The sequence below is a fragment of the [Clostridium] celerecrescens 18A genome, assembly GCF_002797975.1.
Taxonomy (GTDB): Bacteria; Bacillota; Clostridia; order Lachnospirales; family Lachnospiraceae; genus Lacrimispora; species Lacrimispora celerecrescens.
Genome location: NZ_PGET01000001.1, coordinates 2,998,918 through 3,114,260 on the forward strand (window position 1 = coordinate 2,998,918; position 115,343 = coordinate 3,114,260).

101 protein-coding genes, 1 pseudogene and 1 riboswitch (2 of these 103 only partly in view) are annotated in these 115,343 nt (G+C 45.0%); of the genes and pseudogenes, 29 read left to right on the forward strand and 73 right to left on the reverse strand.

Features of this window, described 5'->3' with window-relative positions:
• Both H171_RS13790 and H171_RS13795 read right to left on the reverse strand, forming a co-directional pair.
• A protein-coding gene (locus tag H171_RS13790; protein ID WP_100305665.1) for a DMT family transporter crosses the window boundary here: on the reverse strand, positions 1-691 show its 5' portion. Its footprint begins 224 nt before the window's first position; the window shows 691 of its 915 coding nt (coding positions 1-691); the start codon lies at positions 689-691; its stop codon lies off the left edge, out of view.
• Positions 681-1,349, reverse strand: coding sequence for a hypothetical protein (locus H171_RS13795; protein ID WP_100305666.1), 669 nt, complete (start codon positions 1,347-1,349; stop codon positions 681-683). The genes H171_RS13790 and H171_RS13795 overlap by 11 nt, the downstream gene beginning before the upstream one ends.
• Before the next feature lie 122 nt (positions 1,350-1,471).
• Here H171_RS13795 and pdxR (H171_RS13800) point away from each other — a divergent pair, with 122 nt between their 5' ends.
• The gene (pdxR, locus tag H171_RS13800; RefSeq protein WP_100305667.1) at positions 1,472-2,869 is read left to right on the forward strand and encodes a MocR-like pyridoxine biosynthesis transcription factor PdxR; all 1,398 of its coding nucleotides are present in this window, start codon (positions 1,472-1,474) and stop codon (positions 2,867-2,869) included.
• A gap of 77 nt (positions 2,870-2,946) precedes the next feature.
• Here the strand turns inward: pdxR (H171_RS13800) and H171_RS13805 are convergent, their stop codons facing one another.
• The 3 genes from H171_RS13805 to H171_RS13815 all read right to left on the reverse strand — a co-directional run bounded on the left by H171_RS13805 (position 2,947) and on the right by H171_RS13815 (position 6,021).
• Complete coding sequence (locus H171_RS13805) at positions 2,947-4,341, reverse strand: L-cystine transporter (RefSeq protein WP_100305668.1); 1,395 nt, start codon at positions 4,339-4,341, stop codon at positions 2,947-2,949.
• 631 nt (positions 4,342-4,972) lie between these two features.
• Positions 4,973-5,533: a nitroreductase gene (locus H171_RS13810; RefSeq protein WP_100305669.1), complete on the reverse strand. Its 561-nt coding sequence runs from the start codon at positions 5,531-5,533 to the stop codon at positions 4,973-4,975.
• Positions 5,534-5,775: 242 nt separating this feature from the next.
• Positions 5,776-6,021: a polymer-forming cytoskeletal protein gene (locus H171_RS13815; RefSeq protein WP_100305670.1), complete on the reverse strand. Its 246-nt coding sequence runs from the start codon at positions 6,019-6,021 to the stop codon at positions 5,776-5,778.
• Positions 6,022-6,434: 413 nt separating this feature from the next.
• Here H171_RS13815 and H171_RS13820 point away from each other — a divergent pair, with 413 nt between their 5' ends.
• Genes H171_RS13820 through H171_RS13830 form a run of 3 tightly spaced genes read left to right on the forward strand, consistent with a single transcriptional unit; the run spans position 6,435 to position 8,701 of the window.
• Positions 6,435-7,619 carry a DUF3440 domain-containing protein gene (locus H171_RS13820; RefSeq protein WP_242976964.1) on the forward strand — a complete coding sequence of 395 codons (1,185 nt, stop codon included), beginning with the start codon at positions 6,435-6,437 and terminating at the stop codon, positions 7,617-7,619.
• Positions 7,612-8,079: a GNAT family N-acetyltransferase gene (locus H171_RS13825; RefSeq protein WP_100305672.1), complete on the forward strand. Its 468-nt coding sequence runs from the start codon at positions 7,612-7,614 to the stop codon at positions 8,077-8,079. The genes H171_RS13820 and H171_RS13825 overlap by 8 nt, the downstream gene beginning before the upstream one ends.
• Positions 8,030-8,701: an IbrB-like domain-containing protein gene (locus H171_RS13830; RefSeq protein ID WP_100305673.1), complete on the forward strand. Its 672-nt coding sequence runs from the start codon at positions 8,030-8,032 to the stop codon at positions 8,699-8,701. The genes H171_RS13825 and H171_RS13830 overlap by 50 nt, the downstream gene beginning before the upstream one ends.
• 458 nt (positions 8,702-9,159) lie before the next feature.
• On the opposite strand, the gene H171_RS13835 is transcribed toward H171_RS13830, so the two are convergent.
• The 4 genes and pseudogenes from H171_RS13835 to H171_RS13850 all read right to left on the reverse strand — a co-directional run bounded on the left by H171_RS13835 (position 9,160) and on the right by H171_RS13850 (position 12,552).
• Entirely contained in the window at positions 9,160-9,636 is a 477-nt protein-coding gene (locus H171_RS13835; RefSeq protein ID WP_100305674.1) for an LURP-one-related/scramblase family protein, read from the reverse strand.
• Positions 9,633-10,289 (reverse strand): endonuclease III, encoded by a 657-nt coding sequence (gene nth / locus H171_RS13840; protein ID WP_100305675.1) that lies wholly within the window; start codon positions 10,287-10,289, stop codon positions 9,633-9,635. Before nth ends, H171_RS13835 begins: the two co-directional genes overlap by 4 nt.
• Before the next feature lie 41 nt (positions 10,290-10,330).
• Positions 10,331-11,566: pseudogene (locus H171_RS13845) on the reverse strand (endonuclease Q family protein); the annotation flags it as partial.
• Between the two features lie 23 nt (positions 11,567-11,589).
• Complete coding sequence (locus H171_RS13850) at positions 11,590-12,552, reverse strand: helix-turn-helix transcriptional regulator (protein ID WP_100307529.1); 963 nt, start codon at positions 12,550-12,552, stop codon at positions 11,590-11,592.
• Between the two features lie 141 nt (positions 12,553-12,693).
• Between H171_RS13850 and H171_RS13855 the strand changes: the two genes are divergently transcribed.
• Complete coding sequence (locus H171_RS13855; protein WP_100305677.1) at positions 12,694-12,921, forward strand: hypothetical protein; 228 nt, start codon at positions 12,694-12,696, stop codon at positions 12,919-12,921.
• Positions 12,922-13,069: 148 nt separating this feature from the next.
• Here H171_RS13855 and H171_RS13860 read toward each other — a convergent pair whose 3' ends face one another.
• Complete coding sequence (locus tag H171_RS13860) at positions 13,070-13,804, reverse strand: DUF1266 domain-containing protein (RefSeq protein ID WP_100305678.1); 735 nt, start codon at positions 13,802-13,804, stop codon at positions 13,070-13,072.
• Positions 13,805-13,830: 26 nt separating this feature from the next.
• Positions 13,831-14,259 (reverse strand): DUF5684 domain-containing protein, encoded by a 429-nt coding sequence (locus H171_RS13865; RefSeq protein ID WP_100305679.1) that lies wholly within the window; start codon positions 14,257-14,259, stop codon positions 13,831-13,833.
• 349 nt (positions 14,260-14,608) lie between these two features.
• On the opposite strand from H171_RS13865, the gene H171_RS13870 reads away from it, so the two are divergent.
• The gene (locus tag H171_RS13870) at positions 14,609-15,619 is read left to right on the forward strand and encodes a hypothetical protein (RefSeq protein ID WP_100305680.1); all 1,011 of its coding nucleotides are present in this window, start codon (positions 14,609-14,611) and stop codon (positions 15,617-15,619) included.
• A gap of 49 nt (positions 15,620-15,668) precedes the next feature.
• Here H171_RS13870 and H171_RS13875 read toward each other — a convergent pair whose 3' ends face one another.
• Entirely contained in the window at positions 15,669-16,127 is a 459-nt protein-coding gene (locus tag H171_RS13875) for a GyrI-like domain-containing protein (protein ID WP_100307530.1), read from the reverse strand.
• A gap of 106 nt (positions 16,128-16,233) precedes the next feature.
• A complete protein-coding gene (locus tag H171_RS13880) occupies positions 16,234-17,460 on the reverse strand; it encodes an MFS transporter (RefSeq protein ID WP_100305681.1) in 1,227 nt (408 codons plus the stop codon).
• 123 nt (positions 17,461-17,583) lie between these two features.
• On the opposite strand from H171_RS13880, the gene H171_RS13885 reads away from it, so the two are divergent.
• Entirely contained in the window at positions 17,584-18,492 is a 909-nt protein-coding gene (locus tag H171_RS13885) for an AraC family transcriptional regulator (protein ID WP_100305682.1), read from the forward strand.
• Between the two features lie 35 nt (positions 18,493-18,527).
• Here the strand turns inward: H171_RS13885 and H171_RS13890 are convergent, their stop codons facing one another.
• The 4 genes from H171_RS13890 to H171_RS13905 all read right to left on the reverse strand — a co-directional run bounded on the left by H171_RS13890 (position 18,528) and on the right by H171_RS13905 (position 23,433).
• Entirely contained in the window at positions 18,528-19,385 is an 858-nt protein-coding gene (locus H171_RS13890; protein ID WP_100305683.1) for a PfkB family carbohydrate kinase, read from the reverse strand.
• 27 nt (positions 19,386-19,412) lie between these two features.
• Entirely contained in the window at positions 19,413-20,381 is a 969-nt protein-coding gene (locus H171_RS13895; RefSeq protein ID WP_186802483.1) for an SIS domain-containing protein, read from the reverse strand.
• Between the two features lie 69 nt (positions 20,382-20,450).
• Positions 20,451-21,866, reverse strand: coding sequence for a YfcC family protein (locus tag H171_RS13900; RefSeq protein WP_100305684.1), 1,416 nt, complete (start codon positions 21,864-21,866; stop codon positions 20,451-20,453).
• Entirely contained in the window at positions 21,844-23,433 is a 1,590-nt protein-coding gene (locus H171_RS13905) for an amidohydrolase (protein ID WP_100305685.1), read from the reverse strand. The genes H171_RS13900 and H171_RS13905 overlap by 23 nt, the downstream gene beginning before the upstream one ends.
• Positions 23,434-23,703: 270 nt before the next feature.
• Between H171_RS13905 and H171_RS13910 the strand changes: the two genes are divergently transcribed.
• Entirely contained in the window at positions 23,704-24,438 is a 735-nt protein-coding gene (locus tag H171_RS13910; RefSeq protein ID WP_100305686.1) for a GntR family transcriptional regulator, read from the forward strand.
• Positions 24,439-24,458: 20 nt separating this feature from the next.
• Here the strand turns inward: H171_RS13910 and H171_RS13915 are convergent, their stop codons facing one another.
• From H171_RS13915 to ssnA, 19 genes are all read right to left on the reverse strand, one after another.
• Entirely contained in the window at positions 24,459-24,671 is a 213-nt protein-coding gene (locus H171_RS13915; protein WP_100305687.1) for a hypothetical protein, read from the reverse strand.
• A gap of 397 nt (positions 24,672-25,068) precedes the next feature.
• A complete protein-coding gene (locus H171_RS13920; RefSeq protein ID WP_100305688.1) occupies positions 25,069-26,523 on the reverse strand; it encodes an NADP-dependent glyceraldehyde-3-phosphate dehydrogenase in 1,455 nt (484 codons plus the stop codon).
• Between the two features lie 89 nt (positions 26,524-26,612).
• Positions 26,613-27,518: a TDT family transporter gene (locus tag H171_RS13925; RefSeq protein WP_100305689.1), complete on the reverse strand. Its 906-nt coding sequence runs from the start codon at positions 27,516-27,518 to the stop codon at positions 26,613-26,615.
• A complete protein-coding gene (locus H171_RS13930; RefSeq protein WP_092240094.1) occupies positions 27,511-28,011 on the reverse strand; it encodes a C-GCAxxG-C-C family protein in 501 nt (166 codons plus the stop codon). Before H171_RS13930 ends, H171_RS13925 begins: the two co-directional genes overlap by 8 nt.
• A gap of 101 nt (positions 28,012-28,112) precedes the next feature.
• Positions 28,113-29,087: a tocopherol cyclase family protein gene (locus H171_RS13935; protein WP_100305690.1), complete on the reverse strand. Its 975-nt coding sequence runs from the start codon at positions 29,085-29,087 to the stop codon at positions 28,113-28,115.
• Between the two features lie 114 nt (positions 29,088-29,201).
• A complete protein-coding gene (locus tag H171_RS13940; RefSeq protein ID WP_100305691.1) occupies positions 29,202-30,881 on the reverse strand; it encodes an HD domain-containing phosphohydrolase in 1,680 nt (559 codons plus the stop codon).
• Between the two features lie 160 nt (positions 30,882-31,041).
• Entirely contained in the window at positions 31,042-31,548 is a 507-nt protein-coding gene (locus H171_RS13945; protein WP_100305692.1) for a flavin reductase family protein, read from the reverse strand.
• Positions 31,549-31,618: 70 nt separating this feature from the next.
• On the reverse strand, positions 31,619-32,194 hold the full coding sequence (locus H171_RS13950; RefSeq protein ID WP_100305693.1) for a nucleotidyltransferase family protein: 576 nt from the start codon (positions 32,192-32,194) through the stop codon (positions 31,619-31,621).
• A 22-nt stretch (positions 32,195-32,216) separates the two neighbouring features.
• Positions 32,217-33,029, reverse strand: coding sequence for a selenium-dependent molybdenum cofactor biosynthesis protein YqeB (gene yqeB, locus H171_RS13955; RefSeq protein ID WP_100305694.1), 813 nt, complete (start codon positions 33,027-33,029; stop codon positions 32,217-32,219).
• Between the two features lie 22 nt (positions 33,030-33,051).
• Entirely contained in the window at positions 33,052-33,543 is a 492-nt protein-coding gene (locus H171_RS13960; protein WP_100305695.1) for a MogA/MoaB family molybdenum cofactor biosynthesis protein, read from the reverse strand.
• Positions 33,522-33,965 carry an MOSC domain-containing protein gene (locus H171_RS13965; protein ID WP_100305696.1) on the reverse strand — a complete coding sequence of 148 codons (444 nt, stop codon included), beginning with the start codon at positions 33,963-33,965 and terminating at the stop codon, positions 33,522-33,524. Before H171_RS13965 ends, H171_RS13960 begins: the two co-directional genes overlap by 22 nt.
• Positions 33,966-33,969: 4 nt before the next feature.
• Positions 33,970-34,938: a GTP 3',8-cyclase MoaA gene (gene moaA, locus H171_RS13970; RefSeq protein ID WP_100305697.1), complete on the reverse strand. Its 969-nt coding sequence runs from the start codon at positions 34,936-34,938 to the stop codon at positions 33,970-33,972.
• A complete protein-coding gene (gene moaC / locus H171_RS13975; protein WP_100307532.1) occupies positions 34,935-35,435 on the reverse strand; it encodes a cyclic pyranopterin monophosphate synthase MoaC in 501 nt (166 codons plus the stop codon). Before moaC ends, moaA begins: the two co-directional genes overlap by 4 nt.
• 31 nt (positions 35,436-35,466) lie before the next feature.
• Positions 35,467-36,501, reverse strand: a complete 1,035-nt coding sequence (locus H171_RS13980; RefSeq protein ID WP_100305698.1) for a molybdopterin-binding protein — start codon at positions 36,499-36,501, stop codon at positions 35,467-35,469.
• Positions 36,502-36,635: 134 nt separating this feature from the next.
• Positions 36,636-36,995 (reverse strand): winged helix-turn-helix domain-containing protein, encoded by a 360-nt coding sequence (locus tag H171_RS13985; protein WP_100305699.1) that lies wholly within the window; start codon positions 36,993-36,995, stop codon positions 36,636-36,638.
• 12 nt (positions 36,996-37,007) lie between these two features.
• Positions 37,008-37,805, reverse strand: a complete 798-nt coding sequence (gene yqeC / locus H171_RS13990) for a selenium cofactor biosynthesis protein YqeC (protein ID WP_100305700.1) — start codon at positions 37,803-37,805, stop codon at positions 37,008-37,010.
• Positions 37,805-39,181 carry a dihydropyrimidinase gene (gene hydA, locus H171_RS13995; protein ID WP_100305701.1) on the reverse strand — a complete coding sequence of 459 codons (1,377 nt, stop codon included), beginning with the start codon at positions 39,179-39,181 and terminating at the stop codon, positions 37,805-37,807. Before hydA ends, yqeC begins: the two co-directional genes overlap by 1 nt.
• A 179-nt stretch (positions 39,182-39,360) precedes the next feature.
• Positions 39,361-42,351: a putative selenate reductase subunit YgfK gene (ygfK, locus tag H171_RS14000; protein WP_100305702.1), complete on the reverse strand. Its 2,991-nt coding sequence runs from the start codon at positions 42,349-42,351 to the stop codon at positions 39,361-39,363.
• 108 nt (positions 42,352-42,459) lie between these two features.
• On the reverse strand, positions 42,460-43,794 hold the full coding sequence (gene ssnA, locus H171_RS14005) for a putative aminohydrolase SsnA (protein ID WP_100305703.1): 1,335 nt from the start codon (positions 43,792-43,794) through the stop codon (positions 42,460-42,462).
• A 330-nt stretch (positions 43,795-44,124) separates the two neighbouring features.
• Between ssnA and H171_RS14010 the strand changes: the two genes are divergently transcribed.
• From H171_RS14010 to H171_RS14035, 6 genes are all read left to right on the forward strand, one after another.
• On the forward strand, positions 44,125-44,769 hold the full coding sequence (locus H171_RS14010) for a helix-turn-helix transcriptional regulator (protein WP_100305704.1): 645 nt from the start codon (positions 44,125-44,127) through the stop codon (positions 44,767-44,769).
• A gap of 33 nt (positions 44,770-44,802) precedes the next feature.
• A complete protein-coding gene (gene dpaL / locus H171_RS14015) occupies positions 44,803-46,008 on the forward strand; it encodes a diaminopropionate ammonia-lyase (RefSeq protein ID WP_100305705.1) in 1,206 nt (401 codons plus the stop codon).
• A 32-nt stretch (positions 46,009-46,040) separates the two neighbouring features.
• Entirely contained in the window at positions 46,041-47,351 is a 1,311-nt protein-coding gene (locus H171_RS14020) for a YgeY family selenium metabolism-linked hydrolase (protein WP_038283611.1), read from the forward strand.
• Between the two features lie 186 nt (positions 47,352-47,537).
• Positions 47,538-48,731 (forward strand): knotted carbamoyltransferase YgeW, encoded by a 1,194-nt coding sequence (ygeW, locus tag H171_RS14025; RefSeq protein ID WP_038283613.1) that lies wholly within the window; start codon positions 47,538-47,540, stop codon positions 48,729-48,731.
• Positions 48,732-48,843: 112 nt separating this feature from the next.
• Positions 48,844-49,788 carry a carbamate kinase gene (gene arcC / locus H171_RS14030; protein WP_038283614.1) on the forward strand — a complete coding sequence of 315 codons (945 nt, stop codon included), beginning with the start codon at positions 48,844-48,846 and terminating at the stop codon, positions 49,786-49,788.
• Between the two features lie 218 nt (positions 49,789-50,006).
• Positions 50,007-51,467 carry a uracil-xanthine permease family protein gene (locus H171_RS14035; RefSeq protein ID WP_100305706.1) on the forward strand — a complete coding sequence of 487 codons (1,461 nt, stop codon included), beginning with the start codon at positions 50,007-50,009 and terminating at the stop codon, positions 51,465-51,467.
• Positions 51,468-51,587: 120 nt separating this feature from the next.
• On the opposite strand, the gene H171_RS14040 is transcribed toward H171_RS14035, so the two are convergent.
• On the reverse strand, positions 51,588-53,837 hold the full coding sequence (locus H171_RS14040) for a glycogen/starch/alpha-glucan phosphorylase (protein WP_100305707.1): 2,250 nt from the start codon (positions 53,835-53,837) through the stop codon (positions 51,588-51,590).
• 140 nt (positions 53,838-53,977) lie between these two features.
• On the opposite strand from H171_RS14040, the gene H171_RS14045 reads away from it, so the two are divergent.
• Entirely contained in the window at positions 53,978-54,874 is an 897-nt protein-coding gene (locus H171_RS14045) for an AraC family transcriptional regulator (RefSeq protein ID WP_100305708.1), read from the forward strand.
• 36 nt (positions 54,875-54,910) lie between these two features.
• The gene (locus tag H171_RS14050) at positions 54,911-55,375 is read left to right on the forward strand and encodes a TspO/MBR family protein (RefSeq protein WP_100305709.1); all 465 of its coding nucleotides are present in this window, start codon (positions 54,911-54,913) and stop codon (positions 55,373-55,375) included.
• 80 nt (positions 55,376-55,455) lie between these two features.
• On the opposite strand, the gene xdhC is transcribed toward H171_RS14050, so the two are convergent.
• The 11 genes from xdhC to addB form a co-directional block, all read right to left on the reverse strand.
• The gene (gene xdhC / locus H171_RS14055) at positions 55,456-55,950 is read right to left on the reverse strand and encodes a xanthine dehydrogenase subunit XdhC (RefSeq protein WP_100305710.1); all 495 of its coding nucleotides are present in this window, start codon (positions 55,948-55,950) and stop codon (positions 55,456-55,458) included.
• Positions 55,950-56,831, reverse strand: coding sequence for a xanthine dehydrogenase subunit XdhB (gene xdhB / locus H171_RS14060; RefSeq protein WP_100305711.1), 882 nt, complete (start codon positions 56,829-56,831; stop codon positions 55,950-55,952). The genes xdhC and xdhB overlap by 1 nt, the downstream gene beginning before the upstream one ends.
• Before the next feature lie 34 nt (positions 56,832-56,865).
• Complete coding sequence (xdhA, locus tag H171_RS14065; protein ID WP_100305712.1) at positions 56,866-59,148, reverse strand: xanthine dehydrogenase subunit XdhA; 2,283 nt, start codon at positions 59,146-59,148, stop codon at positions 56,866-56,868.
• Positions 59,149-59,336: 188 nt separating this feature from the next.
• Entirely contained in the window at positions 59,337-60,731 is a 1,395-nt protein-coding gene (locus H171_RS14070) for an NCS2 family permease (protein WP_100305713.1), read from the reverse strand.
• 80 nt (positions 60,732-60,811) lie between these two features.
• Positions 60,812-62,092, reverse strand: coding sequence for an amidohydrolase family protein (locus tag H171_RS14075; protein ID WP_100305714.1), 1,281 nt, complete (start codon positions 62,090-62,092; stop codon positions 60,812-60,814).
• A gap of 150 nt (positions 62,093-62,242) precedes the next feature.
• Positions 62,243-62,338, reverse strand: a riboswitch (purine riboswitch).
• Between the two features lie 267 nt (positions 62,339-62,605).
• Positions 62,606-62,842 (reverse strand): DUF3343 domain-containing protein, encoded by a 237-nt coding sequence (locus H171_RS14080; protein ID WP_100305715.1) that lies wholly within the window; start codon positions 62,840-62,842, stop codon positions 62,606-62,608.
• Between the two features lie 64 nt (positions 62,843-62,906).
• On the reverse strand, positions 62,907-63,812 hold the full coding sequence (locus tag H171_RS14085; protein ID WP_100305716.1) for a selenium metabolism-associated LysR family transcriptional regulator: 906 nt from the start codon (positions 63,810-63,812) through the stop codon (positions 62,907-62,909).
• Entirely contained in the window at positions 63,809-64,951 is a 1,143-nt protein-coding gene (locus H171_RS14090; RefSeq protein ID WP_100305717.1) for an aminotransferase class V-fold PLP-dependent enzyme, read from the reverse strand. Before H171_RS14090 ends, H171_RS14085 begins: the two co-directional genes overlap by 4 nt.
• Positions 64,952-64,955: 4 nt before the next feature.
• On the reverse strand, positions 64,956-66,002 hold the full coding sequence (selD, locus tag H171_RS14095) for a selenide, water dikinase SelD (RefSeq protein ID WP_100305718.1): 1,047 nt from the start codon (positions 66,000-66,002) through the stop codon (positions 64,956-64,958).
• Between the two features lie 82 nt (positions 66,003-66,084).
• A complete protein-coding gene (addA, locus tag H171_RS14100) occupies positions 66,085-69,774 on the reverse strand; it encodes a helicase-exonuclease AddAB subunit AddA (protein WP_100305719.1) in 3,690 nt (1,229 codons plus the stop codon).
• The gene (addB, locus tag H171_RS14105) at positions 69,764-73,225 is read right to left on the reverse strand and encodes a helicase-exonuclease AddAB subunit AddB (RefSeq protein WP_100307533.1); all 3,462 of its coding nucleotides are present in this window, start codon (positions 73,223-73,225) and stop codon (positions 69,764-69,766) included. The genes addA and addB overlap by 11 nt, the downstream gene beginning before the upstream one ends.
• A 238-nt stretch (positions 73,226-73,463) precedes the next feature.
• On the opposite strand from addB, the gene H171_RS14110 reads away from it, so the two are divergent.
• Together H171_RS14110 and H171_RS14115 are read left to right on the forward strand one after the other, a co-directional pair.
• Positions 73,464-73,904 carry an FMN-binding protein gene (locus tag H171_RS14110; RefSeq protein WP_025231729.1) on the forward strand — a complete coding sequence of 147 codons (441 nt, stop codon included), beginning with the start codon at positions 73,464-73,466 and terminating at the stop codon, positions 73,902-73,904.
• Between the two features lie 78 nt (positions 73,905-73,982).
• Positions 73,983-75,371, forward strand: coding sequence for an MATE family efflux transporter (locus H171_RS14115; RefSeq protein WP_100305720.1), 1,389 nt, complete (start codon positions 73,983-73,985; stop codon positions 75,369-75,371).
• A gap of 85 nt (positions 75,372-75,456) precedes the next feature.
• On the opposite strand, the gene H171_RS14120 is transcribed toward H171_RS14115, so the two are convergent.
• Positions 75,457-76,329, reverse strand: coding sequence for a YitT family protein (locus tag H171_RS14120; RefSeq protein ID WP_100305721.1), 873 nt, complete (start codon positions 76,327-76,329; stop codon positions 75,457-75,459).
• A gap of 427 nt (positions 76,330-76,756) precedes the next feature.
• On the opposite strand from H171_RS14120, the gene H171_RS14125 reads away from it, so the two are divergent.
• Positions 76,757-78,166, forward strand: a complete 1,410-nt coding sequence (locus tag H171_RS14125) for a spore germination protein (protein WP_100305722.1) — start codon at positions 76,757-76,759, stop codon at positions 78,164-78,166.
• A gap of 919 nt (positions 78,167-79,085) precedes the next feature.
• Here the strand turns inward: H171_RS14125 and H171_RS14130 are convergent.
• A complete protein-coding gene (locus tag H171_RS14130) occupies positions 79,086-79,958 on the reverse strand; it encodes a PHP domain-containing protein (RefSeq protein ID WP_157803164.1) in 873 nt (290 codons plus the stop codon).
• A 209-nt stretch (positions 79,959-80,167) separates the two neighbouring features.
• Here H171_RS14130 and H171_RS14135 point away from each other — a divergent pair, with 209 nt between their 5' ends.
• The 4 genes from H171_RS14135 (at position 80,168) to H171_RS14150 (ending at position 83,948) form a co-directional block, all read left to right on the forward strand.
• Entirely contained in the window at positions 80,168-81,103 is a 936-nt protein-coding gene (locus H171_RS14135; RefSeq protein ID WP_100305724.1) for a MurR/RpiR family transcriptional regulator, read from the forward strand.
• A complete protein-coding gene (gene murQ / locus H171_RS14140) occupies positions 81,060-81,965 on the forward strand; it encodes an N-acetylmuramic acid 6-phosphate etherase (protein ID WP_100305725.1) in 906 nt (301 codons plus the stop codon). The genes H171_RS14135 and murQ overlap by 44 nt, the downstream gene beginning before the upstream one ends.
• A gap of 38 nt (positions 81,966-82,003) precedes the next feature.
• Positions 82,004-83,440, forward strand: a complete 1,437-nt coding sequence (locus H171_RS14145) for a PTS transporter subunit EIIC (protein WP_100305726.1) — start codon at positions 82,004-82,006, stop codon at positions 83,438-83,440.
• 103 nt (positions 83,441-83,543) lie between these two features.
• The gene (locus H171_RS14150) at positions 83,544-83,948 is read left to right on the forward strand and encodes a DUF3842 family protein (protein ID WP_100305727.1); all 405 of its coding nucleotides are present in this window, start codon (positions 83,544-83,546) and stop codon (positions 83,946-83,948) included.
• Positions 83,949-84,006: 58 nt separating this feature from the next.
• On the opposite strand, the gene guaB is transcribed toward H171_RS14150, so the two are convergent.
• The 4 genes from guaB to H171_RS14170 form a co-directional block, all read right to left on the reverse strand.
• Positions 84,007-85,461, reverse strand: coding sequence for an IMP dehydrogenase (gene guaB, locus H171_RS14155; protein ID WP_100305728.1), 1,455 nt, complete (start codon positions 85,459-85,461; stop codon positions 84,007-84,009).
• Between the two features lie 206 nt (positions 85,462-85,667).
• Positions 85,668-86,177, reverse strand: coding sequence for a DUF6106 family protein (locus H171_RS14160; RefSeq protein ID WP_100305729.1), 510 nt, complete (start codon positions 86,175-86,177; stop codon positions 85,668-85,670).
• A gap of 239 nt (positions 86,178-86,416) precedes the next feature.
• Entirely contained in the window at positions 86,417-88,036 is a 1,620-nt protein-coding gene (gene groL / locus H171_RS14165) for a chaperonin GroEL (protein ID WP_100305730.1), read from the reverse strand.
• An 81-nt stretch (positions 88,037-88,117) separates the two neighbouring features.
• Positions 88,118-88,408 carry a co-chaperone GroES gene (locus H171_RS14170; protein ID WP_100305731.1) on the reverse strand — a complete coding sequence of 97 codons (291 nt, stop codon included), beginning with the start codon at positions 88,406-88,408 and terminating at the stop codon, positions 88,118-88,120.
• 371 nt (positions 88,409-88,779) lie between these two features.
• On the opposite strand from H171_RS14170, the gene H171_RS14175 reads away from it, so the two are divergent.
• Positions 88,780-89,424, forward strand: a complete 645-nt coding sequence (locus tag H171_RS14175) for a hypothetical protein (protein WP_100305732.1) — start codon at positions 88,780-88,782, stop codon at positions 89,422-89,424.
• Between the two features lie 71 nt (positions 89,425-89,495).
• Here the strand turns inward: H171_RS14175 and rhaD are convergent, their stop codons facing one another.
• The 9 genes from rhaD to H171_RS14220 form a co-directional block, all read right to left on the reverse strand.
• Positions 89,496-90,323 (reverse strand): rhamnulose-1-phosphate aldolase, encoded by an 828-nt coding sequence (gene rhaD, locus H171_RS14180; protein WP_100307534.1) that lies wholly within the window; start codon positions 90,321-90,323, stop codon positions 89,496-89,498.
• A 13-nt stretch (positions 90,324-90,336) separates the two neighbouring features.
• Complete coding sequence (locus tag H171_RS14185) at positions 90,337-91,587, reverse strand: L-rhamnose isomerase (protein WP_100305733.1); 1,251 nt, start codon at positions 91,585-91,587, stop codon at positions 90,337-90,339.
• A gap of 65 nt (positions 91,588-91,652) precedes the next feature.
• Entirely contained in the window at positions 91,653-91,967 is a 315-nt protein-coding gene (gene rhaM, locus H171_RS14190) for an L-rhamnose mutarotase (protein ID WP_100307535.1), read from the reverse strand.
• A gap of 30 nt (positions 91,968-91,997) precedes the next feature.
• Positions 91,998-93,431, reverse strand: coding sequence for a rhamnulokinase (gene rhaB / locus H171_RS14195; RefSeq protein ID WP_100305734.1), 1,434 nt, complete (start codon positions 93,429-93,431; stop codon positions 91,998-92,000).
• Positions 93,432-93,603: 172 nt separating this feature from the next.
• Positions 93,604-93,837, reverse strand: a complete 234-nt coding sequence (locus tag H171_RS14200; RefSeq protein WP_025231702.1) for a hypothetical protein — start codon at positions 93,835-93,837, stop codon at positions 93,604-93,606.
• 252 nt (positions 93,838-94,089) lie between these two features.
• Complete coding sequence (locus H171_RS14205; protein WP_100305735.1) at positions 94,090-94,917, reverse strand: carbohydrate ABC transporter permease; 828 nt, start codon at positions 94,915-94,917, stop codon at positions 94,090-94,092.
• A 14-nt stretch (positions 94,918-94,931) separates the two neighbouring features.
• Positions 94,932-95,840, reverse strand: a complete 909-nt coding sequence (locus H171_RS14210) for a carbohydrate ABC transporter permease (RefSeq protein WP_100305736.1) — start codon at positions 95,838-95,840, stop codon at positions 94,932-94,934.
• Between the two features lie 8 nt (positions 95,841-95,848).
• A complete protein-coding gene (locus H171_RS14215) occupies positions 95,849-97,144 on the reverse strand; it encodes an ABC transporter substrate-binding protein (RefSeq protein WP_100305737.1) in 1,296 nt (431 codons plus the stop codon).
• 66 nt (positions 97,145-97,210) lie between these two features.
• Positions 97,211-98,491 carry a Gfo/Idh/MocA family protein gene (locus H171_RS14220; protein WP_100305738.1) on the reverse strand — a complete coding sequence of 427 codons (1,281 nt, stop codon included), beginning with the start codon at positions 98,489-98,491 and terminating at the stop codon, positions 97,211-97,213.
• A 367-nt stretch (positions 98,492-98,858) separates the two neighbouring features.
• On the opposite strand from H171_RS14220, the gene H171_RS14225 reads away from it, so the two are divergent.
• Positions 98,859-99,803 carry an AraC family transcriptional regulator gene (locus H171_RS14225; RefSeq protein ID WP_100305739.1) on the forward strand — a complete coding sequence of 315 codons (945 nt, stop codon included), beginning with the start codon at positions 98,859-98,861 and terminating at the stop codon, positions 99,801-99,803.
• An 80-nt stretch (positions 99,804-99,883) separates the two neighbouring features.
• Positions 99,884-101,785, forward strand: coding sequence for a DUF5696 domain-containing protein (locus H171_RS14230; RefSeq protein WP_100305740.1), 1,902 nt, complete (start codon positions 99,884-99,886; stop codon positions 101,783-101,785).
• Here the strand turns inward: H171_RS14230 and H171_RS14235 are convergent.
• The 6 genes from H171_RS14235 to H171_RS14260 all read right to left on the reverse strand — a co-directional run bounded on the left by H171_RS14235 (position 101,782) and on the right by H171_RS14260 (position 109,156).
• Positions 101,782-102,744: an AraC family transcriptional regulator gene (locus tag H171_RS14235; protein ID WP_100305741.1), complete on the reverse strand. Its 963-nt coding sequence runs from the start codon at positions 102,742-102,744 to the stop codon at positions 101,782-101,784. The two genes, H171_RS14230 and H171_RS14235, sit on opposite strands and share 4 nt — an antisense overlap.
• Before the next feature lie 15 nt (positions 102,745-102,759).
• Positions 102,760-103,629, reverse strand: coding sequence for an MORN repeat-containing protein (locus tag H171_RS14240; RefSeq protein ID WP_100305742.1), 870 nt, complete (start codon positions 103,627-103,629; stop codon positions 102,760-102,762).
• Complete coding sequence (pdxR, locus tag H171_RS14245; protein WP_100305743.1) at positions 103,622-105,070, reverse strand: MocR-like pyridoxine biosynthesis transcription factor PdxR; 1,449 nt, start codon at positions 105,068-105,070, stop codon at positions 103,622-103,624. The genes H171_RS14240 and pdxR (H171_RS14245) overlap by 8 nt, the downstream gene beginning before the upstream one ends.
• Positions 105,071-105,223: 153 nt before the next feature.
• Entirely contained in the window at positions 105,224-106,897 is a 1,674-nt protein-coding gene (locus tag H171_RS14250) for a glutamine--tRNA ligase/YqeY domain fusion protein (protein WP_100305744.1), read from the reverse strand.
• A 111-nt stretch (positions 106,898-107,008) separates the two neighbouring features.
• Positions 107,009-107,284: a GNAT family acetyltransferase gene (locus H171_RS14255; RefSeq protein WP_100305745.1), complete on the reverse strand. Its 276-nt coding sequence runs from the start codon at positions 107,282-107,284 to the stop codon at positions 107,009-107,011.
• A gap of 174 nt (positions 107,285-107,458) precedes the next feature.
• Entirely contained in the window at positions 107,459-109,156 is a 1,698-nt protein-coding gene (locus H171_RS14260; protein ID WP_100305746.1) for a L,D-transpeptidase family protein, read from the reverse strand.
• A 200-nt stretch (positions 109,157-109,356) separates the two neighbouring features.
• Here H171_RS14260 and H171_RS14265 point away from each other — a divergent pair, with 200 nt between their 5' ends.
• Complete coding sequence (locus tag H171_RS14265; protein WP_100305747.1) at positions 109,357-109,866, forward strand: hypothetical protein; 510 nt, start codon at positions 109,357-109,359, stop codon at positions 109,864-109,866.
• Between the two features lie 85 nt (positions 109,867-109,951).
• Here the strand turns inward: H171_RS14265 and H171_RS14270 are convergent, their stop codons facing one another.
• Genes H171_RS14270 through H171_RS14285 form a run of 4 tightly spaced genes read right to left on the reverse strand, consistent with a single transcriptional unit; the run spans position 109,952 to position 113,783 of the window.
• On the reverse strand, positions 109,952-111,634 hold the full coding sequence (locus tag H171_RS14270) for an ABC transporter ATP-binding protein (RefSeq protein ID WP_100305748.1): 1,683 nt from the start codon (positions 111,632-111,634) through the stop codon (positions 109,952-109,954).
• The gene (locus tag H171_RS14275) at positions 111,625-112,398 is read right to left on the reverse strand and encodes an energy-coupling factor transporter transmembrane component T family protein (RefSeq protein ID WP_100305749.1); all 774 of its coding nucleotides are present in this window, start codon (positions 112,396-112,398) and stop codon (positions 111,625-111,627) included. The genes H171_RS14270 and H171_RS14275 overlap by 10 nt, the downstream gene beginning before the upstream one ends.
• Positions 112,399-112,418: 20 nt before the next feature.
• Complete coding sequence (locus H171_RS14280; protein ID WP_100307536.1) at positions 112,419-113,021, reverse strand: ECF transporter S component; 603 nt, start codon at positions 113,019-113,021, stop codon at positions 112,419-112,421.
• 21 nt (positions 113,022-113,042) lie between these two features.
• Positions 113,043-113,783 carry a nucleoside phosphorylase gene (locus H171_RS14285; RefSeq protein ID WP_100305750.1) on the reverse strand — a complete coding sequence of 247 codons (741 nt, stop codon included), beginning with the start codon at positions 113,781-113,783 and terminating at the stop codon, positions 113,043-113,045.
• Between the two features lie 193 nt (positions 113,784-113,976).
• On the opposite strand from H171_RS14285, the gene H171_RS14290 reads away from it, so the two are divergent.
• Positions 113,977-114,801, forward strand: coding sequence for a MurR/RpiR family transcriptional regulator (locus H171_RS14290; RefSeq protein WP_100305751.1), 825 nt, complete (start codon positions 113,977-113,979; stop codon positions 114,799-114,801).
• Positions 114,785-115,343, forward strand: the 5' portion of a protein-coding gene (locus H171_RS14295; protein ID WP_166433622.1) for a MurR/RpiR family transcriptional regulator. 227 nt of this gene lie beyond the right edge of the window; 559 of the gene's 786 nt are visible here — the first part of the coding sequence; the start codon lies at positions 114,785-114,787; its stop codon lies off the right edge, out of view. Before H171_RS14290 ends, H171_RS14295 begins: the two co-directional genes overlap by 17 nt.

Consider the following 115,343-nt stretch of genomic DNA (forward strand, 5'->3'; position numbering starts at 1 on the left):
ATAAGAAGGCAATCCAGCCGCTGATCGGCAGAGCTGCGATTGCTGCCCAAGGCTGTTCCAGCAAGGCGGGTATAAGGCACAGTACCATAGCACAAATACTTACAAATCCAGCGTGAACCAATGGGGGCAGTGTTTCATCACTTTTTGCTCCTACATGGATTTTCCGTGAAAACGTTGTAAATAGTGATTCACAAGCTGCCGCACATAATACATAGATTACTCCGATTGGCTGAAAGTTTTCAAGCGTTGTCTCAAATGGAAAACCTTGTACCAACAGTACACCGACAAACGTTATAAGAATACCTATTACCGTGCGTAAGCTTAAATACTCGTGCAGCATCAACCAGGTGAGCAATGCGGTGATTGCCGGCGTGGCCCCTGTAATAATCCCTGCTTCTGCAGCCCCGATATATTGCAATCCGGTTGTCAAAAACACCCGGAAAAGGAAACTGCCAAACATCGCCTGCAACAAAATGACCGTCCAGATTTTTCTTGACAGGTACTTTGCTGTATCATACATGTTCTTACCGCTAAACAGTACCGCAGTTAAGGATGCGAATACCAGGCTTAAAAACGTGGTGGTAAAAGCCGGAAGATATGCGGATATAAAGCTGGCGGCAATCACCGAAGAACCAGCCAAAATAAATGCTATCGTTAAATACAATCTCCCCATGCCGGCCTCAATAAACATTTATGGATTGTACTTCCACACCTGGAATCGCTTGTGACAGATAAGAAGATATTGTCTTTAAGTGCGCATGGATTAACGATTCGGTTACACCTTCAACTCCGTATACAAAATAGAGCGCGTTTTGAGTAGCTTCTGTTATTCTTGTCCGGTAATCAGGTCCATTCATTATGCTTGAGAGTATCCCTTTTACATCAGATAAATACAGATCGTTTTTTATAAGCTGCTGCTCTTTCCCGGATATGCCTTTATAATTCAATAGTTCTGAGGCGACATTAACTGTCAGATCACCTTCAATCAAATCTAAATCGTGTCCGGCTGTAAGCAGTAAATTTTTCACCTCGGCTAAAAACATGGCTTCTACGGGTATGCCGACAGGCGGGATACGTTTACCCTTTAGCAAAACCGACTCTAACTGGCTCAATACATGGTAGGTTTTATTATACCGCTTGTAGTAGGCCGCGTAATGACAAAGCGGTTCTTTTGTCAAGGCGGGTTTGCGCACGTAATTGGAGTTATTTAACTTCATATGCTCTATTTCTGTTGCTATTATGTTATCCATAACAGCACGTTCTATCGGTGAACATAAACCCTTAACAATCATCATGCCAAATTTCGTTTCTGGAAAAGTGTTTTTCACAGAGGGTGATATTTTTATCATTTTCTTTCCGTCCTTTCCTTTTTGCAGTGGTATGTGCTATAATTCTACCATCTGTAAAGTGGTCTTAAAAGTTCCACTTTTCGATTGATTTTATAGAACCACTTTTGAAAGGAATGATAGAAATGTGGATTACAATTGACCGCCAAAGCCAGCTTACACTTGCACGCCAAATTTATAAACAAATCTGTCAAATGATTTTAAACGGAACACTGGAATCCGGGCACCGGCTTCCTTCTACAAGAAAATTATCTTCTGATTTATCTGTCTCCAGAAATACTGTAATTGAAGCTTATAGCCAGCTTATTGCAGAGGGGTACTTAAATACTTATAAAGGTTCAGGTACAGTTGTTGCAGAAGGATTGCACGCTTTAGATTCTGGGGTATCTTTCAATCAAAATCCTGCACCTAAGCAGGATAAAATACAGCTTCCAAAGGAAATGATTGACTTCCGAACGGGAATACCGGCGCTCGAATACTTCCCACGCAAGGAATGGGGCAATCTTTATCGGGATATTTGCAACCAGATCCCTGCCTGTGCTTTCGGCTATTGCAGTACATCCGGAGTATGGGAGTTAAGGGTAACAATCGCCCAATACTTATATCGGACAAGGGGCCTGACATGCGACCCTGCCCAAGTCGTGATTACCTCCGGTTCAACACAAGGCTTATCGCTTATTTCCCATGTACTGCAGGACAAGCAAAAAGTGGTCTTAACAGAAGATCCTTCCCATGCAGGGCTGCGGAAGGTAATTACAACGGCAGGATGCTTTATCGAAGGCATTTCCGTAGATGATAAGGGTCTGCGCACAGAATTGCTGGATATCCCAAGGCAGGTCTCATTTATTTATACCACGCCATCACACCAGTACCCCATGGGAAGTATTCTGCCTATAAAAAGGCGGCTGGACTTAGTCCGGTATGCCGAACAAAATAACTGCTATATTGTAGAAGATGATTATGACAGTGAATTCCGATACGAAGGACCGCCTGTAAGCTCTCTTTACGAATTAAATCCAAAGCGGGTGATTTATCTCGGCTCGTTCAGCAAAATACTGGCCCCCGCATTCCGGTTAGGATTTATGATTTTGCCTAAAGAGCTGGTCTCTCCTTGTAAAAAGCTGAAAATGTATTTTGATGTCCATACGGATGCATTGGGGCAATACACATTGGCAAAATTTATACAGAACGGCGAGTTTGAAAAGCACATATGGAAAATGAAAAAGCATTATGCCAGAAACCGCAGTTTGCTCCTTGCTGAACTATCAAAACATTTCCCAGACCAGTTTGAAGTCTTAGGACACGCTACGGGCTTACACCTTGTTGTACAATTCCATAACAAAATGTTTACTGATAAAATGATTCATGCAATAGCCGATAATGGCGTACGTATCTACCGAGCAGGGAGTTTTTATCAGAAAGAAAATCAAGAGCGCAACAATGAAATCATTTTGGGTTATTCCCATTTGTCCTCTGAAAAGATCGCAGAGGGGGTTAAAATTATCAGTGACATAATTTCATAGACGGCAAAGAATAAAAAGAGGACGGACCGAAAAGCAGCCCTTTTATCTTCACGCGTTTCAGGTTCAGATCACCCATATTATAATGACATTGCCGAATACTCATCTACTGGTGTATTATACAAATTCACATCAAGCTCTGAAGTCAGCCTTGCTGTTACGAGGCCGGCCAGCATAGCATCATTCACATTCAAAGCGGTCCGTCCCATGTCAATTAAAGGTTCCACTGATATTAACAGTCCAGCCAGACCAACAGGCAGATTCATGGCGGATAAAACCATCAACGCGGCAAATGTCGCACCTCCGCCAACCCCGGCAATGCCAAAGGAGCTGATTGCAACGATAATAGACAGTTTTGCAATGAAACCAATGCTCATAGGATTAAAACCAACCGCAGGGGCGATCATGACAGCAAGCATAGCGGGATAAACGCCTGCGCAGCCATTCTGGCCAATTGTTGTTCCGAAAGATGCGGCAAAGTTGGCAATACTATCAGGAATGCCAAGTTTCTTAGTCTGTGTCTCAATCGTTAAAGGCAGTGTACCCGCACTGGATCTTGATGTAAATGCAATGGTAAGCGTTGGGAAGACTTTCTTGATGTATGTTGCTGGATTCAATTTCATCAACAGGATAATTAAAAAATGTATGGCAAACATGACAATCAATGCGACATAGTTTGCAATAACAAACTTAGACAGGGCAATAATGCCTGCTATGTTTGTTGTCGCAATTGTCTTTGTCATAAGCCCCAGAATGCCATACGGCGTTAATCTTAGTATAAAAGTTACCATCCGCATAACTACTGCATAGAGGGAATTAATGATTTTCTGGAAAGTTTCAGCTTCTTCCGGTTTTTTCTTTTGTATTCCCAATGCGGATATGCCAAGGAATGCGGAAAAGATAACCACTGCAATGGTAGAGGTAGCCCTGTCTCCGGTCATATCCTGGAAAGGATTTTGGGGGATAAAGCTCAAAATCTGCTGTGGTATCGTCTGATCCTGGACGGTTGAAACTTTTCCTTCAAGATACTCGGCCCGGTCAGTCTCCGCCTGGCCCACGGTTATTTCTTCCGCTGTCAGATGAAAGGTATTTGCCGTTGCAATACCCACCAAAGCGGAAATGAACACAGTCAGCAGTAAGGTTGCCAGCACATATGTACTGATTTTCCCCAGGCTTGTATGGGACTTCAGATTAACAATGGCCGATATAATGGAGACCATAATGAGGGGAATAACAATCATTTTCAAAAGATTCACATAACCAGTACCGATAATGGATATCCAATCCAACGAAGTTTTAAGTACCGGACTGTCAGATGCAAAAGCAAGCTGCATGATACTGCCTATAACAATTCCCATAAGCAGAGCAGAGAATACTCTCTTTGCAAACGATATATGCTTCTTCTGCATATAGTAAAGAATTCCGACAAGTACAAGAATCACGGCGATTATAACCAAAGTCCATAACAAATCCATACATTTTCCTCCTTAAAAACCACACATATTGAACACTGCAGTATCAGACATTTGTTTGCATAGTGACGGGGAGTGATTGTGAAGCTACTGAAATATTTCATGGTACGATGATTCTGCGGCGGCTTTGGAACTGTTACGGCCTTAAATATTCCTGATCCAAACGCCCCCGGATTGATAAAGTATATTCACAAGGAACAACCTTAATGATACGGTTTATTGATGATATCAACCGGCTCTATCCTATATAACATATATGTTTAGTATGTTAACATTATGTGGAAAATTTGTCAATTTCACTCTTCCCTGTATTTTAATCTGTCCTTAACCTGCCTTTTTTTGTTCCTAATTTTATTAACATCTGTATCAGCGGACATGATAAAAACCGCAGCTTAGGACTGCGGCCTTTCCTTCGATGCTTTATTCCATAATCACAAATCGGGTAACTCTAAAAATTCATCTGTCTTTATAACATGTGCAAAAAGATCATCCAATGAGGCCATAAAAACATTATGAACAGTTTCAGCAGGAATCGTGTGCCGATTGTATATCAGGTCTTTCGTAGCACATGCATCTTTACTAATATTATTTTAGTTTTCCATGTTATATCTGGATTATTTAGATACCTGCCATCTTACTTCCAAAACAAAATTGAGGGGTCATCCTTTTGCACATAGCCGCTTTTCTCGGCGGGATAGCCAAAAATTATCGGTGCTATGATTGTATAGTTCTGTGGTACTCCTAGACGTTCTTTTATTATTGGCACATTAAGAAACATTTGGGCGAATCCGATCCAGCATGTTCCTAACCCCATGGAATGCGCCATCAGCATTACATTTTGTGCAACAAGGGTACAATCTCCTGCAGGGTTTGGGCCCTCCGGTTTTGCGTAAATGGTCAGCAAGGCAGGCGCATTATAAAAAATATTAAACTCAGGATCATGAAACGTGGCTCGATAGCTTTCCAAATAAGGCCGTGATTCCAATGTATCCAGCAAATACTCCTTTGCCTCATCGGATAACTGCTGCAGCAAAATCCTATCCTGAATAACGGAAAATGCCCAAGGCTGTGTATTCATGGCACTTGGTGCGTTTGTACCGGCGTAAATTAATTCGTTAATGATCTCATCACTAACGAATTCAGATTTATAATTACGGGTAGAGCGACGTGTATAGATTGCTTCTTTTAATTCCATTGGTATACTCCTCTCTTTTATGGTATCAATATATATATTACCGTATCCAGCGATAATCAGTCTTTTATTGTAACGAATAGATTGTTCCTTGTATCTAATTTACAACCGGAAGATGAGGAATATTATATCGCTGTTATTCATTTACCAATTGATGATTTGGCTTGCAGTTAATTATTAAGTTTTGGAGACAAATGTATCCTTTTGGTTTCCAGTGATCGTTACTTCTCCGCTCACATGGCAGCTTACCAAACCATACCGGCAATAATAAATCCCTTCACATCGCTCTCGCCGTCTGTTACAATTCCTCTGCATGTTATGTCTCCAGTGACACGGGAGCAAAATAGCTGCACCTGATTGGCCCGGATATTACCAGTAACGTTACCATTACAGTAAACTGCCCCTCTGCAAAAAACATCACCGTTTAAATCACCTCGAATAAGCAGATCATCACTGCTTTCAAGATATCCCCATATTTCATTATTTTGCATCCGATTAAATTTTTCTCTAAAATTAAAGAACTAGTGTAATTTATTTCAAATTATATAGTTTTATATTTTAACAAAGCAAATATTGTTCCCAACGGGCCTTATGTCGTATCAAATGATGACTGGTCCAGTAACTCCAATATCTGGATAATTCAGTACATAATTCTGGCAATTTGGAACAAACAGGCTTGTTAGCCTTTTTAAAAAGTATTATATTTAGAACATATTAATATTCAACTATCAAGCGGCGTTCCCGCCCTTTCCCCTACCCCGCTTACAAAATGGAGGTGTTCTTTATTCCCAAGATCTATACATCAGAAGACGTTTTAACTGCAGCAATAGAACGAATTAACATTGCATTTTCACATTTCTCCCATCTATATCTCTGCGTATCCGGCGGAAAGGATTCCTCCGTTATGCTTCAACTCTGCGCGAATATTGCCCGGCAGCGAGGCAGGAAATTCAGCGTCCAATACATTGACCTGGAAGCACAATATCAGGCTACGATTCAGCATATTGAAGAACTGCGCCGGATGACGGCAGATGTGGTAGACAGGTTTTACTGGTGCTGCCTGCCTTTGTCACTTCGTAATGCAGTATCCGTGATCCAGCCTAAATGGATTTGCTGGGACCGTAATGACCGGAATAAATGGGTACGTGATATGCCCGATTACGGTTGCGTTATAAACATGAACAACCTGCCGAAGGATTGGACATGGTTTTACAAGGGCATGGAGTTTGAAGAATTTACATATCAGTTCAGTCAATGGTTCCAAAAAATCCACGGTGATTCTGTGGGTGTAGGCATTGCCATCCGGAGCAATGAGAGTCTTAACCGTTTTAATACCATTATCAGTAAAAGGAAGGAAATGTTTAAGGACTATGGCTGGACTACAAAGCTTCGTGTTCCTGAACCCGATTGCGAGATCTATCACTTCTATCCGCTATACGATTGGCGAACAGAAGATATCTGGGGCGCCGTAAGCAAGCTGGACCTTGCCTTTAATGAAATTTATGAGCTGATGTACAAGAACGGGCTGAGCATCCATCAGCAGCGGCTCTGCCAGCCTTATGGAGATGACCAGCGCAACGGACTGAACCAGTTCCGCGCACTGGAACCAGAGACCTGGGAGCGGGTGGTCAATCGAGTACATGGCGTAAATTTTGGAAATATATATGCCAGATCGTCACTGTTAGGAAACATAAAATCCGAAAAGCCCTCAGAAATGACCTGGCAGCAATATACCGTATTATTGCTTGAAAGCCTCGGACTATATTCGCCTGAGCTGCGGGATCACTACTATCGTAAAATCAATATTTATTTGCAGTGGTGGGCCTCTCACGGATTCCAGTTAGAAAAAATTCCAGACGAAGCAGACCGGAAACTGGAGACCCAAAAAAAGGTACCGTCCTGGCGGCGGATCGCCAGAGCGATTGAAAAAAATGATTTCTGGCTGCGCCGGCTCAGCTTTGCGCCATCTAAGTCAGACGTAAAACTTTTGATGCAGCTTAGAGAAAAATATCAGAATTTTATACATTTGGAGGATGCCCCGGACAAGCAGATGCGTAAGATCATCATGGAGGAGGAAGGCAGTGGATAAGATACAATGCTTCGAAGGGAAGTATGATAAAGCCCTTTTTTATTCAAAGATGGGGCTATTTTTCGCAGAGGAGCGATACATCCGTCAAATGCCCTACCTGCGCAACGAGCCTGACCGGATCTGGTTCCTGATTGAAAAAGAAGGGCAGGTCGCCGCTTTTTCGTCTCTGATGATTAAGAATGAATACATTTTATTTTCTACGGAATATGTGGAGATCAGATACCGCAGACAAGGCCTGTTTAAAGCCTTAACAGATGCCCGGTTCCTATATTGTCACGAAATGAAAATGCCTGTGCACACCTCGACCAATATCGAATTTATCAAGGATTACTATATGCGGCAAGGCTTTGTAATATATAGAAAAACAAAAAATTATTGGTTTTTATCCGGAAAGATTCAGGAGGTAGCTTATGGAATCCACAAAAGAGAAAAAAGCAGAAACCTGCTATTCGGAGCTTAATGCTTGTATTGAAAAAATCATTCGGCTCCTTAAAACAATGAAATTGCTTGAAAAGGTACAGGCACTGAACAAAATTCGCCGGGCGTTAAGCGAATGTTCTCCGTTTCACGATCCCGTAGATCTTGTGGAATGGATTCCCGCCCAAAAAGTGAAGGCAAATGATTATAATCCAAATAAGGTTGCACCAGATGAAATGGAACTGCTTTACACATCAATCCGTTTGGATGATTTTACTCAGCCAATCGTATCCTATTGTATCGACAAAGATCATTATGAGATTACTGACGGGTTTCACCGTAACAAAATTGGCAGATATCCCGAAATTGCGAGAAAACGTCACGGCTACTTGCCCTTAACCATTATAGATAAACCTTTGGACGAACGTATCGGTTCTACGATCCGCCACAACAGGGCAAGAGGAACCCATCAGATCCGTTCGATGAGTGAGATTGTGGCTAATTTGGCAACAATGGGATGGTCAGATGATAAAATAGGAAAAAATCTGGGCATGGAATTAGATGAAATCATTCGGCTGAAGCAAGTCAGCGGATTGAAAGGAGCCTTCCAAAACCATGAATTTTCTAAATCGTGGAAAGAGTTTGAGTATAATTATTATAAATAATAAGAAAAGGCAGCCTCTACTTCAGTGGAACCGCTGCCTCTCTATACGGTTTCGGCTGCCCTAAAACGGGGATTTTTAGGTATGCAGACCTTTATTTTAAATATCCTCTTTTCAGTGTCTGGTTCCATGAACCCGCTTCCTCTAATCTTGGTGATATGAACCTCTTTTCCCCAACGGCATTGAGACAATCGGACCGGCTGTCTTCAAATGGAAATTATACTTTTCCACTTTATATTAATATTATATTTTCTCAAATAGGCATGTTAAAATGTTCCGAAACACATTTAAAAGTTCCAAAACAAACGTTATTCTCCTGAAAGTTGAATGAAAAACGAAAGCCAAAATTATATTCCGTTGAATGAAAAGTACCGAACTGGATTATGTATAAACATAAAACAGCCTCCCTGCCGGTTTCCAGGAATCCGGCAGGGAGGCTGTTTTATTTTATTATTTTATGCTCAGCCTTTGTTTTGGCTGCATTTGACCGCATCAATGGCAAGGACAACCATAAGTGCTAAAAGACTGTCCTGTCCATCGGTCACATCGATCAAGTAAGTATCTGTAAAATGAAAAAGCTGCTTTTCAATCCGGGCCACAACGCTGCCGGTCTGGGAAAGAATGCTGTAATCCCATTCCATAAAGCTGCCTTCCACATGCCAGCCATTGCAGTCAACGGAAAAAGAGGGTTTAAAAAATGTAAACTCCTTGGTGATGGTTCCCACCGTTTGTCCGCCGATCTGTATGGCAAACCGGGGCAGGAAGGTCAGCACCTGCTCCCTTAAGGTGGCCAGATGATTGCCGTTGTTGTCATAGATTTCCAGTTTGTGTCCCCAGGCGGGCCTGCCGCAGACTGTATATACGGCAGTTCCATTTTCATCATAAATGTCGTAACTGTCAAACCAGGAAAAAAAACGCTGTTTAAACATTAGCTTCATGATATCTTTCTATCTCCTTTTTCGTCTTTATCCATTATCTGCCCGCACCATTCCTTTAGCATGCATTCCCCGCACTTTGCCTTTCTTGCTGTGCAGATTGCCCTGCCATGATAAATCAGTTGAAAATTGATCCGGTTCCAGTGATCCTTTGGGAGTACTCTTTGCAGCTCCACTTCCACCTCTGCCGGGTTTTTCCCGAATGCCCAACCCAGCCGCCTGGCGATGCGGAACACGTGGGTATCCACCGTGACCCCTGGTATGCCATAAGCATCTGCCAGAAACAAGGTGGCGGTCTTTCTGCCAACTCCGGCCAACGTCAGGACCCCGTCCATATCCTTTGGCACCTCGCCTCCATATTTCTCTGCGATCTGACTGCAGCACTTTTTCAAATTCTTTGCCTTATTCTTATAAAGTCCGATGGAGCGTATGGAATCCTCGATTTCCTCCAATGGGGCTTCTGCCATCTGCTCTGCGGTCTGAAAACGCTGAAACAGCTGGGGAAGCACTTCTTCTACCTGTTTATCCGTGCTTTGGGCGCTGAGCATAATTGCCGCCAGAAGCTGCCAGGGCTGATGATGATAAAACCCTTCTTTTGTCACACCGTAAACCTGGTCCAATTTATCAAGGATATTACTTACATTTATCTTTCTCATTCGTTATTTCCCAACCTTCCGCCGCTATATTAATTCGCTGTCAATTCCTCCGGCTCAAACAGCCTTATAGTACCGTATTCCCCGTCATATCCGGGAGTGCAATGAACCTTTCCCTCTCTTAACCGCCTGATCCCCTCTGAAATCATATGGCAGGAAGCATGCCTGATATCCTCCAAAGGCAGCTCCCGAAGGATATGGAATTCAGGTCCTAAATCCCTTAACATGGATTCATACTGGTTCTGGACCTTCTTGCTTGCGATAGTATATCCAATAGAAGCCGCGATTACTTCAATAAGGGGAACCAGATTCTCAAATGGCTTTCCTCCGGGAAGAACATAGCCCTGGCTGCGGTCAGCCAGCTGTTCGATCCGGTGGGACACGCCTGTGGTCAGCTTTCGGCCGCATACCGGGCACTTGCCGGAATACAGCTTCGCTTCTGTCGGAGAGAGGCAGAGATTGCATTTCCGGTGGCCATCATAGTGATATTTTCCCTCTTCCGGAAAAAACTCTACGGTCCCCTCTAACCCCTCTCCCTTTTGTATGGCATTCCAAAGCCCGGGATAGGACAAGTCAATCTTCAGAAGATTGGCTTCCCTGCCAAGCTTTGAGGGGGAATGGGCATCAGAATTGGAAATAAGCTGAAAACGGTCAAGAGCCGACAAACGCCATATCATAGGAGGATCAGAAGAAAGCCCTGTCTCCAACGCATGCACATGGGGAGTTAAATCCTCAAAGCATTCCTCAATCGTATCAAAACCGGAAAATGCCCCAAACAACGAAAAATGCGGCGTCCAGATATGTGCCGGAATATAGATGGCCCTGGGGCATAATTCCAGCGTGATTTCTAGAAGGTCATGACAATCCAGTCCCAATATGGGCCTGCCGTCTGAATGAAGGTTTCCAATGGTCTCCAGTTTCTTAGACAGCAGCTCTGCCTCCTCAATGCCCGGAAGCAGAATGACGCTGTGAACCTTTCTCACTTTCCCATTTTTCTTATAGATGGAGCTGATCTCTCCGGAGATTACAAACCGGGGAATACTGGTTTCCGGCCCGGCTCCCTTGTCCATACGGTATTCTTCTTTTAATATGTAAAGCCCTTCCTCTGAGGGAATCAGCTTTTCCTTTAATTCCTCTCGCCATGCCGGGTGGGTAAAATCACCTGTCCCCAGGATGCCGATCCCTTTGCGCCTCGCCCATAAGTCCAAATATTCCAGCGAACAATCCTTACTGGTCGCTCTGGAATAATGGGAGTGGATGTGTAAATCTGCTATATACATAAATTTCACCTGCTTTTGTCAATTTATGCTTTATTATAGCTTTGTTTTCTATGGGTTGCAAGAAGAGGGTCCTTCCTTTTACCGGTATATTTTTCATAAATTCCCATGGCAAGCTCTGCCATATCCCTTCTGAATTCCGCCGGTTCCGTCAATTCAATCTGATCTCCCATGCTCAACAACCAGCCAAACAGATTCTCCTTGCTGGAAAAATCAAACTCAAACAATAGCTTTCCATCCTCCCGTTCCTTAAAACTGTTCATTCCATATTCCTCGATCAGATGCCATTTTATCTCCGGCTCACAAACGGCAGTGATATGAAATTGATTGGGATACGGATTTTCCGGAAAGTACTCAATGGGAGGTAAGGGAAGCTTTTCATAATGGTCCCCTGTGTCTGAAAGCTCCTGGATCCGGTTTAGCTTGAACATGCGGAAATCTTTCCTGTCCCTGCAGTATCCCCACACATACCAGGAGGACCACTGGAATACCAAAAGATAAGGGTCAATGGTTCTCACTGTTTCGCCACTTGGAGCATAATAGCAGAATGTTACCGAATGGCCTGCTTCAATGGTTTTCTGGATCAGATCGATCTTGGGTGACAGGGAGGATTTATACCAGGAGGAAAGGTTGATCATAATGTGGCTTTCCGGAGCCTTCACCGATGCCTGGTCTGATGACAGCTTTTTCATGAGCTGCTGGTACCGGTTCGTACCTGCTACGCTGTCTAAGCTTCTAAGCCCGGTCAGTATGGACTGCATTTCAAAGGAGGTCAGCACGGTCCGGTCGATCCGGTAGGCCGGCATGATCGATATTCCCCCGTTCTGTCCCTGTGAAGTGGTAAGGGGAATCCCTGCCCTTAACAGGGCCTCCACATCCCTGTTTATAGTCCGTCTTGAAACCTCAAAGATTTCTGCAAGATAAGAGGCCGTTACCTTTTCCTCTTGAAGCAGGATGGATAAAATCCCAATAAGTCTGTCAATCTTCATAGGCGTTCCTTTCTTTGTTGTCCTTATTATATCACGGCAAAAGGTCTCAGAAAAGGCCGTTCTTTCCATTGTCACTCATTGACTCCCTTTTCCATTTATGCTAGGATATGCCTAATAACCAAGATAGAAAGGACCTGTTAAATGAACTTAATGAACCTGATGCAGTTAAAGGAATCCTGGGCTGTTTTTAAAAATAACCACCCAAAATTTCCCCTGTTTCTGAAAGCAGCCTTAAACAGCTCTCTGAAAGAAGGAAGCGTGGTGGAAATCCATATTACGCCGCCGGAAGGAAAAACCCTTACTACTAATTTAAAGCTCAAGGCTTCTGATCTGGAGCTGTTTGAACAATGGAAAGACTCCTTAAAATAAATTGGTACTTTTACCGGACATGCTGAGGACAGTACCTTGATGGCCTATGTGGTTCAAGGGCATATAATAAAGGAATTAGCTTATGCTAATTCCTTTATTAATTATTCTTAAGCTAACTATTTTTGCATTGCACAGATCTGGGTTTTACTTAAGTCAGCGGCAGGTACCAATCCAGCAAATAGGGATTGTTATCCCTTGTTTTAATATCTTCATAGATTTCCCGCCGGGCATCTCCGCTTTCATAAGACCAATATTCATACCCTCTTAAGTAACTGTCCATCATTTCATCCCATGATGAAAACCTTTTTTGAATCGTCTGCGCTATTTCCAGTGACTTATCCAATGCTTCCTGTTCCGTATAATATCCGGCAATATAATACCAGCCGCACAAGGATACTGCACGACAGTAATCCCAGCCGTCAATGGCCCCTGCTCCGTAATTTAAGTAGTTGTCATACGCGTTTATGAGATAATAAGCTTCCTCTTCGTCACCCGCAATTTCACTAAGATATTTAGCCAGTTCCTCCCGTTCAAGTCCCGAAGCATCGTCCTCTTCCATCACCTGCATCAGCGAAGCATAGTCGCTCCGGTGCCCTGTGTCAAGCAGCCAGTTTAAGGTTTCGTCCGCGCTGGCTCTGTCCGTCACATCCCACCATTCCTCCAATGACGCAAGCTCAAGCTGTTTATTGAATTCATTCGCTTTCATACCTCCCAGGAGCGTATAATCTCCACCGTTAAGCTCTGTTAAAACAGCATAAGTACCATTCACCCAAAGAATTTCCGGTTGTACTTTTTTCTGCCGCACACAGCCGGCACTTCCACATAAGATAAGCCCTATGATGCAAAGAAGAATCATATATTTAATAGATTTTTGTTTATTCATATTTTGTTTTGTCTCGAACTTTCCTTCTATTGAGGTCCTACGTACTCAGCACTGCCAAGTCCCAGTATTGGGAAAAATATCAATGGCATCAGCACTAAGCCAACTGCAAAACCGCCGCTTCTTCCAAATGCTTTAGAAAGCTTAACGCAATAAATGATATATATAACAAATGAAGCCAATCCTGCAAGGCTGCTTAAAATGCTGATATCTAAGAATCCCCCAAGAAAAGAAACTACCCATGCTAACAGAACCGCAATAAAATAGTTTATATTTCCAAATGCGATATCAGACATTATATAAATATTATAAAATGGTATCAATGACGCCCAGCCCGGCTTACCGGCTTTCGAAAAAATCTTCCAATTAGAAACTATAAGTAAAATACAAACAACTAAAAGAAATATAAAAAGAAAAATACCAAATCCAGCTAAAACAGCAAATAAATCATTATTCATGCTCAATTCCTCCAAATGTTTTTTAATTAATAGTACCAATTTTACCTGCCCATTCTTTGCGGATTTAATCTGACGCCGCAAAAAGGGGGGTGTTCTCTAAATTACTTATAAACTCGTACATTCTGCTTTTCTCCTTTTCTCTTGTTTCTTCCATATTTTAACACATTGACAAATAATCATCAATGTCGTTCGGAACAAGAAATTCATCGTTGGGAACATAAGGCAGCATTTTCTTGTTGTATTTACCAAATTATGGTACAATGAACGAATAAGTGCAATAACCCGGAAGCTTTGTCCAAGCCTCTCTCACCAAAAGGCGAATATAACAAGCAGGAGGAATAAAAACAGCATGAATAAGATGATAAAATTATTTGCAGCCGCATCCCTACTATCCATATCCATAGCATCAACCGCCCATGCAGGAGCCTGGAAGCAGGACACCCAGGGCTGGTGGTGGCAGGACGGAGATAAGTCCTATCCCTCTTCCGCCTGGAAATGGATCGACTCTGATGGGGATGGAATGGCAGAATGCTACTATTTTGATGAAAATGGTTATATACTGACCGGGACCACTGCCCCTGACGGCAGTACGGTCAATGAATCCGGCGCATGGACTGATCAGGGCATTGTCCGCCAAAAGGCCGCCAATCCTGCCGCCGCGCGGATCATAAACCAGAAGGGGATGGAGCTTTACCAGAAAGCAGACCAGAAGAGTTCCGGGCTGCCAGGCCTGGATATCACCGCAGACATCCAGATGAATCTTACTTATGATTGGCTGGATATCCCGGTTTCCATGAATATGCAGCTTAAATATCATGACTTAAACACTCCAAACATGGAATTTCTTTACCTGACCACGATGGATATGTTGGGAATCCGTAAGTCAGAGACTTCCTTCTACACCAAGGGCTGCTATTATCTGGATGCGGGGATGTATGATAAATACAAAATGAACATCGGATATGAAGACATGACAAGAAATATCACTTTAGGAGGGCTGACCGGGCAGTTTGGGTCATTCCTGGATAATGTACAAATTGCAGACGGTGATGCCGGTAATAAAATCCTTATGTATTCCAGTAGAGCGGAAGGCCTTGAAACATATCTCACCAATTTCTACGATGAGATTTGGCCGACTCTTTCTGACTCCAATTATAAGATCGACCGGATTGACGGAAAAGCGGTCATAAGCCCGGAAGGCTATTTTTCCAGGGAGGCCATATCTATTTACATGACCATCACCGAAGAGGAAGAGTCCTTGGGCATGCTCATGAATATGAATCTGGATTATAACAATCCTGGGAAAGCCGTTACCATTGAATTCCCTTCCACAGAAGGATATGAAGAAATCATTTACTAATAAAACAATAGGAGGGAAAACCGTTGACGGCTCCCTCCTTCTCTTTTTTTTAATCCTTTAAACCGATATAAATATGGATCAGTGCATCTTCCATGTCCCCATTCTGATACTCTTCAAAATCGCATACAAAAGTTCTTGGCAGATCTATCTTCCAAAGCTCCTGCCAGAATTTTGCAACCGCCTCTATCATATTTCCCCTTACTACAAATTTGGCATACGTTCCTGCCGGAATGTTCCTTGCCACCGTACCTTCCGGGAGCTCATCCGCTGCTTCTACTTCACATGCCACTATGACATTGTAATCATCTAATTCATTTTCTACATAATCCGTATAGATCCCCAGGGCCTTATCATTGCTCTTATTTTTTATAGCGGTATAAACTCCCTTCCCGTAAAAGCTCTCCCAAAGACCCCCGATCACATTTCCTATATCCGGTGACGCGTTGTTTGTCCGGGCCAACAGCCCCACTACCTTTTTTTCCTTAAGCTCAACTCTCTCAAAGTCCATTTTCCTTACCTCTTTTCCTCTTTCTTGCCTGATTTGCAGCATCATAGGATATCTGCCAGACATTTCTTTCTACGGTAAGTGGATGATAGCATACCGAACATGACATCTATATGTCGTAATTCATTTGTTCCTGATTATTTTTCATGAAACCATCTGTTTTTCTGTCTGCTCTGTAAAAGTGGATCAGGGTGAAGACCAGAATAACGGGGAACAGGACTGCCCCCAATATTCCGATTTTTAAGTTGTTTCCAAAATATCCGGAAACAACGCCTACAAAGGTTGGCCCACCGGAACAGCCCAGGTCCCCCGCCAGAGCCAGAAATGCAAACATTGCGGTCCCTCCACCTCGTATGGAGGCAGAGGCCATGCTAAAGGAACCGGGCCACATGATTCCCACAGACAGACCGCACAATCCGCAGCCCAAAAGGCCCAGCGCAGGAAAAGGAGAAAGAGCGATCAGAAAATAAGAACCTATGCACAGGATTCCGCTTGCAATCATCATCTTTTTTAAATTCACCTTTTCTCCGTACTTTCCATAAAGAGCCCTGGAGATTCCCATCATTGTGGCAAAAAGCATGGGACCTGCAAGGTCTCCTATGGCCTTGCTCACTCCAAGTCCCTTCTCTGCAAAAGCGGATGCCCACTGGCTTACCGCCTGTTCGCTGGCTCCGGCACATACCATGAGAAGCATGAATCCCCAGAATATCCGTTTTCTAATGAGTCCCTTTAAGGAAAGGCCATCCGCCTCTTCCACAAGCGGAGCAATGGGTACCTTAAAAAATAAAAACATGTTGACAAAAGGAATCAGCGCCCAGAAAAGCGCCAGCAGCCTCCAGTTTTTAACCCCGGCAATGCTGAAAAATATGGTGGACACCAGGACTACTCCCACATGCCCCCAGCAATAAAAGGAATGAAGCATGCTCATGGCCTTTTCCTTATTATCCGTTGGACAGGCTTCTACAATAGGGCTGACCAGGACCTCCAAAAGGCCGCCTCCCGCTGCGTAGATGACCACTGCTGCAAAAAGACCGATCCATGCCTGGGAAAACAATCCAGGCAGAATGGTCAGGGATACCAGACCAACCGCTGACAGTATATGGGCCGTTATCATGGAAGCCCGGTAACCGACCCGGTCGACGATGCCCGCAGAAAGCAAATCCACGATCAGCTGAATTCCAAAATTAAAAGTCACAAGCATGGTAATTCTGGATAAGGAAATGCCATACTCTGACTGAAACGTCAGAAATAAAAGAGGTACAAAATTGTTAATGATCGCCTGCACGATATAGCTCATGAAACAGGCACGGACGGTTTTGGTATAATCTTTATTCATTGAGAATCACCTGCTATTCATTTTTTTGTATTATACCGCATTTTTTATTTGAAATGTAGTAATTTATCGCCAGTTTATGATACAATCTAGCCAATCAACAAAAAAGCCATAGGAGGACGCTCTATGCAAAGTACGAAAATACTCACCGATGAATCCATGATGGAGCTTGTCTCCCACGGCTCCACTACCTTTCCATTTCAATATTATTATGAAGATGTAGGAAAATTCGATCATAATTGCATTGACTGGCACTGGCACAGGGAATTTGAACTTGTGTCTGTAACAGAAGGAATCCTTCAGTGTTCCATCAGCAATATCAATTACATACTGGAGGCTGGGGATGGGATTTTCATCAATTCCGGAGTCATTCACCGCTTTCTTTCAGCCGGGACTGCAGTTATCCCAAACGTTTTGTTTGCATCGGATTTCATTGCTCCTGAAAACAGTTCTATTTATGATAAATACATGCTTCCTTTTCTCACATCAGGTATTTCCCATTTTGTCCTAAAAAGAAGCATTTCCTGGCAAAAAGACGTTCTTTCTTCTCTTTCAAGACTGTATGGCATATGCGAAAATCCAGGTCCAGCCTGGGAGCTGGAGGCCCATATCATCATCTGCATGGTTTGGACCAGCTTGTTTGAACACAGACTGGAATTTGCGACCATGGAAAATACAGGGGTAAGCAGGATTTCCCAGGCCCGTTTTAAAGGCATGACCTGTTTTATTGAAGAAAACTACTGGAAGAAGATAACGTTAAAAGATATCGCCGCATCCGTGGGGGTAAGCAAGCGGGAAGCCCTCCGCTGCTTTCAATGCTCCGTTCCTTTATCACCAATAGAATACGTGAATAAATACCGGCTCCATAAGGCATGGAAGCTGCTCCTACAAACGGACCGCTCCATAACAGACATTGCGGAGCATACCGGATTTGAGAGCACCAGCTATTTTGACCGTTTGTTTAAAAGAGAATTTCATATAACACCCAGGAAGCACCGGGATAGCGGAGAAAAAAAGGCACCAGCAGAAGAATAATTTCTTCTTTTACTGGTGCTTTTCGTTCCATTCTTTTATTCGTATATTTTACCGTATCCAAATGCGCCGCTGATTCCGCAGATGTTTGCTGCAAAGCCTGCTGCCTCATGCAGGCTTTCTGTAATGGCATCTGCATCTGCCTCACCTCTTTTAAGATGAGCAACATAACCAACCATGAAGGAGGTGATTAAGGAGTCTCCGGCACCCATGGTATCCACAACGGTTTCGACAGGTGCAGCCTTTTGCATATAAAAGCTTTTTCCATCGTAAAGAATACAGCCGTCAGCACCTCTTGACGCCACTGCCAGCTTCGGGCCGTAGGAGGCCACCTTTTTCAGATGCTCTTTTGCTTCCTCATTGGTTCCGTCAAAGGAGCAGAATGCAAAATCAACATCTGGAGCCACCTTTTTGTAATATTCCTCCGTGGAGTCATCGGAAAAATCGAAGGATACAAGGATCCCTGCCTCACGAATCTTATGAAGTTCTTGTTCCATAAAGCAGTAATTTCCTGAATGAACCAAATCAAACTGTTTTATATACTCCAAATCAAAGCGGTCCAGAATAAAAGGAGTTTTTCCCCGGATACCGCCTTCATTAGAGCCAAGAAATATACGGTCCCCATCAATGATAGTTGCTTTTGCACAGCCGTTCTCACCTTTCAGCTGCTCACATTTGATCATTTCAATTCCAATTTCTTCTAAAGCGGCAATTACATGCTCAGCTTCTGCATCATCTCCGAAGTATCCCATATAAGCGCTTCTTTTTGCTCCGAACATATCTGCATATACTGCAAAATTCACACAGTTTCCGCCTGGATACATTGTCTTGATATGCACATATTTATCTACCACATTATCGCCAAACCCAAGTACACTTACATCATATTTGTCCATGATCCACACCTCGCCATCTTATTTATTTTAGTACTCTACAACCCCCATGTAACGTCTCATATCTGTTGGATGGCATCTTTTATCCTGAAGTGCATTTCTGTAAGCAACGCTCATTGCGTAGAATACCATCGGGTTGAAATATTCAACACAGCTGTCATCGATCATTTCCAGACCTAATTCATCCGCATCAATTACTTCATATTTTTTTCCATATTTTTCAAGGAAGGCAAGACATCTTTCATCCATGATACGGTTGTTTCCTCTGCTCATTAGCAGGATGTACAGATGCTCCTCATCGGTTACCTCGAATGGCCCGTGGAAATATTCAGCCGAATTTAAGTAACAGCAATCCATCCATTGCATTTCCTGAAGGGAGCAGATTGCAAAACCGTAAGCTGCTGCATAGGAAGCACCGGAGCCCATAATATATAGAAAATCTTCCTTATAATATTTTTCTGCAAAAAGCCATGTACGGTTTTTTACCTTTGCCATAGCTGCACGGACGATTTTGTCTGCTTTTTCCAGACCGTCTTTTACTGCATCGTATTTTGTATAATCCGGCTCCTGAGCTTTCATCAGTTCATTTAATATACGGAGAATAATTCCCTGAGGTTTTTCTTTTTCATTCACATGATCTGACCAGTCATAAATGACCGGCATCATAGAATCATCGTTACAAGCAGAATCAGGATTATGCGTCATTGTGATTACTGCGGCCCCCAAATCTCTTGCCATATGAGCAGCCTCAACGGTTTCTTTTGTATTACCTCCATGGGAGCAGATAAATACAAGACTGGTTTTTCCAAGGTGGGTTGGAGGAGTTACCACAAATTCCTTGCTTGTAATCCAGTCAGCATGCATCGTTTTAGATTCACTGCGTACAAAGTAATATCCTGGATACAGATCCACTAAGGAACCGCCGCATGCCACAAAATAAACATCCTCTATTTTTTCTCTGCCAGATAAAATTGCTTTTGTCATTTCTTTTTCGTTCATGATTTTTCTTTCACCCTTTTTTATTTATTTCTAATGATTGCTTAGTGGTTTTTCTGCAGGTATATCTTCTTATAAGATTGCTGATACCGCGCAAAATACCAAAGCTAATACGGTTACTGCCATAAAAAATTTCCAGATTGTCTTCCACCACTGTCCGAAGGAAATCCTGCACACTGCTAGCCCTGCTACGGTCATACCTGCGGTTGGACTGATCATATTGGTCAACTGGTTCGCAAACTGCAATACGGTTACGCTTGCCTCCGGATTCACTCCCTGCAGATCACAAAGAGGTGCCATAATCGGCATGGTCAATGATGCCAGCGCAGAAGAAGAAGGTACCAGGAAGGACAGAAGTGACTGAACCACATACATCACAGTGGTAAATGCCACACTGTTAAAGCTTGCAAGGCTGCTCGACAGTGTATTTAAGATAGTATCAATGATCATACCGTTCTCTGCAACAACCAGAATACCGCGGCAAACACCTACTACAACCGCCGCAAATGCCAGGTCTTTTACACCAATTACGAATTCTTCTGCGATTTCTTTTTCCTTCATTCCACCCACGATTCCCATAAGAATACCCATAACCAGGAAGATTGCAGAAATTTCATCCATGTACCAGCCATATTTTAAAATTCCAAAGATGATCGTTGCCATTCCAAGGCCAAATACAGCAAGCACCAGTTTGTCACGGAGCGTAAAGGATGTATCGCCTTCATCCATTGCAAATTCCTGCTTTTTCAGAACATCATCATTATAAGTAATAGAAACCGAAGGATTATTGTGTATTCTGGCGGCATAGCGCATTACAAAAGCAACAGATACAGCCATCATGATGATCCACCATGCAAAACGGTAGATGAGTTGTGGATTCCCCTGAATTCCCGCTACCCCCTGAGCAATTAAGACATTAAAGGGGTTGGTTGTAGACGCAGCATAACCGATCTGCGGACCTAAGAATACAACCATGAATGTCGTCATGGAATCATATCCCATAGCAAAGAAGATTGGCATCAGCATGATGTAAAAGGGAATGACTTCTTCCGACATACCGAACGTAGTTCCTCCGATTCCCAAAAGAATCATCATAATAGGTATCAGCAGCCTCTCTTTCCCCTGAAGCTTGAGAATGACCTTTCGTATTCCCCTGTTCATGGCATTTGTTTTTGTGAGAATCTGGAATGTACCGCCAATTAAGAGGATAAATGCCACAACGTCCGCGGCTGCCTGTATACCTCTTGTAGGCGCCATCAGTATTTCCAGAATACCCTGGCGCAGATCCCCGCCGTCTGCCACTTTGTCAACCACCTGATAAGTACCTGAAATTGCCACCTCACGTTCACCTGCCGGTGTATCAATCAGCTGTCTTTCAAATTGTCCGCTTGGCACTACCCATGTCAAAACGGCAAATACAATAATCAGAATAAATGCAAGAGTATAAACGTGCGGCAGCTGTAGTTTAAATTTCTTTTTTTCGTTCATGTTCTGTTCCCCCATTATTCTCGTATACAACTTCTCCGTTAACCATTGTCAAAGAAACCTTTACGTCTCTCATCTCCTCCATTGGTACTTTAAATACATTGCGTTCCAAAACCGCGATATCTGCAAGCTTACCTTCTTCCAAGGTACCGAGTTTCTCCTCCATGCTTAAATTCACCGCACCGCCGTAGGTCCATGCTTTCAGCATTTCTGAAACCGTAATCGTGTTCTGCTTATTAAAAGGCTCTCCACCTTCCGGGAAGTAACCGCCGCATCCGTGATAAATCGCTTCGGGAATATTGGTAATCATAAGCGGTAAGTCTGTGGCTCCAGAAAGTACTGCACCACTATCCAGCATTTTTCTCCGGTTCCAGTAGTATTTTCCGCGCTTCATACCAATGGTCTTCCCGATGCTTTCCTTAACCGCCTCTCCGGGATCAAGAGACATAATCTGAAAATAAATCTCTCCTGTCACACCGATATTACCCATTTCTTCCAAATCAGCCGGATTGGAAAATTCCAGATCAGTGACCGCATGCCGGTTCACCAGTTTACCATTCTCTTTCTTACATTTTCCGAAAATCTCCATCACTTTATGCACCGCTCCGTCTCCCTGCGCATGGAGGGAATAACGAAATCCATGTTCATCCGCCAAATGTACTTCCTTTTCGATCAGCTCATAATCAATGTCGATTCCGCAGCAATAATCCTGCCCTTCATATGGTTCTAACAGATCCCCTTTATGGCTTGCCACTGTGCCGTCTGTCATACGGTTGTAACCGGAAAATCTTACAAAATCCCCTGTAAATTTCTCCCGCATACGAATGCCGTGTTCGATGTTGATTTGCTCTCCTACCGGCTGGGACATGAAGAATATCCGCATGGTCAGTTCTTTATTTTCCTCTTCTTCCTTGAGAAAATGATCAAAGCCATAATAATCATCGAAGCCCATTTCCTTCACGGTTGTTACACCCCTGCTATTCATCAGCTTCATATAATCTGAAAATTCTCTATGGATGAAGTCTCTGTCATTGAGATACTCCCGCATGATTTTGTGGTAAGCCTCCGGATAGCATTTCTCCGGTGTAAATCCATAGGTGTTCCTGGCATGCTCATTCATGAGGCAGGTGCTTCTGTCCGCCGCAAAGATAATAACGCTTCTATCTGGATAAGCCTCGTTTAAATGCCGTTCCACTTCTTCTGCTGGAAATCCCTCGGGCTTCCAGCCATGTCCGAAAAGCGTATCCTTTACTCCCTTTTGCCCGGCGTAGATCTTTAAGCGTTTCATACACTCCTCCGTTGTCTCTGCATCAGTCATATCCATACCGATATGAAAAATAGCGTATCCAGTGAAGAAGGTATGAACATCAATAAATCCAGGTGCTACCAGTTGTTCCTTCAAATCCAACAGTTTCGTCTTTTCTCCAACCAGGGTTTGATAATCATTGTTGGTGCTAACTTTCAGTATCTGATTGCCTCCAATAGCTACATAGCCCTTTATCAGCTCATCCGTGAGTCCGGTAAATATGTTGTCAGAGAATAAAAGAAAGTCTGCTGTTGTATTGGTCATTTCTTATCCCTCCTTTGTCATTATTTGTTATCTATGTTATAACATATTATGACGTTATATTCAATGGTCATATAACGTCATAATATCTTTTCTACATTTTATCCAATTTTTTGATCTGTTTTTTATTGATTTTTACTATATCATAAGAACGTTCTATCTTTACTTTTATGAAAGACAGGATAATAAAGTCATTTTAATAAAGGCTTTGACCCTCATAGCACAACTATAGTATAATTGAAACAACGAGTATGAATTAAAGGAGTATGTATAATGAAATTAGACGTAGGTAATGAAATTCCGCTTTACCGGCAACTAAAAGAAGAACTAAAGACCGCCATCAAGGATGGCACTTTTCCATATGGACAGAAAATTCCTACTGAAACAGAGTTAAGCAAGCTTTTCAATGTAAGCCGTATCACCGTGCGGCGTGCGGTGGAGGAACTATGCCAGGAAGACTTTTTATCAAAAAAGCAAGGGAAGGGAACCTTTGTTAAGCATGCAAAGGTAAAACGAAAAATTGAACATCTTTTAAGTTTTGGACAGGCATGTGAAGCCAACGGCATGGTGTCTTCGCGTCTGGTTACCAAGAGGGAAGTAATCTCTCTGTCTTCAGAGGATGCCACCACCATGGGCGTTTCTGCGGGCAGTCCGGCAATCTTTATTCAGCGTGTGAATATGGCGGATGGGTTTCCTATCATGTGTGAAAACAACTTATATCCTTACAACCGGTTTTCTTTTTTGCTGGAGGAATCTCTTGACAGCTCTCTTTACAAGCTCCTTGCAAATAAATACCAGATTAAGGTCACATATTCCACTGATTCTTACCTGGATATTGTACGAGCCGGAGGTGACGTAGCCAAACTTCTTCAGGTATCCAACGGGGAACCTCTGTTTTTCCTGTACTGCCAGATTTACGACCAGAACCATGAGCTGATTCACATAGGGAAACAGTACATTAATGGTGACCAGTACCGTTTCTATCTGGAAGACTATAAGGTTCTGTAAAAGAAACGGGCAGGAAATTTTTAGCCTGAAGCCAGGCCCAGCCCCATAAACCAGAAAAGAAAGAACACCAAAAAGTACACGAGTACCGCCAAAAGGCAGACTTCACCCGCCAATCGGTATTTTATTAACCGAAAGCCTTTCATCCATTGATAGAAATAATAAAAAATCAAAACAATTCCCAAAGCTCCAATTAAAATTGGCAGCCAGGCCATTAAAAGAAAGATAAGATTCATCGCATTACTCCCAAAAACCGTCCTGTCCTTATCTTCCCCTCTTTCTTCCCTCTTATAAGCAAAGGTATGGCAGGAATTACATTTTTACAGCACCGAATGATGCTAGTGTAAAGGAATCCAAAGAGCTAAAATCATCTGCCCGTGTATAAAACTTAGGGATGAATGGAACTACACTCCAGTGATGAAGCGGTTTTCGCCTCTTTTTATCACAATAATCTCCCCCATGCTGACCAGCACAAACAATAGAATTGCTAAAATTAAGATTTCTACTTCCACAAAAAAATAGCACCTTGGGGTTTATCCAATGGTGTCACACCGATAGCATTTAAAAACCCGCCCCATACAAGAGGGCGGGTTTCACACTGTTTCAGCTGCCTGACGGACAGCCTGATCCCAGTTATTCTGTTAAATTAATCGTGATCGCTTTTGGCCTTGTCATTGCTTCTATGGAATACTTTACTCCCTGGGTACCCATACCAGAAGCCTTTACTCCCAGAAATGGGAAGTGATCCGGACCTCTTTCTGTTTTGTTGTTAATCTGTACGGTTCCAACTTCTAACTTTTCAGCAATACGGAACGCTTTATTGATATCTTTGGTAAATACGGAAGACTGTAAGCCATATTCTGAGCGGTTTGCTATCTCTACCGCTTCATCCATATCTTTTACCCTGATAACAGGAAGTATGGGTGAAAACGGTTCTTTCCATGCAATCTCCATATCCACGGTTACTTTATCCAATAAAGTAGGATAAACTAAGTTCCCTTCTCTCTTATTTCCAACGATAAGTTCTGCACCTTTGTCAATGGCATCCTGAGTTAAGAATTCTGCAAAATCAGCAGATTTCTGATCGATCAGTGGGGTGACCACCACATTATCCCTGGGATCTCCCACCGAAAGTTTTTCTATTCCTGCTTTCAGCATTTCTACCAGCTGATCCGCTACCTTATCTGTGGTAATAATACGCTTCACCGCAGTACAACGCTGGCCGGAATAAGAAAAAGCTCCTTCTACAATATTACTTGCCGCATATTTTAAATCGGCATCTTCCAGTACAAGAGCCGCATCCTTGCCGCCAAGTTCCAGTAACAGAGGCGTCATGCAGGATATCTTGGATAAATGCCTGCCTACCTCCGTACTTCCTGTAAAATTAATAAAATTAATGTTTTCATGGGTTACGATATAGTCACCGATCTCACTGCCTTTTCCTGTAACTGTCTGCAGTACTCCCCCCGGCAGTCCGGCATCCTGCAAGGCTTTTACAAGGTGAAGGGCGCTGATGGCCCCCTGGGTCGCTGGTTTTAATATTACCGTGTTGCCCCCCATCAGCGCAGGAGCAATCTTGGAGGCGGATAAGTTAATGGGGTAATTAAAGGGTGATATGGCAAGTACGGTACCTAGGGGAACCCTTCTTACATACGATATCTTATTGCGGGAACCACCAGGGAAATTCTCCCCGCTTACTGCGATTCCTTCCAGACTTTTTCCTGCATCTCCCGTAAACCGGAGAAAATCTGCGGTTCGCTTCACTTCTGATACGGAAGATTTCCTGTCTTTTGCAATCTCCATCATCAGAATATCCGCTATCTCTTCCGCCCTTTCCTCCAAAAGCTCTGCAGCATTGTACAGGATCCGTGCCTTTTCAAATATTGGAACACCGGCCCACAAAGAAAGACCCTCTTTGGAATAACGGATGACCTCATCCACCTCTTCTTTGCTGACTGCCTGTATCTCTCCGATAAAAGAACCGTCTACAGGGGATGTTATGGTAATGACATTCCCTGATGCGGACTCCGACCACCTGCCATTGATTAAATTTCCATAAGTATGCTTTTCATTACATAATTCAGACATGTTATCTTCTCCTTTCCATACCTTTACAATTTCTATTTGTATGTAATATATCATGGAGACAAGAATCAAATGTCAATAACATTGGCTGCTTATCTGCTAAATAAAAACTTCATATAGCGAATGAATACATAAACCACCAGGCAGACTGCAATAACGGTTTCAGCAAGCACTATAACAGGTAAAACTCCTACGGCATATCCCATTTTTGCCAGAAACGCTGTTGACATCTTCATTGCAATGGCGCTGATCACCACCGGGAATGTAAAGGCTGCATAGCTTGGATAGAAAGGCAGGGCAAGGAACCTTGGCAGATAAACCAGCACAGTTATATATAATATTCCTGCCAATACCATGAGAAAGAGAACCATTGCCATGGATTTAGCTTCTGCAGACTGAAGGTATCCAGCCAGACATAAGCTCACCGGAGCCGTATAGATGCAAAACAGCGGTCTTGCAGGTTCTGCAATTTCTTTGTATTTTACATACCGGGCCGTCACAAGAACCAGTAAAATGAGACACCAGATCAGGCCAAACCAGAAAATGCCGGTTCCCAGTCTTGTGCGCCCAAATGCCGGAGCCGTCACACTGGCTGTCACAATTCCCACATACACGATGTAATAGCTGGCAAATACGGTTTTCATATTCAGCCTGTACAGAAAACGTTCTGTAAAATATAACATTAGAAGAATGTGCAATGCAATTCCGAAATACCAGATATAGACTGCACCGCTTCCAATAAAGGGCTTTGCATAAGCAGATAACAGAATTACTGCCATGGAAAAGGTCCCTGATACGCTAGCCATTACCGGATTTTTCATATCCTCTTTTACCATATCAAAATGAAAGATGCATTTACACAAAAACATAATCGCCAATACAGCGGATATGGCACCGCAAACCAAGCGGATGGATTCTGAATAGCTTTGAAGGAGATTTCCCAGGGCCGCAAACCCAAGAGAAAGCCCTGCCACGGGAATGGGAATCTTTTTAATCATGACATTCCTCCGCAGACTCTGTCTCATCGGTATTCGTAAGGCCGTATTCCCGCACCACGATCTCAGCTACTTTTTTAGCCACCATTCCTGTGAAACGGATGCACTGTTCCTTGTGCTCTCCTTGTCCCATATCAAACTCTTTGGTCAGGATCCGGCAGCATAGTGCATTTTTCCCATTGCTTTCCTTAAACCAGTCGTGAAGCTCTTTTGACACTTCCAAGTTCTTTTCCACCTTGGAATCTCCCTGTTTTGTCCGTCCAAAGAATATGCCAAGAGCCATCACTCCGCCGGAAACCGCCCCGCACAAACACTTGGAGCGTCCGATTCCAACAGGAAAGCCGGATGCCATGGCTATGATTTCCTCCGGTAAATCCAGCTCAAAGTTTGATCTCATGGAACTTACAACCGCCTCTGAGCAAAAAAATCCTCCCCGAAACAGAGCTTCCGCATCATCCCCGATCTTTTTAACACTAACCGCCTGCTTCACATTCATCTCTTGTATCCTCCTGTATGTTTATTGATACTTATATTCTATTAAGATTTAAGGCTTACGTCCAATTCATAAACTCTATAAATAAACCGTACTTATAGAAATTATCTATCAACATACTCGAAGCTTACATGGTCACTTGTCAAATCAAATATCTGCTCCTCCTCTTTATACAGCAAAAACCTTGCCAGCAATAAATGCTCTTCTTTAATAAAGCGCACCATCTTTCCCAGATCCGGAGCCAAAAGTCTGTGGGAAAACCCTGGTTTCTTCGTCCTGTTCCGGTTTGTTAAAAATATTTTAAATGTATATTGGCCCTGCTTTAATATGACCGCAGTTTCCCTTTTGCATACCACCTTAACTCCCAGATAGGTGGCAAAGCGGTATTCCTGTCCTTTATACTGGATGACACAGATACAGCCCTGAAAGCTGTAACCGATAAAAGGAATATGGGCTATGGAAACCATGATGGATGCCTCCTGCGAAAACCGGTTGCATTGAAGCCATAAATAATCCCTGGGAAAGGATCTGCCCCTGTCTCCCTCTATATATCCCTTTTCCCCGTCAAAATCCAAAACCTTTCCATTGACTGTAAGACTCCCCCTAAGGGAGTGGGACATGCTGATGATCTCATGCCTGCATTCCATAAAGGGGACCCATTGATAGGGGCCCATGATGGTATATTCGATGGGACTTAAGGAGCCGTAACGGATCATTCCCTGAATGGAAATATCCTTGGACTGGATATTCACCTTAACTCCGGTCAGGGAAAAGATATTATCTCCAAGAATGATCCTTTTTCTCTTTCTGTCAACCAGATAATCCTCCTCTTCATAGTCCAGAGAATAAGAGTTTTCATTCCATATGATCTGCAAAAACGGGCGCTTCACTCCCTGTTCGTCTACACTATGGCCGGGAATAAAGGCTAAAACCGTATCTTCATTCTGATGTTTAAAATACCAGCCCTCAAAGAACCCATGTCTTAACTTGGCCATTCTTGTTTTTATGATATTATTAAGGTCTTTCATCTCCATGATGGATCTCGTCCCTTTCTTTTCATCATTGCTGATTCTAAACATAGGGTTTCCAAATATCAGGAAACATAGTCAGAAAAGCATGTTTATATTTTATGGAGCTAAACCAAAAAAGGCCCGTCCCTTTCCGGAACGTGCCTTCTTAAAATCCTCCTTATTCTAAACACTGACTGCATTGTCATAAACGACCTTATCTATAAATACATGGACATATTCCCTGCAAAACTGCGTACCGGCTCCCTTAACCAGCTCACTGATGGCATATTCCTTGGGCAATGCCTGGCGGTAGCTTCTTTCACTGATCATGGCATCGTATGCATCTGCAATGGCAATGATCCTGGACTGGACCGGTATTTCATTACCTTTAAGCCCTTTTGGATAGCCATTTCCATCCCATCGTTCATGGTGTGCCAGTACGTAATCCGCCATCTCTGACAGCTCATTGACCGAGCTTAAAATGCGATACCCTATTTCCGGGTGCTTTTTAATTTCTGCCCATTCCTGCTCCACCAATTTTCCTTTTTTATTCAATATCCCTTCTTCAATAGCCACCTTGCCGATATCATGGAGCAATCCAACGGTCTTTAACTCTTTAACTTCATCTTCCTGCAGTCCAAGGGCTGTTCCCATCTTTTCGCACAGCTCTGACACGCGGAGGGAATGCTGTTCTTCCCTTGGATTTTTCTCATGAAGGGCCGCCATAACCGTATATATGGTCTTTCCCCTTATCCCCGCACTTACCAACAGCTTTTTCTTATACATATAATCCTCAGCTTTTCTGAGCACATCTAATATGGATTCTTCCGCCCTGCATTTTACACTGTATCCAAAGGAAACGGAAAGAGTGATCTTATGAACGGCTTCATGCTTTGTCCGTTCATTGATCCTGCCGATCAATTCCTTAATTTCCGCTGCATCGGTATTGGGAGACAGTATGATGAATTCATCGCCTCCCAGACGGCTTATAATGTCTTTTTCCCTGAAGCCCTCTCTTAATACTTCGGCCACCTTTTGAATATAGATATCACCCGCTGCGTGTCCAAAGGAATCGTTCATGAGCTTTAACCCATTGATATCAGCCATGGTAATAAATAACGGATAATAGTTCGGGGAATTCAGCTGCAGTAGTTGATCTTCAAAAAATCTTCTGTTGTATAATCCCGTCAGCTGGTCATGATAGCTTAAATAATGCAGCCGTTCTTCCGCCTGCTTGCTTTTGGTAATGTCATTTAAGATAATGGCCAGCTGGTTTTCCTTAGGCCGGGACGCCAGGACCTCATAGTAAAAATCTGTATTTTTCTGAAACCGCTCGTAGCTGGTTGATTCTCCTGTTTTAATGGTCCGGATCAGTTTTTCCAGGTTTTCCGGTACCACATCTTCATGTATTTCGAAAAAATATTTTCCTATTATCTCTTCTTTCTTTAATCCGGTCAGGATTTCATAGCTGTGATTAGAGTCCACCAGCCTGTACTTAAATATATCTTCGCCAGAGGCCCCCTCATACAATGCCATGCCAAACTGCATCTGGTTTATAACAGCCTTATATTTCTCTTCGCTTACCCTTAACTTTTGGTCTGCCTGCTCCACCTTTCTTAAAAGATTGGAAATTAAATAGTAGAGAACCGAGGCGGTAAATAAAACATACACCATTCCCTTATAGGTATGAATCAACATTCTTACAGAAGGGTTGTAAACGAACCGGTTCACGATTCTGTCGGAAAAATAAACCCAGACAAAACCAAAAATCAAATACATAAAGCAGATTTTAATTCTATCCAGTTTAAAAGGATCTCCTTTTCGCTTAAAATCATCCAATTTATCCCTTAACCATTTAATCATACTACTCCCCCTTTAAATGATATTATACACTATTTTAATTCCATAAGAAACATTTTACCAATTTTTTCATCTTAATAATGACCATGCACAACAAAAAAAAGAAGGGGAAACGGCCCCCTCCTTTTTATGGCTTTAACAGTATTTTATTTACCCAAGCGGATTATTCATCTGCCTTTAATACTTTTACAATTTCTCCTATGATCGTATCATGGTAATCCTTATTCGGATAATTTTGCTTATCGATGGCCGGATCAAAAAAGCCCTTGGGATCGATCCTCTGCTTATAAAGCTTGCGGCAGATAAACACCAGTCTTGCTTCTGAAAAATAAGGCGCCTCTGCGTCAAAGACAGGGGTAAGTCCAGTCTCTTTCTCCTTATCCACATCACGTCCGGAATGGGCACCGCAGTAATTTAAAGCGGATCTGCAATTATCACCGAAAAAGCTTAAGGCGTAATACTCGCTCTGGTCAATAAATTCCAGGGTATATCTCTGGGGACGGAGCACAATGGTAGATACGCTCTTATTCCACATGATTCCAAGCCCTCCCCAGCTGGCTGTCATCATATTGTACGTTTCGTCACTGCCGGCGGAAACCAGCATCCACTCTTTTCCTATCATTGTGAATGGATCCATGGATATCTGTTTTAAATCAACTGGTTTTAACATGTAATACCTCCATACTTTTAATATTTATTTATTATATATTCTCATATTATATAACAAATTTATCTGAAGATCAGGATTCGGAATTTTTCCGCACATCAATATCCACCAGTTCCAGGCCATCCGGCACCTCGTGAAGGTACAAATCTTCAATATGTCTCCGGATAACCCGCTTTCCTCCCACATCTCCCTCTAATTTCAGAAGCTCCTTTAAGTAGCTTCTGGAAAAGATGGCCGGGTTTCCCAAAGCGCCCATGTTGCACAGACAGCCAATTCCCTTTCCGCTGTTTTTCCAGCCATTTACCAGATCTCTTATGGTAGCTGCCTTTAAATATGGCTGGTCACAGACCGCAAAGCAATAATCCGTTTCTTCATTTTTCAGCACTTCCAACGCCAGATGAATGGAATGGGAGATACCAAGGCTGCTTTCCTCATTTACCACTACCTCATAGCCATAATTGTTCATGCAGTCCATGATTTCCTGGTACTGGGTAACAACCACTTTCCTGTCAAAGATGCCATCCGGAAGCTTTTCCACTTCCTCTAAAATGTATTGGTACATGGGTTTCCCCTTGAATTCATGAAGCAGCTTATTGCCGTTAAATCTACGGCTGTCACCTGCTGCCAGAAGGATAAGTGCCAGTTTCATGCCATCAAACCTCCTCTTTTCATTACTTTTCTGCTTTTTCCGCCGCCCCTTTTTTCTTTTCCATGCTTAAAATCGCCTCAAGGACGCCTCCTCCTATGGAGGACGCCTTGTCTGAGATTGTATAGCAGTTTTCAACGTTTCCCCTGGGGTCAACATCTCCTGACTTCATTCCCATTTTCACTGTTACACCATCCTGAAGCAGCCCTCTGACAACGCCTCCCACCTGGGCATATATGGGTGCATCTCCAGAATAACCCACCAAATCGCCTTTTTCAACCAGATCGCCGATCATGACCTGACCTTTAAAGGTTCCGTCAGACGTTGCACGGATAATCCGTTCTTTATCATAACCGCCGATCATGCCTGGTACTCCAGTGTTGGGAAATGCGCTACCCTCCCAGATACAGCGGCCCAGGTTATGGCCTCTTTTTGTCTCCACCACCACATGGCAGTCAAGCCCTGCCGTAAACCCGGGGCCAATACCTACTACAACATCTGCGTCCGTTATCCTGGTTCCCAGATTCTTTTTAGCAATAATGGCATCTACCACCACATCCGGCTTCCAGGTTTCCCGGATCTTGCATTCCTCATCGACCACAACTGCAACCTGATCCCCTGCTATGGCCTCTTGGATTTCCTCCAGACTGCGGCATAAAACTCCTGTGACGTCCTCCACCTTTGCCTGTCCCTCATAGACTGCCCTTGAAAAGGCCACCGTCCGCCGCACTGTGGTGGGAACGGCGATATCTGTCATGACCAGGTCAAAGCCGCAGCGATGCAGCCGGCAGCCAATGCCTGTTGCCAGATCACCGGCTCCTTTTATTAGTACCTTCATTATAATCTCCTGAACTTTTTGTTTATTTTCTGGCGCATTCTCCGCCTCTACCTGACAGGATTTCCAGACCGTGGAAAAGAATATCCAGAATATATTCCAGACTCTCTCTCACCGCCTTAGGACTTCCCGGAAGGTTGATGATAAGGGTCGATCCCCGGATGACACTGGCGCCCCTGCTTAACATGGCCCGCTTGGTTACAGTCATGCTGTAAGCCCGTATGGCCTCGGCAATTCCCGGTGCATTGCGGTCCGCAACAGCCAAAGTGGCCTCCGGGGTCACATCCCTGGGAGAAAAGCCGGTTCCGCCGGTGGTCAGAACCAGATCGCATTCCACCTCATCGCTTAAGCGCATGAGCTCCTCTTTTAAGTCCTCTCCTTCATCGGCAAGGAGCTTATAGCTGACCACTTCAAAGCCTGTCTTCTCCAATATCTCTCTTATGACCGCGCCGCTTACGTCTTCCCGTTCTCCGGCGGCTCCTTTATCACTTAAGGTTACGATTCCTGCTCGGTACATACCGTAATTTCATCCCCTTCCTTCATGAGTCCTCCATGAAGAACCCTTGTAAAGATTCCGTTTGTAGGCATGATGCATTCTCCCATTTTCTTGTATATCTCGCAGTGGCTGTGACATTCCTTTCCTATCTGTGTCACCTCCAAAAGGATATCCCCGCACGATAACCTGGTGCCGACAGGAAGATGAATCAAATCAATTCCCTGGACAATGACATTTTCCCCAAAGGCACCGTTTCCGATCTCCGCACCTCTGGCCTTAAAGTCCTCTATGGTATCAAAGGATAACAGGCTTACCTGCCGGTGCCATTTGCCTGCATGTGCATCCCCTTCTATTCCGAATTCTTCTATAAAATGCCCTTCATCCACTCTGGATTTCTGGGTTCCTTTTTTTTCGCTGATACAGACAGCCATTACCTTTCCCATCTGCTTATCCTCCTATCTGGTTCATGTTTGGGCCTGTTTTTCCCTGGTCATCTTCAAAATGATGGCTCTCCGGTTTGTTCCGGATGCTCTGATTCATCAGATTAAAAAGACAGTCATCAGAAATTCCTTCCCGCAAAGGCCCTTTTAAATCCACTCCTGCGGGACTGTCCAGACAAAGCTTTAAAAATCCGTCAGATGTCAGCCTTACCCGGTTGCAGTTATGGCAGAATTTGTGACTGACGGCGCTGATAAAGCCGATAAAACCAGTTCCATCTCCCCATGTATAATAAACGGCAGGACCGTTGCCTTTCACCTCGCGGCTTTCTTTAAGCTCACCAAAGGCTTCTGACAGGATCCCTGCCAGATCATCATTTTCCAGTACTTTGTAGTTTTTTCCCTGACCAATGGGCATCATTTCGATAAAACGGACCGGGATCCTGCGTTCCATGGAAAAACGGGCAAAGGCCAGTACCTCTTCTTTTGTTAAGTCCTCCATGACCGCACAGTTTATTTTTACCTTGAGCCCCGCTGCCAATGCACTGCGGATTCCTTCCATAACGGATTCAAAGCAGTCTCTTCTTGTGATTCTGGCAAACCGCCGGGGATCCAGAGTATCCAGGCTTACATTGACGCTTGATAAACCCGCAGCTTTTAGCGCCGCTGACTTCTCCTTTAACAGGCAGCCATTGGTGGTCATGGTCACATCTTCAATTCCCGGGATCTCCCCTAATTCTTTGATCAGGATCTCAATGCCCTTTCTCACCAAAGGCTCCCCGCCGGTTACCTTGACCTTACGGATCCCAAGGCGGGCGCCGGCCTCACAGATTCTCACGATTTCCTGATAGGTGAGGATGTCCTCATGGCGCAGGGGGGCTATTCCCTCCTCCGGCATGCAGTAGAGACATCTTAAATTGCACCGGTCGGTAACGGATACCCGGATATAATCAATGGTTCTGTTGCAGCTGTCTTTCATATTCCGCTCCCCCTGCCGCCTGAGTCCTTTTCATAAAGTCCGCTTTTCCCGCCATCCTTTTTCAAGAGGCAGATATCTCTGATCATCATCCCCCGGTCCATGGCTTTACACATGTCATATATGGTCAGCAGTGCTATATTCACCCCTGTCAGAGCTTCCATCTCCACGCCTGTCTTTCCCTGGGTTTTCACCGTACAAACCGCCTCTACAGAAAGCCGTTCCTCATGAAGTACAAAATCTACCGCGCATTTTGTAAGCATCAGTCCATGACATAAAGGGATCAGTTCAGAAGTTCTTTTCGCTCCCATAATACCTGCCACTCTGGCAACTCCCAGAACATCTCCTTTTTTCGCGGTGCCAAGGGAAATGGCTTCAAAAACCTCATGATTGACCGTAATAAACCCATGGGCAACGGCAATCCGGTCTGTCTCCGCCTTTTCTCCAACATCTACCATGCGGGCATTTCCCTGTTCATCAAAATGTGTCAGTCCATTCATATTTTCGTTCAACCTTTCCTTCTGTAGTGCCTTACCAGCCCTTTCCGAAGCCGCAGTTTGGATAATAGCATACGTCGCAGGAGAGGCAGAGCCCTCCCTTTCCCAGCTTTTCAAGGTCTTCCTTTGTCACCGGATCATCCGCCATGAGTCTTGGGAGCACCAAATCAAATACTGTCCTCTTGGAATACATGACACATCCGGGAAGTCCGGCTATAGGAATATTTTTCCCATCCTGCCTGTAGTAGGAAAGTAAGAACATGGCTCCCGGAAGCACCGGAGCGCCGTAGGATATCACCTCTGCACCGGTATTACGGATAGCAAGAGGAGTCTTGTCATCCGGATCAACGCTCATGCCACCGCTGACAAGCACCATGTCAGCCCCCTGACGGATAAGGTCAAGAATCGCATCCGTGGTATTCTCCGGCCTATCATCTGTGACTGTCTGGCCAAGAATCTGGCCGCCCAGTTCTTCCACCTTTGCTTTTAATACAGGTCCAAAGGCATCCTTTATTCTTCCATGGAATACTTCGCTTCCCGTAGTTACGATTCCCACCTTTTTATCCAGGTAGGGCAGCACGGCAAAGATCTTCTTACCTGCGCAAACTTCTCTGGCCTCTTCCATCTTTTCCTTTTCAATGACAAGGGGAATAATTCTTGTCCCGCACAGCTTGTCTCCAGGCTCCACGGGAGTATTGGGGTGTCTGGAAGCGATCATCATATTCCCTAAGCTGTTTATTATATCTAGAAGTCCGGTATCTATCTTTAATAAGCCCCGGACGGTTGATTTCAATTCAATTTTACCTTCCTTTACCTCGCTGCGCTCCATATGGTCACCCAGGCATAGGCTGCACAGGATTTCTGCAGCTTCATTTTCATGGTATAGGGACTCATCCTTTTCCCAAACATAAATGTGTTCTTTTCCCATGGACAGCAGCACCGGAATATCCTCCTCTGTCACTACATGTCCTTTTCTGAATCTTGCATCCTTTATGACTCCCGGTATGATCTGAGTCATATCATGGCAGAGAACCTGTCCTACCGCATCTACTGTCTTGATCTCCTTCATTTTCCCTCTCCTTTCGTTCTTGGCATAATTTACTTATTAACGCAGGCGCAGCGCGGCTGAGTTTAATAAAATAATGTTATTCTCAAGTAAGAATATCCATCTTTGCAGAAATTTTTTCATATCCCTTTATTATATCATTCGGGAAAATATTTGTAAAATAATTCTACCACTGCTGCTTCTGCTTCCTCTGAAAAAGCCAGATACTGGTTTAGAAATTTTTCACCCTCTTCGGTTAAAACAGTGGTTCCCCCATTTTCCCCACCTCTTCTTCCTTCCATCAATGAAAGTCCCAGATCCGCTTCTGCCTTGTTAATAATCTTCCACGCTTTCGAATATGCCATATGCAGTTCCTGGCAGGCAGCCGAGAGGGAGCCCCTCTCCCTTACAAGCTTCATTAAAGCTGCTACTCCAGGACCAAAGTTGCGCTCTTCATAGTAAACGCGGAGTCTTAAATGATACTTAAGCGCTCGTTCCTCTTTTTTTATTTCTTTCATTTTGATCCTTTTCTACGATGCAAAGAAGCTGGTCATCACACAGCGCCCGGCCCATTCTTCTCCCAGGCACTCCATGACACGGATCCCATCGGACAGCCTGTTTTCATTATCAGCTTTATTTAACAAAATCCGGTAATCCATAGATTCTGCTCCTTTTCTGGTTCCCTGGGCGCTTACAAGAATTCGGGCTGCCTGGTCCGGGGTTATAAGCTCTTTTTCCGTCTTCCAGCCAAATACGGCCTCAGCAAGCTCCCACCGGAAGCACGTTTCTTCCCATAGGCTTCCAATGGCATCCAGGCCGGCGCAGCCAATCACCCCATGGGTTCCTTTTAAAAGAACAGGCTCCCCTTCCCTTGGGATCTTCAGAGGCAGACGTTTTGCTCCGTCTGCCTCTACAAGAAGCACATCGGAAAAGCATGAAAGCTGATCCATTTCCTGGGGCGCCATGCCTTTTAATTTCCCATGAAGTGCTGTCTGCCCTGTTACCAGGATCTGACCTGTACGGCCTGAATACCATTCTTTCCTGTCCTTTAAGTAATCTTTTACGGTTTCAGCCCGGTCGGCCAGCACTACTTCCCGGTTCTCAGGATAGAAGATATGGGTACTGGTGGTGACTATCACCCGCTTCCCCATGGCCGCAAGTTCATCGGCCAGGGAAAACATGGTGGTAGTCTTACCGCCTCCGCCGGTAAAGCAAATGACCATATGATCCTTAAGTGGTAAACCCAGGGCTTCCCACAGGGAACCTCTCCTTGCAACAGCCGGCTTTTCTCCACAGGCATTTAAGGTATAGACTTTTTTTAATCCCATTAATACAGCTCCATACGCCTCTTTCTGGGAACATAAGAACCAGTTTTCTCCAATACGACCTGACCGTCTTTTGCAGCCAGGCGGCCATTTAAGAATACAAGCTCAGCTTTTCCCTTGACAGAGGTTCCTTCAAAAGGACAATAATCCACATTTGCCACCTGGTTTTCTACAGACATCGTCCACTGGATATCCGGATCCCACACCACGATATCCCCATCGCTTCCGGGAGCAATGGCCCCTTTCTGGGGATAAACACCGTAAAGCTTTGCCGGATTCTCTGACAGCACACGGCACATCTGCTCCAGCTTTAAGTTATGCTCCAGCACACCGAAGCTGTATATGAGGACAGGACGGGATTCCACTCCTGGCATTCCGTTCGGAATCTTAGTAAAATCATCTTTTCCCGCCGCCTTCTGGCTGGTGGTAAAGCTGCAATGATCTGTAGCTATGGTCTGGATATGATTCTTTAGAAGGGCATTCCACAGTCTGGTGCTGTCCTTTTCTTTCTTAATGGTAGGAGAAATCACATACTTGCTGCCCTCAAAGCCGGGAAGGTCATAAACACTTTCATCAAGAAGCAGGTACTGGGGACAAGTCTCCAGATAAATCTCCTGGCCCCGTTCCCGTGCATATTTTACCTCCTGATAACCCTCACCGGAACTTAGATGGACGATGATTACCGGAGCATCCGCAAGGCCTGCAATTTTTAACAACCTGCCGATAGCTTCCGCCTCTACTGCAGCCGGTCTGGTTTTTTTATGGGTGCTGACGGACAAATTGCCTTTTGCTTTCTCTTCTTCCACCAGCGCTTCTATGAGTCCCATATTTTCACAATGGATACCGGCAATTCCGCCGACTTCCTTCAGCCGCTTCAGTACCTGATAGATTTTCTTATCATTTAAGTACATCTCATCATAAGTCATGTATAGCTTAAAGGAGGTTACGCCGCCTGCAACAATTTCTTCCAGCTCCTTGCTGATAGAAGGGTTCCAGTCGGAGATCGCCAGGTGAAAACCATAATCACAGGATGCGTTTCCATCTGCTTTTTTATGCCAGTTTTCCAGCGCTTTTTCCAGGGTCTCTCCCGGATACTGGGTGGCAAAATCAATGATCATCGTAGTTCCGCCAGACAAAGCGGCTTTTGTTCCCGTTTCAAAATTATCTGCCGTAACGGTACCTGCCACATGAAGATCAAAATGCGTATGTGCATCGATGAAGCCCGGGAACAGAAGCTTTCCCGTTACATCAATAACCTCCGCTTCTTCTGCCTGGATCCCTGCTTCCACTGCCTGGATCTTTCCCTCATCCATAAGGACATCCGCCTGGATTATGCCGCTTCCTGATACTACAGTTCCACCCTTTAATAGCATCTTCATAAAATATCTACATCCTTTCTTTCAGCTGTATCAGCCGGTTTTTCGGCCTGCTTTTCATTTTTTGTATTGGCTGTAGTCATTTTCAAAGCTTGAAAGGCGCAGGGAGAAACTCATTCTCCGACTGCGCCGATTCATTACCAATACAACTACTTATTCTTTTTGCTTCTTTCGGGACCTTTTTATCCTAAGATATAGTCATAGTCACTGCAGACAGTTTCCATAACTTTTCTAAGTCCTTCCGGAATCACGCTGTCCTTTTCACCGGCTTTCCAATTGAGAATATTGCCAAGGTAACGTACTTTGCAGGCTGCTGCTTCTTTATCTAATACAACAAAGCCCTCATTTTTGCTGTTTTCCATGTCAGCCTCGTTGGCGAACAAAGTAAACTTATCCAGATAAGGAGCGCTGTCATATGGACAGAAGCTCTTACAGTTACCGCACTCGTTGCACATATAGTCCACGTGTACGATCTGGTGCATGGATAAGCCTGGAATATTCAGTGCAAGGTTCGCACGGTTTGGACAGACCTCAGCACAGTTTTCGCAGACATTGGAGCAGCCAAGACATCTTACATCTTCTACCTTATAATCCCTTGTTCCTTCAAGGATACCGCGCTTATCATAAATCTTATCTAAGTGATCCACTGTATCATCAAAGTCCACAGCAGCCTTCTTGCCTAAAATTGCTTCAGCAGCCACACGGGCATCTCTCATAGCCTCTACTACTGTAGCCGGTCCATAGAGTCCGTCACCTACTACATAAACTCCTGCAGCGCTGGTTTCTAATGTTTCCTCGTTTACAAGGACTTTGCCGCGGTTGCTTACGTTAATGCCGTTTGCTTCATAGAATTCTGTAGGAACCTGCTCGCCTACTGCAGCGATCACTGTATCTGCAGGAATCTCCACGGTTTCTTCTGTTTCTACAATACCTCTTCTGCCGGTAGCATCGGTATCACCAAGCTTCATCACTTTGCAAAGGAGTTTACCGTTTTTAAGCTCTACTGGAGACAGCAGTTCCTTGAATTCCACGCCGTCTTCCAATGCCATCTCTAATTCTTCCTCATCTGCAGGCATATAGCGCTTGGTCCTACGGTAAACCAGGTAGGAGTGTTCCACGCCTTCTGTTCTCTTTACCGCTCTGGCTGTATCCATGGCAGTATTGCCGCCGCCGATAACCACTACATTTTTACCGATGTTTAATTTTCCGTCGGTCTCCTTAAATTGAGCCAGGAAATCTAAAGCATTTATGGTTTCTCCTGCTTCAAGCTTTAATACGCCTGGTTTTGACGCGCCTGTCGCAAGGATAATATAATCAAATCCTTCCTTCTTTAAGGCTTCTAAATCTGTCACTTCTGCATTTAATCTTAACTCAGCTCCATAGGCCAGAGACAGGGCAGCATCCTTGTCGATTGCCTCATCCGGAATACGGAATCCAGGGATCACATGTTTTACCACGCCGCCCAGGCTGCCGCTCTTTTCAAAAATGGTTGCAGGCATTCCGTTCTTTGTCAGGAAATAAGCTGCTGCAAGACCAGCCGGGCCGCCGCCTACTACTGCTGTCTTTTTGCCCTTCAGTTCTCCTGCTTTGATTTCCTTCATGAACGCATCATAGCCGCCTTCTGCACAGACAAGCTTAACTCCGCGGATATTTACCGGATCTTCATAATAGTTCCGGTTACACTTGCTCATACAGTTATGAGCACAGATAGTTCCGGTTATGAATGGAAGCGGATTCTTTTCTGCGATTACCTTCATCGCATCCTCGTATTTGCCTGCACCGGAAAGCTGTAAATAGGTGGTGATATCCTGATGAATGGGGCAGCCTTCCTTACATGGAGCCACATAGCAGTCAATTAGGGGCACACTCTTAGGCATCTTCCTGATAGGAAGTGGTTTTACTGCCTTTTTGTGATGAGGATCATGAACTGCATCTGCTGCCAGTTTCGCAGTCTTTTCCGGATCCACTCCTGTAAACTCCACTTTACCGCCTTCCAGTTTCTCTGCGATCTGGTAAAGTCTCTGATAGCCGCCTGGCTTTAAAAGAGTGGTTGCCACGGTTACAGGCCAGATTCCTGCATCTACAATTGCCTTGATGTTGTGGTAATCTGCACCGCCTGAGAAGGAAATTCTTAACTTTCCGTCAAATTCCTTTGCCAGTCTGGCTGCCAGAGTAATGGAAAGAGGATATAAAGACTTTCCGGACATATACATCTCTTCGCTTGGAAGCTCTTTATTCTTTACATCAACCGGGAAGGTATTTGTAATCTTAACACCGAATTCCAGGTTCTTTTTCCCAGCCAAAGTCATAAGGGTCTTTAACATGGGAATTGCATCCTCGTACTGTAAGTCATCAAGGAAGTGGAAATCGCCGAATGATACATAATCATATCCCATATCATCCATGGTCTTTCTGGCAAATTCATATCCAAGAAGAGTGGGGTTGCACTTAATGAAGGTATTCAGTCCCTTTTCCTCGATCAGGTAAGTAGCAATTCTCTGAATCTCCTGAGGAGGACATCCGTGAAGAGTGGAAAGGGTTACGGAATTGCAGATTTCGGAAGGAATGCTTTCGATATCTTCTCTGGTCACGTTCTTAAACTGATCCAAATGATCGAAAAGATATTTTATGCAATCCTTAAACATCTCTGTATCTTTTGCATCCTTCATGTTATCGATAAAGGAGTTCACCTTCGGGGATTTAATTCCTTCCAGATCATATCCAACGCTCATGTTGAACTGGAAGCCATCCATTGCTCCAAGTCCGTATTCTTTTGCAATGATATGAAGCAGGATCCATGCCTTGATGTATTCGTCCTGAGCCTGCGGAACATAAAGTTCTGTAGACCACTCACAGTTATAGCACTCGTCATCTGCCTTAATACATGGTTTGCTTACAGGCAGATCTTCTCCGTCTAAGATCTGAACAGTCTTTAGTTCGAAGAAACGGCTTCCGGCATAGTAGGAAGCTACAATATTCTGTGTGAGCTGGGTATGAGGGCCGGCTGCCGGTCCCATAGGTGTCTCCAAATTACGTCCGAATATTTTACGGTTGTTTTTCTCGTCTGCTTTATAAGGTCTGTAGACACCAAAAACAGTATCATTCTTTCCTTGTTCTTTTACGATCCAGTCCACTAACTGCCCAAAGGGCATTGGGGTCATTCTATCTCCCATGTTTTACCTCCTGTAACGTGGTTGTCCGCTTTCTTTCTCCTCAGACAGCCCACAGTGTATATTCTATATTTATATATTACTCTTTTTTTTGATTTTATGAAAGTAGTATTACCTGGAATTAATCCGGTTTGCAAGTTCGGCTGCTGCTTGTCTGCAGTCTGCCATTACCTTTTCCTCATCAATGGCTGTAAGGATACGATCCTTCATCAGCACTTTTCCGTTTCCTACTGTGGTTACCACGCTGCGTCCTGTCATTCCGAAAAGGATATGGCTGTTGCAGTTATCCCCATTCATTGGTGTTAACGGAATATAGTCGGTAACGATCACATCTGCTGCTGCGCCCTCTTTTAATACGCCCAAAGGTTTCTTAAAGTAACGGCCTGCAATCTTTGCATTTCCTTCAAAGAGCATCTTTGGAACTTCGCCCCATGCAGCATTGGGATCGCATAAATGATGCTTGTGCAGAACATTGGCCACTTTATAGGATTCTGTCATGTCGTGAGTGTAACCATCGGTTCCAAGACCTGTTAAGATTCCTCTGTGAACCAGTTCCATGGTTGGAGGGCATCCGCATGCATTGCCCATGTTGGATTCCGGATTGTGAACTACCATGGTATCCGTATCCTTAATCAGCTGCATCTCATGAGGGTTGATATAGATGCAGTGTCCAAGGAGGGTCTTTTCTCCCAGGATATTGCAGTCCATGAGACGGTCTACGATTCGTTTGCCGTATTTCTTTAAGCAGTCATGAAGATCTTCGATCCCCTCTGCCACATGAATGTGATAACCGACACCTTCAGGCTTGTGGGATGCTGCAAGCTCCATGGTCTCATCAGAAATGGTGAACTGGGCATGCATACCCATCATTCCTGCAATCATGTCACTGTCATCTGCCAAAGCGTGCTTAATAAATGCTTCATTCTCAAGAACTGCTTCTTTTGCCTTCTCTTTGCCGTCTCTGTCAGAAACCTCATAGCACAGACAGGAACGGACACCGGTCTCTTTTGCAGCCTCTTCAATCTTAAACAGAGAATCCGTAATATGACCGAAGCTTGCGTGATGGTCGAAGGTTGTAGTCACACCATTCTTAATGGAATCGATGTAAGTCGCCATGGCGCTTAACCGTGTTTCTTCTAAAGTGAGGTTGCGGTCAATGGTCCACCACATTCCGTCAAGGATCTCTAAGAATCCGTGAGGATCATATCCATGAATGCTTAAGCCTCGGGCAAAAGAGCTGTAAATATGTTCGTGGGCATTAATAAAGGCTGGCATGATAACTCCGCCCTTTGCGTCAATATACTCCGCATCCGGGTATGCCTTCTTCATGTCTTCCGTGGTTCCAACTTTGCGGATCACGTTCCCCTCCATTGCAACTGCACCATTCTCAAAAAACGGATTCGCGGGGTCTCTTGTAATCATTCTTCCATTACCGATAATCAGCATGTTTCCATCTCCTTTTTTTCCATTTTCTAATCATAATTTAGGTTAAACCTTAAAATATTCAACTGTACAAACCTCACATAAGAACCAATCTTATGCCTGCACTCAATTTTTGCAATCTGCTTATACTCACTCCTATAATTCGACATTTTCTATACAGATTACACCATAAATCCCTCACTAGGTACAGTGTATCATTTCATATAAAGAAATGCAAGTGAAAATACAAAAAAATTTTAGCGAACCTAAAAAATTTTTAGAAAACCACTTGTAATTTTAATTTTTTATGCTATGATGAGTGTATAAGATGTTCCGATGAGGGGAGGGCAAACGATGGATACAAAGCTTGAACTGTTAACGCAAATCGCAAGTGGAATTGCTACTCATTTTGGTAACAACTGTGAAGTAGTTATCCACGACATTAGGAAAGAAGATATAGAGAGTTCCATTGTCTATATTGAGAACGGCCAGGTAAGCAACAGAAAGCTGGGGGATGGTCCCTCTGAAATCGTTCTTGAAACGTTAAAAAAGAATCCGGATCTTTTAAAAGACCGCTTATCCTATTTAACAAGAACCGATGACGGCAGGATCTTAAAATCCAGTACCATGTATATAAGAGGGATAAATAATACCATTGATTACATTCTGGCTCTTAATTATGATATCACAGGACTGCTTACCATAGACAATTCCTTAAAATCTCTTCTCTCCACCTCGGAAACAGGAGACGATGAGAAGCAGCCAAAAAGAATCACTCATAATGTGAATGATTTACTTGATGCACTGATCGAACAGTCTGTTGCCCTGGTTGGTAAACCGGTCGCTCTTATGAGCAAAGATGACAAAGTTGCAGCAATCCAGTATTTAAATGATGCCGGTGCTTTCCTTATTACTAGATCAGGCGACAAGGTTTCCAATTATTTTGGCATATCCAAATTCACTTTATACAGTTATATGGATACAAATAAAGAAAAGTAATATATTAATGAAAAAAAAGGAGAATGAAAAATCATGAAACCAATCCAATGGGTTGTAAACACCATGCCAAAGACCGATGATAAAAATTTACCGGTTATGGCCACTGATGAAATCAAGAAGGCAAGAGTATTCCACGAAAGCTTTCCTCAGTACAGCAAGACTCCTCTTGTAAAGCTGGATCACATGGCAGATTATTTAGGTCTTGGCCAGGTTTACATGAAAGACGAATCTTACCGGTTCGGCTTAAATGCATTCAAGGTGTTAGGCGGATCCTTTGCTATTGCAAAGTACATTGCAAAGCAGACTGGAAAAGATGTTTCTGATCTTCCTTACAGCGTACTCACATCTGACGCATTAAGAGAAGAGTTTGGCCAGGCAACCTTCTTCACCGCTACTGACGGAAATCACGGACGTGGTGTTGCATGGGCAGCAAACCGGTTAGGCCAGAAATCTGTAGTCTATATGCCAAAGGGCTCTACAATTACCCGTTTCAACAATATTAAAGCAGAAGGCGCTACTGTTACCATTGAAGAAGTCAACTACGACGAATGTGTCCGCATGGCTGCAGATGCTGCTTCTAAAACAAAGAACGGCGTTGTGGTACAGGATACGGCCTGGGATGGTTACGAAGAGATTCCTGCCTGGATCATGCAGGGATACGGAACCATGGCACTGGAAGCCAATGAGCAGCTTGAGGAAAACGGCTGCGACAGACCGACCCATGTATTTGTTCAGGCTGGTGTAGGTTCTCTTGCAGGAGCTGTTCAGGGATATTTTGCAAACCGCTATCCTAAGAATCCTCCTAAGGTTGTTGTTGTGGAAGCTGATGTGGCTGACTGTCTCTATAAGGGCGCAAAAGCCGGCGACGGAGAGATCCGCATTGTAGACGGCGATATGCAGACCATTATGGCCGGCCTTGCCTGCGGAGAGCCAAACACAATTTCCTGGGATATTTTAAAGAATCACGTAGATACCTTTGTATCTGCTCCCGACTGGGTAGCTGCCCAGGGCATGAGAATGCTTGCCGCTCCTATCAAAGGTGATACACCGGTAACTTCCGGTGAATCAGGCGCTGCTCCTTTCGGAGTTCTTGCCTGCATCATGCTTCTTGATGAATATAAGGAGTTAAAAGAGCATTTAGGACTTAATAAGGATTCAAAAGTTCTCCTCTTCTCTACTGAGGGTGACACCGATCCAGAACGTTACAAAGCAATTGTCTGGGACGGAAAAGAACGATAATAACTTATATAAAAAATATGGAGGAAAACAAAATGGATTACAACAAAATCAAAGAAGCAGCACAGAATTATCAAGCCGACATGACAAAATTCTTACGGGAAATCGTTAAATTCCCAGGCGAGAGTTGTGATGAAAAGGCTCATATCGACCGTATCGCAGAAGAAATGCGTAAGTTAGGTTTCGACAAAGTAGAAATCGACGGCATGGGTAACGTATTAGGTTATATGGGAACCGGCAAAACTTTAATCGGCTTTGACGCTCACATCGATACCGTTGGTATCGGCAACAAGAACAACTGGAACTTTGATCCATACGAAGGCTATGAGAACGAAACAGAAATCGGCGGCCGCGGCGTATCCGATCAGTGCGGCGGTATCGTATCTGCAGTTTACGGCGCAAAGATCATGAAAGATTTAGGTCTTTTAAATGACAAGTTTACCGCTTTAGTTGTTGGTACTGTTCAGGAAGAGGACTGTGATGGTCTTTGCTGGCAGTACATCATCAACGAAGATAAGGTTCGTCCTGAATTCGTTGTTTCCACAGAGCCTACTGACGGCGGCATCTACCGCGGACAGAGAGGACGTATGGAAATCCGTGTTGACGTGAAAGGTGTTTCCTGCCACGGTTCCGCACCAGAGCGCGGTGACAACGCAATCTACAAGATGGCTGACATCCTTCAGAACGTTCGCTCTCTGAACGAGAATGATGCTGCTGATGACAAGGAAATCAAAGGCCTTGTAAAAATGCTTGATGAGAAATACAACAAAGAGTGGAAAGAAGCTAACTTCTTAGGACGCGGTACTGTTACTGCTTCCGAGATCTTCTTTACTTCTCCAAGCCGCTGTGCAGTTGCTGACTCCTGTTCCGTATCCTTAGACCGTCGTATGACCGCAGGCGAGACATGGGAAAGCTGCTTAGAAGAAATCCGTAACCTTCCTAATGTAAAGAAATACGGCGAAGACGTTACTGTTTCCATGTACGAATATTCCCGTCCTTCCTACACAGGACTTGTTTATCCGATCGAGTGCTACTTCCCAACATGGGTTATTCCGGAGGATCACGATGTTACAAAAGCTCTGGAAGAATCTTACAAGGCTCTTTACGGTGACGTAAGAATCGGTGCTGAAGAAACTGTTGCTATGAGAACCGCTCGTCCTCTTACCGACAAGTGGACCTTCTCCACAAACGGCGTTTCCATCATGGGCCGTAACGGAATCCCATGCATCGGCTTCGGACCTGGCGCAGAAGCTCAGGCTCATGCTCCTAACGAGAAGACCTGGAAGCAGGATCTGGTAACATGTGCAGCAGTATATGCAGCACTTCCAGGCGCTTACTGCAAATAATTCAGACAAGCTTTTGACAACCATTTTATTACCATAATTCTGGCAGCAGGCTTTTTAAGCCTGCCGCCACTCCTAACAATCATTTTTGCAGTCTGCCGAACATTCCTTCCCCAATCAATGCCTGGCAAACTGCACGAAGGATAGATAACTATAAAACAAGATAATATTCAGGAGGCTAACTACAATATGAAAACCTTACAGGATTACATTGACAAACTGAATTCCTTAAACTTTAAGGAAATGTATGAGAATGATTTCTTCTTAACATGGGAAAAGTCAGACGACGAACTGGAAGCAGTCTGGACCGTTGCTGATGCTCTTCGTTTCATGAGAGAAAACAACATTTCCACAAAAGTATTCGAGAGCGGTCTTGGAATTTCCTTATTCCGTGACAACTCTACACGTACCCGTTTCTCCTTCGCTTCCGCATGTAACTTACTTGGTCTGGAAGTTCAGGATTTAGACGAGGGCAAATCTCAGGTAGCTCACGGCGAGACCGTTCGTGAAACAGCTAACATGGTTTCCTTCATGGCAGACGTTATCGGTATCCGCGATGATATGTATATCGGCAAAGGAAATACCTACATGCATGAATTTATGGACGCTGTTACCCAGGGAAATAAAGACGGCATCTTAGAGCAGAGACCAACCTTAGTAAACTTACAGTGCGACATTGACCATCCAACTCAGAGTATGGCTGATATGCTTCACATCATCCATGAGATGGGCGGCATCGAGAACTTAAAGGGCAAAAAGCTGGCTATGACATGGGCTTACTCTCCTTCCTACGGAAAGCCATTATCCGTTCCTCAGGGAATCATCGGCTTAATGACTCGTATGGGTATGGAAGTTGTTTTAGCTCATCCGGAAGGCTACGAAGTTATGCCTGAAGTTGTTGAAGTTGCTAAGAAGAACGCTGAAAAATCCGGCGGTTCCTTCCGTGTATCCAACGATATGGCTGACGCATTCAAGGATGCTGACGTTGTATATCCAAAGAGCTGGGCTCCATTTGCAGCTATGGAAAAGAGAACCAACCTTTACGGTGAAGGCGATTCAGAAGGCATCAAGGCTCTTGAGAAAGAATTACTGTCTCAGAACGCAAGCCACAAAGACTGGTGCTGTACAGAAGAGCTTATGAAGACCACAAAAGATGGCAAAGCTCTTTATATGCACTGCTTACCAGCTGACATCAATGATGTAAGCTGCAAGGATGGTGAAGTAGTCGCTTCCGTATTCGATCGTTACCGCGATCCGTTATACAAAGAAGCTAGCTACAAGCCATACGTAATCGCTGCTATGATCTTCTTAAGCAAATTTGAGAATCCACAGGAAATCTTAAAGAAGCTGGAATCTGGCAAAACACCAAGAATTTTTGAATAATTTCACATTGGGGCAACTGCTCCATATTTAAGAATATCAGGCGCACCTGCAGCCTACCAATGGATACAGGTGCGCCTTTTAAATAATTCTTAATCACTAAGAGGATAGCAAAATGGAAAAGAAGAAAAGAATTGTTATTGCGTTAGGCGGCAATGCTTTAGGTAACACTTTATCAGAGCAGATGGCTGCCGTAAAGATCACGTCAAAAGCAATCGTTGATTTGATCGAAGAAGGCTGTGAAGTAGTAGTGGTTCACGGCAATGGCCCACAGGTGGGTATGATTAACAACGCAATGAGCGCTTTAACACGGGAAGATCCCAAACAGCCAAACACTCCACTTTCCGTCTGTGTAGCCATGAGCCAGGCTTATATCGGCTATGACTTACAGAATGCTTTAAGAGAAGAGCTGGTAAACAGGAACATGAACAACATTCCTGTAACCACCATGATCACACAGGTTCGTGTGGATGAAAACGATCCTGCTTTTAACTCCCCCAGCAAGCCAATCGGTCATTTTATGACAGCAGAGGAAGCAAAACTGGCTGAAGAAAAGTACGGATACATCACAAAGGAAGATGCAGGACGGGGATACCGCCGTGTGGTAGCTTCTCCAAGCCCTGCAGAAATCATTGAAATCGGCGCAATCCGTTCCCTTGTGGAAGCAGGACAGCTGGTTATTGCCTGCGGCGGCGGCGGTATTCCCGTTACCCTTCAGGGAAATCATTTAAAAGGCGCAAGCGCAGTTATTGACAAAGATTTTGCAAGTGAATTGCTGGCAGAGGAACTGGATGCAGACTTCTTAATCATCCTCACAGCAGTTGAGAAAGTAGCAATAAACTTCGGTAAACCGGAAGAGAAATGGTTGGACGATATCACAACAGACGATGCCCGCAAGTATATTGGAGAAGGACACTTCGCTCCTGGCTCCATGCTGCCAAAGGTTCAGGCTGCCGTGAAATTTGCAGATTCCAAGGAAGGGCGCAAAGCGCTCATCACCTTGCTTGAGAAAGCTAAAGATGGAATCCTAGAGAAGACCGGAACTCACATTCATAAGTAAAATTATGAATTTTCTTTTATTTTTATGCAAAATATAGTATAATATTACCGTTACTATTAGGCAAAATACCAAGATTCAAAGTCGTTGACCATCATAGAATACATGATACGTCATTACAATAGGGGTATTGTAATCCATTGGGGGACTGGGGACTGTCAAATTATTTCTGAACAGTCCCTACAAGACTTTGAAAATCTAAGAAAAGAGAGGGACTATCTTTGAATAAGCAAAACGACAAAGAACTGATCTATCAACTGGAAGGCAGACCAAGTTTAAAAACTGCATTCCCACTAGGTTTACAGCATATACTTGCCATGTTTACGGGCAATTTAGCACCCATACTTATCATTGCCGGTATCTGTGGGTTAGAGCCAGCTGATAAGACCGTTATGTTATCTTCCGCAATGGTTGTATCCGGTGTAACCACCTTGTTTCAGCTGTATCCGATCAAGCTCGGGAAGAGCTACCGCATTGGAGCGAATCTACCCATAGTCATGGGTACGTCCTTTGCATTTGTTTCCGTGGCTGCCATTGTTGCCACTCAAGTCGCACCTTCCATGGGACTGACCGATCCGCGTGATATCTATGCGCTGGTTCTTGGCTGTTCACTTGTAGGTGGTCTTGTTGAAGTATTTATGGGATTCTTCTATAAGAAACTTGCCAATCTGTTTTCACCAATCGTGGTGGGAACAACGCTCATTGCCATTGGATTAAACTTATTAAGCGCTGGCGCACGATATTTTAACGGCGGTTCAAACGCTGCGGCTAATTTGGCGGCATACAACGAGAATCCGGCTAAATATCAATTTTCAGGCGTATTTGGTTCAATGAAAAACGTAGGCATGGCGTTATTTGTATTTGTCCTTGTATTATTGCTCCAAAAGTATGGCAAAGGCATTGTAAAGAATTCCGCTTTACTTTTTGGACTGGCTATCGGATATGTGGTGTCTATTGCCTTAGGAATGGTAAATTTTGCACCGATTACAGCTGCTAAAGTTGTCTCCGTACCATTGCCATTTTATTTCGGCCTCAAATTCTCCATAGCTGGTATCTTAAACTTTGCCCTGTTTTATGTTATTTCCGGACTGGAAACCATCGGTAACACCGGCGGTATCACTATTGCAGCATTTGACAGAGAACCTACCTCCGAAGAAACAGCCGGTGCCATCCTTGCAGATGCGGGCGGATCAATGTTAGCAGCTGTATTTAACGCACTGCCAAACACCGCGTTTGGACAGAATGCGGGTATTATTTCCATGACGAGAATCGTAAACAAATGGTGCGTTGCCGTAGGTGCTATATTCTTGGCTTTATGCGGACTCATTCCGAAATTGGCAGCTCTTTTCCAAACCATCCCTGATGCAGTTTTGGGCGGCGCTATTATTTCTGTATTTGCCATGATTACATTAAATGGTATTAAGATGATTGCCAAAGCAGGTTTCTCCGAGAGAAACGTAACCATTATCGGTATTACACTGTCATTTGGTATTGGACTTACCTCCATGAGTCTGGCCGTGGAAACCTTCCCAGCGTTCATTCAGCCTTTATTAGAAGCTATTGCGCCATTAACGAGCGCACCAGCTGCTGTATGCTGTATCGTATCAATCTGCGCAAGCCTTTGCTTCCCAATGAGTAAAGAAGATAAAGAGAAAGCAAAAGCTGCTATGCAGGAAGCATAATTAAACAAAATTATAACAAAATGCCCTTCCGCTTTCAGCCAAAGCTTTTAGCGGAAGGGCATTTTTTGTTCGCTCATTCTATATCACTTCCTGCTATCTACGCGGAAGAATGGTGTTATGTTACAGCTTCCAGATATCCCGGTTATACTCCAGAATGGTCCTGTCTGAAGAGAAATACCCTGCCTTACTGATATTTATTAGCATCTTTTTCGCCCAAACCATAGAATCCTCATAATCCCTGTAAATCCTTTCCCTGGAAGCCGCATATGCCCTGTAATCAAGCAAGGTCATGAACCAGTCCTTATTAAGAATCTCATCATAAAGTCGTTTTAAGTTCTCCTTATGTCCAATGGAAGTCATCTCCTCTCCCACCATAAAGTCCAAAGCTTCCCGGATCTCCCCATCCGTTTCGTAATATTCCTTAGACACATAATCCGCTTTCACATAATGCTGGATCACCGTTTCACTGGATTCTCCGAAAATATAAATATTTTCCTTTCCCACCAGCTCTGCGATCTCCACATTGGCACCATCCATCGTTCCGAGAGTCACCGCACCATTTAACATGAACTTCATGTTGCCGGTCCCACTTGCCTCCTTGGATGCCAGGGAAATCTGCTGGGAGATATCACAGGCAGGAATCAGCTTTTCTGCTTTGGATACGTTATAGTTTTCCACCATCACTACCTTTAAATAGGGACTTACCTGGGGATCATTGTTTATCAGCTCCTGGAGACACAGGATCAAGTGAATGATATCCTTTGCAATCACATAGGCAGGGGCTGCCTTAGCACCGAAAATCACGGTGACCGGGGTGGACGGTAAGTTTCCTTTTTTTATCTCCAGATATTTATGAATCACATAAAGGGCATTCATCTGCTGTCTCTTATATTCATGGAGGCGCTTGATCTGAATATCATAAATGGAGTTCTCATCAATATCCGCTCCCTGGGTCAACATAAGATATTCCTTTAATGCTGTCTTATTCCGCTTTTTAATATCCAGGATTGCTTCTAAGGTTGCTTCATCATCAAACGCAGCCAGCTTTTCCAGCTCCATGGCGTCTTTCTTATACCCCTCTCCGATTCTGGAGGTAATCAGCTGTGTAAGCAAAGGATTGCAATGGAGAAGCCACCTGCGGAAGGTAATCCCGTTTGTTTTATTGGAAAACTTCTCTGGATAAATATCATAAAATTTCTTCAATTCACTTTTTTTCAGGATCTCTGTATGAAGGTAGGCCACTCCATTGACGCTGAAGCCATAATGGATATCCATATGGGCCATGTGCACCAGATCCTTTTCATCAATGATCGCTACAGAAGGATCCTGATGAACGTTGCGGGCTTGCTTATCCAGCTTCTTTATAACAGGCACCAGTTGGGGCACAGCCTCCTCTAAATATTCCATAGGCCACTTTTCAAGGGCTTCCGCAAGAATGGTATGATTGGTGTAAGCACAGGTCCTGCTGACGATCTCCGCCGCCTCTTCAAAAGAAATCCCTCGCAGAGTTAAAAGACGTACCAGCTCCGGGATCACCATGGAAGGATGGGTATCGTTGATTTGGATCACTGCATAATCTGGTAAATCATAAAGTTTGCAGCCCTTTTTGATACACTCATCAAGAATATATTGGGCAGCGCTGCTGACCATAAAATACTGCTGGTAAATGCGAAGCTTCCTTCCGGCCTCGTCACTGTCATCCGGGTAAAGAAACAGGGTCAGATTCTTTTTAATGTTCTCTTTATCAAAGGAAATCCCATCTTGTATGATCTCCTCATCAATGGTCTCTAAATCAAATAGATGAAGCTGGTTGGTCCTTCCCTGATAGCCAGTCACCCCGATATTATACATTCTGGAACGAACGTTCAGCCCTTTAAAGGTCACTGGATAACTGACTTCTGTCCGGGTAAGCCAGCTATTCTCCTCAATCCAGGGATTGGGATTCTCCTCCTGGAGATGGTCCTCAAAGGTTTGCTTAAATAAACCAAAATGATAATTAAGCCCAATTCCGTCTCCGTTTAGGCCAAGGGTTGCCATAGAATCCAGAAAACAGGCGGCCAGACGTCCCAGTCCCCCGTTTCCAAGAGAAGGTTCTGGCTCTATTTCCTCGATCTCGCAAATATTTTTACCGTTCTTCATAAGGAGTTTACGGACCTCCTCATACATTCCAAGGTTGATCAGGTTATTGGAAAGCAGTTTTCCGATTAAGAATTCCGCAGATATATAATATACCTTTTTCTTTCCTTCCTCCTGCTGTCTTTTTTCCGCTTCCTCCTGGACGATTTTCAGCAATGCAGAATATAGTTCCTTATTAGTACACTGATTTACCGCTTTATCGTATATTTCAATAATCCGTTGCTCAAGATTCATAAAATCCACTCCTTTTTTACATTCTATACCACTACTCTTGTATTATAGTATCCCTTGCGGTGTTTATCTTGCAGCATTCTGACATATTATGATACAATACTATCATCAACCACTTAACCATTTCGAAAAACAGGTGTTTTATGAATATCATACAGTACGAAAACTATCAAGAAAAGAGGGAACAGGACCCTTCCGGTTTTCCTTACTTAACTTACCCCTGCACCATCCCCCTGGATTTTAGCAAAGTTCCACTACACTGGCACGATGAAATGGAATTCATCTATATAAAGAAAGGGACAGGACTGGTATCGGTGGATTTTGTTCCCTATGAGGTCCATGGAGGTGACATTATCGTCGTCAGCCCTGGTAAGCTTCATACCATCGAAAAGTGGAAGCAGGAAACCATGGAGTATGAGAATATAATCTTTGACTTAAATCTGCTGCGCTCCAGGCATCCAGATATCTGTTGGGAATCCTATCTCTCCCCCATCAGCCGTGGACAGAAAAATCTTCCGGTGCACATGACAAAAGATATTCCCTTTTACAGTGGAATCGCTTCCTGCTTAGACCAGATCGATCAGGTCCGAGAGACATTCCCTGAGGGCTATGAGCTGTTAATCAAAGGAAAATTAATGGAACTGTTTTTTCTTTTCTGGAGCAATGAAGCATCCTCTTCCTCTCCTCCTCCCCGCCCCAAAAAAGAGTTGGAGCGGACCAGGCAGATCCTTAAATATGTGGAACAGCATTACAGCAGGCTGCTTTCCATAGAAGAAGTATCCGACGCCTGCGGCATGAGCCAGTCTCATTTTATGAGATTTTTTAAGAACACTATGGGAATGCCTTTTACCGCTTACTTGAATGATTACCGCTTAACCATGGCTTCCAGACTGCTTCTATCCTCTGAGGATTCGGTACTAACCATTGCTGGGGATACAGGGTTTAACAATCTGTCCTATTTTAACCGGATCTTCAAGGAAAAATTCGGAATAACCCCCAGGGAATTCAGACGGCATATGGATATTCCATCCTCCAGCTGAATAAGATAGTATCAAATCATAGACAGGTGAAGCCATATGGATAAAAACCAGATAAAATTATCTGCTTTTACCGCTATTCCCTTAGGAGTTGGGGCTTTAACAGCATTTTTGACGAGAAACGGCTTGTCCATATATAAAACCTTAAATCAACCTGCCTATTCTCCCCCTATATGGCTCCTTCCGATCATATGGACCGCATTATATATCCTCATGGGGTTCGGCTCCTATCTTGCCGCCTCCTCGCCTTCTCACAGAAAGGGAGAGGCTCTCCGGCTATATGGAATCCAGCTGCTGCTGAACTTCCTCCGGAGCCTGGTGTTTTTCAACTTAAAAAACTATCTGCTGGCATTTTTGATTCTCCTTTTCCTTTGGTACTCTGTTGTAAAAATGATATCTGCCTTCTGGACTGTCAATCCGGATGCAGCCGTTTTACAAGTTCCTTATTTACTTTGGATCACATTTACCGGGTACTTAAACCTGGGGGGCATGTTTCTTAATTGAATGAAAAAAGGAGCAAGGCTACGGCAACGTTTCTGTTGCTTTGGCCTTGCTCCTTTTTTATTGTTCCATTTAAGCTTCATTTAGGATGGCATTTTACCCAATCTGCGGAGCATGGTTTTCTCTACCGCATTCAGGATATTCTCATAGCCTGTGCACCGGCATAAATGGCCGGACATCAGCTTTCTAAGCTCATCTCTGGTGTACTCTTTTCCGCTTTCTAAAATTTCTACCGCTGACATAATAAATCCCGGTGTGCAGAATCCGCACTGGACCGCTGCCTCGTCGATAAATGCCTGCTGGATGTCGGAAAGCTCTCCATTTGGACCCATAAGGCTTTCTAAGGTTGTGATACTTTTTCCATCTGCCCAAACAGCCAGATAGATGCAGGAATTGAAGCATTCATGATCTATGATCACGTTACAGGCTCCGCATTCCCCTACCTCACAGCCTTTTTTTACGGAAGTCAGGCGGTAATCATCCCGCAGCAAATCGGTAAGGGAAGCCCGGACATCCACCATTGTTTCTGTGTATTTTCCATTGATGGTACATTTTACTAACTTATATTGTGCTGGCATTAGATCTCACCTCCTGAAAGTTTCACTGATTCTATGAAACAACGGGTTGCCATTTCCACGGCGATGTGCTTACGGAAATCCTTTGAGGCCCGCCAGCTGTCACGAGGATTGATATCTTCAAGGATTTCTTTTCCGAAGGCTTCTGCCAGTTCTTTGGATACCGGCTGCCCTTTTGCCAATTGTTCAGCGCTTTTTGTGCGCATGGGAATCGGGCCTGCTACTCCAAAAGCGATTCTGATGTCTTCGATTGTCTTTTTATCCTCTGACAGCTTGACATTTACGGAACAGCCAGTGGTGGCGATATCCATAGCGTTTCTGTTGGCGTATTTGATATAATGGCCCTTATATCCTTCATAACTTTTCTTTGGAATAATTACCGCAGTCTGGAGTTCTCCCTCTCTAATATCCACGGTTCCTGCTTTTATATAGAAATCGCTGATAGGAATCCGACGGATGCCTTCCGGACCGGTCAGCTCGATCACTGCATCCCATGCAAAAAGCGTAGATGCTGAATCGGCTGATGTAACACCGTTGCAGGTGTTTCCACCGATCGTTGCAATGTTTCTTATCTGGGGACCACCAACCATATCTACTGCTTCTCCAAGAACGTTAATGTATTCCTGGATGATCGGATCCTTTGTAATATGGGAAAAACTGGTGAGAGAACCTATGCGTATGGCCTCTTCCTCGTCAAGTTTCACGCCTCTCATTTCATCGATCATATAAATACTGATCAATTCCTTACCGGCACGTTTTCCTTCTCGCATCTGTATTAAAACATCGCTTCCGCCAGCTATGATCTGTGCTTCCGGATGTTCCATACGCAGCTTTACCGCCTCTTCTACGGTATTTGCTTCATATAATGCTTTCATATCATACATAGAGCATTCCTCCTTACTATTCAGTTGTTACAGTTCAGAATAGTTCCTCTTCCTTGAACCGTTTAAATAAAGCCTGGGATGTCATTGGTATCTGGTACATGCTCACGCCTGTTGCATTTAAGATGGCATTACGGATTGCCGGAGCCACCGGACAGGCCGGAGGTTCACCCAAAGACTTAGTTCCAAATGCACTGGTTGGTTCATAATTTTCCACGAACTGGGCCTCCAGATGAGGATGGTCCATGGTAGTAGACAATTTATAATCAAGCAGATTGTCGTTTAAAGTTTTTCCAGTTTTTGCGTCAATGAGAAGCTGTTCTGAAAGAGCATAGCCGATTCCCATACTCATTCCTCCATGAACCTGTGCCTCGGCAAGAGCCGGGTTGATCAGCTGGCCGCAGTCATGGACATTGATGATATTAACCAATTTCACTTTACACATCGGAATATCCACTTCTACCTCGGCAAAGCAGCATCCAAAGGAATAGGCATTGGATTTTATCTGATAAGTACTCTCAGAGGTCAAATGCTCGCTGTGAGACAGGCTGTAAAGAGCCTCCGTGGATAGTTCACCTAAGGTCATAAGTTCTCTTCCATCAGTGGTCCGCACAATCTTTCCATCTTTGATATCCAGGTTGAAGGACGGCATCCGGGTCAGCTCATAAGCATATTTTAATATCCTCTCTTTTAATAAGAGGGCCGTCTGCTTTATGGCAAAGCCTCCTACATAGGTCTGTCTTGAGGCATAGGAACCAGTACCAAAAGGAGTGATGTCCGTATCCTGGCAGGAAATTACGTGAACCATTTCAAAAGGAATTCCCAGAGTAGCTGCTGTCATCTGGGCAAATGCCGTATCAGCACCCTGGCCGATCTCTGTCTCCGCCAGCTGCACCTGTACCGATCCATCCTGATTGAGAACCATCCGGCAGGACGCGGATTCCAGACTGATGGGCCATACCGCCGTGTTATACCAGAATACCGAGCAGCCAACGCCCTTGCGTACAGGGCCGGTCTGGTTTTCGTATTCCTTCCTTTTCCGGTCAAAATCTATATATGCCTTTCCCTTTTCCAAACATTGGTTAAAGGTGTCATAATAGTTTTCGTTTTTAGAAAAGCCATCCACATAGCCTACGGGCATCAGATTTTTACGGCGGAATTCCACCGGATCCATGCCGACAGCCAAAGCAATATCATCGGTCTGGCTTTCTACTGGGAACATAGCCTGAGGGATTCCGTAACCACGCATGGCGCCTGCCACAGGCATATTGGTGAATACTGTATAAGCATCACATTCTATATTTTCGCAGGGATATAACTGCGGGAAGGCATTCATGCCCTTAGCTGCAATTCCATGTCCGTGAGAAGCATAGGCTCCCTGATTGGAAAAGCACTCCAGTTTACGTGCGGCAAATGTACCGTCAGGGCGCACCCAGCTGATGATATGGCTGCGGATCGCGTGTCTTGTACGATTGCTTACAAATGTTTCCTCCCGGGTCACATCAAGCTTGACAAGACGTCCTCCCACGGCCTTTGAAAGATAGGCGCAAAGAGGCTCATACAACGCATCCTGTTTATTTCCAAATCCGCCTCCTATATAAGGTTTGATGATGCGGACGCTACCCCATGGAATTCCAAGGGCCTGCCCCACGACTCTCCGGACGATATGAGGAATCTGGGTAGAAGATACTACTGATATTTTTCCGTTTTCCATGCTGGCAAAACAGATATGGTTTTCAATATGGCAGTGCTGAACAACGGGAGTGTCATACCACTGGTCAATTTTGATCAGCCCTGGTTCTTTAATGGCCTCTTCCAGATTCCCTTTTCTGATGCTGGAATGTCCCAATACGTTACCCGGGTATTTCTCATGAAGACAGGGAGCTCCTTCTGCCATGGCTTCTTGGACGTCAAGAACAAAGGGATATTCCTCATATTCCACCTTTAAAGCCGCGATTGCCTGCTTTGCAGCTATTTCATTTTCTGCGATTACTGCTGCCACGTCATCGCCGCAAAAACGAACCCGGTCCGTTAAAAGAAGCCGGTCCGCCACATCCTGATGACTAGGATCTGTTGACCATGGATGTCCTGCTGTTGGGAAATAGATCTTAGGTACATCGAAGCAGGTCACTATCTTGACCACTCCCGGAATTTTCTCTGCTTCTGAGGTATCAATGGAGGTTACAACCCCATTGGCTTTGGTTGAATGATAAATTTTAGCTACCAAAGCATTTTTCTCACAAAGATCATCGGTGTACTTAGATCTTCCCGTGACCTTATCAAGTGCGTCGACACGGGTAACACTTTTTCCGATTATCATATTTAAGCCTCCTATTTTTGATTCTGATGAGTAAACAGTTTTTCGGTCTTCCCTTATGATAAAGACTGACGGGGACGAGACTTTTTCAAAGCGCAAAACGCTTATCAAAGTGATGTCGCCGCCAGTCCCTGTATATTTTGACCGGTTATTCTGATTTTATTAAACTGTTTTATCAGTTGTTTTTTTATTTATATTAATATATATTTTAGAACAAATAATACTGCTAAAACATACATAAGGGTACTGATTTTCTTTTCTTTTGCTCTGCCTGTTACTACATTGATAACAACATAAGAGATGATTCCCATAGAAATTCCCTCAGAAATGCTGTACATAAAAGGCATGGCAATAATTGCGATATAGCATGGAATTGCTTCTGTAAAATCTGCAAAATCAACCTTGGTAACGGAAGTCAGCATTAAGAACCCTACCACTACCAGAGCCGGGGCTGTAGCAAAAGCCGGAATAGCTAAGAAAATCGGGGATAAGAACAGGGATAAGCCAAAAAGGATGGCTGCAACCACTGCTGTTAAACCGGTTCTGCCGCCTTCTGCAACACCAGCTGCACTTTCAACGAAGGTAGTAGTTGTGGAAGTACCGAATAATGCACCTGCAGCTGTACCAACGGCATCTGCCATTAATGCACCCTTAATCTGTGGAAGCTTTCCGTCTTTATCCAGCATATCTGCCTTGGATGCTACACCGATCAGGGTTCCCAGAGTATCAAACATATCAACAAACAAGAATGCAAACATGACTACCAGGAAATCCAGGGAAATAACTCTGGAAAAGTCCAGCTTTAAAAAGGTAGGACTCATGTCCGGAATACCAAAACCAGCGGAAAAATTAGGGAAAACACTGAACATTCCAAGCTCTGCATTGGGCTGATATAAACCGATAGCCTCGCAGATCATACCTAAAACCCAGGTAAAGATAATTCCCCACAAAATATTGCCCTTTACATTTTTAACTACCAGCACGGCTGTTACCAGAATGCCGATAATCGCTAATAAAACGGTAATGCCAACAGTATGGAAGGAACCATCTGCCAGAGATCCTTTAAAGGAAAACATTGTTACAAGAGTTGCTCCATCCACAACGATCTTTGCATTCTGAAGTCCGATGAATGCGATAAATAAACCGATACCAACAGATACTGCATGCTTTAAGTTTGTAGGAATTGCATTGAAAATCGCTTCGCGGACGTTGGTCAGTGAAAGTGCGATGAAAATAAGACCCTCAATGAATACGGCTGCCAATGCCATCTCCCATGTATAGCCCATGTTAAGGACTACGGTATACGCAAAATACGCATTAAGTCCCATACCTGGCGCCAGCACGAAGGGATAATTTGCAAGTCCTGCCATTAAAAGGGTGGCAAACAGAGATGCAAGTGCAGTAGCAGTAAATACAGCCCCACTGTCCATTCCCGCAGCACTTAAGATGCTTGGATTGACTGCCAGAATATAGGCCATAGTCATAAATGTGGTAATGCCGGCTACGATCTCGGTCCTTGCATCCGTATGATTCTCAGATAAATGAAATACCCTTTCTAAGAATCCCCCGCTTTTTTGTGATTCCATACCTTACCTCCTTGTTAGTTAGAATATTTTCTTTGCTGTATTAAGATCTGCCCCATGCAGTTCTTTTTTAATTAAGAAAGCTAAAAAATTCTATTCCCCCCAATATATTTCCCCTTTAAATGTCTGTCATCGGACAGATAGATGAACCGTTCCAGTCTCTCCTTTAAGTTAAGAGCCTGAGGATGAGGCAAACCGCTGTCATCTAAAATCAGAGCATCGAACTCGTAACCTTCCAGGAAGCTTCCCACCTGTCCAAAGAAAGAGCCTCCGCCTAAGGTCCCTAAATAAAATGCCTCTTCCACGGTAAGCGGCTTTAAGCGTTCATCCTTTAGCCTCCATCTAAGCTTTGACACCTGAATGGCATCTGCCATAGCGCGGAAAATGGATTCTCCGCTTCCTCCTGCCACGTCAGTTCCAAGCCCTACATTCAACTCACGGTCCAGATAAGTTCTGACCGGAGCGATCCCGGAAGATAAGTTGGTATTAGACTGCGGGCAATGAGCGATATATACCCCACGCTCTTTTATTAATTCAATTTCCTCTTCGGAAGAGGATACACAATGAGCCATAACGGTCTTCCCGTTTCCTCCGAACAGGCCGAACTGATCATAAGCATCTCCATAAAATTCAGAGGCCGGGCAAAGCTCCTTTACCCATGTGACCTCCCCCTGGTTCTCCGATAAATGGGACTGAACCGGTAGCCCGTACTCCTTCTGCAACCTTCCCAGCCGTTCCATCAGATCATCGGTACAGGACGGAATAAACCGTGGCGTAAGGATAGGCTTTACGTTTTCATATTTGGATCCGGTCTCCTCCAGCCAGCAAAGAGTTTCCTGCTCCGACTCTTTAGCTCCCTGTTCCCGTAAGTAATCCGGTGAATTACGATCCATATTGACCTTGCCGATCATGGTCTTTAATCCGGTTTCCTCCATCAGGTCCATTAAAAGCTCTGTAGCCGGCCTGTGAATGGTTCCAAAGATACAAGCCCTTGTAGTAGCACTTTTTTTCATGGCTTCTGCAAAAATTCCGTATGCCTTTTTTGCATATTCCAGATCGGCATACTTGGCTTCCTCCGGAAATGTATTGGTGTTTAACCAATCCAAAAGCTCCAGATCCATTCCTAAACCACGAAAGGCAAACTGAGGCGCATGAATATGAAGATCCACAAGTCCGGGTATAATAAGCATATCTCCCCAGTCCTGCAAAGGATATTCTGCATACTGCACAGGAAGCTCCTTATAAACTCCTGCCGACTTCCCATCCTGACAGACCAAGTACCCCTGCTCCATCGTCTTTAACGAGCGGTCAGCTTCACTGTAACAAATACTCCCTTTTAAAACAAAATTTTTACCACCAGTCATAGAACCTCCTATTCCGTACCAGAAAAATCAAAAATACGGCAGCCAAAATTGCGGCGTTCCATACATTCTGAAATTTTTACGCAATAAAAAACTACCGCTATTTCTATTTGTTCACACGCGCATCATAAAACACAACAAAAAAACCGAGTTTAATGTGGCGTGGAAACTTATAGGCAACTATTACGGTAGTTGGTAGAGACGCTCAACCAATTATGAGCATATATAAGTTCCTTTGAATACTGATACTAAAAAATCCTGTAATTTGTGACAGGTAGACTATATCATATTGTACAACTATTTGTCAATACTAATTTTATTTTTGTACATTTGTCATAAATTAGTAGTATTCTTCCAAGCTCAACCAATAATTGTCGGTTAATAATTCATAGATTTTTTCTATAAGTTACTATTTTTGCTGCAAACTTTAAAAAAAAGAATCAAAAAGAAGCAACCGCAGCCCCTCCTTTTTGACTCTTTTCGTTTTAAAAATTTTAACGTATTTCGTAGAAACAATCAGATCAAATATTCCCCGAACTTGTCCCAGCAAAGTCCCTTTGACTCCATCCATTTTCCTATCTCTCCATCCCAGTCAGTTGGCATAGCCCAGGAAAGTCCGCATCCGGAAGAAATCTGTCTGGGTACCGGAATGAGCCGTCCCGGTATTCCCTCCTTTTGGCATTGGGACTCCATGGCGATGGCCTCCGCCGTTGTATGGAAAGTAATCACAATTTTCTGTTCTTTTTTTCTCATAATCTCTTACCTGCGCTGCATTAATCATACCTGTTTCATCGGTTATTCAGGCTATAGGAAGATTCTATAAATACGCATAAAGTTCCCGGACAAAACGTATGAATAATCTGGCCGCCTTACCAGGCTTGTGATTTTTACTCCATACCATATACAATTTCCGGTAAACTTCCTGGTCTCCAAGAGAAAACCGAAGCAGGGAGCCCTGCTCTACATAATCCTCCACAGCAGCTCCGGATATGATGGAAATGCCCATTGCTGCTTCCACTGATTTTTTAATGGTTTCCTGATTGCTGATGGTTGCCACAATTTCCAGACGGTTTAACTCTACTCCCATATCCTGTAAATAGCGTTCCGCTTCTTTTCGTGTGCCGGAGCCTTCTTCCCGGACGATCCACCGCTCCTCATAAAGCTGTTCTATGGAAAACCCGGTTTTCTCAAATTGGCGGTATTTGTCATTATTGGGAGTAATAATCACCAGACGGTCATGATAAAAAGGTTCAAATACACAGGTGGGGTCAGAGCCTGTGGTTCCTGTAAAGCCAATTTCCACCTGACCATCCTGAACCAACCGGACCACTTCCATGCTGTCCGCTTCCCTTAGCTCCAGCTGATTTCCCGGATAGGTTCTGGAAAACAGGGAAAGAATCTGAGGCAGAATATATTGACCGGGCACTGTGGAAGCGCCCACTATGATTTTGTTGGCCGCTTTTAAGTCCTTCTGTGTGAAATCCCTCAGAATATTTTTTTCCAGCTGCAGCATCCGCCTTGCATTATCATAAAGCAGCTCTCCCTCACTGGACAGCTCCACATCCTTAGTTGTGCGGACAAACAGCCGGACTCCCAATTCCTTTTCCAAAGAGCTGATGTGGGAACTTACCGTAGGCTGGGTCAAATAAAGTTTCTTGGCAGCTGCAGAAAAGCTTTTTCCTTCCGCTACGCATACAAACGCTTCCAATTGTTTTAAATTCATAGGCTCAGTTCCCTCACAGCAAGAATGGCTTCGTCAATCTCCTCTTCCTTATTATAGTGGGACATGGAAAAACGCACGGCTCCCTGCTCCACCGTTCCAAGGGCCTGGTGCATAAGAGGGGCACAGTGGGCCCCCGCCCTGGTATAGATTCCATAGGAACAAGCCAGCTCGTCAGCCACTTCTCCGGAATCGTAATCCCCTATGTTGAGAGCCACCACAGGGGCACGGCAAAGAAGATTTTTTTTCGAAAAATCCCCATATACTTTCACTCCCGGGATATCCTTTACCCCTTCATAGAATCGTCTCATAAGAAAAAGCTCTCTCTCCCGGATGGATTCGATTCCTGTTCTCTCAAGATACAAAAGAGCCGCGTGAAGACCTGCAAGCCCGTGGCCGTTTAAGGTTCCCGCTTCCAAAACCTCCGGCATCTCCTCCGGCTGAGTCTTTAAATAGCTTTTCACTCCGCTTCCTCCCACCATAAAAGGACGTATGGCAACTCCCTGGCGGACACAGATTCCTCCGGTCCCCTGAGGTCCTAATAGTCCCTTATGTCCGGTAAAGCACAGAACGTCGATCCCCATTTTCTCCATATCAATGTCAAACACTCCGGCTGTCTGGGAAGCATCCACCACCAGGAGGAGTCCGTTCTTTTTACAGATGCTTCCAATGATTTCCAGGTCGTTTATATTTCCAGTTAAGTTGGAGGCATGGGTACAGACCACTGCCTTTGTATTCTGCTTTATTTCCTTCTCAATATCCTCATACCAAATCTTCCCCTTTTGATCTGCGGGAAGGATGGTAAGCTCTGTCCCCTGCTCTTCCATACGGTACAAAGGGCGCAGCACGGAATTATGTTCCATCATGGTGGTGATCACATGATCACCCGGTTTAAACAGGCCCTGGATGGCTATATTTAAGCTGACGGTGGAATTGGCTGTAAAGGCTACCCTGGAAGGATCTCCTGCGTGAAAAAGTTCCGCAATGAGCCTGCGGGTATCGAAAATCAGGCGGGATGCATCAAGTGACGCACCATGGGCTCCACGGCCGGAATTCCCAAGAGACACCATGGCGTCAGCCACCGCCTTTATCACTTCCTCCGGCTTCCGGCAGGAAGTTGCCGCATTATCCAGATAAATCATGGCTCTACCTCAACTTTACTGATTTTCCTTCTTGTTCCACAACCCGCCCGATGATGCCATAGGCGGTCTCCATTTGTGCCTCATTTAAATCCTTCATAATGTTATTTGCATCCTCAGGAGAAACGCTGATCAATAGTCCTCCTGAAGTCTGGGGATCACAAAAAATATCACGGATATATTCCTCTGTCTCTCCAAAATCCAGCTTATCCTCTGTATAGGAACGGTTCCGGTAAGCCCCTTCCGGAATAAGTCCCATCTGGGCAAGGCTTTTTGCTTCCGTCTGTATGGGTAAGTCTTTCACGGAAATTTCAATCGTGACCCCGCTGCCCTCTGCCATCTCGACAGCATGGCCTGCAAGGCCAAAGCCTGTAATATCGGTGCAGCTATGAACTTCATAATGCTCAATCACCTGCTTTGCCTTCCTGTTTAAGGAGGTCATGACACGGATCACTTCCTGCTTCGCCTCTTCTGATGCCATATCCGCCTTGACTGCCGTGTTAACGATCCCGGTTCCCAAGGGCTTTGTCAGAATGAGAATATCTCCCGGCCTGGCTTCACAGTTTTTAAAAACCTTATCCGGATGAACAAACCCGGTGACACTTAATCCGTATTTGGGTTCGTCATCCTGAATGGAATGTCCGCCTGCCAGCACGGCTCCTGCCTCAAGAACCTTTGATGCTCCGCCTTCTAAAATCTTTCCCAAAAGGGCAGGATTGACGCAGTTTGGCCATGCCACAATATTTAGAGCCACTTTTGGTTCTCCACCCATGGCGTAAATATCGCTTAGTGCATTGGCGGCCGCAATCTGGCCAAAGGTATAAGGATCATCCACCACAGGGGTGAAAAAATCAAGGGTCTGGATCAATGCTGTCTCCTCGTTCACCTTGTAAATGGCACCGTCATCAGAGGTTTCAATCCCCACCAACAGATTTGGATCCTTAAATTTTGGCAGGTTCTCTAAAATCCCGGCTAGGGTTCCAGGGCCGATTTTAGCAGCACAGCCAGCAGTTTTCGTCATTTGGGTAAGTCTCACTTCTTGATCTGGTATCATACCTGTTCTTCTCCTTGTATTTATAGATATTTTCTATCATTATTTTAACATATTGTCGTTTTTTATCAACCCTCCTGAGCATTTAAGCCAAAGGGATTTCCTTTTTCAGAGTCATGGAATAAATAATTTTTTCTTTTACCCTTTTTCCTGTCATCTGTTCCAACGCCCGCTCATAATAATCCATCTGCATCTGATACCGCCCTACCAGCACGTTCTCTTCTCCCGGACCGATATGATCCGTCTTATAATCCACCAGAACCAGGCCTCCCTCTTCTTCCATATAGGCATCTATGATTCCCTGGATGAGGATCCGCTCATCGGAATCCCCTGCATCCATATCCCGGGCAGGAATTCCAACTACAAACTGCTGTTCTTTTTTTAAGCGGCCTGACAACTGGGCTGCAGCCAGCCGGTTTCCCAGAGAAGAATTTAAAAAGGACAGAAGCATATCCTCTGACAAAAGGGAAAGGCTTTCTTCATCCATCCGCTGATCCCTGCGGAATCCTTCCAGGGCATGATGAAGGTCTTCCCTTGTCCTTACCTTTCCAAAGTCCAAAAGCTCCAGAGCCCTGTGATAGGCAGTTCCCCGAAATGCACCTTTCGGGAGTTCCTCCTTTCCCTCTTCCTTTAAGAATGAAGGAATCGTAGGAAGAAACTCACTTTCCTCTTCATCCGTAAACTGACCCTGTTTTTTTAACTCGGATACAGTCAGCTTGGTATGAAGCCTGGTATCCGCCTCATGGGGATACCGGTAATCAAAAGCAGCCCTTAGGTCTTTCGCAAACTCCTGATCATAAACCCTGACCGTATCAAGGGAAAGGAGAGCGTCCTTTGTCAGCTTTTTTTCAGCCTGCCGTTCTATCTCTTCTCCTACCAGACCGGAAACCGATAATTCCTTTAAAATCAGATTCCCGGTGTCTGCTCCTTCCTCCCCCAGGATTTGGGAAGGGGAATATTTTCCCGACAGGCTCATGAGCATCCAGTCCAGGTAGGAATCTGCGGAACCAAGAATGGTAAAGGGGATCTGGCCATCTACTCTTATAATATCGGCAAAACGTTCCAGCTTTTTGTCCAGATACCGGTCAAGTCCGGTCATGATAAGCTTTTCTTTTGCCCTTGTCATAGCCACGTAGAGCACGCGAAGCTCCTCCCCCATGGCTCCAAGGTTCATTTTTCGGCCCAGGACATGTTTTTTTAAGGTAGGCGCCTTGACACGCCGTTCAAGGTCCAGATGGTCAGTTCCTATCCCTAAGTCCGGATCAATGAGGATCTTTCCATAGGAATCCTGTTTATTAAACTTTTTCGCCATACCTGCCAGAAATACCACCGGAAATTCCAGCCCCTTGCTCTTATGGATGCTCATAACCCGGACCGTGTTCTCCTCCCCGGCCAGGGAAGCCTCCCCAAAATCCGTATCGTATTTTTTCAAATTTTCAATATAACGGATAAAATGGAACAATCCGGTATAGCTGGTCCTCTCATAGGCAGACGCCTTTTCCACCAGCATGGCAAGGTTGGCCCTCCGGACTTCTCCTGCCGGCATGGCGGAAATATAATCATAGTATCCGGTTCCTTCATACAGATCATAAAGCAGTTCATGAATGGAAAGATAGGTTGACTTTTCCCTGTAAAGGGAAAGGAGTTCAAAAAAAGTCTCCAGCTTATGAAATAGTCCCGGATATTCCGGATCATCCAACTCCCCATATTCCTTTCTGTAATGCTGCCATGCTCCATATAATCCCCTGTCCTGGCCTTTTTTAGCCGTCTTTTTCCAGACAGCCATCAAATGAGCCATTTCTTCATCCGTTACCCTGCCAATGGGGGACTTTAATACTGCAGCCAGAGGGATATCCTGCATGGGGTTGTCAATGATATTCAGCATGGAAAGAATGGTTTCCACCTCAGGAGCGGTGAAATATCCGGTTTTCCGTTCTGCATAGGCCGGAATCCCTTCATTCATCAGGACGTTTACAAAGTCTTCCGCCCATCCGCTTAAAGATCTTAGCAGGATCACCACATCTCCATATCCTGCGATGCGGTATCCTCCCTTTCCTCCAAACCTTTTATCCCAGATCAAAAGACCGTTTACCGGATCCGTAAGCTCTTTGATCTTCCCTGCAATGACCTTTGCCTCCATCTCCCGGCTGGTATAATCCACGGCATCGTCATCAAGCTGCTTTAATAAATTCCCTGACCCATGGATCATGAGAAATTCTGTTTTCTCTCCTGCACGGCCCTCTTCCTCAGGAAATTCCGCTCCCGGATGGAGTGCTGCGTCCTTTGTATACTGTATATTCCCCAAATTCTTAGTCATGATCTGGTAGAATACCTCATTAATGCTCCTAAGGACTTCAGCCCTGCTTCGGAAATTCTGGTGCAGCTCGATTTTCTGGTAGTTTCCTTCCTCTTTCGAGTAGGAATCATACTTCTCTAAAAACAGCTGGGGCCTTGCCAGACGGAACTGGTAGATGCTCTGCTTCACATCCCCAACCATAAATACGTTGGGAGTTCCAAACCGCTCTCTGGAAATACTGCCGATCAGGGCTTCCTGGACATCATTGCTGTCCTGGTATTCATCCACCAGAATTTCCTCGAACTGCCTGCTGAGCTCATCTGCCACCTCAGTGGCCGCCGTCTTACCCTCTTCTCTTGTCAATAGTATCTCCAAAGCATAATGCTCCAAGTCATTAAAATCCACCAGGTTCTTTTCCCGTTTCTTTTCCTGGTACCTGCGGGCATATTCTCCTGCCAGATGAAGCAGGGTCGTCACCGCATCCCTGGTTCCCCTGATATCGGAAAGAACCTCCTCCGGCGATTCAAAGCAGTATAAATCAAGAAGCTTTCCCACCGCCTTTTTCACCCGGTCACGGATTCCCGTTACAAATGCCTTCTTCCCTGCATCAATATCCTTGCTCCGAATAGAAGCCAGACGGTCAAAGGAGGCCTTTTTTAACTGCTCATTAAACGCCTCATAATCCTCGGCAAGACTTAAGCGGTCCAGCAGCTGGAGGTCATTAGCCAGCATAGGCAGATAGGCCTCCGGCCCGTTCTCTTCTTCACAGACCTCCATGGCCTTTTCCACCTGAAATTTTAATTCCGAAAGCTGAAGCCCGGCATCCTTCATTAAAAATTTCATCCAGCCCGTATCCATGATCTGATCCATATCAGAGGTTTCAAGTTCTTTTCTGCACTGGTCTAGCCACTCAATGGGCCAGGGATTGCTCTGGGAGAAGGTAAACACCTGCATAATATAGTTTTCAATTCCCTTATCAGACTTTCCTGTAGCATAGGTTTCCACGAATTTCTCAAATAAGGGATCTGCCTTCTCGTAATACTCTTCCAGCATCTCCTTCATCACATCAGCCCGTAAAAGGATAAGCTCTCCCTCATCCCCCACCCGGAAGGCAGGGTCAATATCCAGCTTATTATAATGATCTTTAATAAGACCCAGACAGAAACTGTCAATGGTGGTGATCTGGGCATAGGGGATCATGGCTGCCTGCATCTGTAAATGGGAGCTGTCCGGATTCTCCATAAGCTTTTCATCTACGGCCTTTAACACCCGTTCCCGCATTTCATCGGCAGCCGCCTTTGTAAAGGTCATGACCAGGAGCTGATCGATCCTTAAAGGAGCTTCTCCTTCCGTGATCATACGGATAATCCGTTCTACCAATACGGCCGTCTTACCGCTTCCTGCCGCCGCCGATACCAGGAGATTTCTGTTTCTGCTCTCTATGACGGCCTTTTGTTCCTCTGTCCAGCTAATCGCCATTTGACTCTCCTTCCTCATCTTCTCCTTCAATGACCGGCCATATTTCTTCGGATTTTAAGGCTTTAAATTTCCGGAAACCATATCCGGCCGTCTTTAAGTCAAATCCGCAGACCGCATGGTAGGGGCAGTAATCACAGGCGCTGCGGTTCCCCTGCTTGTAGGGATTTACATCGATGACGCCGTCAAGGATCTCTCTTCCTTCTGACGTTAATTTTTCCCGCACAAACTGCCTGAGTGCAGAAAAACGATTGCCGCCTGCTACCGATGACCTGGCTTCCTGAATGATCCCATTTTTCATGGCAACAGGAATTACGTCGGATTCCGTTTCGATCTCATGATCCAGGTGAGAGATGGCGTCTAAATCACTGTTGACCAGGCCGTTCATGCGAAGCTGTTTCAGTATCTTTCCGTCTATCTCTTCAGCCGTCATTTCCCCTTCCCTTTCAATGACAGGGTCGTTGATGTTATAGTAAAAGATTCCGGCAGGAACCACAGGCTTGTCCGGCTTTTTCCGCTCCTCCATCTCCAAAGCTGCATCCATATAGACCACCAATTGTAGCTGAAGGCCGTAATACAGGGCCGTTAAATCAAATGCTGTGCTTCCTGACTTGTAATCAATGATCTTCACATAGACTGCATCTTCATCCTCACATAAATCCATACGGTCGATCCTGCCTCTTAAATGAATGGCCTCCTCCTTTGAAAGAGGAATCCTCATGGCCTTTAACTGATCGGCAGCAGAAAAGGAAACCTCAAATCCCACCGGAACAAAATCCCCTTTTTTCAGCTGTTCGGAAAGAGCCCACACCGTACGGTCCGTAATCCGTTCCACCTTGCCTGCCAGATAGGCGTTTCTTGCAGAACTTTTTAAGATGGTATTCCCATATTCCTCAGTCACCTTCGTCACACATTCATGGACCAGGCTTTTCCTCTCTTCCTCGGTCAGGGTCTTAAAATCCCTTCCCTCTTCTTTCATGCGCTGAAACCATAAGTCAATGGAATCGTGAAACAGGTTACCGATATCCATGGCTGCCAGCTCATATTCCTGCCTCTCCATTAACTCCAGCCCATAATTTAAGAAGTGGGCATAGGCACAGGAAGCGTATTGTTCCATCCTCGTTACACTTCCGCTTATGACGGAACCGTAGAGAGCCTTTGCCGCCGCTTTTCCGATTCCCCTCTGTTCATAGGAACAGAAAGCAGCCTCTGCCAGCCTCTTTCCTTCCTCCCTATGGTCCTCTGATAAAAGAAAGGCCTTAAAAAGTTCCAATAGCTCCCCGTCTTCGCCTTTGTTTCCGAATTCGCGGAGTCCGGCTGCAAGCCGGTCCTTTGCCTCTCTCATAGACAGAGGAACAGCCGTCCTTATTGGGGAAACTTCCGAAAGACCAGGAAACAGTCTTTTCAGTTCGCCTATCAGAGTGGAAGGGCGCAGGCTTTTCCCGCTGCCATCCATGGCTGCATAGGATAAAACCAACCGTTTTTCCGGTTTTGTAAGAGCCAGGTAAAGATAAAATCTTTGCCGGAATCCCTCTTCCCTGGCAGTAGGCGCAAGCTCCATATCATGAGTTCCAAGAAATTCTCTTTCCCGGTCCGTAAACAGGCTGCTTTTTTCCTTTTTCACCGGTACGATCCCGTCATTGACCCCTACAAAAAACAATACCTTAATATGATCCAGCCTGGTTCTGGTGATATCTCCCACCACGACCCGGTCTACAGTAGCTGGAATCATGCCCACCTGGATCTCCGAAAAGCCGGCGTCCAGAATTTCCCCATACTCTCTGCGGCTTACATGCTCTTCACCTAAAAGCCCCGCCAGGCGGTCAAATAAGTCCATGACCAGCCCATAAACCTGACTGTACTCCATGGCAAGGGTAAAATCCCCCATTTCCCGGAACTTTTCCGTGGAGATCAGCATCTTTTCTTCGATCCCTGTCTCCATGAGAAGGGCAGCAACGGCTCCAGTCATGGAAGCCACCGTGGAATCCGGGTTCCTAAAAGCCTCTCGTAGGCGCCCTAAGGGCGCCATAAGCTCCTCACGGAATCCATTTAATTCTTCCAGATTAAGCTCCTTGCCGCCACGGTACCAGCCTTCCCACTGGGCATTCCATCGTTTAAATCCCCGGATTCCCATGGCAATGACATAATTCTCCAGGCGGTCCATTTTCTCCTCATCCTCTTTGGCCGCAATGAGGCCGGTTCTCAAATAACGAAATACGGATTCATAGGAAAAATCCTTTTGAATGATTTCCATGGCAGCACGGATTAACTCTACCATTGGATTTTTTAAAATGCTTTTTTTATTATCCAGAAAATAAGGGATCCCATTTAACTGAAACTGATGTATGATTTCATTGGAATAGCCACCAATATCCCCGGTTATGACCGCCATATCCCGGTAACGGAGTCCCTGATCCCGGATCTCCTCTTCCATGGAGCGGATCACAAAAGCGATTTCCTCCATTGGATTTAAAGCCTTAACCAGACGTATGGAACCGGAACCCTCCCGGCAGGACTTTCCTTTATAACGGTATAGATTTTGTTCCAGAAAATCCAGGGAATTATCCCCGCAGCCCTGTCCTTCCCGGTTCTCTCCACTGGCCTCTCTCTGGAAACGGATAGCCGGATGGTTTTTAAGAAGGATATCCTTCTCTTTTCCGGCCCCCGTCTCTTTTGCCAGTTCATTTAATTTCCAGATCATCTGGCGGCTCATGTGAAATAACTCCTGGACACCGGACTTTCTGCTCATGTTTTCGGCAGGGTCTATGGTCACGGTAACAATGACACGTTTGCTGTAGCGGAGAAACAGCTCCAGGATCCGGTACTGGACCGGGGTAAAACCGGTATAGCCATCAAGGGTGATCACGCTGTTTTTAATCAGCTCTGACCGTGGAAGGATCCTGCACAGCACATCTAGGATCTCCTCCGTGGTAATATATTTATCCTTTATGTAGTCCTTAAAACCCTGATAAATGACAGAAATATCGGATAGCTTCTGTCGAAGCATAGGACTTATGGTATCAGGTATCTCCTTGTTTAACATATCCGGTGTTATGCCGTACTGGTAAAGCTCTGACAGCATAGACTTTAGCTGGGAGATAAACCCTGACTTTGATAAATGTTCTTTATAAAGGACCAGGTCCTTTTTCTTATTGGCAGCTACCTTCCGCAGCACCATGGATTTTCCCATATCGTCAAGAATCTGGGGACATGAAATGGCAAGCTCCTCAAATACCCGGTAAGCAAGACGTTTGAAACTTACGATATCAATATTCATGACCCCGTGGTTTGGATGAAGGGAAACGATCTCCTTCTGGGTCTGCATGGTGAACTGTTCCGGAACAATGGCGAAATACCGGGTATCCGGTTGCTCTATGGACTGGCGGATCAATTCCGTATAAAGGCGGAAAGTCTTACCGGAACCAGATCCGCCCAATATCAATTGAAGGGACATAACATTTTTCGTCTCCTTTCCTAAATTTTTTCCATGTTTTTTGGGCATAAAGGGATACCCGCAGGGTGTTTCCTGTTTTTTGCACCTCAGGGTGTTTCATCCTGTTATATGTGAAAAACAAAACTCGTGTTCGTTTATCATCTTAACACAGATTTCCTCCTCTAACAATGAAATCTTAGGTATGAAACCCCCGGACCCATTCATACATTATAACAAAACTGTACGGAGGGCCTTTTTTATGAGCTCTAAAACAAAAATAGTTGTTTTACGAATGAAAGAAATCATCTATACTGCAATCTTCGTTGGCCTTGGAATCCTACTCATCACTTTGTTTTTAGTCATGTTCCGCCCGAAGAAGGATGCTGTTCCGACTTCCGGCGATCCTGTGCACTATGTTCCGGGAGTGTATTCCTCTGTCATTACGTTGAACAGCCAGGATATCAATGTGGAGGTCACGGTTGACTCCAAAAAAATCACTTCCGTTACTCTGGTTCCTTTGAGCGAAGCCGTCACCACCATGTATCCCCTGATGCAGCCGGCCATGGATAACCTGTCACAGCAGATTATTAATAACCAGTCCACAAAGAACGTATCCTATGCAACCGAGTCCCGCTATACTTCGGGCGTGCTTTTAAAAGCCGTGGATCAGGCCATTGCAAAAGCTCAGATAACGGAATAAGGCGGGGATTGTATTTTTCCATTTTTGACAGTATAATGGAAAAAAAGAATACATAATTACTTGAATGAGGAAACAGAGATGAACCAGAACGCGGACATAACAGATGCACATAAGCAAAATCAGATTACAGAGGGAGTGATTTGGAAACAGCTTCTTCTGTTTTTCTTTCCCATTTTATTTGGAACTTTTTTTCAGCAGCTATATAATACCGCTGATGCAGTCATAGTCGGGCGGTTTGTAGGAAAGGAAGCACTGGCAGCCGTTGGAGGCCCTACAGGACCCCTGATCAATCTTTTGATCGGGTTCTTCATAGGGCTTTCTTCCGGTGCCGGAGTTATTATTTCCCAGTTTTACGGAGCCAGGCAGGAGGAGCAGGTGAACAAGGCTGTCCACACCGCTATTACCTTCTCCATCATATGCGGCGTGATCGTGATGGTGGTTGGCATCCTGACAGCGCCTTATGCCTTAAAGGCTATGGGAACGCCTGACGAGATCTTATATTATGCAGTCCTGTACATACGGATCTATTTTGCTGGAGTGATCCCAAATCTTGTTTATAATATGGGTGCGGGGATCCTGCGCGCCATCGGGGATTCCAAACGCCCCCTTTATTTTTTGATTGCAAGCTGCTTCACAAATATTATCCTGGATATCATTTTTGTGGTCTACTGGCACATGGGCGTCATGGGTGCAGCTCTTGCCACCATCATTTCCCAGTTGGTCAGTGCCGTTCTTGTGATAATGGTTTTAATGAGATCAAAAGAGGCTTACCGGCTGGTGCCAAAGGCCATTGGAATCGACCAGGATATGCTTCGTCGCATCATAAGAATCGGATTTCCTGCCGGACTTCAATCCGTTATGTACTCCTCTTCCAACATCATCATCCAGTCCAGCGTTAATACTCTCGGAACCGACACCATTGCCGCATGGACAGCCTACGGAAAGATAGACAGCGTATTCTGGATGATCATCAGCGCCTTCGGTATCTCCATTACTACCTTTGTGGGACAGAACTACGGAGCCGGAAAAAAAGACCGGGTCTACAAAGGGATCAGGGTCTGCATGGCTATGAGCTTTACTGCAGCCATCGCTCTCAGCGTTCTCCTTTATACCTTTGGGAATTACGTTTATCTGCTGTTTACCACCGATGCAGCCGTAATTGAAAAAGGAACGGAAATACTCCGTTACCTTGCTCCCACATTTTTTACATACGTCTGTATCGAGATTTACTCCGGTTCCCTTCGTGGAGCCGGTGACTGCTGGATTCCCATGATTATCACCAGCCTAGGGGTCTGTGCGCTCCGTGTTATCTGGATCTGTGTGGCAGTTCCCCTGTGTCCTACCATTGAAACTGTGATTTTCAGTTACCCTTTAACCTGGGCTGTTACCTCGTTATTATTCATCATATACTTTAACTGGTTCGGCAAATTAAAAAGAAAACGGCTCCCTGCTTTTTTAAAAAAATAATTGTTTTAACCCCCTACCCAGCGAGACATTTACTGCATTTTTTAAGCAGTAAATGTCTCGCTTCCGTTTTAAGGGATTGCCGGGATCATTCCATGGGCGCCTGGTAAAAGGACCCGTAAAACTGCTGGGTTTTAAACATGTTTACGATCACATGCTCATCCACCTCATGAAACAGCGCTACAATGTCGGCCACCTCATAGGAAGACACCACAGTGTGAAGAAGGTACATCTTCTTCTTGCTGTAGCCTCCCACCGCATCCACGCAGGAAATTCCATGATGGAATGCCTCTACATATTTAGCCGCAAGCTTTGGGCCCTGGGCTGTGGTGATCTGAAGGGTAACTCTTTCGTATCTGTGATGAAAGGTGGAGATAACTTTCGTTCCTACAAACTGGAATAAAATGGAATACCCTGCATAATCCCACCCAAAAATTCCTCCGAAAATACAAAGCAGAATCACATTCCCTATAAAAACTTCGGACCAGATGGAATTGCCCGTCTTATTGGAAACATACAGAGCGATGAAATCCGTTCCCCCGCTGGAAGCATTGCCACGAAGAGCAAGAACAATGCCAAACCCATAGAGGACACCGCCATAAATAACGTTTAAAATTCTGTCATCAAATATTGGTGAAAAATTAAATATCCTTAAAAATGCACTGGTTAAAAAAACCTGCATCAAGGAAAAAAAGGTAAACCGTTTGCTGATATTCCTGCTGCAGGCCCATGCAACCGGAATGTTCAAAGCGATCATGCCCAGGGAAGTAGAAATATTAAACCCATACAGGGAAGTCACCCGGTCAACTAAAATTGCAATACCCGTAAATCCTCCTGACAGAAGACCTGCAGGCTTAATAAACGCCTGGATAACATAGGTCTGTAAAAGTGCGGAGACTACAACTGCCATGGTCGTCATCGCATTGCGGACTCGCTTATCTCTCCTAAGTTTCTTCCACATAAAATTCCTCCTCATCTTTACATGATATTATATGTAAATCCTTCTCTTGTATCAAATTTTTTTAAATTAATAGAGGATTGCCCTTCCCCCACAGAAGGCAATCCCCCGTCACGATCTGAACCGTCACATTATTCAGTTCTGCTACCTGGCATCCCCATGCCAAAATCACGCACACAAGTAATTCCTTTGTGCTTCTCACATGGACGATAATACCATCTATTGTCAAAAAAGTCAACGTTTTTAGTACATTTTACTAAAAGACTTTTTATAAAAAAGGGCCATTTTAATATCTTTTCATACAAGATCAAGTCGAAACTCCTCGGAATACGTACAGAATTTATAAAACATAATTTCATGGAAAATGCACATACTTATTTTATTACCGCCCGCACTATGGACATTTTTTATTTACAAGGAGATCATCGCCATGGAATTTTCCAACAGCCTTTCCAATAATATGAACTACTTAAACACAAGGATTGATGTAGCCGGAAACTTTGACATCGTTTACCGGACCTTTTATATCGGAGAACAGGAAGCCTGCCTTTACTTCATTGAAGGGTTTACCCAGAGTGATGCGTGGCAGAAGATCCTGGACAACTTATTATCCATTCAGGCAGAAGATATGCCGCCTGATGCCCATGAATTTTCCAAAAGGTTTCTCCCTTATGGTCAGGTGGGTCTTGTAAAAGACGATGAAACCATGATCAAACAGCTTTTGACCGGAGTGTCCTGCCTGTTCGTTAACGGGTACGACAGATGTCTGACCGTGGACTGCCGCAGTTATCCGGCCAGAGGCGTATCAGAGCCGGAAAAAGACAAAGTTCTAAGAGGATCAAGAGATGGATTTGTGGAAACCCTGGTTTTTAATACCGCTCTTATCCGCCGCAGGATCCGAGATCCCAAGCTTACCATAGAAGTCATGAATGCCGGAGAAAGCTCCCACACGGATATCGCCATCTGCTATTTCAAGGGGCGGAATGATGAAAATCTTTTAAACATGATCAAAGACCGGATCAGCAAGCTTAAGGTTGATGCCCTTACCATGAACCAGGAAAGCCTTGCAGAGTGTATCTATCCCCATAAATGGTTTAACCCTTTCCCCAAATTCAAATATTCCGAGCGGCCGGATACTGCCGCTGCTTCTATACTGGAAGGGAACATTGTCGTCCTGGTGGACAATTCCCCCTCAGCCATGATTTTACCATCCTCTGTCTTTGATATCATCGAGGAAGCCGATGACTATTATTTTCCTCCTGTGACCGGGACTTACTTAAGGCTGTCCCGCCTGGCCATTTCCATTCTGACCCTGTATTTAACACCTATGTGGCTGCTTTTTATGCAAAATCCGGAAATGATCCCTTCCTGGCTGCAATTTATCCGCTTATCGGAACAGCCCCAGGTTCCCCTGCTTTTCCAGCTCCTGATTCTGGAGTTTGCCATTGACGGTCTGAGGCTTGCCGCAGTCAACACTCCCAGCATGCTGACCACGCCTCTCAGTGTGATCGCCGGTATTGTCCTGGGTGAATATTCCGTAAAATCCGGCTGGTTTAACAGTGAGACCATGCTTTATATGGCCTTTGTGACCATTGCCAACTACTCTCAGTCAAGCTTTGAGCTGGGTTATGCCTTTAAATTCATGCGTTTGATCATGCTGATCTCCACCGCCCTGCTGAATTTCTGGGGATTTGTGGGCGGCGTTGCGCTTTCCATAGGCGCAATTGTGTTTAATAAAACCATAGCAGGAAAAAGTTATATCTATCCCTTGATTCCATTCCACCTTTCAGAACTGAAAAAACGGTTCTTCCGGGGAAGGCTTCCTCATAGGGAGAAGTAACCAGATAATAAGTGTGTAGTATTAATGACACATGACTTAAACTGCAGACAAAGTATATTGAGGTTCGTAGAAAACCATTCTTCCGCTTCAAGTCCTTGAAAAAGACGAAAAAACTGTCTTTTCTACTTCTTTACTTACGCGGAAAATAAATTTTCTACGAACCGTCAAGTTTATCGACAGGCTAGGACATTGCTGATATAGAGTATTTTTTAAGCTACAGCTGCTATGCCTACCGAATTCGGAAAGTTAATGACCAAATTCAGCTATCATATTGGTTATCATGAAATGGTGTGATATTCTGGAAAAAATATATAAAGATATATTAAGGAGGTAATAGCATGGCAAATGAATCGGTAAAGGCTGGAGTTAAAATTACCCACGATGCTGCACGAAAATGAAATATATAGAGATGGATGGTATAATAGAACTGAAAAGATGCTTGATATATTTTTTGACGGCAATTATGGTTATATGCCTATTGATGCTGTGAATGGGAAGGTGGTTTTATAATGAGATAAAGACGGAATCATAACAAACATTGTATTTGAAATGATTTGATTGTGCTGTCGAAATGAAAAAAAGAGTTACATATAGAGCTGTATTTAAATAGCAGACAAATCCCAAAACATTCTGTCAAATCGGTTGCTAACACAGCACCGATTTTTATTTCACATCACCTTGTATAGTTTTCTACGAACCGGTAAGATTATCGACATGCCAGGACACTGCTGATTCAGTGTCTTTTTTATGGGTCGTTGCCCTATTAAGCACGCATAGGAGAAATTTAAACCACCCTCTATGTTGAACTATCACACAAAAATATTCAAGAAGCAACCTGCACACATGATAAACCATTTGGAGAATGAATTGAATTCAATAAAAAACTGGGTGATACAGGTATACCGCCCAGTTTTTATGATTAGACGAAGGTTGAATTAAATGAATTTGCTCTTTTACTTAATAGCAGATGCTCCAATCCATCCGCCAGTTCTTCCGGCAGCTCCTCAGCCCCCGGAAGAGCTGGCTTCTTCATGTAAATACCGTGGTAATCGCTGCCGCCGGTGACCATTAAATGCCGGTTCTCTGCTACAGCCAATAATTCTGCCCGGACATCCTCCGGGTTATCATGATGGTACACTTCAACGCCATCCAGACATTCTTCCTTTAAAAGGGCATCATAAAGCCGTCTGTCCTTTCTCTTTATCTTCCCTGGGTGAGCCAAAACCACATATCCCCCAGCCTCCTTTATCATCGCACATATCTTATAGAAACTTCTATAAGAAAAACGATCCTCTTCCTCATATGGAGCTCCTTTTCCAAAATAAAGGGGCAGGCTCTTCATAATATCTTCTCTTTTAAGGAGTCCATGGTCAGCCAGAACTCCCAAAAGCTTTGCCCGGTAAAGCGGTCCGCCTCCTGCCTTATCGAAAAACTCTTTTTCTTCAATCTCTATTCCAGCCTGCTGCATCTTTAAGATCTGATGCCTTGATCGTTCATTCATCTGTACCAGAAAGCTGTTGGAATACCCAAGCAGCTCCGGATTCTCCGGATCGATTCCATATCCCAGCACATGAAACTTCATTCCCTTCTCTGCAGCCGTAAACTCTGCAGCCGGAATATAAGGAATACAATACTTTTTTGACGCCTTTTCTTCTTCTTTAAGGCCCAATATCGTATCGTGATCCGTTATGGCTGCCGCCTTAAGGCCCTGCTCCTTCGCCAGGGAGTAAATTTGCATTATGGTTTCACTTCCGTCAGAAAAACAGGAATGCATATGAAAGTCCGCTTTCATCAATGACCTCCTTAAACGTAAGGGTTCTAATAGTCCTATTATAAACTTATCTTTTATACAGGTCAACAAATTGACCAACTTTTGGCATAGTACAAGACAAAAACCAGACATTTCCTCCAATATATGGTATAAAGTTTTATAAGAAGCCTAATGTCTTGAACTATTAATCCACGCTGCATATACTAATACCACAACAAGGGGAAATAAACATGAAAAGTGTACTGGTTCGTTTGCGAGAATATCAAAAAGAGATGAGTGTTGCAGAGACCGGCGTCGTACGGTACCTGTTAGACACACCGGAACAAGCGGTGAAGCTTTCAGTCCACGCTCTGGCAGAAAAAGGATTTTCTTCCTCTTCCACCGTTATCCGGCTGTGCCATGAACTTGGCTTCTCCGGGTACAAGGAAATGAAGGCAGCCCTGATCTGTGAACTGGCCATCCGGCAGGAGAACACCAGGGAAAAAATGGAGGAGATCACAGAGAAGGATACTCTGGAACAGATCGTCGACAAAATTACATATAAAAACATCGCCTCCTTAGAGGATACCAGAAATTTAACTGATATATCCGCCCTTAAAAACTGCATTGACCTCTTATGCCAATGCCGAACCATCTGTTTATTCGGAATCGGTTCTTCCCTTCTGGTAGCCCGGGATGCGTATTTAAAATTCCTCCGGATCAATAAACCCTGCATCTTAAATGATGACTGGCATTCCCAGCTTTTGCAGGCACGTAACATGAGCCGGGAGGATTTAGGACTGATGATCTCCTATTCTGGCAGTACCATGGAAATGATTGAGTGTGCAAGAACCATGCAGCAGGTAGGGGCAAAATTCATCCTGATCACCCGTTTTACCGTATCACCGCTTTCGGAGATGGCAGATTACAACCTTTATGTGGCTGCCAATGAATCCATCTTTCGGAGCGGAGCCATGGGAAGCAGAATCAGCCAGTTAAACATCATTGATATTCTGTATACTGCATACGCCAACCATAACAGCCAATATTCCCTGTCGCAGTGGCGTAAAACGCACATTTCCAAGAAAAACCCGTCGTATTTTGAACCTTTCGACGAAGCGTATAATGAGGAGGAAATCAATCATGGTAGATTTAAGCAAGATGACAACAGAAAGCCGCAATCCTGATACCATGGATTTAGACACCATGACACCTTTCGAACTGGTAACGGCTATGAACCAGGAAGACCGGAAGGTGGCGGAGGCTGTGGAAAAAGTCCTGCCGCAGACTGCCAAAGCAGTGGAATGGGTTTGTGAAGCTTTTGAGGCCGGAGGCCGGCTCATCTACATGGGAGCAGGAACCAGCGGTAGACTTGGTATCTTAGACAGTTCTGAATGCCCTCCCACCTTTGGGGTTAATCCGGGTATGGTCATCGGCCTGATTGCCGGCGGGGACAGGGCCATCAGGCAGTCAGTGGAAGGAGCAGAAGACTCTGAGTCTCTTGGCATCGAAGATTTAAAAGCGCTGTCCTTATCCCAAAAAGATGTAGTGGTGGGCATTGCGGCCAGCGGAAGAACGCCCTATGTATCGGCTGCCCTAAGCTATGCAAAAAGCGTAGGCTGCCGAACCGTATCCATAGCCTGCAATGAAGGTAGCCTCATTGGAACTTATGCAGACCTGGCCATCGAACCGGTGGTGGGACCGGAGGTTTTGACCGGCAGCACCCGGTTAAAAGCCGGAACCGCCCAGAAGATGATACTTAATATGATCAGCACCGGAGCCATGGTGGGCATCGGAAAAGCATACCAGAACCTTATGGTAGATGTGGTGCAGAGCAATGAGAAGCTGCGCTCCCGGGCAGAAAACATTCTGATGGCTGCCACAGAAATAACTCGTAATGAGGCCAGAAGGCTGTTAGACGAAGCAGGAGGAAGCGTGAAGTTAGCCATAGCCATGAAACGAACAGGCGCAGGGCCAAAAGAAGCAGAAAAGAAATTAAAGGAATCCCGCGGGCATATCCGCGCATGCATGAAAAGGGATTCTGATTAACTATCAATTTATTCATTTCAACTATGGAGGTGTCTATTATGACAAATGAAGTATTGCTTCAAAAGATCCTGGAATTATCGGGAGGGAAAGAAAATATTGCAGCCGCGGCCAGCTGCATGACACGCCTTCGCTTAAAGGTAAAGAATCCTGATCTGATGCAGGAGAAGGAACTGAAAGAGATTTCGGGAGTTCTTGGCCTGGTTGCAAACGGAATCGATGTACAGGTGGTCGTCGGCCCCGGAAAGGCCAGAAAGCTCATGGATATCTGCCACGGCCTTGGGATCCCAAGTGAGCTTGGCGGCAAAGGGCTCTCCACCAATGCTTCCTGGCAGGAAAACAAAGAAGCAGTAAAGGCCGGCCAGAAAGGAAACGGGTTAAAGAGCAGCATACGGGTTATCTCCGATATCTTTATTCCTATGATTCCTGCTATCGTCGCGGCCGGTTTATGCAACGGTGTTGCCAATATCATCGGTCAGGGCGTGGAAGCGCAGATGTTGGGAGGCAGCTTCTGGACTCTTCTTGTCACTATACTAAAGCTGTTCGGTGGTGCATTTCTCGGTTATTTTTCAATTTTTACCGGTGTCAATGCAGCAAAAAGCTTTGGAGCAACGCCTGCCCTGGGCGGCATGATCGGCTCTATGAGCATTATGTCACAGATCACGGACATATCAAAGTTCTTTGGCCTTTACAATGAACAGATTCCAAACAGCTCAACCTTAATTAGCGGTAAGGGCGGAATCATCGGTGTGATCATCGGTGTCTGGGTTCTCTCCAAGGTAGAACGCTGGGTGCGCAAACATGTTCCCGATGTCCTTGATATCATGCTGACCGGATTCTTAAGCATTCTGATCACCGGTACCTTGTTCGTACTGGTACTGATGCCGGCTGCCGGCTTTTTATCTGACGGTCTTGTCTGGGTATTATCCCTCCTTGTAAATTCCGCAAATCCGGTCGTCAGTGTTTTATCCGGGTACATTATGTCAGCCGTATTCCTTCCCCTTGTCCTTTTGGGACTGCATCATGGGCTGGTTCCAATCTATGCGGTTCAGCTGGAACAAATGGGCGGAGTCTCCTTATTCCCGGTCCTGGCCATGGCTGGTGCAGGGCAGGTGGGTGCAGCCATTGCCATCTATCTGAAAGCAAAACGAAGCGGAAACAAACGCTTAAAGAGCGTCATCATCGGTGCACTGCCTTCTGGATTCTTAGGCATCGGCGAACCGCTTATTTATGGAGTTACGCTTCCGTTAGGTAAGCCTTTCATAACTGCAGGCCTGGGAGCCGGTTTCGGCGGAGCCTATGTGATGCTCATGCATGTAAGAAGCATTGCCTGGAGCCCTTCGGGCCTGTTAGCCATTCCCATCATGAGCAGCCCTGTTAATATGCTTAATTATTTTATGGGTCTGGTGATCGCTTACATTGCCGGATTTATCATTACCGGCCTGTTCATTAAGGAAGATGAAGTTGCAAAAGCTTAAGCTTACCTGCTGAAAATGAACCTAAATCAGACTGCCCGGCTGGCCTTTTGCTTGATTTCTGTCCTTCCCTATAATACAATAGAGGGGTAAGGAGGACGAAGACATGAAAATCGTTATCATTGACGGGCAGGGCGGCAAAATGGGGCAGTCCGTCATCGCTCAGTTAAAAAAGTCCTATCCCAGTCTTTCAGTCATTGCCATCGGGACCAATTCCATTGCTACTTCCGCCATGTTAAAGGCAGGAGCCGATGCAGGTGCAACCGGTGAGAATCCTGTCCTAGTGGCCAGCCGGGATGCAGATGTTATCATCGGTCCTATTGGGATCGTCATTGCCGATTCTCTCCTGGGAGAGATCACTCCAGCCATGGCTGAGGCCATCGGAAAAAGCCGTGCTTATAAGATCCTTATACCGGTGAATAAATGCAATCATTATGTAGTGGGCTGTGAAAACCTGACTTTAACGGAATCCATTGCCCTGGTAATCAAAGAGGTGGAGAATCTTTTATGATCTCCACCTCTTTGTTTATGAAAATGTTGTATTTACCTTCGGTTCATCAAACGGCTATTTATTCATCAATGCTATAGTTTGGCGCTTCCTTTGTGATATGGATGTCATGGGGATGGCTTTCCTTAAGGGAGGCTGCCGTAATCTTAATGAATTTTCCGGTTTCCTGCATGGTCTTAATACTCATTGCTCCGCAATAACCCATACCGGACCGTAAGCCGCCAAGCATCTGGAATACGGTATCTTCTACCATTCCTTTGTAAGCCACACGGCCTTCCACTCCTTCCGGAACCAGCTTTTTGGCATCCGTCTGGAAGTAGCGGTCTTTGCTTCCGTTTTCCATGGCAGCGATGGAACCCATACCACGGTATACTTTATATTTTCTGCCCTGATACAGTTCAAAGGTTCCCGGGCTTTCGTCGCATCCGGCAAACATACTTCCCATCATACATACGCTTCCGCCGGCCGCAATGGCCTTTGTTAAATCTCCGGAATACTTGATTCCGCCGTCAGCTATGATTGGTACGCCGTATTCCTTAGCAACTGCATAGCAGTTCATAACAGCCGTGATCTGGGGAACTCCGATGCCGGCTACCACACGGGTGGTACAGATAGATCCTGGCCCGATTCCTACCTTCACTGCATCAGCTCCTGCTTCTATGAGAGCCTTTGTAGCTTCTCCGGTTGCTACATTTCCTGCAATAACGGAAAGAGCCGGATAAGCTTCTTTGATCATTTTTACGCAGCGGAGGACGTTTTCGGAATGTCCGTGAGCGGAGTCTAAAACTACCACATCCACTTTTGCCTTTACCAGGGCGTCAACACGGTCAAGCACGTTGGCTGTTATTCCTACGGCAGCTCCGCATAGAAGTCTTCCTTGTCCATCTTTTGCGGACAACGGATATTTGATCTGCTTTTCAATATCCTTGATGGTGATAAGGCCCTTTAAATTAAAGTCTTCATCAATGATCGGAAGCTTTTCTACTCTTGCTTTTGCAAGGATCTTTTTTGCCTCCATAAGAGTGATGCCCTCTCTGGCTGTTACCAGGTTTTCAGAGGTCATGCATTCCTTGATCTTCCTGCTGAAATCCTCTTCGAATTTTAAGTCCCGGTTGGTGATGATTCCCACCAGTTTTTTTCCTTCTGTGATCGGCACTCCGGAAATGCGGAACTTACCCATGAGTTCATCCGCATCTTTTAATGTATGCTCCGGGGAAAGATAGAATGGGTCCGTTATGACGCCGTTTTCTGACCTCTTTACCTTATCAACCTCTTCTGCCTGCATCTCTATGGACATATTCTTATGGATAATACCGATACCTCCCTGTCTTGCCATGGCAATTGCCATGCGATGCTCGGTAACGGTATCCATGCCTGCACTCATAAGCGGAATATTGAGCTTGATGGTTTTTGTAAGGTTGGTCGTTAAGTCAACCTGATTAGGAATGACCTCTGAATAAGCCGGAACTAACAGCACATCATCAAAAGTAATGCCTTCGCCAATTATTGTACCCATTAACTTTTCCTCTCCTTCTTTATATTTTTATTAATGAAACTAATAAGTCTTTTTACTTGTTAGTTACATAGTTTAACAAATTTTACAGGGGTTGTCAACGGACATTTTCCGGTTTCTTTCCGTCACTCATGGACAGCCCATGGACAGCTTTTCTGTAAGGAAAAAGGAACCGGCCGGTTTTTTTAACCGACTGATTCCTTTTTCTTTTATACTTCTCTTATAACCTTACGGGGCGCTGTCATCCTCATGCACTGGAGCAGCTTATCGTTAGGTTCAAATATGATCTTTGTGGTTTCTGCACCGGACTGGCTGATTAATGTATAAGTCTTTGCTCCCGGTACGTGGGATGAAAAATCAAGTAATTTCATGCTTTTTGTTTCATGATCCCTGGCCTCTGTGGAACCAGTGGGAGCTACGATCTGGATCCCTTCCATGGAACCTTCCCAGGCCTTCTTTCTCTTGCTTCTGCCGTAGATCCGGTCGATGGATAGAGTGTTGGTCACAAATAAGTATTCAAATTCCACTTCGCTGTTTCGGAATACAAAGTATGTGGCGGCTGCGGCTGCAAGCAGAATAAGCACTCCAAAGATTCCGAAAACCGGAGACATGGAGAGGAAAAATGCAATTACGCATAGGATTCCCATCGCAATTTTTATCAACATGGTATAGGCAGGTGATTTTCGCTTCACCAGCCATTCTGCATACATTTCATTCATAACGATTTGGGTCCTTTCTTGTTTCCTGCATGGCTGCTTAGAGGGGAAGGGGCTTATCCTGATTGGGGATATGGTGGGTGGGGTACCGGGAGTCCGCAGTGCAGCTGGTAAAGCCACAGGCTTTACCAGCTCACGGGCATTCGCCCTATGAAACAGAACATGGAAAAATTTTCTTATGTGCAAGCACAACGTAAATTTTTTCATGTTCTGTTTCGCACTGCTCGTTGCTTACTTGAAAATTACATCATATCCATTCCGCCTGGGGCTGGCATTGCAGGTGCTTTTTCTTTAATATTAGCAACAACGGACTCTGTTGTCAATAAGGTAGATGCAACACTTGTAGCATTTTGAAGGGCGCTTCTGGTTACCTTTGTCGGGTCCAGGATGCCTGCTTCTACCATGTCTACGTATTCTTCCTTATATGCGTCAAAGCCGGTTCCTACCTTGGACTCTCTCACCTTATTGATGATAACGCTTCCTTCCAGTCCTGCATTGGCTACAATGTGGTATAATGGGGATTCAAGAGCCTTTAAGATGATCTTTCCACCGGTTCTCTCATCGCCTTCTAAATGTTTAACAAGTTCTTCAATCTGATTGATGGCATGAACGTAAGCAGAACCGCCGCCTGCGATAACGCCTTCTTCAACTGCTGCTCTTGCTGCAGATAAAGCGTCTTCCATACGGAGTTTTGCTTCCTTCATCTCGGTTTCTGTTGCAGCACCTACGCGGATTACTGCAACACCGCCGGATAATTTAGCAAGTCTTTCCTGTAATTTTTCTCTGTCAAAATCAGAAGTAGTCTCTTCGATCTGGCCCTTGATCTGGCCGATTCTTGCAGTGATTGCTTCCTTATCGCCGCAGCCATCTACGATTACGGTATTTTCCTTCTGAACCTTTACGGATTTTGCACGTCCTAAAAGATCAAGGGTTGCATTCTTAAGCTCATATCCCAGTTCATCAGAGATCACGGTACCGCCTGTTAAAACAGCGATATCCTGTAACATCTCTTTTCTTCTGTCGCCATAGCCTGGAGCCTTTACAGCGATTACGTTGAAGGTTCCTCTTAATTTATTAACGATTAAGGTTGTCAAAGCTTCGCCTTCCACATCTTCTGCGATGATGAGAAGTCTTGCGCCGGACTGAACTACCTGCTCTAATAAAGGAAGGATCTCCTGAATGTTTGAGATCTTCTTATCAGTAATAAGAATGTATGGATCGTCTAAATTAGCTTCCATCTTTTCCATGTCGGTGCACATATAAGCAGAGATATAACCTCTGTCAAACTGCATACCTTCCACAAGATCCAGCTCTGTCTTCATGGTCTTTGATTCTTCAATGGTAATAACGCCGTTGTTGGAAACCTTCTCCATAGCGTCAGCTACCATCTCGCCGACCTCATCATCTGATGCGGAAATAGCTGCTACTCTTGCGATGGATGCCTTACCCTTGATCGGCTCGCTCATCTTTGCAATCGCTTCTACTGCTGCTTCAGTTGCCTTTTTCATACCCTTTCTTAAAACGATTGGGTTTGCACCTGCTGCCAGGTTCTTCATTCCCTCATTGATCATAGCCTGAGCTAAAACGGTAGCTGTGGTAGTACCGTCACCTGCTACGTCATTGGTCTTAGTCGCAACCTCTTTTACAAGCTGAGCGCCCATATTCTCAAAAGCATCTTCCAGCTCGATTTCCTTTGCAATGGTAACGCCGTCATTTGTGATGAGCGGTGAGCCGAAAGATTTATCCAGTACAACGTTTCTGCCTTTAGGCCCTAATGTTACACGAACAGTATCTGCTAACTGATTCACTCCAGATTCAAGTGCTTTTCTGGCATCTACGCCATATTTAATCTGCTTTGCCATGATTCATTCCTCCAGTTTTCTGTTAAAATAAATATACGTACTATCTAAAACCTGACCTTATGAAGCTTATCGCCTTCCTGATTATTCGATCACTGCTAATATGTCATTCTGTTTTACGATCACATATTTCTCGCTCTCTTCTCCGGTCTCTATCTCTGTTCCTGAATACTTGGAGAAGATTACTTTATCGCCCACTTTAACCTGCATGGTAACTTCCTTGCCGTCTACCAGACCGCCAGGTCCTACTGCGGTGACTTCCGCCTGCTGCGGCTTCTCTTTTGCCTGACCCGGCAGAACAATACCGGACTTTGTTGTCTCCTCTGCAACCAATGGTTTTAACACAACTTTGTCAAATAATGGTACTAATTTCATTGCAATTCCTCCTCATAACTTTCTGCTTATTATTTCTTTCTTTGGCCATCCGAAAGAAGTTTTATTTTATTCACATAATAAGTTATATCACTCATTATTAGCACTGTCAATAGTTGAGTGCTAACTTTATATTTTTTTTACATTTTTACCATATTTGTACGATTTTCTCCTTTACTTACATAGTTTATAGAAATTTTCTTATTATATACCTTTATTTTTTCGGATGAACGTATTACAATAACTAAGAGAATGAAGCGCCTTACAAGCGCACCATTGTGCCCATCAAGCATAAGCCGTGACAAGGAAGCACCTTGCAGGCATACCTCTATGCCCAGAATACATGGACGGTAATAAGGAAAGGAGTGTTTCAAATGGCAAAAAAGGGTAATGGGTTTGGAAAATTCGTGGCACTGGCCACTGTGGCCGGCGTTGTTGCTGCCGGCATCTCTTACTTTACGAAATACAAATCCTTCCACAAAGAACTGGAAGAAAATTTCCACGACTTTGAGGATGAGGGAAATGACGACATTTCCAAAATTGACAGCACGATGAACCGCAACTATGTTTCTTTGCATGCCAATAAGGATGAATTTAAGGTTGCCGCTGATCATATGGCAGATGCTGCCAAGGATGCGGTTAGTGCGGCAAGAAACTTAGTAAAGGATGCAGCGAGCATAGTTTCTGATACGGCAAAGGAAGCGGCTTCAGCCGTAGCATTTACCGCAAAGGACATGTTTGACGCTGCAAAAGAACAGACAGATGGGTTTTTAGACGACGAAGAGTTTACGGAAGATGGCGGTTTGGATTACGCTGCCGGAGCCGCAGACCAGCTGGCAGAAAAAGCCAAAGAGACTGCAGATACGATAAAAGAAACAGCAGAAACTGCTGCCGAAGCAGTAAAAGATGCAGCAAAGGATGGGATTGATGCGGCAAAAGAAGCGGCGAATTCCACCGGAGCAGCGATGAAAGAACTGGCCGATGAAACTACTACCATTGTGGAAGAAGAAATGGATTAATCATAATCTAAAAGAAGAAATTGAAAAAGCCATTGGAAAGCATTTGCTCTCCAATGGCTTTTTTTCACAGACTATTTCTCATACAGAAATTCTTCCGGCAGATTCACTTTAAAATCAACCGCCAGATCACGGAAGTTTTGAGGCGTGATGGTCTGAAGCTTATCCGGCCGTATGGAAAGCACCTTAACAAGGATTTCCGCAGACTTTTCTACCGTATGCATAAGACCAAAGGTCAGGTCAAAGTCCTCTCCTGAGGCAAATAAGCCGTGATGAGCCCACACAGCCACATCGTACTTCTTCATCAGCTCACTGGTTGCCACTGCGATGTCTCGTCCGCCAGGCACCATCCAGCCAACAACACCTACGCCGTCCGGGAAAACCACCGGACATTCTGTTGCCATCTCCCATAATTCCCTGGTGAAGACTTTATCCTCTAAGGGAAGAACAAAGGTTAGGGCAATTACATTGGCAGGATGGGCATGGTAGATCACCCTGTGCTTACCGGATGTAGCCTCTTTCTTTACTTCATGGTTCATAAGATGGGAAGGAAGCTCGCTGGTGGGACGCCCGCCGTTTACTAACCCCCAGCGGATTCTGTAATTCTCACCGCTCTCATCTACCTCAATGATACAGGTATTGGCTTCCGGATCCAGGATTACGTTGCGGAAATATTTCCCGCTTCCGGTCACCATGAAATACTCTCCTGCCAGATCCTTTACACTGGTTCCGATGGGCTGCCAGGGATTCTTATCCGTAAAGACCTCTTTCACTGATTCTACCTCTGACTCCTTTATGCGGTAGCTTAAATTGCCGCCGTTTCTCTCATGCCAGTTCTGACGGAAACCGTCGTCGCATAAACGGATAAAGCCTTTTACAAATTCAGTATCTAAAATATTCATATTCTTTTTCTCCTTATTTCCGGTTAAGCAGCACTTCTTTTTCATAGCTGCGTATTTCCTCAAACCAATCTTCCTTTGCCGGAACTCCGTTTATCTCACAGAAATAATTCCATACATCGCCAACAGGATAAAGCTTAAGTTCTTCCTGAAGCATCATCTGCTCTGTAAAGTCTCGTTCCTTCTGTAACAAGGCAAGCCTTTCATTGGGAAGAAGAAGGGCATTTAACAACGCCTTCTGCATATTGCGCATTCCCACAATCCAGGCGCTTAAGCGGTTGATGCTTGCATCAAAGAAGTCAAGGGCTAAAAGAACGCGGTCAGCCCCGCCCCGGATGATTTCCTTTGCAATCTCTTTTGTCTCATCGTCAAACAACACCACATGGTCACTGTCCCACCGCACCGGCCTTGTTACATGAAGGGCAACCTTGTCAAAGAACAGGAGCATGGAGGATATCTTATCGGATACCACCTCTGTGGGATGATAATGGCCGCTGTCCAGCAGGCAAAGGATATCGTTCTTGGAAGCGTAATTCATATAAAATTCATGGGAACCAACCGTACAGCTTTCCACACCGATTCCAAATACCTTGGATTCTACGGCTACATATACCTTGGTTTTATCGTAATCCATGGAAAGGATCTGGTCAAGAGAATCTTTTAACCGCGCCCTTGGGGAGGTACGGTCCGCCGGAATATCCTTAAAACCGTCAGGAATCCAGATGTTCATGGTACATGGAGTTCCCTGCTCTCCGGCGAAGTATTCGGAAATACGGATGCATGCCTGAACGTGTCTGATCCAGAAGCTGCGGATTTCCTCGTTTTCACTGGACAAGGTGGCATTCTCTGCCTTTGGATGGGAAAACAGGGTGGGATTAAAATCAATGCCGATTCCTCTTTCCTTTGCAAAATCTGCCCATTTTGCAAAATGCTTCGGTTCCAGCTGATCACGGTCCGCCCATTCTCCTTCTTCAAATACGGCATAGCTTGCATGAAGGTTAATCCTGTGCTTTCCAGGAATCAGGCTCAGCGCTTTGCCCATATCATTCATCAGCTCCTGAGGATTTCTGGCACGTCCCGGATAATTGCCAGTCGTCTGAATGCCGCCTGACAGCCCGCCTGCTCCGTCAAATCCTATTACATCATCTCCCTGCCAGCAGTGCATGGAGACAGGAATCTTCTTCAGTGCCTCCAATGCCTCATCGGTATTAACCCCAATGGCCTTGTATGCTTCTTTTGCTGTTTCATATCTTTCCTTTATTGTCATGGCTCTCTTCTCCTTTTCTAAATTTCTGCCCGGGCTGTTAAGGCCGGGGCTTCCTATGATATCGTTCAGTCTAAATGAAATACAGGCTTTAAACTGATAGAAACCGGGCTGTTATCCAGGTTAGTCTTCATGATGTCAGCCATATAATCCCACCATTTCCGGTTGATAGGCGTATCCGCCGATTCTGCCCACTTCTCTTCATCCTCAATTTCAATATATCCGTAGAGGACATTGGTTTCCTCATCTAAGAAAATAGAGTAATTATGTCCTCCGTGCCGGCTGATCATGTCCTTCATTTCCGGCCAGAGTAAATTGTGCCTTTTCTCGTATTCTTCGGCCATTCCTTCATTTAAGTACATTTTAAAAGATTTTCTTATCATGCCTTTTCCTCTTCCTCCATTCTGCGACATCTAATTCCCTGGCTGATACTCCTTTATGGCAAAGGACCGGTATACTGCCTCCCTTGCCTGTTTTAAGCTCTCAAATTCTCCGGCAGCCAGCATTTGAGCCAGAAGATTTCCGATGGCAGTGGCTTCTCCCGGTCCGGCATAAACGGTCCGTCCTGTGCGGTCTGCCGTCAGCCAGTTCAAATACTCCGCATTGGAGCCTCCTCCTACCACATGGATGGCCGGATAGGTCCTTCCGGTGATGGATTCCAGTTCCTTTACCGTATTTCCATAGCAGGCTGCAAGGCTGTTGTATATGACGGCCGCGATCTGTCCCGGAGTCCTTGGCACCTCCATCCCAGACCTCTCACAGAAATCCTGCACTTCCCCGATCATGCTCTCAGGAGACAGGAATACAGAAGCATTGCAGTCCACAATGGAAGGGATCACTTCCTCAGAAGCCATCTGGCAAAGCTCTGCAAAGGAATAAGCCTCTCCCTTTTCTTTCAGCTCCTTTTTCACAGACTGGATCATCCAAAGCCCCATGATGTTTTTCAAATACCGGAAGCGGTGAGCATAGCCGCCCTCATTGGTAAAATTTGCTTTCATGCTTTCCATGGAACAATCCGCCTTAGGAAGCTCTGTTCCCATCAAAGACCAGGTCCCTGAGCTGATGTAAAGGAGATCGTCCATGGAATCCCCTCCTTCAGGATCCAGGGGAACCGCCATGACGGCAGAGCCGGTATCATGAGTTGCCGGGAGGACTACCTGGCAGGTAAACCCTACTTCCTCTTCAATGGCCTTTGCCAATGGTCCCACTGATGTACCCGGCATGGATAGTTCCCCAAACAGCCTTTCAGGCAGGCCCAGCTTCCGGATCAGTTCATAGTCCCAGGTTCCGGTTTCCGCACTCACCAGCTGGGTGGTGGTTGCATTGGTATACTCCTGTTTTTTCACCCCTGTCAGCAGATAGTGGAAATAGTCCGGAATCATAAGGAAGGATTCCCCTTTCTCCAGATATTCCGGGGTCTCTTCCCGGACAGCCATGAGCTGATAAATGGTGTTAAAGATCTGCTTCTGGATGCCGGTTCTTCCATATAAATCTTTTAAGGAAATGATCTCATATACTTTTTCATCCATCCCCTTTGTTCTGTCATCCCGGTATCCCACCGCATTTCCAAGCAACCGGTTATCTCCGTCCAAAAGGACAAAATCCACAGCCCATGTATCGATCCCCATGGCAGCCGGAATCTTCCCAAGCTTCCTGCATTGCTTCATGCCCTCTTTAATTTCATGAAATAAAGAATCCACGTCCCAGCACAAATGCCCATCCTTTTGCTTCATGCCATTGTCAAACCGGTAAATCTCCTTAAGGACCAGCTTTCCCTCCTTTACGTTCCCAAGAATATGGCGGCCGCTGGATGCGCCGATGTCTACGGCAAGATAATACTTCTCCATGTAAACCACTCTCCCTTTATTTTCTTCCAAGCCCATGTTTTCCGGGTATAAAGATATACCCGCAGGGTATTTCTACCTTAATCATAACGGATTTCCACAAAAAAAATAAGGACGCTGTTTGTTTTAAACTGCGTCCTTATTTGCATATCCGTTCTCCGGTCATCTAAGCGTTTCAATCTGCCTTTGATGAAATAAGCAATTCCTTTAAATCCATGATCGACATTTCATGCTCGTCCAATATTGTTGATACTTCCTTAAATTGTTCCAGCTTTATTTTATCCTGAATATCTTTCTCTTTTTCTCCTAAAGTTACCAGACTGTTCTTGTATTGCTGAATCGATTCCTGGACCTCTTTTAATTCTTCCTGAAGTTTTTCAAGTGGTGTCTTCCTTACTCCTCTTGGCATACTGGTTCTCTCCTTTACAGAAATATTTTTATCAACCATATATTACCAAGTATATGCAAAGTTTCTGTTGTTTATTACTTTATAACTTCCATTATTGAAAAATTTCCAGGAAGAACTTTTATGAATGCTTTTCGGTTTTAAAGGTCCGTTATGGATTCATTAAAAGGAAAGGAAAACGGATGGGATCCGCTTTCCTTTCCCTGTTTCAAACAATCCTCTTATCATTTCTTAAATCGATTACCTGTCGGTTCTTTAACCTTTTACTCCCGTATGAGCCACTCCCTCAATAAACTGTTTCTGGAAAACAAAGAACAAAACAACCATTGGAATGACAGCCAGAACAGCACCAGCCATCTGGGCCGGATAATCGTTGGTATGCTGTCCCTGGAGCGTGGAAAGTGCTGGAGCCAGAGTCATCTTTGTTGTGGTAGTATTGACGATTAAAGGCCACATAAAGTCATTCCAGGCAAACTTTGCCGTGAAAATCACAAGGGCCACGATCCCTGATTTTACCAGAGGGACCATGATCCTGGTCAGGATCTGGATCCTTCCGCACCCATCCAGTATGGCTGCTTCCTCCAGTTCATCAGGAAGGGATAAGAAAAACTGCCTCATCATAAAAGTTCCAAAGGCGCTGAATAAGTTTGGCAGAAAAAGTGCAAACATGGTATCCAAAAGTCCCAGTTTCTGCACGATAAGGTACTGAGGCACCAGAAAGATCTGTCCCGGTACCATCAGGACGGAAAGCACCACCAAAAACAGGATATCTCTTCCCGGAAACTTAATCCTGGCAAAGGAATATGCAGCCAGGGTACAGATCACTACCTGTCCCGCAACCGTTATAACCGTAGAAAATACCGTGTTCATATAAATTCTTCCAAAGGGAAGGGCGGTAAGAACATTATAATAGGCCTCTGTAACAAATCGTTCCGGCAGAATCGTGGGAGGAATCATCATGGATTCTCCCTTTGTTTTAAATGAGGTACATAACATCCAAAGAAACGGAAGCACGGTGATACCGATTCCTGCAATCAGTATCAGGTGGATCAATAGTTTTTTTCGTCTGCTCGATTTCATCATCCGGCTTCACCTCCTTAGTCGTAATTGACCCATTTTCTCTGTCCTATCATCTGAATCACGGTTACCAGCATAATGATAGAAAAGATCAAAATGGATATGGCTGCTGCATAGCCTTTATGGCCATAATCAAAGGCATTCCGGTAGAACATCATGACAAGGGTCTGGGTGCTGCGATAGGCCGTATTCGTTTTTACAACCATCATATAAATGGTATCAAACACCTGAAATCCGCTGATGATCGAGGTGATCATGACGAAAAATATGGTCGGTGACAGCATGGGGATTGTGATTTTAAAAAACTGGTGAATGCCGCTTGCCCCATCCACAGATGCCGCCTCATAATAGGATCTTGATATCCCCTGCATGCCTGCTAAAAGAATGATCATGTTATATCCTACAGTTCCCCATATTCCAACGATCATAATCATGAACAAAGCTGTTTTGGGGTCGGTGATCCAGCCATGGGGAGCAAAACCCAAAGCCTTTAACGCCGCATTTAAAAGACCGTACTGCTCATTATAAATCCATTTCCAGACCATTGCCACCGCTGCCGACATGGTCACGGATGGCAGAAAATAGATGGTCCGGTAAAAAGAAGTTCCCCTGATTTTCGTATTGAGCAGGGCAGCTACAAACAAGGATAACATAAGGCCCAGGGGCACGGTGATCCCGACGTAGAGAAGTGTATTGCCAAGAGAGTTCCACAGTTCTTTATCCTTAAACATTTCCAAATAATTGTTAAGGCCATAAAAGGTGGCTACATTGAATTTATTCACTTCATTAAAGCTGAACCAGAAATTCTGAATAAAGGGAAAAATATAAAATACAAAGATTCCAAGCAACAGGGGTGTTATAAATAAGTACCCCTCTCCCCATTCTTTCCATTGCCGCTTTGCTATTTTCTTTTTTGTTGTACCCTGCATATATACACCTACTTATTATTTTTTGCCAATATCGCATCTGCGTCCGTTTTAAGCTGGCTGCATACATCCGCTAAAGTCTTATCGCCGGAATAAGCTGCCTTTAAAGCTTCTGCTTCTATATCATAGAGCTCAGCCACAGATTTGCATACAGGAAGAGGATTGGCTTCCCCGGAATGATTGGTATAAGCCGCCAGGTTTAAATCCTTGTTGGAATCGGCAAAATACTTTTGGGCATCGTTCCGTGCGGAAATAACGACTCCGCTCTCTCCCTGGATCTTCATAGCCTCTTCGCTTCCCAGCCATAATGCAAAATCTGCTGCAGCGTCCTTATTTTTACTTCCTGCAAACACGGCATAACCAAGTCCGTTTATGATATTCGGCTCTTTCCCGTTAAATTCCGGGAATTCCACCAGGTTGATCTTGGTGTTGATGGCATCATTAGAAGTATACTCCGGTGTCATGTAGGAGCCTGCTAAAACCATAGCCAGCTGGCCGCCTTCAAACATGGCATCGGCACTGGTTTCTGACAATGCAGCTGCTGACGGGGAATATCCCTCATTGATCAGATCGATCCAGCACTGGATTCCTTCCTGGGTCTTAGGATCTGTATAACCGGTTTCTGTTTTGTCAGCATTTAAGATCCAGCCGCCATTCGCATATACGGTAGGATAATACCATGTCTGGAAATCGATGGGGCAGGCAAAAGGATATGCTCCAGAGTCAAGACCTGCTGCCTTTAAATCCTTACATGCCTTTGCAAGATCATCAAAGGTCCAGTCATCGGTTGGATATGCCACTCCTGCCTTATCAAAGATATCCTTGTTATACCAAAGAGCATTGGTATCAAAATCCTTTGGTACGGCGATCTGCTTATCCTCAAAGTTATAAGCCTTTACAAGGGCTTCCGGGAAATTCTTCTCTAGATCCAGGTCAGATTTTTTCAAATAATCATTTAAATCCAGAAGAATTCCTCCGTCATAGTAATCCTCTGCGTGAAGTACATTGACCCAGAATACATCCGGTGCTGTTCCGCCTGTTGCTGCAGCCTCCAGCTTGGTCCAGTATTCGCCTCCCTTATAGGGGGTAAGCTGGATATCGATCTTTACATTTTCATGTGTTTTCTGGTAGGCCTGGATCATGGATTCCATGACCGGACGCTGCTTTTCATCCCATATTCCCAAGCTCAAAGTCGTAGCACCTCCCCCGGAAGCTTTGCCTCCGCCGCCACATCCCGTAAGACTCATTGCTGCCATGGCTAATGCCATTCCCATTGCCAGAACTTTGGTTCCTCTCGTTTTCTTCATAATCTGCTCTCTCCTTTTTCTATTGATATTTTTTATACATTAAGCGGATATGCCTGCATATCCTATTTAACGAATATCCTCTAAATGAATCAGCTTTCCTCCCGAGATTCTGGACTGTTCCGCCGCAAGAGCAATATAATGGCTTTCCAGGGACTTATCCAGTGTGGTCATGGAACGATTCGGTTCGGTTCCTTCTCTGACCATATCAAGTAACTGCTCCACCATCCGGTTGTCTCCCCCGGCATGACCAGAAAAATCATCGGACAATTTGGAAACGTCTATAACTTCCTGTTCCTTACCAAATGGTCTTACGGTTATGAGATTGGAGTGAAGACTTGCTTCAATTTCTCCCTTTGTTCCCATAAATCTGGTAAACCGGGAGTTTTCTTCTGTGCAGCCTGTCATGGTAAAGCTGATGGTCGAGCCGTCAGTCATATTTAAATTTACGACCTGATGATCCACCACATTGTTATCGCAATGGTATACACATCTTCCGTAAGGGCCGGTCTTTATGGCTTCCATAACCGATTCTTCCGTTGGGTGAAGGGTAAGTATATTGCATGGCCAGTCAGACTTACCATGGGCAATGCCGGTCTTTTCATTGGTTATGTAAATTTTTTCTGCATCAAAGGGACATTCTGCCTTGGCAGCGCATCCATCCAGACAGCGTTTTGCCGCACCCTCCGGCGCTTTTTCCTCCTTGAATAAGTAGGTGCCTCCAAAGGAGGACACGGATTCACAGGTCTTTCCTGTCAGCCACAATAAAAGGTCCATGTCATGACAGCACTTTTGAAGGATCATGGGGCTGGTCTCTTCTGAGTTTCTCCAGTTTCCTCTGACAAAGCTGTGGGCCTGATGCCAGTAGCCTACATTTTCAATCCCCATAACAGTAACCACATCGCCGATCACTCCGGAATCAATGAGTTCTTTTACTTTTGTGTAAAAAGGAGTATACCGCAGAACATGGCAGACTACCACCTTCCGGCCTCTTTCGCTGGCAACCTTTAATAATTCCCTGCATTCGTCTAAATCCGGTGAAACAGGCTTTTCCAGCAAAAGATCATATCCCTTTTCAAGGGCCGGAATCGCATGGCCCACATGTTGTCTGTCCTGTGTGGCGATGAACATCACATCTGCAAGCTTTTCCTGTTTCAGCATCTCCTCTGCACTGGAATAACACCGTTCCTTTGGCACTCCGTATTCCCTGGACACCTCTTCTACCTTTTCCTCAACAATATCCGCAATGGCAGTAATCTCCATCTTTTCGGGAAACAGCTTTGCAACCGGCGCGTAGGTATCTTTGCCTCTGCTTCCCAAGCCCGCAAGGGCAACTGTAATTCGTTTCATATGATCTTCCCTTCTTGTACCTTGGTTCTTTTAATAATTGTATCATAATTATATAATGAATCAGAACGATATGCTTATACTATTATCCGGACTCATTGCCAAATTCCTTGTTTTTTCAGTTATTGTGCACAAATCATCCTGTAAAATATTCCATCATTAGGTTATTTCAACGGATTCTAAGAAAAAATATAAAAAGAGGCATCCATACGAATCGATGAATGCCTCCATTGGCGAATTAATATTTTTTACATTATACTCTAATTCAATGGGTTTGAATTGCAGGATTGTCCTGTCTTGTTATCAAATTAACCATTCTTGCCAGCGGCTTCATTTCATGCTACCATAAAGTTCAAAGGAGGTATTTCAAATGGCATATTGCAGCACAGCGCTAACCATCGAATTTGAAATCCATGAGATCATAACCGTCCACTATTTTGAATATATGAAGGATTTTGTATTTTCGGGAGAATCCCACGATTTTTGGGAGTTTCTTTACGTGGACAAAGGGGAAATTACCGTACAGGCAAATCAATCCATCTATCAACTAAAAGCCGGAGATGTGATTTTTCACAAGCCAAATGAATTCCACGCCTTAAAAGCGTCCGGAAACAAGGCCCCCAATCTGGTCGTCATGTCCTTCCGCTGCTCCAGCGAAAGCATGAGGTTTTTTGAAGAGAAATCCTGTTCCTTAAATCAGGAAGAGAGATTTCTTATTTCCAGGATTATTGCAGAAGCGAAACAGGCCTTTTCCACTCCCCTACACATTCCTTCCGTGGAAAAGGTGGAGCTGGCCCCTTCCCCGCCATTCGGAGCCGCTCAGCTCATCCTATTATATCTACAGGTTTTCCTGATCCATGTGAAGCGGAATCATTTTGAAGAAGGTGATGCACCCATTCATAACCTTCCAACCGGGCAAATGGCCCTTTCCTCCAATTCCAGCCATCTGGAACAGATCATTCAGTTTATGGAGTTTCACATCTGCGAACACCTTACTATAAAAGCCATTTGCAACGAATTCTCCATAAGCCGTTCCACCCTTCATTCCCTGTTTCACAAAGAAAAAAACTGCGGGGCAATCGACTATTTCAATTTAATGAAGATCGAGCGTTCTAAGGAGATCATGCGGGATGGCAATATGAACTTTACGGAAATTGCATATTTCCTTTCTTACAGCTCCCTGCAGTATTTTTCCAAGCAGTTTAAGAAAACAACCGGAATGTCTCCATTGGAATATTTTAATTCCGTAAAAAAATATTCCAATGAACTCACAAATGCAAGTAAGAAAAGGAGAGAGGATAACCGGATGATTTGACAAGCTTCCGTGATGATTCCGTAAGGCTTTTTTCTGAAAAAGTGCTATATTAGAACCATCAATACAGTGGAGGATGGACAATGCACGATATTAAATTTCATCAAACAGCCTTGAGCTTTGAGGAAAGCTCCCTCCTTTTTTCCATTCAGCATGGAAGTGCAATTTGGAAATGGGATGCAACATACAGACCCCGCCTGATAGCCGGAGGACAAACCGTTTATTTCCAAGATGCTGCTTCCATTACCCATAACCAATGGAAAACAGGGGTCGGGGAAGGGATCATCAGCCATTACCAGGGCTTCCGGTTAGACGATACGGATCTTTCACTGGCCTTTGAAACGGTCACATGGATCGAGTATGCCACGGAAGACGTTCATTTTGAATGGATCCCTCTGACAGAAAGCAGCGTTCCGGTTTCAGAAATTTTCTGGCCCGGATACATGGAATTTGAAAAAGAAAGTGACCGCTGGTATACTCTTTTAAATATCCAGCAGGGGCTTCTTATCCCAAATACCTGGGAAACGGCACTTGAAAAGCTGCCCTTTGACGGCATGATGTGCACAGCCGGTTCTTACATGCCATGGTTTGGACAGGTAAAAGAGGGAGACGGCTACTTAGCCATCTGTGAACAGCCCTGGGATGCCGCATATTATGCGGAGCATCCGGCAAAGGGCCCCTATACCCACACCGGCATCAAATGGCTGCCAAGCCTGGGCAGGATGAATAGCCGCAGGACGATGCGGTATACCTTTTTGTCGGACTGTGATTACAATGATATCTGCAAGCATTACCGGACCTACGTAAAGGAGCAGGGCACCTTCTGTTCCCTGAAAGAAAAGGCTGCGAAGGCACCTGTTCATAAACTGGTAGGCGCTTCCTTTATCCATAAGGGAATCAAAACTCAGGTCATGCCGGATTCCCGCTTCTTTGACCCGGAAAAACCGGACAAAAATAACCACGTATACAGCTTTGAGAAACGAACCGGTGAGATCCATCATTTCTACAAGGATCTGGGCCTTAAAAAGCTGTATCTCCATCTGGATGGCTGGGCTGAGCCAGGTTATGATAACCAGCATCCTGACTACCTTCCCGCCTGTGAAGGGGCCGGGGGCTGGGAAAAAATGAAGGAGCTTGCGGATACCATGCACGGGTATGGATATTCCTTTGGCATCCATGACCAGTACCGGGATTATTACCGCAGAGCCAAAACCTTTGACCAGAATTTTGCAGTCCAAAAGCCTGACGGAACTCTTACGGAGCATGCCAACTGGGCAGGCGGACCTCAGACCTATCTGTGCGCTACTCAGGCTCCTTATTATGTAAAAAGGAATTTTACTGAAATCAAGAAAAACGGTGTGGAATTAGACTGTGCTTACTTAGATGTGTTCACGTGCAATGAACCTGACGAATGCGGCCACCCATGGCACCGGATCAACCGGAAGGAATGTCTGGATTACCGGAGCCTTTGCTTTGAATACCTGCTTTCCAAAGGCATCCTTCCAAGCTCCGAGGAAGTGACGGACTGGTCCGTAAAAAGTCTTGTGTTCTGCCACTATGCCCCCTACTCCTTTATGATGCACGAGCCAGGGGCTGATCGCCAGGGAATCCCGGTACCTCTCTTTAACCTGGTTTATCATGACTGCCTGATCATCCCGTGGATGATGGAAAAATACGAAAAAGAGGACTTCATGCTTTATGCCCTCTTAAACGGCGGCGCCCCATATTTTATCCGGGATGGGGCTTATGAGAACATTGACGGCTCTTTTGGCGGCCATCAGACCCTCTCAGAGGAAGAAATGGCAGCACGCTGCAAAATTGTCTCTTCCCTTCACGAAAGGGTCGCCATGTGTGAAATGCTCTCCCATGAATTCATTGACGGGGACCCATTCCGGCAGCGTACCACTTTTTCTGACGGCACCGCAGTGGAAGCCGACCTTATTCACGGAACCTATGAGATCAGAGCAGAAAAAGCGACCTCCTAAGTGTCTAAAGCTCTGTACTCCTTTGGTGACATTCCATAATAGTTCCGGAAGATCCTGTGGAAATAGCTGGTATTATCATACCCTACCGCTATGGAAATATCTGTTACGGAAAGCCTGGTGTTTAAAAGAAGAACAGAAGCCTGATTCAGCCGCTTTACCTGCAAAAGCTCCTTATAGGTCCGCCCGGTCAATCGCTTTATCGCCCGGCTCAGCCAGTAAATGTTATAATTAAGGAGGGCTGAAAGCTCAGTCAGCTCACCATCCTTATAATTTTCATCAATGTAGGTGAGCACCTGAAATATAAGCTTCTGTTCAAAACTTTCTAAAGTGTGGCTGATCTTATCCGTATAATGCATGAGCTGAAGAAACAAAAGCCCCATGGTAACCTGATTGATGCTCCTTTTATTGGGCTGGTCGCTTAAAAGGGTCCACACCATGTTTTCCACCAGATTCTGGACCGGTAGCACATCTGCTACCTGAAAATGAAGGTAGCTGGCGTAACGGGGGTTAAAGCAGAGACAGCCTACCAGGAAATCCCGCAGCAGGTTTTCTTCCTCCCCCATCATTTCAAAGGCAGTATCAAAAAACTCCGGCAGGATAATGAAATTTATCCCAATATCCGTTTCTCCTGCCGGAAGGATCTCCTGGGTGGCATGCTGGTTTAAAAACAGCAGCTCCCCTGTCTTTAAGACTACCTTTTCCCCATCAATAGAATGGACCGTTTCTCCCTTGCACATATAGATCACTTCAATGTAATTATGCTTATGCTTGGGGAAATGGACGAATCTGGTGTGAGGCCTGATGCTGATCATTTTCCCATGCTCCAGCATCTTTTTGCTGTCAATGACCAGATCCCGCCCCTCGGTATACCGGTTGCGGTCAATTTCTGTCCGTCCGTTTAAGATTTCCCGTTCCTCGTCTGTAATGATTCCCAGGCGGTCTAAGATTTCCTGATTCATCCGTAAAGGCCTCCTTTATGAAACATAGGAAAATAGGATCAGGTTTTTCCACCTGACCTCTCCCATGGCGCTTTCTCCTAAGGCATAGGCATGGATCATATCATCCTTTGCCATCAATTTGTAAATAGCGGCTCCGGAGCTGTCCGTATCCCTGATCCATCGATCATCCTTAATAATCACGCCATCTGCAACTTTAAACTGCCAGACGGAAGTCTCCCCCTCTGCATTGGTGCTGGTATAGGTAATCTCTCCCTGCATCAGATCGTCCTTAAAAATCCCCCTTTTTGCATTGAGCTTCGTGATATCTTCTGTTACTCCGTCATAATAGTTGTAACCGCACTCTCCGTTCCCGTTCATCTTTCCATTCGCCCATGTCCCATAGGAGTAATCGTAACGCTTCCCCTCCTCCAGATCCAGAATCTGCAGGGCCGTACATTCTCCCTCAGGCTTCCCGTAATCAAAATTCCCGTAAAAAACGGTGGAGGCCTTTACAAACACCAGGCCCTTGCCAGAGGATATTTTTTCCCTCATCGCCGCTCCATCGTACATGCAGGGAAACTCTTTCCAGGGGATGTCATAACTGTTTAAGAGCCTGGCTGCTCCTTCTAAATCCCCCTGGTCAAAGAACCCGGTCAGCTGGGTTAAAAACTCCTTATCTCCGGGAGAAAGGGCTATTTCATCTGATAAAGTATCACTTATAGTCACATTTATAGTCTCACTTATAGTCTCATCCAATGCTTTTGGTTCTGCTTGTTCTTCGTTTTGCTTTCCATTCCTGATGGTGCCTGCCAGGCTAAGCAGAAGCAGAAGCACCGTGATGAGCCCTACCCAAAGGAGGAGACGAAGGTTTTCTCTTTTTCTTGGATCCGTCCATTTCTCAAACACAAAAATCCTCCTTCCCGTCATCTACAGACCACGCCTGGCAAAGAAGCGCAAGGCCTGTCCTTATCTCTTCTTCCGTAAGGCTTGCAAACCCAAGGACAATGGTTGAAGGATAAGTATTATGCTGTTCATGGATAAAGTATCCCGACATGCCATAAACCTTAACCCCGGATTTTGCTGCCATATTGATGAGCTGGTTCTCCGCCCTTCCCTTGCGGTCACTTAAAAGAAGATGTAGTCCCGCATGTTCTCCTCTGATTAAGAACTGGCTTTCAAAGGGTTTCAGCCCTGCCGCCAATGTATCGTGCTTTGCCTTATAGACTGCCCTCATCCGGTTCAGATGGCGTTCGTAATACCCCTCTGCCATAAACTGATACAGAATGTTCTGGTCAATGCGGGATACAGTGGAAGCATAGAAATTCATCCGCTCCCGGTAAACAGCCAAAAGAGGGCCGGGCAGTACCATATAGCTTACACGGATGGCCGGGGCAATGGATTTGGAGAAGGTTCCGTAATAAATTACACGGTTTCTTCCGTCCATTCCCTGTAACGCAGGGATTGGTTTTCCCTTGTATCGGAATTCACTGTCATAATCGTCTTCAATGAGATACCGCCCTTCCTTTTCATAGGCCCAGACAAGAAGCTCCTGCCTCCGTTTTACCGGCATGACAATACCGGTGGGATACTGGTGGGAAGGCATTACATAGGCGATATCCGCCCCACTCTTTTCCAATAGCTCCACATCCATGCCGGACCTGTCCATGGCAACGGGAACCACCTGGTATTTTAAGCTGTCAAAGACCCGGTATGCCTGCTTATACGTTGGATTTTCCATGGCGATCACCCGGTCAGCTCCCAGAATCTGGGACAGCAGCATCAAAAGGTATTCGCTTCCGGCGCCTACGATGATCTGATCTGCCTGACAGTTAACCCCGCGGGCGGAATGGAGATAGGAACGGATGGCCTCCCTGAGGGCCGGCTCTCCCTGGGGATCTCCAGGCATGAACATCTCCCGGTTATCATCAACCAGAGTGTTTTTCGATATCTTCCTCCATGTATTAAATGGAAATGCACAAAGATCAATGCCTCTGGGAGAAAAATCCACCCTCCAGTCCGGAACCTTTTCCTTATCCGTGGAGGAGGGACTAAGAAGGGAGGGAATTTTATCCCTTTGCTCTTGCCCGGTATGCACAAGATCCTCGATCCTGCATACAAAATATCCCTTACAGGGAACAGCCTCAATATATCCCTCCGATAAAAGCTGTTCATAAGCCATCTGGGTGGTGCTGCGGCTGACTTTTAAATTCTCTGCCAGCCTCCTTGTGGAAGGCAGGCGGTTGGCCGGCTCTAGATTTCCTTTTTTTATTTCCTCTTTGATGTAGCTGTAAATCTGGCTGTAATAGGGCGACCCCGGCTGGTTCTTTAAAGGTATCATCAGCTCCATAAAAAAGCTCCTTTCCTGCCCGTGTTTTTTGGCATTTAGATATTGTGTACACAGGTTGTTACTTTACCGGATATGAAGAAATGCCGCACGTCCTTCGTTCTCCCGGTCATGCAGCATTCTACTTATTTGACCTGCCACCTGGCCTGTCAACGATTATTTTGTTATTTTAAATGAACTCTTTAGTGAAACGATCCGGTTGAATACCAGGTGTTCCGGTCCGCTGTCCTTGCAGTCAACACAGAAAAATCCGTTTCTTACGAACTGGAAGCTGTCATAAGCTTTTGCACTTATAAGGCCCGGTTCCACAAAACAGTTCTTTAAGATGATCAAAGAATTTGGATTTAAGTTTAAGCTGCCGTCCTCGTTAAGCTTTCCTTTTTCTTCGTCCACGATGTTTTCATACAGACGGCATTCTGCCTGTACTGCGGTGGAGGAAGCTACCCAGTGAATTGTTCCCTTTACCTTTCTGCCTTCAAAGCCTGAGCCGCTCTTTGTCTCCGGGTCGTAGGTACAGTGAACCACAGTGACATTGCCGTTCTCATCCTTTTCGCAGCCGGTACAGGTTACAAAATAGGCATTCATCAGGCGGACTTCATTGCCTGGGAAAAGGCGGAAATACTTTTTAATGGGCTCTTCCATAAAATCTTCCCGTTCAATGTAAAGCTCTTTCCCAAAGGGAACCTTTCTCTCTCCTAATTCGGGATTTTCCAGGTTATTTGCAACATCCAGGTACTCAATGGTATCCTCGGGATAGTTATCAATGACCAGTTTAATAGGATCCAGAATGGCCATCATTCTCGGCCTTTTCAGTTTTAAATCCTCACGGATACAATATTCAAGCATGGCATAGTCAACAGAGCTGTTAGCCTTGGAGACACCTACCAGGTCCACGAACATGCGGAGGGATTCCGGCGTATAGCCTCTTCTTCTTAAAGCTGCAATGGATACCAGGCGGGGATCATCCCAGCCGTCAACGATACCGTCCTCTACCAGCTTCTTGATATAGCGTTTTCCCGTTACCACATTGGTAAGATACAGCTTTGCGAATTCAATCTGGCGTGGAGGATGAACAAATTCACACTCCACAACAACCCAGTCGTAAAGCGGTCTGTGATCCTCAAATTCCAGAGTACAGATGGAATGGGTAATGTGCTCAATGGCGTCCTCGATTGGGTGGGCAAAATCATACATAGGATATATGCACCACTGATCGCCGGTGTTATGATGCGTCATGCGGGCCACACGGTAAATGACCGGATCACGCATGTTGATGTTGGGAGATGCCATATCGATCTTGGCACGGAGAACTCTTTCCCCATCCTGATACTTGCCTTCCTTCATCTCTTCAAACAGTTTTAAATTCTCTTCCACGCTGCGGTTCCGGAAGGGGCTTTCTTTTCCAGGGGTCTTAAAATCTCCCCGGTATTCCCTGATCTCCTCCGCAGTCAAATCACAGACAAATGCCTTTTCCTTCTTTATTAATAGGATAGCACATTCATACATTTCCTGAAAATAATTGGACGCAAAGAAAAGACGGTCGTCAAAATCAGCTCCAAGCCACTTTACATCTTCCATGATGGATTCTACAAATTCTGTCTTCTCTTTTGTCGGATTTGTATCGTCAAAACGGAGGTTGAACTTTCCACCATACTTCTGAGCCAGGCCATAGTTAAGTAAAATCGATTTAGCATGTCCGATATGCAGATAGCCGTTAGGCTCCGGCGGAAATCTGGTCTGCACATGATCATAAACACCCTCTGCAAGATCCTTATCTATCTCCTGTTCAATAAAGTTTTTAGAAACTACTTCTTCTTTGTTCTCTTCCATTTCTCTTCCTCCATGTCAGTAATCCCAATATTACACTATCATACCATACTTCATCCATTTAGGAAAGGGGGAAAATACTGCAAAAAACCGGGCTTTTAGCGGATAGAACATTCATTTTCTTGCGGCCTTTTCCCAGGCCGGGCGGTTTTTTTCATACTGTTCATTGATCCAGTCCACAGCCTTTCCCCGTCCCTCTTCCGTAAAAGGAAATGAAGCTTTTATTTTCTGCTCCTCAGGAGTCGCTTCATAGCAATAGGGTTCCGGATATACTGCGGCTGAAAACTCCTCTTCCTCCTTTGCGACCCGGTAACGCATTCCATTCATGCTTCCGGTGTAAGCCTCTTTTTTAAAAAACTGTATGGGTACAAAGGTATCTATATTAAGCATCTTATTATCCTCCTTCATGGGCTTTATCTATTAAAACCCTATCCCAGTATTATGCTCTTGTCAAGAAAATCCCATGTTACCATGTAAAAACAAAAGGCTGCGGCGCCGGCTCATGTAAACAGCCGGCACTGCAGCCAATGGATGATGCTCCCATATATTTCTTTGCGGGCAGCATTACTTATTTACGCCAGGCCCTGTTTTCTTCTTTCCTGAGCTATTTGAAACCCCAGGTCCGACCTCACCGTCCTTTGAAGGAGCACCTGCCGAAGTTTCTGTCTCAGGCTCCTTGGTCGCAGGAGGAGCCGCAGTCGTTGGCGCCGCCGTTGTAGGCGGAGCCGTCGTTGGTGCCTCCGTAGGTTTTGCTGCAGTGGTCGGCTCAGTCGCAGGCTTTGTCTCCGCCGGCTTTGACGTTCCGTTAGAAGCTGTCTGGGATTCCGTTCCAGGCAGATGATAGCAAAGAACCGGAACTCCTGCTGCTATATTTTCAAAGATGGTCTTTGCCACAGCCGGGGGCAGATTGACACAACCATGGGAACCGCCGGTCTTATAGATAGTTCCTCCGAAGGTATTGCGCCAGGTGGCATCATGGAGGCCGATATTTCCGTTAAATGGCATCCAGTAAGACACGGGAGTCCTGTAAGTTTCTCCCTTTAGCGTCGCATCCCTTTGCTTATAGGTAAGGGGAAATACGCCTGCAGGAGTGGACCAGCCCTTTGACTCATTGCCTGATACAAAGTCTGATTCTACCAAAAGCTTTCCGTCTTTATAAAAATATAAGTGCTGGGCTGTTAAATTGATTTCCACATACGTGGTGCCGTAATCGTTGTCCCCATGGCTGGCTGCCTTCTGTTTATAGACAGGCTCTCTTACCTGGCTTTGCCCGGAACGGATCAGCTCCGCCAGTTCATCCGATTCCTTGCTTTGATCGATTTTCCAGCCATAGCTGCCACCCGTGATCCTTACGGTCTGCCCATAGGAGGTCTTTAAATTTTTGGCCCTGGTGGACGTATCATACTGGGAAGCCAGCTCTTTCACGTATGCAGAAACAGAGGAGCTGCTTAAATAAACCTTGCCATCCTCTCCGATCCCGATCCATTTAGAAATCGTATCACCATTCAGCACCTTTTTTTCATTACCAAAGCTGTATGTAATCGTGACATTGGCATATTTGTTCAATGTCTGTACCTGCTCGATCAACTGGGGATCGTCAGCAGGAATCTGGGGCTTTACATAAGCCCCAAGCTCTTCCAAGGAAATTTCCGGGATTAAGCCCATCACAGCTTCGGAAATTCCTGACTTCACCTTTTCCGGGTCAAGCTGGTTTCCTTCCTTTGCTGCTATAATGTGGTAGCCCTGGCCTGATACATAATCGGACACATGTGCATTTTCCGGCTTTTCCACAAGCTCATCCTTTAAACAGTCTAAGCCGGAAACAGCAGATTCAAATTTGTCCTGGTCATACTGTATCAAGGTTCCTATATCAAATTCCTGGGGCGTTTTCGTATGTTTCAGCCATTCATAAGTCTTCTGGTCCGCCAAAAGCTTTTCAAGGCTCCCGTCAAAAACTGACTCAAGGCCGATATCCCGTCCCTTTATCTCTTGTTTGCTTCCTCCTCTTTCCCCGATTGACAACACATAATTCTGTGCGCCGGAAGCAATTGACTTCTTTACTTCTTCAACAGATTTCTTTGATGCATCCACTCCATTGATCGTGGTGTTGGGGAAAAACACCTTCTCATACTGTTTGCCTGTCTGAAGATAGACAAGAGCAGCAATCAGCGCCGCTGCAGCTACAGTCCCGCTTCCAATTGCTGCCAAGCCCTTTAATCCAAGTGGCTTTTTCTTTCTGCTGCGCGGTTTTACATTTTCCATTTACTACCTACCTCTTTTTACCAGCCTTTTTATTCAGTATTCATTATACATGAAAACCGCGAAATTTGTCTAAATTTTTACGGTATTTTTCTTGACATTTTTATTACGATTTTTCTGACACTCCTTGGTGACAAAATATTTCATAATCCCCCCGGCGCCTTCATAAATATAAGATTAAGAATGATGAAAAAGGATTCCACATGGCACGCTATACCCCTGTTTACGGATCTGTAACTTCTGTTAACCCTTTAAGAACCTCTTCTACCGACAAAAGCTGCTCTATGATCATTTCCATAATGAGCGAGAGCTTAGGACAGACCAATTTTATTGTCACTCCACAAACCTACGTCTTTAACCAGCACACCTTTAACCCAGGTGATTCCATCGTCGCCTTCTATGATACAAAAGCGCCTGTTCCCCTTATTTATCCGCCTCAGTTCACAGCAGTCGTCCTAGCGGAAAACAGCGATGGGTATGAGGCTGTTTTTGATTATTTTGATGATGACTTGCTAAATTCATCACAAACTCTGCAGCTAAGCCTGTCCGACCAAAGCGAGACAACGATTCTCCTTTCCAACGGTCAGACCTTCTTTTACCACCCAGGCGGCCATTTTCTTCTTGTCTTTTATGCATTTACCACCCGCAGTATTCCGGCAGTTACCACTCCACAGACGATTGTGGTCTTCTGCGCTCCGGAGAATAAAACCTAAGCAGGCCACTGTTTCCGGCAAAAAACAAAGAGTCTGCATCGCAGACTCTTTGCCGGAGCAAAATTGCTTCAGGAGGCTACCTTCCTTAAGCTTTTATATCTACCGCCGTCATAAAAGCACCCTCATACCCCAGGAGTTCACACAACCGGGCAGTATGGGGCTGTTCCAACCGGGCCTTTAACAGGCTTTCTTTCTCATAAAAGACCGTTTCCCCCGGCCCGTCTTTAAGCACTTTCCCGTGTGCCATAATAATAACCCGTTCAAAGTACTCTGCCACAAAGTCCATGTCATGAAGAATCGCCAGCACAAATTTTCCTTTTTTACTTAAGGTTCGGACAATCCTGCCCAGCACCGCCCGGCCATTTGCATCCTGGGCAATGGTCGGTTCATCCAAGATAAGCACCTTAGGATCCATAGCCACCACCGAGGCAATGGCTACCATTTTCCGTTCCGATAAATCCAGGTCATAGGGATTTTCTTCCGCCGCCTCCATAAGCCCTACCATCTCAAGGGCCTCTGCAGCCAGCTTTTGTGCCTCTTCCCGGCTCTTCCCTAAGTTTAATGGTCCTACCATGACCTCTTCCATCACCCGGTTCTTAAATATCTGGTCATCCGGATTCTGGAACACATATCCCACCTTTCCGGCAAGCTGTGCCACGGTTCTTTTGGATATATCCTCGCCTTCAAAGGAAATACTCCCTGCATTTGGCTTTAAAAGTCCCTTTAACAGCTTGACCAGAGTGGTTTTTCCTGCACCGTTCTGGCCGATGATTGCGGTGGGCCTTGCATCAAGGCAAAGATCCAGGTGTTCGATCACCGGAATGTCAGGTTGATAATGAAACTCTAAATCCTGGATCTTAAATACTGTCCGTTCATTTATCTTCTCCTGGCCCATTGCAAACGTCCTGCCGGAAAGCTTTGGAGGAAACTGGTCCCTTAAACGCTCCATCTGCGCTAACGTGACCGGATAGAGCCTGTCCTCTCCATCGTTCCTGCTCACTCCAAGCGCTCTGCAGACCTGGGTATAAACCGGCGGCTTAACACCCAGTTCCTCTAAGTCATTCCTGGAAAAAATCCGTTCCGGAGTATCATAAGCGATCTGCTTTCCTTTATGAAGAAGGAGGATCTTATCACAGTAAGAAGCCAGCTTCTCCATCTTCTGCTCTACCATGATAATGGTTATACCTGTCTTTGCCAGCTTATCAACTACCCGGAATACCTCTTCACTTCCCTGAGGGTCCAGTTGGGAGGTAGGCTCATCTAGCACGATGACTTTAGGCTCCATGGCAAGGATGCTGGCAATGGCCACCCGCTGCGTCTGTCCTCCTGATAAATCAAAGGGATTTCTGTCCCTGTATTCTTCAATATCCAGAAGCTTTAAATTTTCTTCCACTCTCTTAAAAATTTCTTCCCTGGGAATTCCCAGATTCTGAAGCCCAAAGGCGATTTCCTCAAAGACTGTATCCTTTGCCCCGGAAAGCTGGTTAAAAGGATTCTGGAACACAAGGCCCACCTTCTGGCACAATTCGGCTATGGGAGTTTTCGCCGCTTCCGCTCCGTCAACGAGGAGCCTTCCGCCGTATGCCCCACGAAACATGGTGGGGACCAGACCGGCAAAGGCCTGGCACAACGTGCTTTTTCCGGCCTTATTTTCACCGGCGATCCCGATAAACTGCCCTTTTTCCACCTGAAAATCAATTCCGTCAAGAGCCAGACGTTCCGTATGGGGATACCGGTATTTTAAGTTCGTCACTTCGATCAAAGCCATGTAAGCACCCTCCATACAATAGAGCCTGCAATAAGCAGAGCCATTAACAACATAAATGCCTTGTCCCTGCCTGCCAGACTGTATTCCCTTAAAAACGTCTTTTTATTTTTTGAATCAAATCCCCGCACTTCCAGGGCGATGGCCCTTTCTCTGGTGTTGATCAGGGAGCTGCTGACCACAGGCGAAATTAACGGGATAAAAGCCCTGGCTCTTACAAGCAGGCTGCCTTCCGTTTCCATTCCCCGGCTTCTCTGGGCATCCATAATGGTGTTCATAGTCCCCATCATTTGGGGAATAATCTGAAAAACAGAACTGATCATGTATCCAAACCTGGGTGAAAAGCCTGCCTGTTCCATGGTCTCCACCAGGTCCGCAGGCTTGGTGGTCAATACAAACGTGGCAAAGGCCAAAAGCATGTTTAAGATATTAAGCCCGATCCTGGCAGCATAAAGAAGCCCTTCCTGATAAAAAGCAAGAGGCCCTAAATGGAAAAGTACCTTCTGGTTTTCCTGGTTAAAAAGGCCATGGATCAAAAAAATGGTGATTATGATGGTAAAAGAAAAGGCAATCAGAGGGAAAACCTTCCTGATGATCTTCCCGCTGATCAAAAGACATAGGCTGATGGCCAGAAAAAGGCCGTATATCCACAGCGCACCCCCGATCAGGGGTGCGCTGACGGCTGCCAGAATATAAAACATCTTGGCAAATGGATGCAGCCTGGTTAAGTAGGTATCTTTATCCACGTATAGACTGATACTTTTCATATAATTCTGCCTTTCCTGCTTTAATCCAGACTTGCCACTTCATCATCCATTTCATAAAGGGAAGTCAGTTTCTTTGGAAGACCTTTAATGATGGCGTATACGATCAAAAGGGTAATCAATTTATCCGGCACATCCACGAGGACTTCATCAAGGAAGGAGCCAAAAGCAACGGGAAGCCCTGAAGCCTGTGACCAGGCAAAGACAGCATCTCCCCAGATATTGCCTGTTGTTCCGCCCCAGAAAATGATATTTAAAGGAGTGGAGATCACAACAGCCGTAAGGCCTGCCACACAGGCGGTGAGAATAGCTCCGGAAAGCTTTTCCATATGGCCAAGCCTTGCCATGATTCCAACTGCGACACCGATACCTAAGCTGGTTAAGGCATATACCAGAGTGATGGAATCACCGGTGGTAAATCCATAAATTAAATTGTTGGCCGCACCGCAGATTCCCCCGATCACGGGTCCCCCAAGAATACCGCCGATGCAGGTACCGATAGAATCCAGCCAAAGCGGAAGCTTTAAAACAGACGCAAAAAGCTTTCCTAAATAATTGATTCCAATACAAGCCGGAATCAACACAAAACAGGCTGCATTCAATTTGGTCTTAAATAAATTTTTCATCTCAATTTCCTCCATTTTTTTTTAACCTTTATCCATACGGACAAAGGCCTCCAATGCCGTAAGGATCTCCAAATGCTCTCCCCTCATCATGGCGGACTCTCCGCCCGTATAGCTGTTGATGTTTTCCTCTATGGACTCCTCAGACTCCACCACCACGTTTAATATGGAGGCGGTTTTTACTCCCCGCAGTCCGCCCACCACAAACAACGCGGCAGTTTCCATATCAGAACCCATGACACCTTTACCAGCCCAGTAAGCGCAGACCTCCTTTTCCTCATCAATGTAAAAGCTGTCATGGCTTCTGGCTATTCCCACATGAGATCTCGCCCCCAATTCCCCTGCACTTTCCATGCAGGCCAGTAAAAGCTTTGTATCCGGTATCGCCGGATAGATGGAATCTGCATAAGAGGATGAGGCTCCGTCATCCCGGACAGCTCCATTCACCAGAATTAAATCGCCAAGGCGGATCCCCTTTTGAAGCGCTCCGCAGCTTCCGATCCGGATCATGGCCTTAACCCCGATTCTTGCCAGTTCCTCCACTGCGATTGCCGCAGACGCACCTCCAATCCCTGTAGATACCGCCATAACAGGCACTCCTCTGTATTTTCCCTTAATACTTCGGAATTCCCTGTTAAACGCCAGTTCCTCCGTATCCGTCAGACAGGCTGCAATCCGGTCCAGGCGTTTTGGGTCACCCGGCAGCAGCGCATAGGGAACGGCCTGTTCTTCTGACAGCTTGATATGAGGCATGATCTCAACCACAGGTATCATCTCCTTTCACCTTTTTTATGTCCTGAATGTAGCACAAAGAGGCCATCCTGTCAATCTGTTGACACAAACTATAACCTGATAATAATACCTTTTTCACGAAACAGTCCGTCTATTTCACCTGGCCGCATTGACTTATCATGTATTCGTGATAAAATGGACGGAGAGATTTACGAGGAGGTTTCCTATGGTCACACTTCATCTGGATGACGCTGTTATCAAAAGCCTGAGCAACAATGAACTGAATGTCCTGAAATATGTCTACGAACATTCGGATGAGGTTTTGGATATGAGCATACAGACACTGGCATCCCAGACATCTTATTCCTCTGCCACAATTCTGCGCTTCTGCAAGAAGCTTGGATATTCCGGCTTTGCGGAATTCAAATATGCCCTCCGCGCAGAGGGAAGAAACGAAAATCACGGACCCGCGGCTGCAAAAGCCCAGAATTTTAATACAAGGATCATGATTGACAACCTGTGTTCCAACGTCGAAGGAACCTCCAATCTGATATCGGAAGACCAGCTCAGCCATACGTTCCGGTATTTTGACAGCAACTGTCCCATTTACTTATGGGCCCCGGGAGGGATCACTTCTATTCTTAGCGACTACTTTGAGAAGCTTCTTTTCTCCATCGGACGCCAGAATGTATACAAGATCGAATCCAGTAAAATGGGGGAACACATTTTAAGAAATATCCACTCGGAATCCCTGCTGATCTTAATCAGCACCACCGGGGATTTCGGACCGACTGTACGTCTGGGCAAGATCGCCCGGATGAACAATGTCCCGATTCTATCCATCACCCCATATACCAACAATGAAGTTGCCAATTTAGCCACTGTCAACTTCCGCTTCTTCACCAACCAGCGCGAGAACCGGGGAGCGGAGTTCACTTCCAGGCTTCCGGTGTTTTATATGATCAATGCTATTATATGCTGTTACCTTCAGTACAAGCTGTCCGGCCGGGAACAAACGGAACAGGGGGATAACCATGATTCCTTTATTTGAGAAAGCACATCATTTGCACCTTACGGATACGGAAGAAGAAATCCTTAAGTATTTTGAGTCCAATCTTCCCTCGTCCGTGTATACCAATTTAAATGACTTAAGTGCCAGCCTGTATACCTCCAATGCTACCATTGTCCGTTTCTGCCAAAAGCTGGGACTGAAAGGCTATAATGAATTCAAATACCAGGTGCGAAAGGAATTAAAACAGCTTCACCCCCAGAACTTCCGTACCGATGATCTGATCCACCATTCTCTCGCCCTGTTTAAGGATAATCTGGATCAGATCGATGAAGAGAAGCTGGAAGAGATCGCCGGGCTTTTAACCAGTGACAGGCCCATCTATATCTACGGCTCCAATTTAAGCTCCCTTGCCGCCAAATACCTCCAGACGGTCTTAAACACCCTTGACTATCCCTGTATTCTGGTTGAGTGGCGGCGCCTGTTGAACGGTCTTGTACATGAGATAAACAGCGACGCCGTGCTTTTCATCATCACGGCCCATGGAGATGCCAGGCGGTATCTGTCTGTATTCCGGAAGGCTA

What these genes read in the sequence shown, in the direction of transcription:
- H171_RS13820 (WP_242976964.1), top strand. Translation starts at nt 6,435, where the DNA reads ATGCTTCAACTCTGCGCGAATATTGCCCGGCAGCGAGGCAGGAAATTC.
- H171_RS13855 (WP_100305677.1), top strand. Translation starts at nt 12,694, where the DNA reads ATGAACTTAATGAACCTGATGCAGTTAAAGGAATCCTGGGCTGTTTTT.
- H171_RS13945 (WP_100305692.1), bottom strand. Translation starts at nt 31,548, where the DNA reads ATGTTAAAACCAGTTGATTTAAAACAGATATCCATGGATCCATTCACA.
- H171_RS13920 (WP_100305688.1), bottom strand. Translation starts at nt 26,523, where the DNA reads ATGTCTGAATTATGTAATGAAAAGCATACTTATGGAAATTTAATCAAT.
- rhaD (WP_100307534.1), bottom strand. Translation starts at nt 90,323, where the DNA reads ATGAATATTTTAGATACTGAATTTGTAAAAGGCTTTATCCGTTTATGC.
- H171_RS13810 (WP_100305669.1), bottom strand. Translation starts at nt 5,533, where the DNA reads ATGGAATTAAAAGAAGCAATCTATACACGTCGCTCTACCCGTAATTAT.
- H171_RS13865 (WP_100305679.1), bottom strand. Translation starts at nt 14,259, where the DNA reads ATGAATAATGATTTATTTGCTGTTTTAGCTGGATTTGGTATTTTTCTT.
- H171_RS13815 (WP_100305670.1), bottom strand. Translation starts at nt 6,021, where the DNA reads ATGCAAAATAATGAAATATGGGGATATCTTGAAAGCAGTGATGATCTG.
- H171_RS13935 (WP_100305690.1), bottom strand. Translation starts at nt 29,087, where the DNA reads ATGTTTAGAATCAGCAATGATGAAAAGAAAGGGACGAGATCCATCATG.
- ygeW (WP_038283613.1), top strand. Translation starts at nt 47,538, where the DNA reads ATGAAAACCTTACAGGATTACATTGACAAACTGAATTCCTTAAACTTT.
- H171_RS14215 (WP_100305737.1), bottom strand. Translation starts at nt 97,144, where the DNA reads ATGAAGAAAACGAGAGGAACCAAAGTTCTGGCAATGGGAATGGCATTA.
- H171_RS14115 (WP_100305720.1), top strand. Translation starts at nt 73,983, where the DNA reads ATGAACCAGAACGCGGACATAACAGATGCACATAAGCAAAATCAGATT.
- H171_RS13870 (WP_100305680.1), top strand. Translation starts at nt 14,609, where the DNA reads ATGAATAAGATGATAAAATTATTTGCAGCCGCATCCCTACTATCCATA.
- H171_RS14075 (WP_100305714.1), bottom strand. Translation starts at nt 62,092, where the DNA reads ATGACTGGTGGTAAAAATTTTGTTTTAAAAGGGAGTATTTGTTACAGT.
- H171_RS14150 (WP_100305727.1), top strand. Translation starts at nt 83,544, where the DNA reads ATGAAAATCGTTATCATTGACGGGCAGGGCGGCAAAATGGGGCAGTCC.
- H171_RS13875 (WP_100307530.1), bottom strand. Translation starts at nt 16,127, where the DNA reads ATGGACTTTGAGAGAGTTGAGCTTAAGGAAAAAAAGGTAGTGGGGCTG.
- H171_RS14270 (WP_100305748.1), bottom strand. Translation starts at nt 111,634, where the DNA reads ATGGCTTTGATCGAAGTGACGAACTTAAAATACCGGTATCCCCATACG.
- H171_RS13965 (WP_100305696.1), bottom strand. Translation starts at nt 33,965, where the DNA reads ATGGGAAAGGTAATGGCTGTCTGTATCAGCGAAAAAAAAGGAACCCAG.
- rhaM (WP_100307535.1), bottom strand. Translation starts at nt 91,967, where the DNA reads ATGATAAGAAAATCTTTTAAAATGTACTTAAATGAAGGAATGGCCGAA.
- H171_RS14170 (WP_100305731.1), bottom strand. Translation starts at nt 88,408, where the DNA reads ATGAAATTAGTACCATTATTTGACAAAGTTGTGTTAAAACCATTGGTT.
- hydA (WP_100305701.1), bottom strand. Translation starts at nt 39,181, where the DNA reads ATGAAGATGCTATTAAAGGGTGGAACTGTAGTATCAGGAAGCGGCATA.
- dpaL (WP_100305705.1), top strand. Translation starts at nt 44,803, where the DNA reads ATGAAACCAATCCAATGGGTTGTAAACACCATGCCAAAGACCGATGAT.
- H171_RS14010 (WP_100305704.1), top strand. Translation starts at nt 44,125, where the DNA reads ATGGATACAAAGCTTGAACTGTTAACGCAAATCGCAAGTGGAATTGCT.
- H171_RS13895 (WP_186802483.1), bottom strand. Translation starts at nt 20,381, where the DNA reads ATGAACGAAAAAGAAATGACAAAAGCAATTTTATCTGGCAGAGAAAAA.
- H171_RS13830 (WP_100305673.1), top strand. Translation starts at nt 8,030, where the DNA reads ATGGAATCCACAAAAGAGAAAAAAGCAGAAACCTGCTATTCGGAGCTT.
- H171_RS14020 (WP_038283611.1), top strand. Translation starts at nt 46,041, where the DNA reads ATGGATTACAACAAAATCAAAGAAGCAGCACAGAATTATCAAGCCGAC.
- H171_RS14275 (WP_100305749.1), bottom strand. Translation starts at nt 112,398, where the DNA reads ATGAAAAGTATCAGTCTATACGTGGATAAAGATACCTACTTAACCAGG.
- arcC (WP_038283614.1), top strand. Translation starts at nt 48,844, where the DNA reads ATGGAAAAGAAGAAAAGAATTGTTATTGCGTTAGGCGGCAATGCTTTA.
- H171_RS14050 (WP_100305709.1), top strand. Translation starts at nt 54,911, where the DNA reads ATGGATAAAAACCAGATAAAATTATCTGCTTTTACCGCTATTCCCTTA.
- H171_RS14080 (WP_100305715.1), bottom strand. Translation starts at nt 62,842, where the DNA reads ATGAGAAAAAAAGAACAGAAAATTGTGATTACTTTCCATACAACGGCG.
- H171_RS13950 (WP_100305693.1), bottom strand. Translation starts at nt 32,194, where the DNA reads ATGAAACTGGCACTTATCCTTCTGGCAGCAGGTGACAGCCGTAGATTT.
- H171_RS14265 (WP_100305747.1), top strand. Translation starts at nt 109,357, where the DNA reads ATGGCACGCTATACCCCTGTTTACGGATCTGTAACTTCTGTTAACCCT.
- H171_RS13980 (WP_100305698.1), bottom strand. Translation starts at nt 36,501, where the DNA reads ATGAAGGAGATCAAGACAGTAGATGCGGTAGGACAGGTTCTCTGCCAT.
- moaC (WP_100307532.1), bottom strand. Translation starts at nt 35,435, where the DNA reads ATGAATGGACTGACACATTTTGATGAACAGGGAAATGCCCGCATGGTA.
- H171_RS13905 (WP_100305685.1), bottom strand. Translation starts at nt 23,433, where the DNA reads ATGACCAATACAACAGCAGACTTTCTTTTATTCTCTGACAACATATTT.
- murQ (WP_100305725.1), top strand. Translation starts at nt 81,060, where the DNA reads ATGGTAGATTTAAGCAAGATGACAACAGAAAGCCGCAATCCTGATACC.
- H171_RS13930 (WP_092240094.1), bottom strand. Translation starts at nt 28,011, where the DNA reads ATGAATGTGAAGCAGGCGGTTAGTGTTAAAAAGATCGGGGATGATGCG.
- H171_RS14260 (WP_100305746.1), bottom strand. Translation starts at nt 109,156, where the DNA reads ATGGAAAATGTAAAACCGCGCAGCAGAAAGAAAAAGCCACTTGGATTA.
- groL (WP_100305730.1), bottom strand. Translation starts at nt 88,036, where the DNA reads ATGGCAAAGCAGATTAAATATGGCGTAGATGCCAGAAAAGCACTTGAA.
- yqeB (WP_100305694.1), bottom strand. Translation starts at nt 33,029, where the DNA reads ATGAAGGTACTAATAAAAGGAGCCGGTGATCTGGCAACAGGCATTGGC.
- H171_RS13880 (WP_100305681.1), bottom strand. Translation starts at nt 17,460, where the DNA reads ATGAATAAAGATTATACCAAAACCGTCCGTGCCTGTTTCATGAGCTAT.
- H171_RS14280 (WP_100307536.1), bottom strand. Translation starts at nt 113,021, where the DNA reads ATGAAAAATTTATTTAAGACCAAATTGAATGCAGCCTGTTTTGTGTTG.
- addB (WP_100307533.1), bottom strand. Translation starts at nt 73,225, where the DNA reads ATGTCCCTTCAATTGATATTGGGCGGATCTGGTTCCGGTAAGACTTTC.
- H171_RS14070 (WP_100305713.1), bottom strand. Translation starts at nt 60,731, where the DNA reads ATGGAATCACAAAAAAGCGGGGGATTCTTAGAAAGGGTATTTCATTTA.
- H171_RS14175 (WP_100305732.1), top strand. Translation starts at nt 88,780, where the DNA reads ATGGCAAAAAAGGGTAATGGGTTTGGAAAATTCGTGGCACTGGCCACT.
- H171_RS13985 (WP_100305699.1), bottom strand. Translation starts at nt 36,995, where the DNA reads ATGAAAGAAATAAAAAAAGAGGAACGAGCGCTTAAGTATCATTTAAGA.
- H171_RS14210 (WP_100305736.1), bottom strand. Translation starts at nt 95,840, where the DNA reads ATGCAGGGTACAACAAAAAAGAAAATAGCAAAGCGGCAATGGAAAGAA.
- H171_RS14125 (WP_100305722.1), top strand. Translation starts at nt 76,757, where the DNA reads ATGGAATTTTCCAACAGCCTTTCCAATAATATGAACTACTTAAACACA.
- H171_RS13795 (WP_100305666.1), bottom strand. Translation starts at nt 1,349, where the DNA reads ATGATAAAAATATCACCCTCTGTGAAAAACACTTTTCCAGAAACGAAA.
- H171_RS14145 (WP_100305726.1), top strand. Translation starts at nt 82,004, where the DNA reads ATGACAAATGAAGTATTGCTTCAAAAGATCCTGGAATTATCGGGAGGG.
- H171_RS13915 (WP_100305687.1), bottom strand. Translation starts at nt 24,671, where the DNA reads ATGAATCTTATCTTTCTTTTAATGGCCTGGCTGCCAATTTTAATTGGA.
- H171_RS14220 (WP_100305738.1), bottom strand. Translation starts at nt 98,491, where the DNA reads ATGAAACGAATTACAGTTGCCCTTGCGGGCTTGGGAAGCAGAGGCAAA.
- nth (WP_100305675.1), bottom strand. Translation starts at nt 10,289, where the DNA reads ATGAGAAAGATAAATGTAAGTAATATCCTTGATAAATTGGACCAGGTT.
- H171_RS14205 (WP_100305735.1), bottom strand. Translation starts at nt 94,917, where the DNA reads ATGATGAAATCGAGCAGACGAAAAAAACTATTGATCCACCTGATACTG.
- H171_RS13900 (WP_100305684.1), bottom strand. Translation starts at nt 21,866, where the DNA reads ATGAACGAAAAAAAGAAATTTAAACTACAGCTGCCGCACGTTTATACT.
- H171_RS13960 (WP_100305695.1), bottom strand. Translation starts at nt 33,543, where the DNA reads ATGTACCGAGCAGGAATCGTAACCTTAAGTGATAAAGGAGCCGCCGGA.
- guaB (WP_100305728.1), bottom strand. Translation starts at nt 85,461, where the DNA reads ATGGGTACAATAATTGGCGAAGGCATTACTTTTGATGATGTGCTGTTA.
- xdhB (WP_100305711.1), bottom strand. Translation starts at nt 56,831, where the DNA reads ATGTATGATATGAAAGCATTATATGAAGCAAATACCGTAGAAGAGGCG.
- H171_RS14110 (WP_025231729.1), top strand. Translation starts at nt 73,464, where the DNA reads ATGAGCTCTAAAACAAAAATAGTTGTTTTACGAATGAAAGAAATCATC.
- H171_RS14045 (WP_100305708.1), top strand. Translation starts at nt 53,978, where the DNA reads ATGAATATCATACAGTACGAAAACTATCAAGAAAAGAGGGAACAGGAC.
- ygfK (WP_100305702.1), bottom strand. Translation starts at nt 42,351, where the DNA reads ATGGGAGATAGAATGACCCCAATGCCCTTTGGGCAGTTAGTGGACTGG.
- H171_RS14090 (WP_100305717.1), bottom strand. Translation starts at nt 64,951, where the DNA reads ATGATTTATCTGGATAATGCGGCAACTTCCTGCCGGAAGCCGGAGGAA.
- xdhC (WP_100305710.1), bottom strand. Translation starts at nt 55,950, where the DNA reads ATGCCAGCACAATATAAGTTAGTAAAATGTACCATCAATGGAAAATAC.
- xdhA (WP_100305712.1), bottom strand. Translation starts at nt 59,148, where the DNA reads ATGATAATCGGAAAAAGTGTTACCCGTGTCGACGCACTTGATAAGGTC.
- H171_RS13850 (WP_100307529.1), bottom strand. Translation starts at nt 12,552, where the DNA reads ATGAAGATTGACAGACTTATTGGGATTTTATCCATCCTGCTTCAAGAG.
- H171_RS13860 (WP_100305678.1), bottom strand. Translation starts at nt 13,804, where the DNA reads ATGAATAAACAAAAATCTATTAAATATATGATTCTTCTTTGCATCATA.
- H171_RS14135 (WP_100305724.1), top strand. Translation starts at nt 80,168, where the DNA reads ATGAAAAGTGTACTGGTTCGTTTGCGAGAATATCAAAAAGAGATGAGT.
- H171_RS14120 (WP_100305721.1), bottom strand. Translation starts at nt 76,329, where the DNA reads ATGTGGAAGAAACTTAGGAGAGATAAGCGAGTCCGCAATGCGATGACG.
- H171_RS14225 (WP_100305739.1), top strand. Translation starts at nt 98,859, where the DNA reads ATGGCATATTGCAGCACAGCGCTAACCATCGAATTTGAAATCCATGAG.
- H171_RS14200 (WP_025231702.1), bottom strand. Translation starts at nt 93,837, where the DNA reads ATGCCAAGAGGAGTAAGGAAGACACCACTTGAAAAACTTCAGGAAGAA.
- moaA (WP_100305697.1), bottom strand. Translation starts at nt 34,938, where the DNA reads ATGAAAGACAGCTGCAACAGAACCATTGATTATATCCGGGTATCCGTT.
- H171_RS13805 (WP_100305668.1), bottom strand. Translation starts at nt 4,341, where the DNA reads ATGGATTTGTTATGGACTTTGGTTATAATCGCCGTGATTCTTGTACTT.
- H171_RS14255 (WP_100305745.1), bottom strand. Translation starts at nt 107,284, where the DNA reads ATGCTTAATATAGATACCTTTGTACCCATACAGTTTTTTAAAAAAGAG.
- H171_RS14290 (WP_100305751.1), top strand. Translation starts at nt 113,977, where the DNA reads ATGGTCACACTTCATCTGGATGACGCTGTTATCAAAAGCCTGAGCAAC.
- H171_RS13835 (WP_100305674.1), bottom strand. Translation starts at nt 9,636, where the DNA reads ATGAAGCTAATGTTTAAACAGCGTTTTTTTTCCTGGTTTGACAGTTAC.
- H171_RS13940 (WP_100305691.1), bottom strand. Translation starts at nt 30,881, where the DNA reads ATGATTAAATGGTTAAGGGATAAATTGGATGATTTTAAGCGAAAAGGA.
- rhaB (WP_100305734.1), bottom strand. Translation starts at nt 93,431, where the DNA reads ATGGAGAAGTATTATCTTGCCGTAGACATCGGCGCATCCAGCGGCCGC.
- H171_RS13885 (WP_100305682.1), top strand. Translation starts at nt 17,584, where the DNA reads ATGCAAAGTACGAAAATACTCACCGATGAATCCATGATGGAGCTTGTC.
- H171_RS14185 (WP_100305733.1), bottom strand. Translation starts at nt 91,587, where the DNA reads ATGACAATAAAGGAAAGATATGAAACAGCAAAAGAAGCATACAAGGCC.
- addA (WP_100305719.1), bottom strand. Translation starts at nt 69,774, where the DNA reads ATGGCGATTAGCTGGACAGAGGAACAAAAGGCCGTCATAGAGAGCAGA.
- H171_RS14235 (WP_100305741.1), bottom strand. Translation starts at nt 102,744, where the DNA reads ATGAATCAGGAAATCTTAGACCGCCTGGGAATCATTACAGACGAGGAA.
- H171_RS14085 (WP_100305716.1), bottom strand. Translation starts at nt 63,812, where the DNA reads ATGAATTTAAAACAATTGGAAGCGTTTGTATGCGTAGCGGAAGGAAAA.
- selD (WP_100305718.1), bottom strand. Translation starts at nt 66,002, where the DNA reads ATGATACCAGATCAAGAAGTGAGACTTACCCAAATGACGAAAACTGCT.
- H171_RS14040 (WP_100305707.1), bottom strand. Translation starts at nt 53,837, where the DNA reads ATGAATCTTGAGCAACGGATTATTGAAATATACGATAAAGCGGTAAAT.
- H171_RS13890 (WP_100305683.1), bottom strand. Translation starts at nt 19,385, where the DNA reads ATGGACAAATATGATGTAAGTGTACTTGGGTTTGGCGATAATGTGGTA.
- H171_RS14160 (WP_100305729.1), bottom strand. Translation starts at nt 86,177, where the DNA reads ATGAATGAAATGTATGCAGAATGGCTGGTGAAGCGAAAATCACCTGCC.
- H171_RS14130 (WP_157803164.1), bottom strand. Translation starts at nt 79,958, where the DNA reads ATGAAAGCGGACTTTCATATGCATTCCTGTTTTTCTGACGGAAGTGAA.
- yqeC (WP_100305700.1), bottom strand. Translation starts at nt 37,805, where the DNA reads ATGGGATTAAAAAAAGTCTATACCTTAAATGCCTGTGGAGAAAAGCCG.
- H171_RS14230 (WP_100305740.1), top strand. Translation starts at nt 99,884, where the DNA reads ATGCACGATATTAAATTTCATCAAACAGCCTTGAGCTTTGAGGAAAGC.
- H171_RS13925 (WP_100305689.1), bottom strand. Translation starts at nt 27,518, where the DNA reads ATGATTAAAAAGATTCCCATTCCCGTGGCAGGGCTTTCTCTTGGGTTT.
- ssnA (WP_100305703.1), bottom strand. Translation starts at nt 43,794, where the DNA reads ATGCTGATTATCGGTAATGGAAGAATGATTACAAGAGACCCCGCGAAT.
- pdxR (WP_100305743.1), bottom strand. Translation starts at nt 105,070, where the DNA reads ATGGAGCTGATGATACCTTTAAAGAACCAGCCGGGGTCGCCCTATTAC.
- H171_RS13910 (WP_100305686.1), top strand. Translation starts at nt 23,704, where the DNA reads ATGAAATTAGACGTAGGTAATGAAATTCCGCTTTACCGGCAACTAAAA.
- H171_RS14250 (WP_100305744.1), bottom strand. Translation starts at nt 106,897, where the DNA reads ATGGAAGAGAACAAAGAAGAAGTAGTTTCTAAAAACTTTATTGAACAG.
- pdxR (WP_100305667.1), top strand. Translation starts at nt 1,472, where the DNA reads ATGTGGATTACAATTGACCGCCAAAGCCAGCTTACACTTGCACGCCAA.